Source organism: Sphaerospermopsis sp. LEGE 00249, from assembly GCF_014299995.1.
Classification (GTDB): Bacteria; Cyanobacteriota; Cyanobacteriia; order Cyanobacteriales; family Nostocaceae; genus Sphaerospermopsis; species Sphaerospermopsis kisseleviana.
Map to the genome: position 1 here is coordinate 1 of NZ_JACJUZ010000014.1, position 84,077 is coordinate 84,077.

Annotated in this window: 85 protein-coding genes and 2 pseudogenes; 44 read left to right on the top strand and 43 right to left on the bottom strand. The window is 37.9% G+C overall.

Going from position 1 to position 84,077, the window contains the following annotated elements; translation table 11 throughout:
• Nucleotides 1–34: 34 nt before the first annotated feature.
• On the bottom strand, nucleotides 35–1,324 hold the full coding sequence (locus H5968_RS07025) for a homoserine dehydrogenase (protein ID WP_187039416.1): 1,290 nt from the start codon (nucleotides 1,322–1,324) through the stop codon (nucleotides 35–37).
• 111 nt (nucleotides 1,325–1,435) lie between these two features.
• Nucleotides 1,436–2,752, bottom strand: a complete 1,317-nt coding sequence (gene petH / locus H5968_RS07030) for a ferredoxin--NADP reductase (RefSeq protein ID WP_187039417.1) — start codon at nucleotides 2,750–2,752, stop codon at nucleotides 1,436–1,438.
• 777 nt (nucleotides 2,753–3,529) lie between these two features.
• On the opposite strand from petH, the gene H5968_RS07035 reads away from it, so the two are divergent.
• Together H5968_RS07035 and metK are read left to right on the top strand one after the other, a co-directional pair.
• Nucleotides 3,530–4,534: a phosphoribulokinase gene (locus H5968_RS07035; RefSeq protein ID WP_096565751.1), complete on the top strand. Its 1,005-nt coding sequence runs from the start codon at nucleotides 3,530–3,532 to the stop codon at nucleotides 4,532–4,534.
• A gap of 215 nt (nucleotides 4,535–4,749) precedes the next feature.
• On the top strand, nucleotides 4,750–6,024 hold the full coding sequence (gene metK / locus H5968_RS07040) for a methionine adenosyltransferase (RefSeq protein WP_187039357.1): 1,275 nt from the start codon (nucleotides 4,750–4,752) through the stop codon (nucleotides 6,022–6,024).
• Nucleotides 6,025–6,327: 303 nt separating this feature from the next.
• Here the strand turns inward: metK and H5968_RS07045 are convergent, their stop codons facing one another.
• The gene (locus tag H5968_RS07045; RefSeq protein ID WP_187039358.1) at nucleotides 6,328–6,801 is read right to left on the bottom strand and encodes a pentapeptide repeat-containing protein; all 474 of its coding nucleotides are present in this window, start codon (nucleotides 6,799–6,801) and stop codon (nucleotides 6,328–6,330) included.
• Nucleotides 6,802–7,081: 280 nt separating this feature from the next.
• Here H5968_RS07045 and H5968_RS07050 point away from each other — a divergent pair, with 280 nt between their 5' ends.
• Entirely contained in the window at nucleotides 7,082–8,182 is a 1,101-nt protein-coding gene (locus tag H5968_RS07050) for an RNA-guided endonuclease TnpB family protein (RefSeq protein WP_187039359.1), read from the top strand.
• 260 nt (nucleotides 8,183–8,442) lie between these two features.
• Here H5968_RS07050 and H5968_RS07055 read toward each other — a convergent pair whose 3' ends face one another.
• Nucleotides 8,443–9,303 carry an alpha/beta fold hydrolase gene (locus H5968_RS07055; protein ID WP_187039360.1) on the bottom strand — a complete coding sequence of 287 codons (861 nt, stop codon included), beginning with the start codon at nucleotides 9,301–9,303 and terminating at the stop codon, nucleotides 8,443–8,445.
• A 244-nt stretch (nucleotides 9,304–9,547) separates the two neighbouring features.
• On the opposite strand from H5968_RS07055, the gene H5968_RS07060 reads away from it, so the two are divergent.
• Both H5968_RS07060 and H5968_RS07065 read left to right on the top strand, forming a co-directional pair.
• Nucleotides 9,548–9,967 (top strand): DUF2358 domain-containing protein, encoded by a 420-nt coding sequence (locus H5968_RS07060; protein WP_187039361.1) that lies wholly within the window; start codon nucleotides 9,548–9,550, stop codon nucleotides 9,965–9,967.
• Nucleotides 9,968–10,176: 209 nt separating this feature from the next.
• Nucleotides 10,177–11,673, top strand: a complete 1,497-nt coding sequence (locus H5968_RS07065) for a hypothetical protein (protein WP_187039362.1) — start codon at nucleotides 10,177–10,179, stop codon at nucleotides 11,671–11,673.
• Between the two features lie 179 nt (nucleotides 11,674–11,852).
• Here the strand turns inward: H5968_RS07065 and H5968_RS07070 are convergent, their stop codons facing one another.
• From H5968_RS07070 to uvrA, 3 genes are all read right to left on the bottom strand, one after another.
• A complete protein-coding gene (locus tag H5968_RS07070) occupies nucleotides 11,853–12,407 on the bottom strand; it encodes a Uma2 family endonuclease (RefSeq protein WP_187039363.1) in 555 nt (184 codons plus the stop codon).
• A gap of 143 nt (nucleotides 12,408–12,550) precedes the next feature.
• Entirely contained in the window at nucleotides 12,551–13,105 is a 555-nt protein-coding gene (locus tag H5968_RS07075; protein ID WP_187039364.1) for a Uma2 family endonuclease, read from the bottom strand.
• Nucleotides 13,106–13,226: 121 nt separating this feature from the next.
• Nucleotides 13,227–16,175 (bottom strand): excinuclease ABC subunit UvrA, encoded by a 2,949-nt coding sequence (uvrA, locus tag H5968_RS07080; protein WP_187039418.1) that lies wholly within the window; start codon nucleotides 16,173–16,175, stop codon nucleotides 13,227–13,229.
• A gap of 261 nt (nucleotides 16,176–16,436) precedes the next feature.
• Here uvrA and H5968_RS07085 point away from each other — a divergent pair, with 261 nt between their 5' ends.
• On the top strand, nucleotides 16,437–17,825 hold the full coding sequence (locus tag H5968_RS07085) for a UbiA family prenyltransferase (protein WP_187039365.1): 1,389 nt from the start codon (nucleotides 16,437–16,439) through the stop codon (nucleotides 17,823–17,825).
• A 986-nt stretch (nucleotides 17,826–18,811) separates the two neighbouring features.
• Complete coding sequence (locus H5968_RS07090) at nucleotides 18,812–19,738, top strand: carbohydrate ABC transporter permease (RefSeq protein ID WP_187039419.1); 927 nt, start codon at nucleotides 18,812–18,814, stop codon at nucleotides 19,736–19,738.
• A 20-nt stretch (nucleotides 19,739–19,758) separates the two neighbouring features.
• Here the strand turns inward: H5968_RS07090 and H5968_RS07095 are convergent, their stop codons facing one another.
• The gene (locus H5968_RS07095; RefSeq protein WP_187039366.1) at nucleotides 19,759–20,016 is read right to left on the bottom strand and encodes a hypothetical protein; all 258 of its coding nucleotides are present in this window, start codon (nucleotides 20,014–20,016) and stop codon (nucleotides 19,759–19,761) included.
• Between the two features lie 4 nt (nucleotides 20,017–20,020).
• Entirely contained in the window at nucleotides 20,021–20,173 is a 153-nt protein-coding gene (locus tag H5968_RS07100; protein ID WP_187039424.1) for a hypothetical protein, read from the bottom strand.
• A 77-nt stretch (nucleotides 20,174–20,250) separates the two neighbouring features.
• On the opposite strand from H5968_RS07100, the gene H5968_RS07105 reads away from it, so the two are divergent.
• The 4 genes and pseudogenes from H5968_RS07105 (at nucleotide 20,251) to H5968_RS07120 (ending at nucleotide 23,605) form a co-directional block, all read left to right on the top strand.
• Complete coding sequence (locus H5968_RS07105; protein WP_187039367.1) at nucleotides 20,251–20,667, top strand: XisH family protein; 417 nt, start codon at nucleotides 20,251–20,253, stop codon at nucleotides 20,665–20,667.
• Entirely contained in the window at nucleotides 20,655–20,990 is a 336-nt protein-coding gene (locus H5968_RS07110) for a XisI protein (protein WP_187039368.1), read from the top strand. The genes H5968_RS07105 and H5968_RS07110 overlap by 13 nt, the downstream gene beginning before the upstream one ends.
• Nucleotides 20,991–21,046: 56 nt before the next feature.
• Nucleotides 21,047–21,709: pseudogene (locus H5968_RS07115) on the top strand (ISAs1 family transposase); the annotation flags it as partial.
• A 291-nt stretch (nucleotides 21,710–22,000) separates the two neighbouring features.
• Nucleotides 22,001–23,605: a peptide ligase PGM1-related protein gene (locus H5968_RS07120; protein ID WP_187039369.1), complete on the top strand. Its 1,605-nt coding sequence runs from the start codon at nucleotides 22,001–22,003 to the stop codon at nucleotides 23,603–23,605.
• Between the two features lie 131 nt (nucleotides 23,606–23,736).
• Here the strand turns inward: H5968_RS07120 and crcB are convergent, their stop codons facing one another.
• Nucleotides 23,737–24,135 carry a fluoride efflux transporter CrcB gene (gene crcB, locus H5968_RS07125; protein WP_187039420.1) on the bottom strand — a complete coding sequence of 133 codons (399 nt, stop codon included), beginning with the start codon at nucleotides 24,133–24,135 and terminating at the stop codon, nucleotides 23,737–23,739.
• A 151-nt stretch (nucleotides 24,136–24,286) separates the two neighbouring features.
• Here crcB and H5968_RS07130 point away from each other — a divergent pair, with 151 nt between their 5' ends.
• Nucleotides 24,287–25,153 (top strand): zinc metalloprotease HtpX, encoded by an 867-nt coding sequence (locus H5968_RS07130; protein WP_096566555.1) that lies wholly within the window; start codon nucleotides 24,287–24,289, stop codon nucleotides 25,151–25,153.
• A 128-nt stretch (nucleotides 25,154–25,281) separates the two neighbouring features.
• Here H5968_RS07130 and H5968_RS07135 read toward each other — a convergent pair whose 3' ends face one another.
• Entirely contained in the window at nucleotides 25,282–27,360 is a 2,079-nt protein-coding gene (locus H5968_RS07135) for a pentapeptide repeat-containing protein (protein WP_187039370.1), read from the bottom strand.
• Nucleotides 27,361–27,624: 264 nt separating this feature from the next.
• Complete coding sequence (locus H5968_RS07140) at nucleotides 27,625–28,608, bottom strand: sucrase ferredoxin (RefSeq protein WP_187039371.1); 984 nt, start codon at nucleotides 28,606–28,608, stop codon at nucleotides 27,625–27,627.
• An 865-nt stretch (nucleotides 28,609–29,473) separates the two neighbouring features.
• On the opposite strand from H5968_RS07140, the gene H5968_RS07145 reads away from it, so the two are divergent.
• From H5968_RS07145 to H5968_RS07165, 5 genes are all read left to right on the top strand, one after another.
• Nucleotides 29,474–29,593, top strand: a complete 120-nt coding sequence (locus H5968_RS07145) for a hypothetical protein (RefSeq protein ID WP_187039372.1) — start codon at nucleotides 29,474–29,476, stop codon at nucleotides 29,591–29,593.
• 49 nt (nucleotides 29,594–29,642) lie between these two features.
• The gene (locus H5968_RS26085; protein ID WP_187039421.1) at nucleotides 29,643–29,756 is read left to right on the top strand and encodes a Mut7-C RNAse domain-containing protein; all 114 of its coding nucleotides are present in this window, start codon (nucleotides 29,643–29,645) and stop codon (nucleotides 29,754–29,756) included.
• A gap of 64 nt (nucleotides 29,757–29,820) precedes the next feature.
• A complete protein-coding gene (locus tag H5968_RS07155; protein ID WP_187039373.1) occupies nucleotides 29,821–30,789 on the top strand; it encodes an ROK family protein in 969 nt (322 codons plus the stop codon).
• 173 nt (nucleotides 30,790–30,962) lie between these two features.
• A complete protein-coding gene (locus tag H5968_RS07160; RefSeq protein WP_187039422.1) occupies nucleotides 30,963–31,685 on the top strand; it encodes a Uma2 family endonuclease in 723 nt (240 codons plus the stop codon).
• 864 nt (nucleotides 31,686–32,549) lie between these two features.
• Entirely contained in the window at nucleotides 32,550–33,299 is a 750-nt protein-coding gene (locus tag H5968_RS07165) for a phycobilisome rod-core linker polypeptide (protein WP_096566547.1), read from the top strand.
• A gap of 105 nt (nucleotides 33,300–33,404) precedes the next feature.
• Here the strand turns inward: H5968_RS07165 and H5968_RS07170 are convergent, their stop codons facing one another.
• Nucleotides 33,405–35,090 (bottom strand): TrkA family potassium uptake protein, encoded by a 1,686-nt coding sequence (locus tag H5968_RS07170; RefSeq protein WP_187039374.1) that lies wholly within the window; start codon nucleotides 35,088–35,090, stop codon nucleotides 33,405–33,407.
• 480 nt (nucleotides 35,091–35,570) lie between these two features.
• Between H5968_RS07170 and H5968_RS07175 the strand changes: the two genes are divergently transcribed.
• Nucleotides 35,571–36,062, top strand: coding sequence for a hypothetical protein (locus H5968_RS07175; protein WP_096566543.1), 492 nt, complete (start codon nucleotides 35,571–35,573; stop codon nucleotides 36,060–36,062).
• Nucleotides 36,063–36,794: 732 nt separating this feature from the next.
• Here the strand turns inward: H5968_RS07175 and H5968_RS07180 are convergent.
• Both H5968_RS07180 and H5968_RS07185 read right to left on the bottom strand, forming a co-directional pair.
• Nucleotides 36,795–37,508, bottom strand: coding sequence for a rubrerythrin family protein (locus H5968_RS07180; RefSeq protein WP_187039375.1), 714 nt, complete (start codon nucleotides 37,506–37,508; stop codon nucleotides 36,795–36,797).
• A gap of 284 nt (nucleotides 37,509–37,792) precedes the next feature.
• Complete coding sequence (locus tag H5968_RS07185) at nucleotides 37,793–37,990, bottom strand: response regulator (RefSeq protein ID WP_255427065.1); 198 nt, start codon at nucleotides 37,988–37,990, stop codon at nucleotides 37,793–37,795.
• 336 nt (nucleotides 37,991–38,326) lie between these two features.
• On the opposite strand from H5968_RS07185, the gene H5968_RS07190 reads away from it, so the two are divergent.
• Entirely contained in the window at nucleotides 38,327–39,289 is a 963-nt protein-coding gene (locus H5968_RS07190; protein WP_187039376.1) for a GDP-mannose 4,6-dehydratase, read from the top strand.
• A 245-nt stretch (nucleotides 39,290–39,534) separates the two neighbouring features.
• Nucleotides 39,535–39,906, top strand: a complete 372-nt coding sequence (locus H5968_RS07195) for a hypothetical protein (protein WP_187039377.1) — start codon at nucleotides 39,535–39,537, stop codon at nucleotides 39,904–39,906.
• Between the two features lie 238 nt (nucleotides 39,907–40,144).
• Here H5968_RS07195 and H5968_RS07200 read toward each other — a convergent pair whose 3' ends face one another.
• On the bottom strand, nucleotides 40,145–40,852 hold the full coding sequence (locus H5968_RS07200; protein ID WP_187039378.1) for a TIGR04283 family arsenosugar biosynthesis glycosyltransferase: 708 nt from the start codon (nucleotides 40,850–40,852) through the stop codon (nucleotides 40,145–40,147).
• A 174-nt stretch (nucleotides 40,853–41,026) separates the two neighbouring features.
• On the opposite strand from H5968_RS07200, the gene H5968_RS25535 reads away from it, so the two are divergent.
• The 5 genes from H5968_RS25535 to H5968_RS07225 all read left to right on the top strand — a co-directional run bounded on the left by H5968_RS25535 (nucleotide 41,027) and on the right by H5968_RS07225 (nucleotide 45,284).
• A complete protein-coding gene (locus tag H5968_RS25535; protein ID WP_255427066.1) occupies nucleotides 41,027–41,431 on the top strand; it encodes a hypothetical protein in 405 nt (134 codons plus the stop codon).
• A 41-nt stretch (nucleotides 41,432–41,472) separates the two neighbouring features.
• Nucleotides 41,473–42,708: an LL-diaminopimelate aminotransferase gene (locus H5968_RS07210; protein ID WP_137667327.1), complete on the top strand. Its 1,236-nt coding sequence runs from the start codon at nucleotides 41,473–41,475 to the stop codon at nucleotides 42,706–42,708.
• A gap of 98 nt (nucleotides 42,709–42,806) precedes the next feature.
• Complete coding sequence (locus H5968_RS07215) at nucleotides 42,807–43,673, top strand: AAA family ATPase (RefSeq protein ID WP_187039379.1); 867 nt, start codon at nucleotides 42,807–42,809, stop codon at nucleotides 43,671–43,673.
• A 177-nt stretch (nucleotides 43,674–43,850) separates the two neighbouring features.
• On the top strand, nucleotides 43,851–44,504 hold the full coding sequence (locus H5968_RS07220) for a Uma2 family endonuclease (RefSeq protein WP_187039380.1): 654 nt from the start codon (nucleotides 43,851–43,853) through the stop codon (nucleotides 44,502–44,504).
• Between the two features lie 21 nt (nucleotides 44,505–44,525).
• Nucleotides 44,526–45,284, top strand: coding sequence for a YebC/PmpR family DNA-binding transcriptional regulator (locus tag H5968_RS07225; protein ID WP_187039381.1), 759 nt, complete (start codon nucleotides 44,526–44,528; stop codon nucleotides 45,282–45,284).
• A 188-nt stretch (nucleotides 45,285–45,472) separates the two neighbouring features.
• On the opposite strand, the gene H5968_RS07230 is transcribed toward H5968_RS07225, so the two are convergent.
• Nucleotides 45,473–46,096, bottom strand: a complete 624-nt coding sequence (locus H5968_RS07230) for a hypothetical protein (protein WP_137667323.1) — start codon at nucleotides 46,094–46,096, stop codon at nucleotides 45,473–45,475.
• Between the two features lie 105 nt (nucleotides 46,097–46,201).
• On the opposite strand from H5968_RS07230, the gene H5968_RS07235 reads away from it, so the two are divergent.
• The 3 genes from H5968_RS07235 to H5968_RS07245 all read left to right on the top strand — a co-directional run bounded on the left by H5968_RS07235 (nucleotide 46,202) and on the right by H5968_RS07245 (nucleotide 48,772).
• Nucleotides 46,202–47,467 carry an FAD-dependent hydroxylase gene (locus H5968_RS07235; protein WP_187039382.1) on the top strand — a complete coding sequence of 422 codons (1,266 nt, stop codon included), beginning with the start codon at nucleotides 46,202–46,204 and terminating at the stop codon, nucleotides 47,465–47,467.
• Nucleotides 47,468–47,577: 110 nt separating this feature from the next.
• Nucleotides 47,578–48,009, top strand: a complete 432-nt coding sequence (locus H5968_RS07240; protein ID WP_255427067.1) for a hypothetical protein — start codon at nucleotides 47,578–47,580, stop codon at nucleotides 48,007–48,009.
• Nucleotides 48,010–48,187: 178 nt separating this feature from the next.
• Nucleotides 48,188–48,772 carry a hypothetical protein gene (locus H5968_RS07245; RefSeq protein WP_096572604.1) on the top strand — a complete coding sequence of 195 codons (585 nt, stop codon included), beginning with the start codon at nucleotides 48,188–48,190 and terminating at the stop codon, nucleotides 48,770–48,772.
• 125 nt (nucleotides 48,773–48,897) lie between these two features.
• On the opposite strand, the gene H5968_RS07250 is transcribed toward H5968_RS07245, so the two are convergent.
• The gene (locus H5968_RS07250; protein WP_187039383.1) at nucleotides 48,898–49,308 is read right to left on the bottom strand and encodes a carboxypeptidase-like regulatory domain-containing protein; all 411 of its coding nucleotides are present in this window, start codon (nucleotides 49,306–49,308) and stop codon (nucleotides 48,898–48,900) included.
• Nucleotides 49,309–49,800: 492 nt separating this feature from the next.
• On the opposite strand from H5968_RS07250, the gene H5968_RS07255 reads away from it, so the two are divergent.
• From H5968_RS07255 to tatC, 3 genes are all read left to right on the top strand, one after another.
• A complete protein-coding gene (locus H5968_RS07255) occupies nucleotides 49,801–51,990 on the top strand; it encodes a transglycosylase SLT domain-containing protein (RefSeq protein WP_187039384.1) in 2,190 nt (729 codons plus the stop codon).
• 9 nt (nucleotides 51,991–51,999) lie between these two features.
• On the top strand, nucleotides 52,000–52,191 hold the full coding sequence (locus tag H5968_RS07260; protein ID WP_187039385.1) for a hypothetical protein: 192 nt from the start codon (nucleotides 52,000–52,002) through the stop codon (nucleotides 52,189–52,191).
• 115 nt (nucleotides 52,192–52,306) lie between these two features.
• A complete protein-coding gene (gene tatC / locus H5968_RS07265; RefSeq protein WP_187039386.1) occupies nucleotides 52,307–53,101 on the top strand; it encodes a twin-arginine translocase subunit TatC in 795 nt (264 codons plus the stop codon).
• 185 nt (nucleotides 53,102–53,286) lie between these two features.
• Here tatC and H5968_RS07270 read toward each other — a convergent pair whose 3' ends face one another.
• Together H5968_RS07270 and H5968_RS07275 are read right to left on the bottom strand one after the other, a co-directional pair.
• Nucleotides 53,287–53,652 carry a type II toxin-antitoxin system VapC family toxin gene (locus H5968_RS07270; protein WP_187039387.1) on the bottom strand — a complete coding sequence of 122 codons (366 nt, stop codon included), beginning with the start codon at nucleotides 53,650–53,652 and terminating at the stop codon, nucleotides 53,287–53,289.
• A gap of 3 nt (nucleotides 53,653–53,655) precedes the next feature.
• Nucleotides 53,656–53,910 carry a hypothetical protein gene (locus tag H5968_RS07275; protein WP_137667314.1) on the bottom strand — a complete coding sequence of 85 codons (255 nt, stop codon included), beginning with the start codon at nucleotides 53,908–53,910 and terminating at the stop codon, nucleotides 53,656–53,658.
• 105 nt (nucleotides 53,911–54,015) lie between these two features.
• On the opposite strand from H5968_RS07275, the gene H5968_RS07280 reads away from it, so the two are divergent.
• Complete coding sequence (locus H5968_RS07280) at nucleotides 54,016–54,234, top strand: DUF433 domain-containing protein (protein ID WP_187039388.1); 219 nt, start codon at nucleotides 54,016–54,018, stop codon at nucleotides 54,232–54,234.
• A 1-nt stretch (nucleotide 54,235) separates the two neighbouring features.
• Nucleotides 54,236–54,559, top strand: a complete 324-nt coding sequence (locus H5968_RS07285; RefSeq protein WP_187039389.1) for a DUF5615 family PIN-like protein — start codon at nucleotides 54,236–54,238, stop codon at nucleotides 54,557–54,559.
• Between the two features lie 171 nt (nucleotides 54,560–54,730).
• Here the strand turns inward: H5968_RS07285 and H5968_RS07290 are convergent, their stop codons facing one another.
• From H5968_RS07290 to H5968_RS07345, 12 genes and pseudogenes are all read right to left on the bottom strand, one after another.
• On the bottom strand, nucleotides 54,731–56,203 hold the full coding sequence (locus H5968_RS07290; RefSeq protein ID WP_187039390.1) for a Fic family protein: 1,473 nt from the start codon (nucleotides 56,201–56,203) through the stop codon (nucleotides 54,731–54,733).
• Nucleotides 56,204–56,356: 153 nt separating this feature from the next.
• Complete coding sequence (locus H5968_RS07295) at nucleotides 56,357–56,971, bottom strand: PIN domain-containing protein (protein ID WP_187039391.1); 615 nt, start codon at nucleotides 56,969–56,971, stop codon at nucleotides 56,357–56,359.
• Between the two features lie 15 nt (nucleotides 56,972–56,986).
• Nucleotides 56,987–57,439 (bottom strand): hypothetical protein, encoded by a 453-nt coding sequence (locus H5968_RS07300; RefSeq protein ID WP_187039392.1) that lies wholly within the window; start codon nucleotides 57,437–57,439, stop codon nucleotides 56,987–56,989.
• 194 nt (nucleotides 57,440–57,633) lie between these two features.
• The gene (locus H5968_RS07305) at nucleotides 57,634–57,930 is read right to left on the bottom strand and encodes a type II toxin-antitoxin system RelE/ParE family toxin (protein ID WP_187039393.1); all 297 of its coding nucleotides are present in this window, start codon (nucleotides 57,928–57,930) and stop codon (nucleotides 57,634–57,636) included.
• Complete coding sequence (locus H5968_RS07310) at nucleotides 57,927–58,193, bottom strand: type II toxin-antitoxin system ParD family antitoxin (RefSeq protein ID WP_187039394.1); 267 nt, start codon at nucleotides 58,191–58,193, stop codon at nucleotides 57,927–57,929. The genes H5968_RS07305 and H5968_RS07310 overlap by 4 nt, the downstream gene beginning before the upstream one ends.
• Before the next feature lie 63 nt (nucleotides 58,194–58,256).
• On the bottom strand, nucleotides 58,257–58,505 hold the full coding sequence (locus H5968_RS07315; protein WP_187039395.1) for a DUF4926 domain-containing protein: 249 nt from the start codon (nucleotides 58,503–58,505) through the stop codon (nucleotides 58,257–58,259).
• Between the two features lie 98 nt (nucleotides 58,506–58,603).
• Complete coding sequence (locus H5968_RS07320; RefSeq protein WP_187039396.1) at nucleotides 58,604–59,134, bottom strand: hypothetical protein; 531 nt, start codon at nucleotides 59,132–59,134, stop codon at nucleotides 58,604–58,606.
• Between the two features lie 293 nt (nucleotides 59,135–59,427).
• A pseudogene (locus tag H5968_RS07325) lies at nucleotides 59,428–59,538 on the bottom strand (element excision factor XisI family protein); the annotation flags it as partial.
• A gap of 55 nt (nucleotides 59,539–59,593) precedes the next feature.
• Nucleotides 59,594–59,839 carry a hypothetical protein gene (locus tag H5968_RS07330; RefSeq protein WP_187039397.1) on the bottom strand — a complete coding sequence of 82 codons (246 nt, stop codon included), beginning with the start codon at nucleotides 59,837–59,839 and terminating at the stop codon, nucleotides 59,594–59,596.
• Nucleotides 59,840–59,987: 148 nt separating this feature from the next.
• A complete protein-coding gene (locus tag H5968_RS07335) occupies nucleotides 59,988–60,284 on the bottom strand; it encodes a type II toxin-antitoxin system RelE/ParE family toxin (RefSeq protein WP_187039398.1) in 297 nt (98 codons plus the stop codon).
• On the bottom strand, nucleotides 60,281–60,511 hold the full coding sequence (locus H5968_RS07340; protein WP_187039399.1) for an addiction module protein: 231 nt from the start codon (nucleotides 60,509–60,511) through the stop codon (nucleotides 60,281–60,283). Before H5968_RS07340 ends, H5968_RS07335 begins: the two co-directional genes overlap by 4 nt.
• A gap of 3 nt (nucleotides 60,512–60,514) precedes the next feature.
• A complete protein-coding gene (locus tag H5968_RS07345; RefSeq protein ID WP_187039400.1) occupies nucleotides 60,515–60,724 on the bottom strand; it encodes a hypothetical protein in 210 nt (69 codons plus the stop codon).
• A 109-nt stretch (nucleotides 60,725–60,833) separates the two neighbouring features.
• Between H5968_RS07345 and H5968_RS07350 the strand changes: the two genes are divergently transcribed.
• Complete coding sequence (locus H5968_RS07350) at nucleotides 60,834–61,829, top strand: saccharopine dehydrogenase-like oxidoreductase (RefSeq protein WP_187039401.1); 996 nt, start codon at nucleotides 60,834–60,836, stop codon at nucleotides 61,827–61,829.
• Nucleotides 61,830–62,140: 311 nt separating this feature from the next.
• On the opposite strand, the gene H5968_RS07355 is transcribed toward H5968_RS07350, so the two are convergent.
• The 6 genes from H5968_RS07355 to H5968_RS07380 all read right to left on the bottom strand — a co-directional run bounded on the left by H5968_RS07355 (nucleotide 62,141) and on the right by H5968_RS07380 (nucleotide 67,929).
• Nucleotides 62,141–62,722 carry a hypothetical protein gene (locus H5968_RS07355; protein WP_187039402.1) on the bottom strand — a complete coding sequence of 194 codons (582 nt, stop codon included), beginning with the start codon at nucleotides 62,720–62,722 and terminating at the stop codon, nucleotides 62,141–62,143.
• A gap of 251 nt (nucleotides 62,723–62,973) precedes the next feature.
• Nucleotides 62,974–64,191, bottom strand: coding sequence for a type II secretion system F family protein (locus tag H5968_RS07360; RefSeq protein ID WP_187039403.1), 1,218 nt, complete (start codon nucleotides 64,189–64,191; stop codon nucleotides 62,974–62,976).
• A 23-nt stretch (nucleotides 64,192–64,214) separates the two neighbouring features.
• Nucleotides 64,215–64,376: a hypothetical protein gene (locus H5968_RS07365; RefSeq protein WP_187039425.1), complete on the bottom strand. Its 162-nt coding sequence runs from the start codon at nucleotides 64,374–64,376 to the stop codon at nucleotides 64,215–64,217.
• Nucleotides 64,363–65,463, bottom strand: a complete 1,101-nt coding sequence (locus H5968_RS07370; RefSeq protein WP_187039404.1) for a type IV pilus twitching motility protein PilT — start codon at nucleotides 65,461–65,463, stop codon at nucleotides 64,363–64,365. Before H5968_RS07370 ends, H5968_RS07365 begins: the two co-directional genes overlap by 14 nt.
• A 160-nt stretch (nucleotides 65,464–65,623) precedes the next feature.
• A complete protein-coding gene (locus H5968_RS07375; protein WP_187039405.1) occupies nucleotides 65,624–67,642 on the bottom strand; it encodes a GspE/PulE family protein in 2,019 nt (672 codons plus the stop codon).
• A 116-nt stretch (nucleotides 67,643–67,758) separates the two neighbouring features.
• Complete coding sequence (locus tag H5968_RS07380; protein WP_187039406.1) at nucleotides 67,759–67,929, bottom strand: hypothetical protein; 171 nt, start codon at nucleotides 67,927–67,929, stop codon at nucleotides 67,759–67,761.
• Between the two features lie 299 nt (nucleotides 67,930–68,228).
• Between H5968_RS07380 and grpE the strand changes: the two genes are divergently transcribed.
• The 5 genes from grpE (at nucleotide 68,229) to rsgA (ending at nucleotide 74,472) form a co-directional block, all read left to right on the top strand.
• Entirely contained in the window at nucleotides 68,229–68,975 is a 747-nt protein-coding gene (grpE, locus tag H5968_RS07385) for a nucleotide exchange factor GrpE (RefSeq protein ID WP_187039407.1), read from the top strand.
• 512 nt (nucleotides 68,976–69,487) lie between these two features.
• Nucleotides 69,488–71,473, top strand: coding sequence for a molecular chaperone DnaK (gene dnaK / locus H5968_RS07390; protein ID WP_187039408.1), 1,986 nt, complete (start codon nucleotides 69,488–69,490; stop codon nucleotides 71,471–71,473).
• A 427-nt stretch (nucleotides 71,474–71,900) separates the two neighbouring features.
• Nucleotides 71,901–73,028 (top strand): molecular chaperone DnaJ, encoded by a 1,128-nt coding sequence (gene dnaJ, locus H5968_RS07395; protein ID WP_096566495.1) that lies wholly within the window; start codon nucleotides 71,901–71,903, stop codon nucleotides 73,026–73,028.
• Entirely contained in the window at nucleotides 73,025–73,282 is a 258-nt protein-coding gene (locus H5968_RS07400; RefSeq protein WP_096566493.1) for a sulfurtransferase TusA family protein, read from the top strand. The genes dnaJ and H5968_RS07400 overlap by 4 nt, the downstream gene beginning before the upstream one ends.
• Nucleotides 73,279–74,472 carry a small ribosomal subunit biogenesis GTPase RsgA gene (gene rsgA, locus H5968_RS07405; protein ID WP_187039409.1) on the top strand — a complete coding sequence of 398 codons (1,194 nt, stop codon included), beginning with the start codon at nucleotides 73,279–73,281 and terminating at the stop codon, nucleotides 74,470–74,472. Before H5968_RS07400 ends, rsgA begins: the two co-directional genes overlap by 4 nt.
• A gap of 282 nt (nucleotides 74,473–74,754) precedes the next feature.
• On the opposite strand, the gene H5968_RS25540 is transcribed toward rsgA, so the two are convergent.
• From H5968_RS25540 to H5968_RS07415, 3 genes are read right to left on the bottom strand one after another with little or no spacing between them, the layout of a single operon-like run.
• Nucleotides 74,755–75,345 (bottom strand): iron-containing alcohol dehydrogenase, encoded by a 591-nt coding sequence (locus H5968_RS25540; protein WP_370569754.1) that lies wholly within the window; start codon nucleotides 75,343–75,345, stop codon nucleotides 74,755–74,757.
• A 12-nt stretch (nucleotides 75,346–75,357) separates the two neighbouring features.
• Nucleotides 75,358–75,600, bottom strand: a complete 243-nt coding sequence (locus H5968_RS25545; protein WP_255427068.1) for a hypothetical protein — start codon at nucleotides 75,598–75,600, stop codon at nucleotides 75,358–75,360.
• 34 nt (nucleotides 75,601–75,634) lie between these two features.
• Nucleotides 75,635–75,796: a hypothetical protein gene (locus H5968_RS07415; RefSeq protein WP_187039410.1), complete on the bottom strand. Its 162-nt coding sequence runs from the start codon at nucleotides 75,794–75,796 to the stop codon at nucleotides 75,635–75,637.
• Between the two features lie 433 nt (nucleotides 75,797–76,229).
• Here H5968_RS07415 and H5968_RS07420 point away from each other — a divergent pair, with 433 nt between their 5' ends.
• The 5 genes from H5968_RS07420 (at nucleotide 76,230) to H5968_RS07440 (ending at nucleotide 81,219) form a co-directional block, all read left to right on the top strand.
• Nucleotides 76,230–77,819 carry a glycoside hydrolase family 57 protein gene (locus tag H5968_RS07420; protein ID WP_187039411.1) on the top strand — a complete coding sequence of 530 codons (1,590 nt, stop codon included), beginning with the start codon at nucleotides 76,230–76,232 and terminating at the stop codon, nucleotides 77,817–77,819.
• 187 nt (nucleotides 77,820–78,006) lie between these two features.
• Nucleotides 78,007–78,606, top strand: coding sequence for an MBL fold metallo-hydrolase (locus H5968_RS07425; protein WP_187039412.1), 600 nt, complete (start codon nucleotides 78,007–78,009; stop codon nucleotides 78,604–78,606).
• A 270-nt stretch (nucleotides 78,607–78,876) separates the two neighbouring features.
• On the top strand, nucleotides 78,877–79,485 hold the full coding sequence (locus H5968_RS07430; RefSeq protein ID WP_187039413.1) for a class I SAM-dependent methyltransferase: 609 nt from the start codon (nucleotides 78,877–78,879) through the stop codon (nucleotides 79,483–79,485).
• Nucleotides 79,486–80,011: 526 nt separating this feature from the next.
• The gene (locus H5968_RS07435) at nucleotides 80,012–80,530 is read left to right on the top strand and encodes a DUF192 domain-containing protein (protein ID WP_187039414.1); all 519 of its coding nucleotides are present in this window, start codon (nucleotides 80,012–80,014) and stop codon (nucleotides 80,528–80,530) included.
• 461 nt (nucleotides 80,531–80,991) lie between these two features.
• Entirely contained in the window at nucleotides 80,992–81,219 is a 228-nt protein-coding gene (locus H5968_RS07440; RefSeq protein WP_096566475.1) for a DUF2949 domain-containing protein, read from the top strand.
• 333 nt (nucleotides 81,220–81,552) lie between these two features.
• On the opposite strand, the gene H5968_RS07445 is transcribed toward H5968_RS07440, so the two are convergent.
• Both H5968_RS07445 and trpC read right to left on the bottom strand, forming a co-directional pair.
• Nucleotides 81,553–82,701: an alanine--glyoxylate aminotransferase family protein gene (locus H5968_RS07445; protein ID WP_096566471.1), complete on the bottom strand. Its 1,149-nt coding sequence runs from the start codon at nucleotides 82,699–82,701 to the stop codon at nucleotides 81,553–81,555.
• Between the two features lie 411 nt (nucleotides 82,702–83,112).
• The gene (gene trpC / locus H5968_RS07450; protein ID WP_187039415.1) at nucleotides 83,113–83,997 is read right to left on the bottom strand and encodes an indole-3-glycerol phosphate synthase TrpC; all 885 of its coding nucleotides are present in this window, start codon (nucleotides 83,995–83,997) and stop codon (nucleotides 83,113–83,115) included.
• Nucleotides 83,998–84,077: the final 80 nt, after the last annotated feature.

Below are 84,077 nucleotides of genomic sequence, written 5' to 3' on the forward strand. Positions count from 1 at the left end.
GTCCCCAGTCCCCAGTCCCCAGTCCCCTATCTCTTCAAAGCACTCGTAAAATGCTAGGAATGCTATCTATTGCTTCCAGGGTTTGAATTTCGGCTAAAGCTTGTCTAAAGTCGCCCTCTTTCACATCGTGGGTGACAACGACAATTTCTGCTAATTCTTCCTGAAAACCGGTTTGGACGACTGACTCTAAACTCACGCCATATTTACCAAAGCAAGTTCCTAATTTACCGATGACTCCGGGATGGTCTTTGCTGAGGAAACGAGTGTAAAATCGGGTAACAAGTTCAGAAATTGGCGCTATTTGACAGTAATGTTGATGTCTACAAGCTAATAAGGGATTTGCTTTAGGGGTATTAGTTTTCAACGTCGCTACCAGATTTAAAATATCTGAACAAACAGCACTAGCAGTAGCACCAGCACCAGCACCAGGTCCAAAAAACATCACTTGGCCAATGGGTTCTCCTTCCACAAGAATGGCATTATAAACACCATTGATACTAGCTAAAGGATGAGTTTGGGGTACTAAGGTAGGATGGACTCTCACTGATAGCTGAGAATTATCACCTGATTTGCCTTTGGCGATCGCCAATAATTTAATCACAAATCCCAATTTAGCAGCATAGGTAATATCGGTTTTACTGACTTGGCGAATGCCTTCACAATAGACATCTTGCAGGTTGATGCGATCGCCAAAACCTAAAGATGCCAAAATAGCAATTTTATCAGCCGCATCCAAGCCATCAACATCAGCGGTAGGGTCAGCTTCTGCATAACCTAAACGTTGAGCATCAGCCAAAACATCGTTGAAGTTGCCGCCTTCCGTTTGCATCCGGCTAAGGATGTAGTTAGTTGTACCGTTAACAATGCCAGTGATAGTATGAATCTTATTAACGCTTAAAGACTGTTTGAGGGGTTGAATTACAGGGATACCACCACCAACAGAAGCTTCTAGCATCACATATACCCCAGAAGCGTTGGCAGCGGTAAATATTTCTGCCCCAAATCGGGAAATAGCAGCTTTGTTAGCTGTGACTACGTGCTTACCATTTTTAATAGCAGTGAGGATCAGCGATCGCGCTGGTTCTAATCCTCCCATGACTTCCACAATTATATCTATATCTGGATCATTGACAATTGCTTCTAGATCCGTAGTCACTACCCCCGATGGTAGTTCTACATCTCGGTGTTTATCAAGCGATCGCACTCCCACACGATAAATTTCGATTTCCTGCAACAGTGGGTGACGACCTTCCAAGTCCTGCAACAATTGTACAGTCCCCGTTCCCACAGTACCTAATCCTAATATTCCTAGTTTAACACCCACAGATTTTGCGCCCAAACGATATACACAAAACAATTGTAGGCAGGGCATCGCCCCACCTACAAACTTAAAGCTGAGAATTTGGAATTAAATTACTATTGAGCATTGACCACATTAGTAGGTTTCCACGTGCCAGCGGCCTTCTTTTTTCATGCCTTTCTGATAATCACTCCAGTTCACACCTTCCTTAGCAGCAGCAGCGGACAAAGCGGCATCAATACCATCTTCCATACCACGTAAACCGCAGATGTAAGTATGGGTTTTTTCATTTTTAATCAACTGCCACAGTTCATCAGCGTTTTCTGCTACACGGTCTTGGATGTACATTCTGCCACCTTGAGCGTTTTGTTGTTCCCGACTGATAGCATAGGTCAAACGGAAGTTATCAGGATATTTAGCCTGCATCTCTTCCAATTCTTCATGATAGAGAATGTTTGCCGTCTTAGGTACACCAAACAGCAACCAAGCAAATCCATTGAATTGATATTCTGGGTTGGCTGCTCTTTCTGCATCTTTAAACATCCGCCACAGATATGCACGCATAGGAGCAATACCTGTCCCTGTAGCTAACATGATTACATTAGTATCAGTGTCTTCAGGTAATAGCATTTCCTTACCCACAGGACCTGTGATTTTTACTTCATCACCGGGTTTAATCTGAGTTAAATAGGTAGAGCAAACACCATAAACTGTTTCGCCACTTGCTGGATCTTTATATTCCAATTGACGAACACACAATGATACAGTCTTGTCGTCTACATCATCACCATGCCGAGTGGAAGCAATAGAATAAAGCCTCAGCTTTTCGGGCTTGCCTTTTTTGTCTATACCAGGGGGAATAATACCAATACTTTGACCTTCTATGTAGTTTAAGTTACTACCTGTCAAGTCAAACTTGATATGCTGAACAATACCAATTCCGCCTTCTTTTACTAACGGCTCATTAGAGATTACCTTACCGATAAAAGGAGCATTAGGACGATAAGTGTTCACAGGAACATCAGCGTGTTTGGCTTTCGCTTGAGTCATCGTGTTACCTTTTTTATCCTTAGATGGTTTAGCGAAACCTTTGGCTTCGCCACTGGTACTCACGGGTGCGTCTTTACCAATCTCCTCATTGTTAGCATTTACAGGTGTCACTGGCTCGCTGACTTCTCTGTTAGCACTTTCTACGGCTCCTTGACCATTAACTGGCTGTAGCACCGATATAGGCTGAATGCTAACAATTTTACCGCCTAGACGAGTGATCCTTCGCATTTCTTGATTCATGCGGTTGTAAGGTACTCTGATGAATACACTGCCACTTTTACGAATAGGGTAGTTCGTTTGATCAGATTCTTGATTCTGACGCAGACCCACCACTTCGTATACGAAGACGCGGCTACCTGATTCTATGTTGGCAGCACCCTCAACAGCACCTTGATTGTACATTCGTTCTACCACTCCAATATTTACTTAACCGTTTATCAAAAAAATTCTCATCATATTGTCAGCTTTAAGTTTACCGGATTTTCGTTGCATAAAAGCATAAAACTGACAATGTGAGAAAACAGCATCATGAAAATGATGCCCTGCTCAGTACACTCGGCAAAGACTATATTAGGTATGGTATCCAACACACCTGTTCATCTTCTAAGGTAGATGATAAGTCTTTGACAGAATGTTAATAGTAAATCAATTTAAACTTTTTTTTACTAATTACATACTTATTGCCTCTCCTAATAACATATAATAGTCATTATTTACGCTATAAAACGAAATAATTTCTTTAAATTTATTATTTCTCTGACTATACATACCCTTTGGTAGTTTTCAACAGGCAAATATGTGAGAATTCAAGAGTCGGAAGCCAGGAGCTAGGAAAAAGATCAATATTGCCTGTTTGCTGTTGCCGATTGTCAACTAAAATATGGTTGAATAAGACTGTTACACCATTCAATTGTTTTTAACAGCAACGCCTGTTACAAAATACATCTTGCTGTTAAAATCTAGTATACCACTAGGATTAAATACTTACCAGCCCAGAACTCAGGATAGTAGAAATCAGTAGTTAACAGGACTATGTTGATCACTACCCTGATATGCTGTATTTATGCTGGATAAAAAGAACGCAGGGTTTTACCCTTAGAGTAAAACCTCTAGCTTCAAGAATCTGTTGTGTGAAAAAAATATTGATTTGGTCATCTTTTTAGTATTTAGAGGAGATTTATGACAAGTAAGCCGGAACGCGTGGTATTGATTGGAGTAGCCGGAGACTCTGGGTGCGGTAAGTCTACGTTTTTGCGTCGGTTGATCGACTTATTTGGTGAAGAATTAATGACAGTTATCTGCTTGGATGACTATCATTGCCTTGATCGTAAACAACGCAAAGAAACTGGTATCACTGCACTCGATCCCAGGGCAAACAATTTTGACCTCATGTATGAGCAAATTAAAGCTCTAAAAGAAGGTAATGCCGTTGATAAGCCGATTTATAACCACGAAACCGGCATGATTGATCCTCCAGAACGGATTAAGCCCAACCACATTATAGTAGTTGAGGGGCTGCATCCTTTATATGATGAGCGGGTGAGAGCCTTACTAGACTTCAGTGTTTACTTTGACATCAGTGATGAAGTCAAAATTGCCTGGAAGATTCAACGAGATATGGCGGAACGTGGACACCGCTATGAAGATGTATTAGCCCAAATCAATTCTCGTAAACCTGACTTTGAAAAATTCATTGAACCACAAAGAGAATTTGCGGATGTGGTTTTACAGGTATTACCCACAAACTTGATCAAAAATGATACCGAACGCAAAGTATTGCGGGTACGGATGTTGCAAAAAGAAGGTAAGGAAGGGTTTGATCCGGCATACTTGTTTGATGAAGGTTCAACCATTCAGTGGACTCCTTGTGGACGCAAACTGACCTGTTCTTACCCTGGTATGCAGCTTTACTACGGTTCTGATGTGTACTACGGTCGGTATGTATCTGTTTTAGAAGTAGATGGTCAGTTTGACAACCTGGACGAAGTAATTTACATCGAAAACCATCTGAGCAACACATCTACCAAATACACAGGTGAGATGACTCACTTATTACTGCAACACCGTGAATATCCAGGTTCTAATAATGGAACTGGTTTGTTCCAAGTGTTGACAGGTTTAAAAATGCGTGCTGTTTATGAACAATTGACAGCTAAGGAAGCAAAGTTAGCGGCTCAAGTCTAGAACCAGCAATGTTGTTAAACACAAAAAGGGGTTGCATCTGTGGGTGTACCCCTTTTTTGTTGTGGAGAAAGTAAATTTTTTCCCTGTTCCCTGTTCCCTGTTCCCTGTTCTCTGTGTCAATATGGTTATGATTTGAGAAATGAGTAGCTGAAACTAAAATAACCAAATTTAGTCAGTGAATAAAATTATTCCAGTTATTCCAGGAGGATTTTCCTTTGTCTCGACGCTATTTATTTACCTCCGAGTCTGTAACTGAAGGTCATCCAGATAAAATCTGTGATCAAATCTCTGATACTATTCTGGATGCTTTGTTGACACAAGACCCTAGTAGCCGGGTGGCGGCTGAAGTAGTTGTTAATACTGGATTAGTATTAATTACTGGAGAAATTACCACCAAAGCCAATGTAAATTTTGTCAATCTGGCTCGTACAAAAATCGCGGAAATTGGTTATACTGACGCAGTTAACGGCTTTTCTGCCAATAGTGCCAGTGTACTCGTAGCTTTGGATGAGCAGTCACCGGATATTGCCCAAGGTGTAAATACTGCCCACGAAACCCGTAGTGCTGATAGTGAAGAACTATTTGATAAAATTGGTGCTGGTGATCAAGGTATCATGTTCGGTTTTGCTTGTAACGAAACACCAGAATTGATGCCTTTACCGATTAGTTTAGCTCATCGCATTGCCCGAAGATTGGCAGCAGTACGGAAAACTGGAGATTTGCCATACTTGCGACCTGATGGTAAAACCCAAGTTACCGTAGTTTATGAAGATGGTAAACCTGTAGGTATTGATACAATCTTAATTTCCACTCAGCATACACCTAATATTGGGGATATTACGGATGATGCGGCGGTGCAAGCTAAGATTAAAGAAGACTTGTGGACTGCAGTAGTCATGCCTGTGTTTGGCGATATTGCAGTTAAACCAACTGAGGATACACGGTTTTTAGTCAATCCCACTGGTAAATTTGTGATTGGTGGACCTCAAGGAGATTCTGGACTGACAGGACGGAAAATCATTGTTGATACCTACGGTGGTTATTCCCGACATGGTGGTGGTGCTTTCTCTGGTAAAGACCCCACAAAGGTAGACCGTTCTGCGGCTTATGCGGCTCGTTATGCGGCGAAAAATATTGTGGCTGCGGATTTAGCTGAAAAATGCGAAGTCCAGTTAAGTTATGCTATTGGTGTAGCCAGACCTGTAAGTATTTTTGTGGATACCTTTGGCACTGGTAAGGTTGATGATGAAATCTTACTGCAATTAGTCAAAGATAACTTTGAACTGCGTCCAGCAGGAATTATCCACACTTTCAATTTACGCAACTTACCTAGTGAAAGAGGCGGACGTTTTTATCAGGACGTTGCAGCTTATGGTCACTTGGGACGTTCTGATTTAGATTTACCTTGGGAACGGACTGATAAAGTGGATGTGTTGAAGCAAGCGGCGAATAAGTATCTTTCTGAAGCGATCGCACCTGCATTAACTTAGAACGATCAAACCCAGATACCCACTTTCTTTAAGAAAGCGGGTATCCTATTTGCATCTATTACTTAGGGGTTGCTGAGAAAGTCTTTCCGTGAGGGCATAGGAGTCAGGAGTCAGGAGTCAGGAGTCAGGAGTCAGGAGTCAGGAGTCAGGAGGAGATTTGAAAATTTCTTTGCCATCTCTTGAAATCCCAAAAAATGCACACTTTTTCCGGTATACCCTTCAAAACCCTTGCACTAATTTCTGTGTTTATCAGCCTCTAACCTTTGATATATCAAGGTTTTAGGTTTATTCAGCAAACCCTACTTAATTACCCTTAACAATGTCATCCCAATCAGGAATTTCTGCATTTTCTCCACCTACACCAATGGCAGTATTATAGATTTCTGCATCAGTAATGGTGAGATTATTCATTGATGCTTGATAGACGTTGGAATCATTAATAATCGCATTGGTGAGATTTGCATTATTAAGATTCGCTTGTTTTAAATTGACATTAGTAACAAAAGCAGATGTTAAATTTGCACCTGTTAAATTTGCCCCTGTTAAGTCTGCACCTTCGAGGTTGGCTTCTTGTAAGTTAGCACCCCGGAGGTTTGCTCCTCGTAAGTCTGCACCAATTAAATGAGCGCCTCTGAGGTTAACTCCTGAGAGTTGACATTTAGGACATTCCCCAGTGGATAAAAGTTTTTGTAGGTCTTGGGTATTTCCTGCTTGTACTGAGTTAGCAAAAAACAGGGGAGCGGCTAAGGCTATAGCGGCTAATAGCTGGCGTTTCATAATATTCCCCCTTCCTTTTAGATAATAGTACCCGTTCATTTTCCTCACAAATTTATTATCTCACTAAATGGCTCAAGAATGTTGATTGATCTCACAAATTAGATGTGATGTTTTAACCGTTGGTGACCTAATGGCAATTATCCACTGCTTTTCTTGTCGATTGTACGGATTGAGGAATTACTCCAAAGAAATCAAGGATCATCTCAAAAATGCTATTGACAAACCTGTACAAGATATGTCAGTTTTAGACAGCAAAGAAATACAGTGTTGAGGTCGAGCAATGCTTTTATCTATCAAAACAAAACTCAAGTTAAACAAAACCCAGGAAATATTAATGGCTAAACACGCTGGTATAGCAAGGTTTACCTATAATTGGGGTTTAGCTACTTGGGCTTATTTGCATAAAGATGGATTAAAGCCAAACAAATATATCCTCAAAAAATTCTTTAATAACCATGTAAAACCTGAATTGGCATGGATTAAAGAAAAAGGTATTTGTCAGAAAATCACTCAATACGCCTTTGATAGTTTAGGTGAGGCTTTCCAGAGATTTTTTAAAGGACAGTCTAAATATCCCAACTTTAAAAAGAAAGGGAAAAATGATAGTTTTACAATTGATGCAGGTGGTAAACCAATTCCTGTAGGTGGTATATCAATAAAACTACCAACAATTGGATGGGTAAAAACTTATGAAGGATTACCTCACACCACCTGTAAAAGTATTACTATTTCTAGGACTGCTGATAGCTGGTACATAGCTTTTTCTTATGAACAAGAATGTCAGCCAACTATTAAAAAACATGATGCTGTTGGTGTTGATTTGGGAGTAAAGGAACTAGCTATTCTTAGCACAGGTGTTACTTTTCCTAACCCTAAACACTACAAGCAGAACTTAGCTAAACTGCAAAGATTATCCAAAGTCTATTCTAGAAAGGCTAAAGGTTCAAGCAATAAACATAAAGCTAAAATTAAACTAGCTAGACATCATGCGAGAATAGCAAACCTGAGAAAAGATACTCTTCATAAACTTACTACTTACTTATGTAAAAACCACGCGAAGATAGTAGTAGAAGATTTGAATGTTTCAGGAATGTTATCGAATCATAAATTAGCACAAGCAATAGCTGATTGTGGATTTTATGAGTTTAAGCGTCAGCTAGAATATAAAGCTAAAAAGTTTGGCTGTGATAGCCTGCGTGGCGAAGCCATAATCATAATTGCTGATAGATTTTATCCATCAAGCAAAACCTGTTCTCGTTGTGGGCATAAAAAAGAAAATCTTTCTTTATCCGAAAGAATTTATTGCTGCGAGAACTGCGGTTTTGAGATAGATAGGGATCTAAACGCTGCAATTAATTTATCGCGTCTGGCTAAGGCGTGAAAGTCTACTGAGGGATAACTGCTCCCATGCTCCCGTTGAAGTAGAAAGTAAAGTCTAGTATTGTCTAGGTTTTATATAGCAGTAATGCTATAACTATGACTGGGGTTAGGTCTTAGCTATTTCTAAATACTGAATTTTGGAAAATTGCTAATGTTAAGCTAATGTTAAATTTTGTGTTAAATATTTTTAACTTGTATCATTGAGCATAGTTTTGTTGTAGAAGTAAATGAGTATTGTTTACTATTAATAAATAGGTGGTTTTAGCCAAGAAATTCGCGCATATACTCTATGACTAATTCTGGCTGTTCTTGTTGTACCCAATGACCAGAATTAGGAATATATTTGATTTGTAAGTTTCTGACGTATTCTTGTGTACCATAGGTAAGTTCTTTACCTAGTGCGGTGTCATGTTCTCCCCAAATCATCAGGGTAGGAACTTCCAGAATACTCCAATGTTTGTGGAGGATACCCTGTTGAAAAATGTTACGGTAATAGTTCAACATGGCTGTCATTGCACCTCGTTTTGCGGCTGCGTCTTTATAGGCTTCAATGTCTGCTTTTGTGAAGGCATTTTTATTAAAAGCTGTACCTTGAATAGCTTTGGCTATAACTTCGTAGTCTGAAGCTTGCAGGATTAGTTCAGGAAGCAACGGTAGTTGAAATAAGAAAATATAATAACTGCGTAATAATTGTTGGGGTGTGCTTAAACCTTGAGCAAATTTGGCGGGATGGGGGAGGTTGAGTATGATTAATTTTTCTACCATGTCAGGGTGAGCGTAGGCAAAATTCCAAGAGATCGCACCACCCCAATCATGAGCGACTAAAATACAACTTTCATATCCTAAACCTTTGATTACTCCTTCTATGTCTTTAACAAATTCATCCATCACATAAGCAGACTGCGCTTGAGGTTTATCACTATCGTTATAACCACGCAAATCAAGAGCAACAACGTGGTAATCTTGAGAAAATGGGGGTATTTGATGCCGCCACGAGTACCAAAATTCTGGAAAACCATGCAACATTAACATTAACGGTCCGTCCCCTTGGGTGACATAATGTAATTTGATGCCATTGGTAGTGATATAAGCGTGTGTCCAGGAATTTTCGATGATAGACATAACATTTGATAGATTCAAAACTTCTGTAATTTTCATTAAGAGCAATTATACAAAGTATTTTTCGTGAGAACATCTATAAAAAGTTAGGTTGTCAATGAGTAGAGTAAAAATACGAGGTGTCTGGTGAACGAAAACTGATAGTCAGGTTCTCAAGTCAAGAAAAAACATTGCGGCAACGATGGAATTTTGAGCGGTAAAGATTGGAAAAACATTTAAGAAAGATTTTTAAGGTATAACTTCAGTGATGAAATTAGAAACAAAACAAACAATTGAGATTCTCAAGCAAGATTTACCGACCTTATTTGAGCAGGATATTTCTTATGATATTTATTCTGAGGATATCTTTTTTCGTGACCCGGTGAATAAATTTAAGGGTAAGTTTAATTATCGGATTATTTTTTGGACGTTGCGTTTTCACGGACAGTTATTTTTTACGGAACTTGCTTTTGATTTACATGATGTTTCTCAAACTGATGCAAGTACAATTTTAGCAACGTGGACGGTGCGGGGTGTGTTGCGTGTTCCCTGGAAAGCGCGGTTATTTTTTAATGGTTATTCCACTTATAAGTTAAATGATCAGGGTTTGATTTATGAACATATTGATACTTGGGATCGGGGACCGGGGGAGATTTTGCAGCAGTTTTTTAAGCGGGGGGTTTATTGAAATAAAAAGGATTTTATTTGTCTGATAGCGAAGCGTGGCGTAAGCCATATCAGGATGTCCAGGATTTAAGGATTGACAGGATTATTTTTACCATTGATTAATTAAAATTAAATACTGTTAACTTTGATTACTTTCAGTTAAAGCCTATTGACGGGTATTTATAAGTAAAATACGATTTCTGTATATAAGGTGTTTTCACTTATAAATTTATGAACCAGTCTAATAATAGCGAACTTGCTAAATCAGGGGATATCAACGCGATTAATAATCTTGTTAATGAGTGGTTGCAATCACCTAGTATTACTGTCAAAACAACTCTTAAACAGGACTGTTTACAGATAATGCTAGAATCAGCAGAAGTTCCAGAAAAAGAGTCAATCATTCCTTGTATTCGTGATAACTTGCTGAATTTATCTATTGACTCTGTGAAAAAAGTAAAAATATATGCACGAGAAACAGGAGAAGATTTTCCAGATTGGCAGGAAGAATTAGAGTTAAATTATACATTGCTAGAACAGAAAACAGAAAGTCAGTTATCTACACAACAACCATCTTTTTTTAATTCCTTTTTTGGTGCGATCGCCGGAACAGCAGAAGCGGTTGGTGGTGCAGCTATGGGTCTCGGTGGTGCGATCGCCGGAACAGCAGAAGCGGTTGGTGGTGCAGCTATGGGTCTCGGTGGTGCGATCGCCGGAACAGCAGAAGCAGTTGGTGGTGCTGCGATGGGCGTTGGTGGTGCAGCTATAGGTCTTGGTGGTGCTGTTGCTGGTGCTGCCATGCAAGCAACCCAAGTTGTAGGACAAGCATTAGCAATTGTTGGTAATAATCCTGATTTACAAAAAGCAATCAAATCATTAAATCAAGATTGGTTAAATCCTTTAATTGATCAAGTAGATGTAGTTAAAGCTGAAGCTGCTGTAAGAAAATTACAACAAGAGTATCCCAATGAAAAACCTCCAGAAATTGCCCATCGTTTAATGTTGGAAAAGTCAGTTTTTGCAGGAACAAGTGGTCTTGTTAGTAGTCTTGCACCGGGACAAGCTGCGGCCATGTTTGCCGTAGATTACCTAGCGACGGCTGCATTATCGGCGGAATTAGTTTATCAAATTGCTGCTGCTTATGGAATGGATTTACAAGATTCAGAACGTAAAGGTGAAGTAGCAGCTATTTTTGGTTTAGGCTTAGGAGGAAAAACTGCAATTCAAGCAGGTTTAGGTTTATTGCGAAATATGCCAGTTGCTGGTGCAGTGATTGGTGCTAGTTCCAATGCTGTGATGATTTATGGATTAGGTTATGCTGCTTGTCAATTTTATGAAGCAAAAAAAAATCCATTAACTTTAGAAGCAAGTTTGATAGATGCTCAAGAAGAGAGCGAAAAATATTTAGAAGTTGCTATTTCTCAAACAAAAATTATGGATCAAATATTGGTTCATATTGTATTAGCTGGTAATCCTGATAAATCTTGGGAAAATATTTTACCAGAGTTAAAAGCAGCTAATCTGAGTCCTGCTTCTTTGGATGAAATTGCTGCTCATATTAAATCACCACCACCATTAGAACAGTTGCTTGAGCAACTTAATAGTGATTTTGCAGTTGCGTTACTAGCACAATGTGAAAAAATTGCTAATTTAGATGGAGTAATTACACCTGAAGAAACTCAAGTAATAGCAGCTATTCGTAAAAGGTTTAATTATCAGGTAGTTTAAGTTCTGAATTTTCTAACCAATTCTCAGAAGTGTGATTTCTGATTTGGTGACTGAATATGATAACTTCTCTTTCTTCCTTTGCGTCTTTGCGTCTTTGCGTGAGGATTGAAGATTTTTAAGAAACGAACCATGAAGAAGCGAAGGACACGAAGGAAGAGAAGTTAAAGAGGGTTTTTAATTTATTCAAATACAGGTGGCCAAATTTCAGAGATGTTTATTTCCCAACCAGGAAATAATTCGGGAATGGTTAATTTGTCATCTCCTGTTAATGTTTCAATTTCTCCGTTGGGACGATATATGCTTACGGTTCTTTCATCAGGATTAATTAATATGCCGATTTTTGCACCTTGTTCTAAAAAGAGTTTTATTTTATCTTCTAATTTTCCGATTCTATCAGTTTTTGATTTAATTTCTACCACCAAATCAGGAACTAGGTTTCCAAAGTCTCTAACTGTGCGTTTTAATCTGGAAGCAACAACAAAGGAAACATCGGGTGCGCGGAGGTCGGTGTTTGGCATAATAAAACCACCGCTAGAGTCAAATATTCTCCCTAAGTTCCGGGGATTAACCCACAGTTTTAACAAATGTATTAACTGAGCGCCTATTTCACTAGATTCAATATCTGATGGTCCCATAACTAGGAGGTTTCCTTCTTGCAGTTCTATTTGATAGTCTTCTTGTTCTTTTGCTAGGTTTTGTTGTAGTATTTCTACGTCTTTTATTGTTAACTGCATAAACTTTTCTCCTTTACTATATTGATAATTATACTCTTTCTTTGCGTCTTTGCGTCTTTGCGTGAGGATTGAAGATTTTTAAGAAACGAACCGCAAAGGACGCAAAGGACACGAAGGAAGAGAAGTTAAAGAGGGTTTTTAATTTATTCAAATACAGGTGGCCAAATTTCAGAGATGTTTATTTCCCAACCAGGAAATAATTCGGGAATGGTTAATTTGTCATCTCCTGTTAATGTTTCAATTTCTCCGTTGGGACGATATACGCTTACGGTTCTTTCATCAGGATTAATTAATATGCCGATTTTTGCACCTTGTTCTAAAAAGAGTTTAACTTTATCTTCTAATTTTCCGATTCTATCAGTTTTTGATTTAATTTCTACCACCAAATCAGGAACTAGGTTTCCAAAGTCTCTAACTGTGCGTTTTAATCTGGAAGCAACAACAAAGGAAAGATCGGGTGCGCGGAGGTCGGTGTTTGGCATAATAAAACCACCGCTAGAGTCAAATATTCTCCCTAAGTTCCGGGGTTTAATCCAGTTACCTAATAATCTGATCAATTCTGCACCTATTTCACTTGATTCAATATCTGATGGTCCCATAACTAGGAGGTTTCCTTCTTGCAGTTCTATTTGATAGTCTTCTTGTTCTTTGGATAGGTTTTGTTGCAGTATTTCTACATCTTTTATTGTTAGCTGCATGGGGTTTTCTCCTTATATATGTATGATTATATTCTTCCTTTGCGTCTCTGCGTCTTTGCGTGAGAATTGAAGATTTAAGAAACGAACCGCAAAGAACGCAAAGGACACGAAGGAAGAGACGTTAAAGAGGGTTTTGGGGTGGATATTGTTTTAATACTTGTTGCAGATATTTTCCTGTGTAGGAACGTTGATTTTTTGCAACTTCTTCTGGTGTTCCCGCAACAATAATTTCTCCTCCTTTGTCTCCTCCTTCTGGTCCTAAGTCTATTACCCAATCTGCACAACGGATAACGTCTAAATTATGTTCAATGACTAAAATCGAATTTCCTTTATCCACCAATCTTTGCAAAACATCTAATAATTTATGAACGTCGTAAAAAGACAACCCGGTTGTTGGTTCATCTATTAAATATAATGTTTTCCCGGTTGCACGTCGAGATAATTCTGTTGCTAATTTCACCCGTTGCGCTTCTCCTCCTGATAATGTGGTGGCTGGTTGTCCTAATTGTACATATCCTAATCCTACATCTACTAATGTTTGTAGTTTGCTAACTGCTTTGGGAATGTTTTCACAAAATGCTAATGCTTCTTCTACTGTCATGTTTAAAACGTCAGAGATTGATTTTTCTTTGTATTTAACTTGTAGGGTTTCTCTGTTATATCTTGCTCCTTTACAAACTTCGCATTGTACATAAACGTCTGGTAAAAAGTTCATTTCTATGACGTTTACTCCTTGTCCGCTACAAGCTTCACATCTGCCACCTTTGACATTGAAGGAAAATTGTCCTGGTTTATATCCTCTGGTTTTGGCTTCGATGGTTTGGGAAAATACTTCTCTAATAACATCAAAAACTCCTGTGTAAGTTGCAGGGTTTGATCTGGGTGTTCTGCCTATGGGTGATTGATCTATAACTATGGCTTTATCCACACAGTTTAATCCTTTAATTTCTTCTATTTCTTTTGGTAAGGGTACTCTTTTTAAAAGATGATGTTGTAAAGCTGGATATAGTAATTCATTGATTAATGTTGATTTTCCTGAACCAGAAACTCCAGTAACAGCCACCATTTTTCCTAAGGGAATTTCTACATCTATGTTTTTTAAGTTGTTACGATGGGCGTTTTTTATTCTTAAACTTCTACCGTTTCCTTCTCTTCTTGTTCCAGGGGTATTAATTACTCTTTTTCCTGATAGGTAAGCACCTGTTAAAGAAGCTTCCGCATTTAACAAGTCTTCTATATTTCCCTGAGCAATAATATTTCCCCCATGAATACCCGCACCAGGTCCAATATCAACTATATGATCTGCTTCCCGAATAGTTTCTTCATCGTGTTCGACAACTATTAATGTGTTTCCTAAGTCTCGTAATTTGGTTAAAGTTTTTAACAAACGTCCGTTATCTCTTTGATGCAAACCGATACTTGGTTCATCCAAAACATACAGAACACCTGTTAAACCAGAACCAATTTGTGTTGCTAATCTAATTCTTTGTGCTTCTCCTCCTGATAATGTCATTGCCGGACGATCTAAGGTTAAATAATCCAAACCTACATCTAATAAAAATTGTAATCTAGCTTTAACTTCCCGTAAAACTAAATCAGCAATTTGCATTTGTCGGGGGCTTAATTTTAAATGTTCTACCCTTTCCCGACATTCCCGAATTGACACACTCGTTAAATCTAAAATTCCATATTGTCCTAATTTCACAGCTAAAGCTTCCGGCTTTAATCTTTTCCCCCCACAAACTTCACAAGGTTGATCTATTAAATATTCTTCTAATTTCTGCTTAACTAATTCTGTTCCTCCCTCATATTGCCGTTGCAAAATGGGAATTACACCTTTAAAACTCTGCTTTCTCTGTGTCTCTGTGGTTCGTTTCTCCTCTCCATGTAAAACAATTTGTTGCTGTTCTCTGGTTAAATTCTTCCATTGAGTTTGTAACTCAAATCCATAATCTAAACCCAGTGTATATAATAGCTCTAAATAATAGGAATTTTCCTTTTCTGACCAAGGTGCGATCGCTGCATAAATCGGTGCTTCGGGATTAGGTATCAACAATTCTTCAGAAAACCTTCTTAAAGTGCCAATTCCATGACAGTGAGAACAAGCACCATAGGGAGAATTAAAAGAAAACAAACGTGGTGATAATTCTTCCATTACCGCACCATGTTCTGGACAAGCAAAGTTTTCTGAAAATACCATTTCTGTGGGTAATTCTTGTTCCGAAATACCTTGACTTTCCCCCCCATTTATTATATACTTACTATGTTGTCGCTCCTGCGCTGCTTTATTTAATGTATCATTTAATACCTCAATTACAGCGATTCCGTGAGATTGCTTGAGACAGGTCGTGAGAGAATCAACTAAACGTTCTTGTATACCGTCTTTTTTGACGAGCCTGTCAATAACCAGTTCTATATTATGTGTAATATTTTTATCCAATTCAATGGAATCTGAGAGTTCCAAGACCTCTCCATTGACCCTGATCCGAACAAAACCTTGAGCGGCTAAACTAGAAATTAGTTTGCGGTGAGTTCCCTTTTTCCCCCTGACGACGGGTGCGAGAATTTGAAAACGGGTGCGGTCAGGAAGTGCAAGGATGCGATCGCACATTTCGTCAATGGTTTGGGGGGAAATAGAGCGATCGCAATGGGGACAATGGGGTTCACCAGCACGGCCATAAAGTAACCGCAGATAATCATAAATTTCCGTTACAGTTCCCACTGTAGAACGGGGGTTGTGGGAAGTTGATTTTTGGTCAATGGAAATGGCAGGACTTAAACCCTCGATAGATTCCACATCGGGTTTATCCAACTGACCCAAAAATTGCCGAGCATAGGCGCTCAGAGATTCCACATAACGCCGTTGACCTTCTGCAAAAATCGTATCAAACGCCAAAGAAGACTTACCCGAACCAGAAACACCAGTAAACACAATTAACTGATCGCGGGGTAATTCCAAATCAATATTTTTGAGATTATGCTGCCTAGCACCCCGAATGCGAATAGTATTTTGGTTGTTTTGGGGATAGGGGAGGCGATCGCTCAAATTTGTTGCTAGGTGTTCTGACATATTGACAGAGGGAAGGTTACACAGTGAAACAGTCCTTAATAATAACGTAATTTTCTGATCTTTGAGATTTTCCCTCGTTTCTGCCTTTGTGTCCTTTGCATCCTTTTGTCTTGCCATAACGACAATTTTTAACGCCGACCTATTTAGGGGATGCTGAATAAACCAAAAAGCCTGACAATATTTTCCTAGTATTTTTGCAGAAACTTTTGGAAAGTATATCTGTCACGCTGTTTAAATATCTGAAAACCTACATACTTACCCATGTCTGCTATTGCTCAAGGTATTCCCGGACTACCAGATTTAACACATCCTGATGAATTAATCAAGTTTGGTACCCAACTACTTCAAGGTTCACTATTGTTTGTATTTTTAATTGTAGCCTTGGGAGTGGCGATCGCTCTCATCAGTTTTTCCCTGAGACACAACACCAGTGAACAAGCTGTTTTCTTTGGGGAGTGGTCCATTCGTTATTCCCAACTTCTCAAAGGACTACAACATTTAGCCTTGATTTTAATTTTAGTAGTTACGGGATTTTTCCTCACTTCTACTTTAAGCAACCGTTACCATCACTGGGAACAAGCAAAAGTAGCACAAGTAGCGGAAAGTGTAGCAGGTGATAAATTAGAACAAATTGCGCCCCAAGTGCGTTACATTATCGAAGAACCTTATAGCTATACTACTCAAGTTAACGGCAAAATAGTCAAGGTGACAGATAAACAAAAAGTTACTCGCTATTTAAACTTAGCAGGTTCAAATATTCAAGTTAAAATTGACCAAAGTGTGAACGTGCAAAATCGCAGTGCCATTTATAATACAGATTACACTGCTGATTATAAAATTGTCAATTCACTAAGTGATGTTAATAGTTTTTTCTTTGAAGCACCACCACCCTACGGTTATTCCTTACTTTCTAGTTATCAAGTAGAAAAAGATGGAACAAGATTAAAACAAATAAACCCTGGTGATTATGGTTTTCCCTTTCGCTTAGAACCAGGACAAGAAACCACAATTAAAGTTAGCTATCAAGCGCAAGGTGGACCCCGTTGGGTTTATAATGCCACAAATCAATTACTTTCTCAATTTCGCCTCACAACAATTGCTAATTTTAGAAATGCTGATTTTGCTAGTGGGATAGTTCCTCATGAAATTAAAAATGATGGTGACAGTACCCAATTTACTTGGATATTTGATGAAAATGTTTCTGTAAGAAATCCCTTTGGTGTATTTACTGCCACCAAACCAATAGGAAAAACTGGGATTATACCCCGGTTATTACTGTTAGCACCAGCCTTATTTTTGTGGTGGATATTGCTTTTATATTTGTCCCTACCCATGAGTTTAAAAAATTTGGCGATCGCTGCGGGTATTTTCTTTGCTTGCTTATTAACTTTAACCTATATGGCGCGGGTAATGAATGCAGAAATAGCTTGGTTAATGATTTCATTAATCTTACTTGGTTTCATCTATGGTTTAGGTACAAATCGTCACGCTGCTTTAGCCGCCATTATTTGTACTATTGCTGGAGCAATTTTACCTGTATTTGCATTATTAATTCCCTTTAGTGGTTTAACGTTGAGTTTGGCAGGTTTGTTATCAGTCGGGTGGTTAGCAATACATCATTGGTATAGACAATTGATAATTGATAATTGATAATTGATAATTGATAATTGATAATTGACAACTATCAAATTCAAGGTTTAAAACCTTAAATTTGCATAAGCACCAAACCTTTGTAGGGACAATTCATGAATTTTCCCTACGATAATTTTCACCAGAGATATGATCAAATCGGATCTCTATATATTTATGGCATTTTGGCAGATATTTGCAGTGTTGCATTGCTATCCTAGATGCGCGAATGTCTTTGTGCGATAATTCCGACTTGCAGAATCCCTCGGTGTATAACCGGGGGTCTTTTTTTTGGTATCAGTTTCCACCACTATTGAAAATTGACCACAAAACTGCACTCCTAACTTCTAAATTATCATCATCATACTTCATTCGACGTAGAAAGCATAAATCAAAACCCTTTCCTTTCGATAGAGTGCATAGGTTTGTGAGCAAGATAAATTGATATCAAGACTAGTCCACATTCCAATGTCTTTGATTCTATCCTCTGGTGACTGACCTTCGCTGGAGGTGATTTTTTGTAAGAAGTCAGGAGTCAGGAGTCAGGAGTCAGGAGTCAGGAGTCAGGAGTCAGGATATTAAAAATAAATTTCTTCCCTGTTCCCTGTTCCCTATTCCCTATTCCCTGATTTACAGCTATGAAAAAGCGCCAGGGAAAGCGGATTAAAATCTGGCGCATAGATTCCATCAGTTGTGTACGTGTTATAAACAAAGTGTAGATAACAGTAATAAAATCCAAGTTTCTTGATCTTTAAGAAACTTTTTGTTAGTTACGTTATCAGTACCACTAAAATTTTACTACCAAAAAAACAACAGTTTTTCTAACAGTTTCAGTGGCACACCAGTTTGTATTAGAATCATAGTCCATTTATTCAATCTTCATAATTAACTTATTACTTCTTAATATCAGCTATCAGCTATCAGTTACCAGCTATCAGTTGACAGTTAGCCGTTTTCAATGTTCACTGTTAACAGTTGACTGTAAACTGTTCCCTGATTAATATATGATGAATAAATTAACACCTAAAAACTGGATAATTATTCAACAGAGATTAACACCTTATCTATTTTTATTACCAGCTTTAGTTTTATTAAGCTTAACTGTTTTTTGGCCTGCGCTGCAAGCATTTTACCTCAGCTTTACCAGCTATCAAGATATTGGAGAAGCGCCTAAATTTATCGGTTTTGACAACTTTCTGCGTTTATGGAAAGATGTTGTTTTTTGGAAAACCTTAGAAAACACCTTTCTCTATCTTGTTGGAGTTGTGCCAATTTTGGTAATTACTCCCTTGATTTTAGCGATTTTAGTAAATCAAAAATTGCGGGGTATGAATTGGTTTAGAACTGCATATTATACACCTGTAGTCATTTCCATGGTTGTTGCAGGTATAGCTTGGAAATGGTTGTATGCAGAAAACGGTTTATTAAATCAATTCTTGAAAACTTTAGGTATATTTCCCGAAGGAATTCCTTGGTTAACAAGTCCAGAGAAAATATTAGGAATTGTCCCCATTTCTTTAGCTAGTGTAATGGCTGTAACTATTTGGAAAGGATTAGGATATTACATGGTAATTTATTTAGCGGGATTGCAATCTATTCCTGCGGATGTTTATGAAGCAGCAGCAATTGATGGTTCAGATGGTATTCGCAAACATTTAGATATTACCATTCCTTTAATGCAGCCTTATTTAGCTTTAGTAGCGGTAATTTCGGCGATTTCTGCCACTAAAGTCTTTGAAGAAGTTTATATTATGACAGGAGGCGGACCTCTGAATAGTTCTAAAACAATTGTTTACTATTTATATGAACAAGCATTTAGTAATTTAGAATTTACCTATGCTTGTACAATTGGCTTGGTGTTATTTTTAATCATTTTAGGATTATCACTTTTGCGATTAGCAATTAATCAGCAAGATGGTAATTTGGGTGTGTAATTAGGGGTTGCTGAAAATTTTCAGCAAACCTTAATTATTTCGGCACAGACCAAGAACGAACTTGACCAAAGTTTCTCGTTCCCAGTCTCCGGCTGGGAACGAGAGATTTTTATCCCCTTCTCCTGATAGGAGAGGCGTTGGGGGTGAGGTTCTAACCTTTCTCCCGTCAATAATTGAAACGCACCGGCAATATTCAACTTACCTAATAAACAGCGTTCCGGTTCTTCCACTTCTTCCGGGTTACAGGGAATAGCACTATTTAAAATCGCTTCCCGCACTGCTTCAGCGTTGGGTTGTTCTCCCCGTTGTTGCCCCTTGAAAACAACTGCGTTCTAAGTCGGCTGCACCATCAAGGATAGCAATTTTAATGCGAGGGTCGCCTTTTGTGCGTGTCCAAATTTGGGAAATTCCAGGGATGTCAGTAAGGTTAGGCATGGTTTTGATTGTGTTGTTGTAATTGATGTTATGATTATGGGTGAAAAGTCTAATTTTTTAAAATTCTTTAAAACTTAATGCCAGCTAAAGATATTTTTCATGATGCTGTTAGGATAGGGTTAGAAAAAGACGGTTGGGTGATTATAGATGATCCTTTAAGAATTCGCTCGGGTAGGGTTGATATGCAAATTGACTTGGGAGCAGAAAAAATCATAGGTGCTGAAAAAGGAGAGGAAAAGATTGCAGTTGAGATTAAAAGCTTTATTAGTTCTTCCAATATTTCGGAATTTCATACCGCTTTGGATCAATTTCTTAACTATCGTCTTGCTTTGAAAGATCAGCAACCTAACCGTTTTTTATATTTAGCAGTTCCTCTGGGAGCTTATCAAACATTTTTTAACTTGCCATTTGTAGAAACCGCTATTGAGCATTTCCAACTCAGCTTGGTGGTTTATGACCCAAACCATGAGGTGATTGTAACATGGAAAAAATAGAACAATATCGTACATATATCCAAACTTTATTAACTGAATATGCTCAGGGAAGTCCATCGGATCATGAGGTAGAAACGCAACTGATTTTTGACAAGGAACGGGATCATTATCAGGTTGTTTATACAGGTTGGAAAAATCGCCGACCGATGTATGGTTGTGTTTTGCATTTGGATATTAAAAATGGCAAGATTTGGATCCAATATGATGGAACTGAAATTGGTATAGCAGATGAGTTAGTTAAATTAGGAGTGCCAAAATCAGATATTGTTTTAGCATTTCATGAACCTTTAGTGAGACAATATACAGGTTTTGCTGTTGGTTGATTTTTACATAAGACTTTCATGTAGATTTTACATGAATTTCACATTATTATTGGAAAATTGATGCAATGGGGACTCAAACCGAAATTGCCAACAAGATTATTGATAAAAAAGCAGATTATGTTTTAGCACTCAAGGCAAATCACCCAACTCTCTACAATCAGGTAAAACAATGGTTTGAAACAGCATCTTCACTCTCTTTTCAAGGTATTGATGTCAGTTATGACCACCGCATTGAAAAAGGACATCACCGTACGGAAATCCGTCAAGTTTGGTCTGTTCCAGTTTCGGCTCTTGGTGAACTTTACCAACCCAAAATCTGGGCTGGACTCCAAAGTGTAGTGATGGTTGTTCGGGAGCGTCGTCTTTGGAATCAAACTACTCGTGAGGTTCAATTTTATCTCTCTTCTTTACCCAGTGATGCTCAACTTTTAGGTCGAGCCATCCGTAAACATTGGGGAATTGAGAACCAAGCTCACTGGATTCTTGATTGTACTTTTGCTGAGGATTCTTGTCGTATTCGCTCTTGGAACAGCCCCCGAAATTTTGCTCTTTTACGACGCATTGCTCTCAATGCTCTTAATCGTGAACAAACTTATAAACGTAGTCTTCGACAAAAAATGAAACGCACTGCTATGGATAACGATTACATGATTCAAGTTCTCAGTTCTTGTTTCATTGACTCTACATTAGATTCCGAAAAGCCCTTATGTCAAGCCTGATTGAGATGCTCTTACCCTGCCCTAAGATGTAGTTATCATTAATTGTCAATTATGGATTTTGCCTGATGATGAATATGGGTGATTTCACAGATTTGATACCTTATCAGTAGATTTAAAAACTCATTGGTGACAATATTTAAACTGAAGATAACTCAAATAACCATTTCAAATTATTTACTCAATTAACAAAAAGATACATACACAAGCATCATCTCATGTCTTCCTTGGGATATACCTGAGATAGAAAGACTGAAGAGAGATATATTTTGGTACAAATGTGGGGTATGGGTTATGGTAAAAATGAATATTTCCGAGCTAGAGCAGATTGATAAGTTTCGTAACTTACAATTAACTTTGCGCGATCGCTGGAAAACTAGCGAATTATTTGACAACAGTGAAGCGGATATTTTAATTGTTCCTTCTTTAAGTATCGATCAACGGGAACTGCAAAAAATAGCAGGGTGCGAACATTATGAAGAAAGATTGCTATTTTCTTTAATCCGGTTGCGAAATCCCCGCAATAGGTTAATTTATGTAACATCAATGCCCCTACATCCTAGCATTATTGACTACTATTTACAACTACTACCAGGAATACCATTTTCCCATGCTCGTCATCGTTTATTACTACTTTCTACTTATGATTCTTCCCTAAAACCGCTCAGTCAAAAAATCTTAGAACGGCCGCGTTTGATAGAAAGAATTCGTCAAGCTTTGCGGTTAGATAAAGCTTTTATGACTTGTTACAATTCCACATTTTGGGAAGCAGAATTATCACTAAAATTGAATGTTCCTTTGTATGCTGCTGCACCAGATTTACAAATTTGGGGGACAAAAAGCGGGAGTAGAGAAATTTTTCATCAAAGCAATGTACCCCATCCAGATGGTAGTAAATTAGTTTGGAAATGTCAAGATTTAGCAACAGCAGCAGCTAATTTATGGGAAAGTCAACCAACATTAAAACGGATGGTTGTGAAACTAAATGAAGGTATTTCTGGAGAAGGAAACGCGCTTTTGGATTTGCGTCCATTGCTAGATGTTGCACCAGGGAAAAGTTCCCACAGTGACAGAGTAGAAAAAATCAGTAATAACTTTACAAAGTTGCGCTTTCAAGCTACACAAGAAACTTGGGATAATTTTTCTCAAAGAATCCCAGAATTAGGCGCAATAGTAGAATCATTTATAGAAGGTGAAATCAAATTTTCTCCTAGTGTTCAAGGACGAATCACACCTGATGGTAAAGTAGAAATACTCTCCACCCATGATCAAATTCTTGGCGGACCTGACGGACAAATTTATCTCGGTTGTCGGTTTCCTGCTGATGAAAAGTATCGAGTACAATTACAGACTTTAGGTTTACAAGTAGGTAAAAAACTAGCAGAAAAAGGAGCATTAGAAAGATTTGGTGTTGATTTTGTCGTAGTTGATCAAGGTAATGGTAAATGGGATATTCAAGCAATAGAAATTAACCTCCGCAAAGGTGGAACTACTCACCCTTTTATGACTTTGAAATTATTAACTAACGGACGCTATGACTTGTCCACAGGTTTATTTTATAGTCAACAAGGAAAAGCTAAATATTACGTCGCTACAGACAACTTACAAAAAGATCAATATCGGGGATTATTACCTAATGATTTAATGGATATTATTGCCCATCATAGATTACATTTTGATACGGGTACTGAAACAGGAACAGTATTTCATCTCATGGGTTGTCTGTCTCAATTTGGCAAATTAGGATTAACAAGTATTGGAGATTCTCCCCAACAAGCAGAAGAAATTTATAACAAAGTTGTCAAAGTTCTGGATCAAGAAACCAGTGACGAACATAATAGTTATAACCTGTTTTCAGATTATGCTTTTCCCATTGCTGGGGATACTTTTAGTTATTAATTTAGGAGTCAGGAGTCAGGAGTCAGGAGTCAGGAGTCAGGAGTCAGGAGTCAGGATAAAAATATCTATTCCCTATTCCTTATTCCTTATTCCCCATTCCCTATTCCCTATCTTAAAATTTAGCGCGTAACTTACCTGAAAAACCGAGCCAAAATTACACCTAACTGCACACTAAAAACTCCCAAAATCGCACTACCAAACCAATAACCAGTAGTAGTTAATAAATTACCACCACGCATTAAAACCAGAGATTCTAAACCATAAGTAGAAAAAGTTGTATAAGCACCTAAAAAACCAGTAGCTATCATTAAACGTAATTCTGGGGAAATTATCGCTACCTTTTCTACTGCCAAAGTTGTAAAAAATCCCATTCCTAAACAACCGCTAACATTAATAAAAAACGTACCATAGGGAAAACTTGTACCAAATCTGGATGCAAACCATAATGTTAAATAATAACGACTTAAAGCACCAGCGATCGCCCCTAAACTCACAGCTAACGCTTGACGCAAATTAGGATCTTGTAACATAGCATTTACAGCGTGAAACCCGTACTGGTGGGAGAGGTTTTCATCACTGTACACCATAGTTGAACTCGATACAATCAGAATATAGCTAAACCAAAGCTATTATCTAGTACAAATTAAACAAAATCATGCAGATTAACAGGAGAAAACTACTATGGGAAATCAATTCAAAACTGCTGCTTTATTAGCCGCCCTTAGTGGCTTATTAATAGCCATTAGTTATTGGGTAATTGGTGGTACTAGCGGTTTAATGATCGGCATCGGTTTAGCAGCAGTTACCAACTTATTTTCTTGGTATCAATCTGATAAAATTGCCTTAGCAGTTTATAACGCCCAACCTGTCAGCGAAGCCCAAGCACCGGGACTTTATCGCATGGTGGAAAGACTATCAAACCGTGCTAATATTCCCATGCCTGGAGTGTACATTGTTCCTGGACAAACTGCCAATGCTTTCGCTACCGGCAGAGATCCAGAACACGCTGCTGTTGCCGTTACCGAAGGTATTTTAAACATCTTACCAGAGGAAGAATTAGAAGGCGTAATTGCCCACGAACTCACCCACATTATTAATCGTGATACCCTCACCCAAGCCGTTGCTGCTACTGTCGCAGGTGCGATATCTTTCCTCGCCCAAATGTTAAGTTATAGCCTTTGGTTTGGTGGTGGTTCTAGAGATAATAATAGGGGTGGTAATCCTCTAGGAGTGCTATTAACAGTCATGCTTGCACCTATAGCAGCCACAATTATTCAATTAGCAATTTCCCGCACTAGAGAATTTTCTGCTGATGCTGGTGCTGCCAAATTAACAGGTAATCCCCGCGCTTTAGCTAAGGCTTTACAAAGACTAGAAGCCACCGCTAGACAAATGCCTTTAAATGCTAATCCAGCCTTTGAACCATTATTAATTATTCATCCTATTTCTGGGCAATTTTTAGGTAATTTGTTTTCTAGTCATCCTGCTACAGAAGCCCGTGTAGAAGCACTGCTGAAAATAGAAAGAGAGTTGGCAGGTAGTTATTAATTTGTACATTAATTTCCCCTTCTCTCGTTCCCAGTCTCAGACTGGGAATGCCTTCCAGGAGGTTCTACCTCCCATCATATCGACATTTTGAACCTCAACCTAGAAAACCAGAAATTAGCGGTAAACGTTTATGATTGGGGGTTTTTCCAGCCGTCATAAGCAGCAATGAGAACATTTACATAAAGATTATCAGCAAATTCTTTAATTGCTTCAATGCCACCCGCTTTTAATGCACCTATTACCCGTTCCTTCATCTGTGGATTTTTATTGATACCTTTAACCGCTACCTCGATTTCTGCTTGAGTATCTGTAGGTATATCAGCAGGATAGGATTGATTGAGGATTTGGAGTAGTTGTTGAATCTCACCAGCAGAGTCCGCTAGGTTTGGCTTGGGATTAATAATCTGATCTCCCATAACCTTACCTGCTACTCCTGTAGCTTCTTTAATATTCATTTCTACTTCGACATTACGAGTGAAATCATTACTGTTAGTCATATTTTTATTCTCTACTTTGTTGTCAACTTGAACATTTATAGGTTGATTAGCTAATAGTTTAACAATTTCTGTCATATCTGCACTTTGTTGACGATAAATAACTATTTCATTATCTTTAGCTTGTAATTCTGCTTTATATTTTTCCTCTATTGCTGCTAATGCTAATTTATAATTTTGATTAAAATCACCATGAATCTTTTCCTTATCAGCGCCTTCAGAAACAGCAACCTTAACAACAACTACCCCATCACCTTTATTTCCAATACTCTGGATAGATAGTTCAGTATCTTCATTGTCATTCTGCACCTTGCCAAAAGCATGAAAAAAAGCTTGCCAATTAATCCCATTTCGGAAAATGAAATCAACAGTATTTAAAACCTCCTCAAATAATTTTGTAAATTCTCCTGGTTGAAATTCCCCACTACTAGGACGGCGTTCACGGTCATTTGTTTTTGGTTTGGGATTTTCTAAAAGATAGACAAAACGACAATCAACATTATCTAATACAGTCGTACTTTCAATATTCCAAGCTTCCAGACAAGCACCAGTCATTTGAGCATGGGTGAAATTAGTACCAACCGCTTGAGTAAAAGACAGGTTAGCCCATTCTAAATAAGCTGCTTGAAAAGTTGCTTCTATAATATCAGCATCTTTCAAATTAGCCTCTGTCAAATCTGCACCTATCAAGTTTGCACCTCTGAGGTTTGCACCAACATAAGATTTATTTCTACCATTGAGAGTAACGAGCAAGTTGAGAACTGCGGGGTTAGCTAGTATAGTATTACCTGGTCTAGCAAAATCAAGTTTTTTGGCTTCATAAAAACGAGTGCGCGTTAAATTTGCCTTTCTGAAATCTGTATTTTTCAGAGTTGCTTTGGTAAAATTTGCCTCAGTTAGATTAGTATTAGTAAAAATTGTACCTCCTTTTGCGGTAAAATTAACACACATTTTCCAAATCCAAGCAAATTTTTGATCGCATTCTATCGCTGCATTACTAAAAAAATAACCCCAAACTGCACCAAAAATACCCCCAACTATTCCGCCAAACCATTGACCATTACCGAAATCTTTAATAATTTTTTGAACCTTAATATCTCCTATATTTGTCAGTAGGTTTTCTACTAATCCCCCCATTTGATTGAAAACAATTACTATCAGAAAAACCATTCCAGTAAAAGTAACCAAGGCCATTCCACCAAGTTTAGCATCAGGTTCATCCACAGCGGCTGCTGGAGCGCCAAAAAAAGCTACAGCTAAGATAACTCCAATAGATAAATAAATATTGATAGTGATAGCAAAAGGTTCAAAATAATTATTTAATATAGTACGTACTATACTAATAAAAATAATTGAGTAAGGAATAACAAAAATTGCAGTCAGCTTTTTAGAAAACCAAAAATATATATTAAAAGTAATAATAATTGCTGACGTAAATCCTGATAAACTGGATATTATGAATGATAGTGCTAATAAAATAAATATCCAATGAAACTTTAATCCTGCTTTGGCATAGCTAAAGTTTGCACCTGTTAGATCAGCACCCGTAAAATCAGCACCTTTAAGGTTAGCATTGGTAAAATTTGCACATTTCAGGATAGCATTGGTAAAATCTGCACCTCTAAGATCAGCTTTCCTAAAGTTAGCTTTTGTCAAGTTTTGACCTTTAAAAGAGCGTCCTCGGAGATTTTGACCGGAATAGTCTGGCAGCATAATCGCGTCAGCAAGAATTTACCTATTACATAATATACATACTTGCTGGTCTTTATTCCTGTTTTTGGCGAAATTCGCAGAAATTTATTTGTCTGCTGTACTCAAAGCAGCTAAAAAATTAACCTTTGGAAAAATGCTTAATCGTTTTTTGTCCCATAAGCATTCGACCCCACCCCTGTGTCCCCTACCCTCAAGAGGGGAGGTTTTGCGTTAGCAAAAACGGGGTGGGGTTCTTCAAGATTCATTCGTCATTTCAAACAACTTCTAATAATTATGGGCATAACTAGCAACTTTCCTATCAACTAACACAAGATTATCTACAGCATATTTAATAACTAATGATTCTTGTGTTGCATGACAAGAACTCTTTAAAACTCGCGTTTTCACCGCATCTTTCACCAGTTTAGCCTGATAAGTATAAACAGAACCAGCAGGATTTTCATAAGTTAGCTCTGCTAACATTGTATTATTATCCATACTTTGCTCTAAAATTTTACCTGCTACTTTATTATTAAACCAATTCCATCCTTGACTAAAAATCATTTCTCTTTCTAAAACCTGTAATACATAGGGCAAAATTCCCCAGCCTCGATAAACTTTATGCAAAATTTGAATATCACCAGTCCGAGTTAAAATTGATCTGAAAGATTCTTGATCTAGTACACCATAATATCTTGCTTCTGGTAAATCTATAGCTGTGGGTGCAAAACGATGTCCGCCAAAATGGCTGGATCTCCAAATTCTTACATGATCAAATTGCAATTCAGAAATAGTATTTTTAGCATGAAAATAAAAAGGGTTGCCATATCTCGCACAACATTGATCATGGCTACCATGTGTACAAATTAAAATATCTCTGGTAACGCTATTTTCTACCTGAAAATCAGGATTTCCACCGGATAACCATTTCCGTACAACTCCCGCTACTTGTTCAATATTTGGTAACTTAAATTCTTGTTTGCGGTAGCCATGACTTAAACCTTCTTGTTTTTGATAAATTAATAATGTTGTTTCTTTTACTCTATGAGAGTCATCATTAGCAATTAACAAAAATCTAATTGGTAATTTTCTACCCTGCACTTCTGCAACTAAAATCCGCAAGTTGTCAGGAATCCATTTAGAAGTAAATGCTTCTGACATCCAAGGAGTAGGACATTCTACTAAAATATAAGTTTGGTAGTTGGTTGCACTACCAATAATTTCTTCTCCTATTTGTCTTGAGTAGTCTGAGCAAAAAAACTTATTCATATCATTTTTTCCCAAGAATTTGTTGTATGGACAAAGATAAATAAACAGTAAAATTGTGTCTCTAGCTACTACTTTCAGTGTTTTTTGATGTTCATAGATTTAGCAATTCAAGACATATTCTCACTTTATAAGCTTCTGGTTTTTTCCAGTCTTTCCGGTTAATAAATCCTTTCTTTACAAAACTCAGCATCTATTGATTTAATTGGGTTTAAATCGCTTAAATTTTAATGCTTTGTATCTTATTAATATCTTGCCTATGTATATGTATGTGTATACATAAAAACATACTGTCAACAAGTCCTATTGTATCAATCATTGTCTCCATAATGATAAAAATTCTCAACAAACAACAAAAAAATATAATAAACCAAGTTATGGCAAGGCGCATGGGAAAAATGCGCCTGTCATCACCCCAAAGGTAGAATTTAAGGAAGTTATGGCAGTTTTCATCTGTTGTTTCTCCCGTGGTGCTGTACTTGCTGTTCATCAAACACAAAGATGCTGAAAGCCTTGTAATGCTTGATTTTTAAATTTATGTATCAACAGTAACAGAATTTAAACAAAAAAGCAAGTAGACGCTCACATCTTTTTTTTTGCTAAGTTTTCTCATTATATCTAGGTTACATCAAGCGAATCATGATTTATTATCATAATCATTAAGTTTTTCATTAGATTTTTCAATCACATAAATAACCAAGAGGTTATATTACAAAATATTGCTATTTATTTAAAACTTTGTATTTTTAAACAAAATGTCAAAAATGATCTTCACATTTAAAACTATAGCCAATCATAAAAAAATAGATATTTCTATACAAAATTCCAAATCTAAAATCTAAAAGTTTAAATCTAAAAGTTTAAAACTATGGCTGTCGCATATTTCTCTTTTCATGGTGACTTAAATTATTTTTTACCCAAGCATCAAAAGCAGGTAAAAATCAAGTATAATTTTGAGCAAAGAAATTCTATTAAAGATACAATCTAATCTTTGGGAGTTCCTCATCCAGAAGTTGATAAGCTGATGTGCAGCTAAACTGTATAATGAATTTCATCGTTGTGAAAATTGCGCCCAAATTTATTGGAAAGGGTCACACTATACACGACTGCAAAATTTTATTAACGAGATAATGGGGAATAGTCATAGTTAATCGGTAATGAGTCAAACTGTTTTTCTATCACCAATTACCAATTACCACTTATCAATTATCAATTATGGCATTAATATTAGCTCTTGATTTTGGTGGAACTAAACTAGCAGCAGCGACAGTAGAAGCAGGTTCTAGAGAATGGTTGCGTCATGAAAATAGACTCTCACCTGCAAATGCGGATGCTTTAAGTGATATAGAAATTATGCGATCGCTCATTGATTCCGTATTAGATCAACGCAAACCCGATGCCATTGGTGTTAGCTTTGGTGGACCAGTAGACGCAGACACAGGAATGGTGAGACTTTCCCATCATGTACCTGGTTGGGAAAACATTCCCCTCAAACTCTTGCTAGAAGAAGAATATCACGCCCCAGTCAGCATAGATAATGATGCTAACGTAGCTGCAATTGGTGAACATCGGTTTGGTGCAGGTCAAGGATACGACAGCTTATTTTACATTACCATTAGTACAGGAGTAGGCGGAGGTTGGATACTCAACAATAAACTCTGGCAAGGTGCGGGAGGAATGGCCGGAGAAATTGGCCATATAGTAGTAGATCCCACAGGTCCAGTATGCTTATGTGGAAAACGCGGATGTGTAGAACGTTTTGCATCTGGTCCTTATATTGCCCAAAATGCCAAAGAACTCTTGGAAAAACAACTGCCTAATTCTGGAGGAGGTACAAGAGGTGACATACTTAGGCAGTTAGTAGGTAATGATTTAAACTTAATCACCGGGCAAATAGTCAGTGTAGCCGCATCAAATGGAGATGAACTAGCAAAAGCGATATTATACAAAGCTGCTTGGGCGCTAGGTGTAGGTATTGGTAATGTTGCCAACTTAATGAACCCGCAAAGATTTGTCTTAGGTGGTGGAGTGACAAAAGCTGGGGATAGTTTTTGGGCAACTGTACGCAAAATAGCCCAGGAAACGGCTTTACCAGAAGTGAATTTTGAAGTAGTGCGGGCGGTTTTGGGAGATGATGCGCCATTGTGGGGGGCGGTAGCTTTAGGTTTGGATGTAATGAGGTAATTATTTTGTGAAGTAATTATTTTCAGATTATCCAATGCGATCGCCTATTATTTACCTGTTATTTAAATTTGAAATTTTGAATTATTTACGCCAAAATTCACAATTTCAAATCTAAAATTCAGTCAGATAAATCACACGCTATACTAAAATTTAATCCCTTATTTATGTTTCCTATGGTTGTAAGTGCTTCCACCACCAATATCACCTGGGAACTCTTACCCGAAGACTTCATTTTAGACGATGAACCTGTGGATAATGTCAACCAACCGAGTCTAGCAGCAGCATTAACGGAAAGTTTAGAACTCGCGGGTAAACTGCCAGAAACCGCTATAGCTACCACTAATTATGGCATCTGTGCCACCGTAAATGGCAAATTTGTCATCAAAGCCCCTGACTGGGCTTACGTGCCGCAAATTACCGTACCTAGAGAGCAAATTCAACGCAGATACACCCCCCATAAACAGGGACAAATTCCTGTAGTGGTCATGGAATTTCTTTCCGATACAGAAGGAAGTGAATATTCCAGTAAACGCACCTATCCCCCAGGAAAATGGTTTTTTTATGAACAAGTTTTACAAGTTCCTAACTACATCATTTTTCAACCAGACACCGGAGAATTAGAAGTACATAATTTGCAAGAAACCGGATCTTATAAATTACGTTCCCCTGATGATAATAACCGTTATTGGTTAGCAGAAATGGAACTATTTATAGGTGTTTGGCAAGGAAAGCGTGAAAACCGTCAAGGTTACTGGTTACGCTGGTGGGGTCAAGATGGTAATTTGTTACTTTGGGGTTCTGAGTTAGTACAACAAGAACGACTTGCTAAAGAAGTCGCCTTAAAACGCCTTGAAGAATTAGAAAAACGTCTGCGAGATGCTGGCATTTCTGATTAAATTTGTTTTAAATGTGTTCATATTGTTCACATAAATTAACCATAAATTCAAAAATATTAAATCCCCGACTGCTGGCAAAAGTAGGGGATTTTTTATTTTTTAATCAGTAATTAAGTAAGCATTCAGCTATCAGCCTTTAGCAGTCAGCTTTTTCCAGGGTACTCCCAAACCCACTATTTGATAATCTACTGATTTATCAAACATTTCAACCTATACTTTCTGCCTGCTGCCTCCTGTAAGGGCGTTCGCGAAGCGTGCTGGAAGCATCAGCATTCGGACGAACAATTATCAATTTTTATCACAATTTTCTTGTAAGGGCGAAGCATTCGGGCGAACAATTATCAATTTTTATCACAATTTTCTTGTAAGGGCGAAGCATTCGGACGAACAATTATCAATTTTTATCACAATTTTCTTGTAAGGGCGAAGCATTCGGACGAACAATTATCAATTTTTATCACAATTTTCTTGCAAGGGCGAAGCATTCGGACGAACAATTATCAATTTTTATCACAGGTTATTTTCCGAATGCTTCGCCCCTACGACTCCTGAATTTTTACGTAATTAACATCTTTCTCAATCTTACAGCTACTTTAGATACAGAAGATCATCTAATGAGAGATTATGCTACTTTGTGGTTAGGAAAACAACCATGCTCCTCATTATTTAAGTTTTTCTGACATCGTTGATTTCTTAATAATTATTTAGTTGTAAAAGTAGACAATGATTTTCAAAATTGAATCAGAATTTTAACTTTTAGATTTAACAGAAGTTGGTAAGTGCAGATATACCAACTAACGTTAGAAATCAAAGTTATTGCGTAAATCCTGAAATCCTCATTTTTACAACTTCAACAGGATCACCATGACTATTCCTCTACTAAAATACGCTCCATCCAGCCAAAACCAAAGAGTTAAAAGTTTTGAAATTCCTGGAGAAGAATATCCAAGAATTTACACTACAGAAGGAACACCAGACACAGCAGAAATTGATCAGTTAATTTGGGCTGCTTATCGTCAAATATTCAACGAACAACAAATTCTAGTTAGCAACCGTCAATTAGCCCTAGAATCCCAATTAAAACACAAAAGTATTACTGTTAGGGATTTTATTCGGGGATTGTTATTATCTGAAACATTCCGCTTACGTAACTACAACGCGAATAACAATTATAGATTCGTGGAAATGAGTATACAACGAGTTTTGGGCAGGAATGTTTACAGTAAACAAGAAACAATGGCCTGGTCTATTGTGATTGGGACTAAGGGTTTACAAGGATTCATTGATGCACTGCTAAATAGTGAGGAGTATCAAACCAATTTTGGTGATAATACTGTTCCCTATCAACGTCGAAGAATTATTGCACAACATAGTAGAGGAGAGTTACCTTTTAGCCAATTTCCTCGTTATGATCAATACCATCGTCAACAACTAGAGAACTTTGGATATTTCCAAGCTAAAGCACCTGTAGGACATTGGTGGAAGCAGCACAAACCTCCTTACAATCCAGTTTCTTTATTGATGTCATCACCTCTTTTTTTCATAGAACATCTCGTCTTTTTTGCATTCATAGTTTATGTAATTCTCTCCTATTATGGTGTAGTTAGCTTGTAATATTACCATGCAATTGGTAATTGGTAATTGGTAATTGGTAATTGGTAATTGGTAATTGGTAATTAGATTATAAATCTTCCCAGTCACCAGTCACCAGTCACCAGTCTAACCTGCTATTTCCTGTTCTTCTCGCCATAATTGATATAACCGATTTGCAGGAATTGTTAAATACAAAATATCACCTGCACTTAAATTAGTTTCTAATAAATCCCAACCGTGTAAAGTTTGGTGATTTGTCTCTACATATAAAGGTACAAAATCCGCATATCTAGCTACATCTTTCACCCATTGACCACAAAAAGGATGATTAGGAGTAATCAAAGTTGCAAAAGCCACCCATAAATTATCACCTATAATTCCATTACCAATAATTCTCCCTCCCAACGCAGCAGCAGCAAAAGCCGGTGCAGCTAATTCTGCGGGACTTAATACAGCTTCAAAATCAAATACCTGTTTTGCCATCCCGGCAAAATCAGGATCAGCATAGTGAACAATTACCGGAATTCTTGATATTAAACTTTTGGCTTTGAGGGCAATTTCTAAATTAATAGCATCGTTATTAGTAACAGCTAAAACTGCGGACGCGGTATCTATATTACTGGTTTGTAAAGTTGTGCGAAAACTCGCATCTGCCAAAATGACAGGAATACCCATTCCCCTAGCAGTATTGACATATCTATTATTAGCATCTGTTTCAATTACTACTACTTCATGTCCACTGGTATGAAGTTGTTGCATAATTTTAATGCCAATGCCACTTAAACCACAAACAATATAATGATGACGTTGGGGAATTCTGGCAGCATCCCAAAATTGTTTGAGACGAGTTCCTAATACAAAATCGGTTAACATAGCATACCAAATACCAAAAACTATAGCTCCTGCCAACATCATAAAAATGGTAAATAATTTAATATTATTTGGTGCTTCTTCTACAACTTTATCATTACCACCAGCACCAGTAATCATGCCCACAGCAAAATATAAGGCATCAACAAAGGAAATATTTAATTTAGCATAAACATAGGTAAAAGTGGCGATCAAAATAATGACTACTAATGCTATAGCCATTGCTATTACTGATTTGGCGTGTTTTTGAAAATGGCGAATACTGGTGAAAATTTTAATCAGTTTTCTTGCCCATGATTTGCGGGTGTGGTTGATGCGGGGTTGAGTGCCAATAATGAGGCGATCGCCTACTTTTAAATGTTGTTCTGCTAACACCGCTGACACTAAATTAATCTTCCCAAAAACAGGTAAATAATAAATCAGCATCCGTGATTTATCTTCCCACAAATCACTTATTTTTTGACCACGCCAAGGATGATTTTCATCAATATATTCTTCTTGAATTGGCCAAGTTTGCTCAAATAATTTGATTTGTCCTATGGCTTTATTTCCTAAAGCTGCAAATGTAAATACTGGTGCAGCCAACCCCACAACACTCATACTTAAATGATCTATAAGAGTGTGATCTAAACGTTCACCTAAATTAGTATTATAAAAACGGTTGATAATGCGAATATTAGGATTTAGTACCCGTGCTTGCATCATCACTGACAAATTTACTGCATCATCAGCAGTAGCAATCACTAAAGTATGTGCCTGGTCAATTCCTGCTGCTTGCAGGGTAGAAGCTGCACAAAATTCACCAATAATTACATCTCCCGTTGCTTCACCAGCTATGGGTCTGCGATGAATACCAACAACTAACGCACCCTGTTGTCTCAACAAACGAAAGATTTTATATCCAGTCCGTCCTAAGCCACAAACAATAATTCGAGGTTTCATGAAATAGCAGCATAATTGTAATAATTCAGGAGTCGTAGGGGCGAAGTAGGGGCGAAGCATTCGGAAAATAACCTGTGATAAAAATTGATAATTTATCGCCCGAATGCTTCGCCCTTACCAAAAAATTGTGAGCAAAATTGATAATTTATCGCCCGAATGCTTCGCCCTTACCAAAAAATTGTGAGCAAAATTGATAATTTATCGCCCGAATGCTGATGCTTCCAGCACGCTTCGCGAACGCCCTTACAGCAGTCAGGAGTAAAATTTTTTGATGTAAATATTTTTCACTGGCTTGTTTACTTCATTTACCTGTAATAATCTGTATGAATCTCTATTTTTGCCTGATTTCTCTAAATAGAACTGTAACTGAACACACGATAGCGAGGAAATTAAACATTAAAAAACATTAAACATTAAACATTCCAGACACAAATGATTGAAATACTCCGTCTAGATAATTAGAAGCCAGTAACAAAGCAGATGAAAAATATATTACAACCTAAAAAACTTGCTGTGATTGTTGCTTCTTTATTAGCAGCAGCAACAGTTTCTTATCCAATTTCAGCGCAAACCACACCCGGTCCAATAGCTGAACCTAATGTTAAACTCAATGTACAACGCACCAGCGGAACTTGTCCGCAAACAGTTGGTTTATGGTGGATAACTCTACCCTATGAAGGAGGTGCAGAACATACAGTAATTGCAGATACTAAAGCTTTTGCAGATTCAGTTAAATTAGTTGCTTCTAATAATAAGCAATTTGTAGAATTTGTTGCACCTTTACGCAGTAACTACGCTTCCTGTGTTGGTCAAACTCGCAATCAAGAATATAAATTCTACACGGCACAATTTAAAAATAAAAAAGCCTATTTTCGGGTAGATTTGCGAAAAATTAACGCTCCTGCTCAGGAAATTACCTACAAAACTATTACGGCCTCTCGTCCTTATGTGCGGTGGGCGATCGCTGATTAGGTACAATATTCTTCCATATCATCACTCATATAATACCCAGATTCCCGACTACTCACATACTCAAATCAGTCGGGTTTCTCTGTAAATGAAGGGTTAAACCCCTCAGACAAAACAATAAATCTTGCATGGTAAAATGATTTACAAGTCAGTTATCAAATCACAAATTAAGTGTTTTAAAAACGACGGAAACCAAACACAAATGCGGATGATGGGTATTACCCCCTAGTGCTTTACTCACATGATTTTAGTTTTTAGCTATAACTTTTATCAAGTGTATGGTTCAAAGTCTCTCTGATCAAGTGTTAGCAATGAACGAGCAAAAATTTCTAAATTTCTAGCTAGAAAAATGCCAAATTGGCAACCACAAGCTAGAGAAGCAAGTTAAATTGAATTAGACAAACGAAAGCAAGACAGTTGCTAAAAAATTAAAAAAATTAGTTTCTGATTCTTGTTACGTTTGTTGGACAATTAAATAAAATGATCGTTTGCTGCAATAGGAATACTCACTGAGTAGAAACGTTATCGTTATATAAATTACCCCCCTAATTTAACGATTAGCGTTATGTGTATATTCCCGAATCGCTTCAGTAGCAAATAGTAGAGTGGGAGAGAATGGCGCTTGGTAATGCCTCCTCCCACTCTCTTTTTTAGGGTATTTTGGTTGGGGATGTATAGCTGTAGACAGAGTAGTTAAGACATCTCCTGTAAGGGTTTAACATTGCTAAGTTTAATTTAAACAGCAACTTTTTCTTCAAGAGGTTTAAAAGTCTTTTTAGTAGCACTGCAAATAGGACAACTCCAATCATCAGGAATTTCTGCAAAAGGTGTACCAGGTGCAATACCCGAATCAAGATCACCAACAACAGGATCATAAATCATGCTGCACTGTCTACAAATCCATTTTTGAGTTGCGGGATCTTCACCTGCGACTCTCGTTACAGCTTGTCCACCATTTAATACTTCTAAAGCTTCAGCGTAGCGATCTGCGTGATAATTTTCAATGAATTTGAGCAACCCAAAACGGTGAGCTGCGGCGCGGAATGTGTTAGCGTGTTCACTAGATTCTTGAGCTTGTTTGAGAAATTCTTCCGCTGCGGGATTATCTCTATCTTTTTGAGCAGCAGCAGCAAAATCAGGATACATGGTAGTGTATTCATAGGTTTCCCCTTCAATTGCCAAAGACAAACAACGAGACATAATTTCCCGTTTTTGTTCATCAGTTAAACTAGCTGCATCTTTGACAACCAGTTCTGGATGTAATAACTCAAAATGTGCAAAAGCGTGTTCAGTTTCTTGATCTGCTGTTTCCTTAAAAAGCTTCGCTAAGTCTGTAAAACCCAGTTTACGTGCCACATTTGCAAAAAACAGGTATTTACGATTTGCCATCGATTCTCCACCGAAAGCTGCTTCTAAGTTTTTTAGTGTCGTAAAATTTGACAAATCCATAATTTTTACTTGCCTGTTAAGTAATATTTCATGGGAAAAACAGACTCTTGAACTAAGGCAGATGAGGCAGCCAAAATATTTTTACAATATTTAAACAAATGTTATAGAACCTGTTTTAGCCCATCTTTAATTACCCTTGTTCTTAGCCGATTCAGGATAATTATAAATTTTAGATTATGAATATTTTATATTTTTTCTGTTAAAGTAGTTTATTGAAAATTATCGTCATCGACGATCAGAATAGAAGAAGTTTTCATAATGAGGTATTTTTTATTTTTTATTTTTTATTTTTTATGTAAAAAACTTTGAATCATGTCCTTGATTTCTTTTAATCTCACAGGTTTGGAGAGATATTCATTCGCTCCTACCTCAAGGCATTTTTCCCGATCTCTAGGCATAGCTAAAGCAGTCAAAGCAATAATGGGAATATCAGCTAAATCTTGATCCGCACGAATCAAACGAGTAGCTTCTAAACCGTCCATTTATGGCATTTGAATATCCATTAATATTAAATCAGGACCATGAATCTTAGCTAAGTCAATGGCTTCCTGTCCGTTTTTCGCCACCAGTAGACGATAACCGCGACTTTCTTAATCAGTAAACCAAAAAGTTTTTATCCGAAGAGCGATCGCTAAGGATAAGGAAGCACTATCTACGTAAGGATTAGTCAAATAAAAGACGTTAAACATAAATAATGCTTATAGTGCTATCAGGGTTATCCAAAGATGAGATAATGAAAGTAGTGTGTCACATATTAATTGAAATTAATTGATTTTTCCATCAGAACATTTGGCGTTAACGGATTCGGAAACCTCATTATGATCAAGACCGCCCTCATAACGGGTATTACAGGTCAAGATGGCTACTATCTGAGCCATTTGCTTCTTAATCAAAATTACCGAGTTTTCGGTTTGGTATCTCCCCATAGACAAACTAACTTGTCAAAATTAGGAAGTTTAGCAGATAACGTAAAAATTTACACTGTTGATTTAAGAGATGCTGCGGGTTTATTAACTGCTGTTGAACAACTACAACCCCAGGAAATTTACAATTTAGCTGCTCCTAGTTTCGTTCCCGACTCTTGGAATGATCCTTTGGGAACTCTTGATCTGATTACAGGTACTGCTACTAGATTATTAGATGCAGTTCGCCAAGTTGGTTTATCCACAAGGTTTTATCAAGCTAGTAGTTCGGAAATGTTTGGTGATGTGACTACTGCTCCCCAAGATGAAGAAACTCACTTTCGTCCCAAAAATCCCTATGCAGCAGCAAAATTACACGCTCATTGGACGATGGTACATCACCGACAACGTTATGGTCTATTTGCCTGTAGTGGTATTTTATATAACCATGAATCCCCTTTGCGTCCGCCTCAGTTTGTCACCCGTAAAGTTTCTTTGGCGGTAGCTAAAATTAAATTGGGTTTAGCTCAAACCTTGGAAATGGGTAATTTGGATGCTCAAAGAGATTGGGGTTTTGCTGGAGATCACGTAAATGCTATGTGGCGAATGTTGCAAGCGAACGAGCCTGAAGAATATGTAATTGGTACAGGTAAACTCCACAGCGTCAGGGAATTAATTGCTACTGCTTTTGATTGTGTAGGACTGGATTGGGAAAAATATGTAATTGTCAATACTAATTTATTACGAGCAGATGAACATTTTCAACTGGTAGCTAATCCCAGTAAAGCCAAAAACAAGCTTGGTTGGGAACCAAAAGTGAGTTTTGAGCAACTTTTGGAAAATATGGTAAAAACAGATTTAGAATATTTAAACAGTTAATAATGTTGCTATTGTAAAGAGACTGGGGAATGGTGACTGGTGACTGGGGAGAAAAATTTGAGATTTTAGATTGGAATTGACAAAAACAATCCCTGCGGGTTCAACAGTTGCTCATGGGGGAAACCCCCAAGACCGCACTGCTTCACCAAAATCCAAAATCCTGTCATTGAATTACCAATTACCAATTACTTGTTCCCACTGATAATTGATAACTAAAATAAGAATAGAGTAGAAAAATTTAAGAAATGAACCTTAATAACTTCCAACAAAATCTTGATAAACTGCGTCCTTGGCTGACTATATTAGCAGTAGCCTGGTTATTAGCATCCTTAGGCTTAGGCTGGTTAGTGAATTCCTTACTAATTATTTTTGGACTGTTATTAATAATACCAATTGTCGCCTTCTTTGGATTTCGCTGGTGGCTACAAAGAAACTTAGTTACTGACAAATGTCCGGTTTGTGGATGTGAAATAACAAGTTTAAATAATAGCCAATTGCAATGTCCAAATTGCGGAGAACAGCTATTAGTAAAAAATAGTCAATTTAGCCGCTTTGCACCAGAAGGTACAATTGATGTAACAGCAATTGAAGTTCCTGCCAAATCACTGGAAGAATGAACTAAGATGAAATAGGAGTCAGGAGTCAAGAGTCAGGAGTCAGGAGTCAGGAGTCAGGAGTCAAGAGGAAATTTGAAAATTGTTTTTCATCTCTCGAACTCAACAAAAGTGCAAGGTTTTTGAGGCTGTAGACGCTATATCTTTACACTTATTTTCCTGTTTATCAGCCTCAACCTTTTGATTTATCTGGGTTTTGCATTTTTTCAGCAAGCCCTAAATAATAATGTTGCCATGATTACTATATCAAAGGGTAATTGTTATACCATTTACGGATGCGTTCTGGTGAAACACCGAATAAATAAGCAAGAACGATAATTTGATTAAGTAGGGTAGTCTTAAAAATTCCCTTTTTTAACCATCTCCGGGGTGATGTAATTACAGGAACGTCAATTATTTTAACTTTACTTATACGTTTTAAACAGGTAATCAGTTCAAAATCTTCCATAATAGGTATTTGGGGAAAATTACCAACTTCTGCAAATGCGATTTTAGTTAAAAAAATAGCTTGATCACCATAGGGTAATTGATAAAAATGCGATCGCAACTTTACACCCCACTCTACCAAACGCAAACCCCAATGAGGTGCATCTATTCGCAAAGCAAAAGCACCAGCTATAATTCCAGGTTGTTGTAATGCGGTACGAATCATGGTATCAAAACCTTGAGGTAAACGAGTATCAGCATGAAGAAACAGGAGAATTTCACCACTAGCGATCGCAGCACCTGTATTCATTTGTATAGCACGACCAGGAGCAGAAGAAATTACAGTTGCACCTAAAAATTGAGCAATAGTAGGTGTAGCATCATTTGAACCACCATCAACAACAATGACTTCCACATTTGTACTTGATTGAGTGCTGGTAATTGCTGCTTTAATATTATTGGCTTCATTGAGAGTAGGTATAATAATTGAAATGCGTTGAGTTTTAATATCTTGATGCACCATATCAAATACCAGATGAACCACGTTAAAAATTAAAATTGAAAATTTTTGTAAAACATTAAGTTTAACACTGATACAACAGATTGCAGATTAATCTGGTACAGAATATAACTTTAAACTTAGACAGAAAGAGAGTTTTACTCCTGACTCCTGCTGTATATGCAAATTTAATGAACCATGCTGCTATTCCTTCAAGTTATTGTGTGCATTGCTTTAGTCATTGCTGTGGGAACATGGCTTTCCCAAAGTGCTGATATTTTGGCAGAAAAAACCGGACTGGGGCGGACTTGGGTAGGTACAATTTTATTAGCGGGTGTGACATCGTTACCAGAATTTGTTAAAGACAATGATACTGTAAGGGAATTTGCATCATCAGTAGATTTGCTAGGATCAGATATGGAATGGCTGGTAAATTCGGGATTGTTTGATGCTATTCAAGGTGGATCTCTGAAATTGGAGGAATATTCTAAGGATTTCGACAACCCAGATATTAAAGAAGCCCTAAATAGTTATGGTTGCCGGATATTATTTAAGTTTGACACTGGTGTGAACTACGTTAAAAGTCAAATTGGCATTGTCTAAATTACAGTAAGCTATTTTAGTGCGTTTCTCCAAAATCTAGAATGGCTACTGTTAACGACAACTACCTGAAACTAAAAGCCGGTTATTTATTCCCCGAAATTGCAAGACGGGTAAATGCTTTCGCCCAAGCTAACCCCGATGCGAAAATCATCCGTTTGGGTATTGGTGATGTTACCGAACCCTTGCCAGAAGCTTGCCGGACTGCAATGATTAAGGCAGTGGAAGATATGGGCGATCGCTCTTCTTTCAAAGGTTACGGACCAGAACAAGGTTATGCTTGGTTACGGGAAAAAATCGCTGCTCAAGATTTCCAAGCTAGAGGCGCGAATGTAGAAGCTGATGAAATCTTCATCTCTGACGGTTCTAAATGCGATACGGGCAACATTTTAGAGATTTTTGGCAAAAATAACAAAATTGCTGTTACTGACCCTGTATACCCCGTTTACGTAGATACTAACGTGATGGCGGGTAACACTGGAGAAGCTAACGAAAAAGGCGAATATGCAGGTTTAGTTTATCTCCCAGTCACCGCAGAAAACAACTTTACCGCAGAAATACCCAAGGAAAAAGTAGATTTAATTTATCTGTGCTTTCCCAACAACCCCACCGGTGCGATCGCAACCAAAGAACATTTACAAGAGTGGGTAAACTACGCAAAAGCTAACGGATCAATTATTTTCTTTGACGCTGCTTACGAAGCATTTATCACCGATCCTAGCCTTCCCCATTCTATCTATGAAATTGAAGGTGCTAGAGATTGTGCCATTGAATTTCGTTCTTTCTCCAAAAATGCAGGTTTTACTGGTACACGATGCGCGTTAACCGTCGTTCCCAAAACCTTAAAAGCTAAAGCTGCTGATGGTTCTGATGTAGAATTGTGGAAATTATGGAACCGTCGTCAGTCTACCAAATTTAATGGTGTTTCCTACATTGTACAGCGTGGTGCAGAAGCGGTTTATTCTGAGGAAGGACAAGCACAAACCAAAGCTTTGGTAAGTTTCTACTTAGAAAATGCCAAAATTATCCGTGAACAACTCACCAACGCAGGTTTATCGGTTTATGGTGGAGTCAATGCACCTTATGTTTGGGTGAAAACACCTCATGGTTTAACCAGTTGGGAATTTTTCGATAAGTTGCTACAAACTGTGAATGTTGTGGGAACTCCGGGTTCTGGTTTTGGTGCTGCGGGTGAAGGTTATTTCCGTATTTCCGCGTTTAACAGTCGGGAAAATGTGGAAGAAGCAATGAAGCGGATCACGGAGAAGTTTAAGGTTTAGTAGCTTGTAAATACCTTTAAAATCTCATGGTGGGCATTGCCCACCTGAATATTTGGTAGACTTGAGTTATGAGTATATTAGTTGAGAGGTGAACTTATATGAAATTGATCATCAAAAATTTAGGACCCATTAAAAATAATACTCAAGCCATTGATTTATCTAAGGATTTTTTTGTATTTGTTGGCAGAAATAATAGTGGTAAAAGTTATGTTGCTCAGTTATTGTGGGCGATTTTTAATCAAGATATAATTAATAAATTTGCATTGGAAAATTTAGAGATTATTGATAATGAAATAGTTGAAAATGTTAATAAGGTTGAAGTTACTCCTGAACTAATAGGAAAAATATTAAGTAGATACAGCAACTTTTTACAAGAAGAGACAAAAAAAGAAATATTCAATACTGGAAAAGAAGCAACAATTTTTAATAAAATTGCCATTAATTTTGATTATAAAATATCTGAATTAAAAGATGAGAAAATTGAAGCTACTGTCTATATAAAAAAAGATGAGGAAGAAAATTCATTAGAGTACATAGAAATCAAAAAAGATCAAGGTGATTTGATATACTCTTTTGAAGAAAAGTACTTACCAGAGAGTTTTCAGGAAATCTTTCCTAAGAGATTTTTGGACAGAAATTTACTCAACCAAAAAAAGTCTATTCTCATTGACATAATAATTAAAACTATGCTAAAACACAAGCATGAGACTTTTTTCTTACCTGCAAGCAGAATTTTCTTTCCTAACTTCTATCTTTATATTATTGACTTTGAAAGAAAAAAACGTGAACAAGATATCAAAAAACTTGTAGATTTATTAGAACGCCCTCGATCTCGTACTAAAGAGAAGATTAAATTAGCTGAATTAGAAGAATTAGATGTTTTTCAAAGACCATATACAAAACCTATTAATCAAGTCATTCAAAAACTGTTAGAAATGTATGATGCAAATATTGAGGATCATTAGTGATAATAAATCTGGTACATTAATTTGTCAGATAATTCTGAGAGATCAAGATCAAATTAAAATTAAGTGTTTTTGTCACCCAGATATTGACAGTAAAACAGAAATTAGAATAAATTTAAAAGGTTTGTTATAATACATACTTAATGGATAGTATTAAATTCCTATTACCTCCTTTATATGAGTGTAGCTATTCCCGTTTTTAAACCCGTTAGTAAAATGCAGCTAACACCCGGTAGTAAAGTTACCATTCCCGATGTTAGCTGGGATGAATTTGAGGCGATTTTAAAAGAATTAGGAGAAAAAAGAAATTCCAGAATTGCGTATATTCAAGGTAATTTAGAAATTATGCTGCCTCTTCCTGAACATGAAATTCCCAAAGATTTAATTTCTGATATCGTCAAAATATTACTGAAAGCAAAAGGAATTAAATATCAACCTTTTGGTTCAACAACCTTTAAAAAAATAGGTATAGCAGGGGTAGAACCAGATGCTTGTTTTTATATTCAAAATTATCAACAAATGATAGGTAAACGGCGTTTACAACCAGATGATCCACCACCAGATTTAGCAATAGAAACTGATGTGACATCAAAAACAACTCTGGATGCTTATCAGGCTATTGGAGTTCCTGAATTATGGATTTTTGATAGTGGTAAGTTGTCTATTTATTTATTGCAAGATGGGAAATATATCAAGTCTGAAAAAAGTCCCTATTTGGGAGATTTAGATATTACTGAGATTATACCTGATACTGTTGAGCGCAGTTGGCAGGTAGGAAGTTTTCAGGCTTTGGAAGAATTTACAGTGACGTTATATTCTATCGTTGAGTAGAGTGTTAATATTTTTTAAGTTATGGCTGGACATAGTAAATGGGCAAATATCAAGCGTCAAAAAGCGGTAGTAGATGCGAAAAGGGGAAGTATCTTTACCCAACTATCGCGGGCGATAATAGTTGCTGCTAGGAGTGGGATACCAGATCCAGCGGGAAATTTTCAGTTGCGGACAGCGATTGATAAAGCGAAAGCTGCGGGTATTCCTAATGATAACATTGAAAGAGCGATCGCTAAAGGTGCAGGTACTTTTGCAGGTGATAACACCAATTTAGAAGAAATTCGCTATGAAGGATATGGTCCTGGTGGTGTAGCAATTTTAATTGAAGCTTTAACAGATAATCGTAATCGTACCGCTGCTGATATTCGAGTTGCTTTTAGTAAAAATGGCGGAAATTTGGGGGAAACTGGTTGTGTGAGTTGGATGTTTTACCAAAAAGGTGTGTGTGTTGTTGAAGATGTGGTTGATGAAGAAAAACTTTTGGAAGCATCTTTAGAAGCTGATGCTGAATCTTACGAAATGATTGAAGATAACACGGCTGAAGTTGTTACTAAAGTGGTAAATTTAGAGAAACTAAGTCAAACATTGAAAGCCAAAAACTTTAATGTTAGAGATGTAGAATTACGTTGGATTCCGGGAAATCAAGTTGAAGTCACAGATGCTGATCAAGCTAAATCGCTGCTCAAATTAATTGATACTTTGGAAGGTTTAGATGATGTGCAAAATGTCACCGCTAATTTTGAAATGTCTGAGAATTTAATGGCTTTGAGTATGGCTTAATAGGTGATAGGGTACTGGGGAAAAAAATTTAGACTTTAGATTTTAGATTTTAGATTTTAGATTGGAGTTAACAAAAACAATCCAAAATCCAAAATCCAAAATCCAAAATCCAAAATCCAAAATCCAAAATCCAAAATAAATAACTCCTGACTCCTTGATATCCTAATAACTGATTACCGATTACTGAATTAACTGTCACCTGTCACCTGTATATCTTGAGAAATACTACTAGCTAAAATCCCCAGAATTTTATTTACATCTTTGAGATAATATTCACTCAAATCAATGCTTAATATTTGTTTTTCTAATTTGAGAAATTGCCAAATACTACCAGTTGTTACCGCACCATAAATGGTTTGAATGTCGCTGTGAGATTGTTGATTAAAAATTTGCGCTGCTACCATTTCCGCTGCACATTGACCTAAACCAGCATTAATATTTTCTTTTTTTGCTTCTACAATTATGATAACTGGGGCAGTAATAATCAGGATTTCTGGAGATTTAGTAATAATAAAATCGCAAGTACCATTTAATCCTTTACTATCATCAACTGTAAAATCTACCCCAGAAAATAAACTCACTTGCTCTTGTAATTGTCGCCTTAAATCTACTAAAATAGGAGAAATAATTAGTTCAGAACGAGCTTTTTCACTATTACTTCCTACAGCAATTGGCAGGTTATAATTCAGAATTTCTGTCAGTAAATTACTAGCTGCTAATTCGGGAACAGCAGCAAAAATATCGCGTTTTTCTAAAGTAGTTAATTCAAATTCTTGTTTGGCTTTAGCTAAACTAAACTCGCTGTAAGACATAGACTCATTTTGCGGGTAATTTTTCTACTCAACTTGCTCTATTCAGAGACTTGCGTAAAAATAATAGATAAAACACCTTCATCTATCTTTACATCTATCTTCACAATGTCACTCACTCAGCTTACTCAAACTTTCACTCCCCCCCACACAACGACAGACAAACCAGGATATGATTATGATTTGGTGATAGTCGGTGGTGGTATAGTTGGTTTAACTTTGGCTGCTGCTTTAAAGAACTCTGGTTTAAGTATACTGCTAATCGAAGCTAGGGTGACATCAGCCGCAGTAGCCAAAGGTCAAGCTTATGCTGTACATATGTTATCAGCCCGCATTTTTCAAGGAATTGGCATTTGGGATAAAATTCTACCTAATATTGCTAAATATAGACAGGTATTTTTATCTGATGCTGACTATCCCGATGTGGTGAAATTTCAAACTGCTGATATAGACACACAAACACCAGAATTAGGTTATGTAGCAGAACATTTTGCCCTGTTAGAACCTTTACAAGAATTGGTAAAAAATTGTGCAAATGTAACTTATTTGTGTCCAGCAGAAGTTGTCACCACACAAAATGAAAAAGATATAGTGAATGTGAATATTAAAGTTGACGGTGAACAGCAACAAATTAAAACTAAATTGTTAGTAGCTGCTGATGGTTCACGTTCCAAAATTCGAGAAGCTGCGGGAATTAAAACTAAAGGTTGGAAATATTGGCAATCTTGTATTGTCGCTTTTGTCAGACCAGAAAAATCTCATAACTATACAGCTTATGAGAAATTTTGGCAAAGTGGACCTTTTGCAATTTTACCTTTACCTGGTAACAGATGTCGCATTGTTTGGACAGCACCCCATGAAGAAGCAAAAGCTTTGTGTGCGTTAAGTGATGAGGAATTTTTAGCTGAACTAACTCAGCGGTATGGTAGTCAGATGGGTAAATTAGAATTATTAGGCGATCGCTTTATTTTTCAGGTACAATTAATGCAGAGCGATCGCTATGTTCTCCCCCGTTTAGCTTTAGTTGGTGATGCTGCACACAACTGTCATCCCGTCGGTGGACAAGGTTTAAATTTAGGTATTCGTGACGCTGCTGCTTTAGCTGAAGTTATCCAAACAGCACACCAAAACGGTGCAGATATTGGTAAAATTGAAATTCTCAAACAATATGAACGGTGGCGAAAAAAAGAGAATTTGGCAATTTTAGGTTTTACCGATTTGTTAGATCGGGTATTTTCTAATAACATCTTACCTGTGGTAGTTATTCGTCGTTTAGGTTTATGGTTGATGCAGCGAGTCCCAATGTTGAAAATCTTTGCACTTAAATTAATGATCGGTTTAAAAGGTAGAACTCCCGAATTAGGGAAAATGTAAGAAAATGTAAAATGATTTATAATTGGGAAATAAGGTGACAGGAGAAAAATCAATTCTTTCTCCTGACTCCTGTACGGGCGAAGCATTCGGAAAATAGCCTTTTCATAAAATTGATAGTTTGTCGCCCGAATGCTTCGCCCCTACGACTGCTGACTCCTGACTCCTGTTATATGTCACTGCAACAAATTAAAGAACAGGCTTATAAACTTTCGGTAAGCGATCGCCTAGATTTAATTACCGCCTTAATTCAATCTTTGCAAATTTTACCCCAGAGTGAAGAATGGAAATATTTAGTATCACGTCCTCACCCTTGGAAGCAACAACTTTATATTAAAGGTAGAAAGTTACTAGCTGCAACCGTTTGGCAGGATATGATCAGTAATGAAATGTCTCCAGAGGAAGCAGCAGAAAATTGGGATTTACCTCTAGCGGCAATTTCTGAAGTCATCAGTTATTGTCAGAGTCATCAAGAATTAATAAAATTAGAAGCTGATGAAGAAAAATATCGTCTAGAAGTAAAAGGAGTCTCCTTTGAGTCTTAAATTACTACTAGAACACCGATTCATTAATCGTAAGGGCGTATAGCATTCGGACAGAATATGAACTGGTTTCAGCAATAGGTTATCACCCGAATGCTTCGCCTGCTAATATCCAAATAGCAAACTTTACACTGGCCAATCAGTTTGTTATTCTCAATCAATGGAATTACTAAATTTAGATATGAACTTTAAAATCATACCTTACACCCTGGCAGCATCTATTTTCTTGAGTGGTTCTCTAATTAGTCAACCTACATTAGCCAATCAACCACAAACAACAGTAAAATCTATATGGCAAGTCTTTTCTTCCCAAGAAGGAGGATTTAGTATTTTATTTCCTGGTTCACCCACAGTGACAAAACAAAAAATCAAAAATAAAACTGGCGAAGTTGAAGTGAATTTATTTATCGTTGAACGCCCCCAGGAAGATGTAAAATACACAGTTGCTTATATTGACTATCCAGAAGAATACATTGAACTATTAAAACGTAATAATCAGGTTGAAGCAGCGATAGATACTGGCAAGAAAACAGCTTTAGAAAATGCCAAAGGAACTTTAATTAGTGAAGAACAAATGAGTTTAGAAGGTCATTTTGGCAAAGAAGTTAACTATACTAAACCAGGGGATAAAATTGTTAAACAAAGAATCTTTTTAGTTGATAGAAGATTATATCAAGTCAGTGCAGAAACCACTACAAAAATGCAAAAATTTCTAACTAAAAGTATTAGTGGTTTTTGTGATTCTTTCAAGTTGTTACCAAAATAAGGTTTACTGAAAAGATATTTTAACCCCTCCCTAACCCTCCCCTTGTCAATGGGAGGGAATTGGATTTTCTGGTTTTCCCTCTTGATCAGAGGGCATTAAGGGAGGTAAAAATTTGATATTTAAACTTACTTGGAAGGAATTTTCAGTGTACCTGTATCATATATGCCTTTAGCATCAGATGGAATTTCCAAGGGAATCACTGCTGGAGGGTCAGTAAATAAGCGTATTTCATAGCGTCCTGGTTTTAATCCCGAAGTAGCAAACTTACCTGATCGATTAGTAAAGATAGTAACTGGTTGCCAATTACGATCGCCCACAGCAACAATTTGTCCTGATCCTAAAGAAATAGGTTCACCATTAGCATTTAATAACTGTCCTCGCAAGAAAACAGTAGCGTCTGTTCCCACTTGCACTAATGTACCACTGTTATAACTTGGCAAAACTTTGATGACGCGATCGCCTACATCTATTCCTATAGGTAAATTAACTGTATCAATTATGAGATTAGAAATATTATAAGGACTTAAATTTGGCACTACACCAAATCCTAAATTATCAATGCGGGTGGTATAACCACCGGAAATAGCTTACCATCTCCTGAAAGTCTTTAGAAAAGGTAGAAGTCAATTAAGTTGCAATTTTTTAACAATTGCATACATAATATCACCTACCCCCCCCGCAAGATAGTATAAATACTGTTTTTTGTTTAAAATTTGAGTATTTTATTTTACAAGTTATTACATTCATCAAGATGCTGAAAATACTTGATCGGAAATCACCGTAATACCCCATCCCTCTACAACCTGAGTTCGACGTAAGAGAATAAACCGCGATTGTAATTGGTAACAATTCAAACCAAAACAGCCTTTGTCAATATTCATGAATTACCCTTAGGCAAAAATCAGGTTTTTAGTCATATCTTGTCTAACTGCTACAACATTTCCAGCCAATAGTGTTAAAGTGGCAAAAAACTGACTTGATTTTTCTTCATTTTTCTTTTCTAGAGCCTAGACTAAAAGCGGGTATCCATGCTGAAAAAACTACAAAACAAGCAAATTTATTTGATTGCTGGTGCTGGACTATGTGCCTTTTTAGTCGGGGGTATGTTATCAGCCCCGGAAGCTGGAAAAACCTTGAGTAAATGGTTCAACTTGAGTCAGAGTCAGCCTGAAAAATTATCTGAGGCTAATAAATCCCAGTCGGTTGTCTTTCGTTTGGTATCACAATCTTTACCGGAACGGGCGGCGAAACTTGCGGAAATTGCGGAGAATGGCAGTTCACCAGATCGGGAAAGGGCGCGTTATCTGTTAGCAAGTGATTATATAGAAACTAATCAAGGTAAAAAAGCTTTGAGTTTGTTAGAAGGTCTAGAGAAAGAGTATCCTGTTTTGGCACCGTATATTTTACTGAAACAAGCCCAGGCGCAGGATATTCTAGGTGAAAAAGCCCAAGCTTCCGATCTGCGGCAAAAAGTGTTAAAAGATTATCCTCAAGATGCAGCAGTAGTTAAAGCTATATATTTGATTGGGTTGCCAAAGCTACATGAACAGGCGATCGCTCAATTTCCTTCCCATCCCCTCACCTGGGAAATCATCCGCAAACGCCTACGAGAAAACCCCAATCAACCCAAGTTAAAATTAATCTTAGCTAAATATGCAGCCGATGAACCAGGAATTACTGGTATTTTAGATCAGTTGGCTAAACAACCCCAACTCACAACCGCAGATTGGGATCTCATCGCTTCTGTATATTGGGATAATAACGAATTTGCTAAGGCTGCCAGTGCTTATACAAAAGCACCGAAAACAGCTAAAAATCTTTATCGCAGGGCGCGAGGATTACAAATAGATAAAAAACGAGATCAAGCAATTGCTATTTATAAACAGCAGATCCAAGAATTTCCCGATGATGAAGAAACGGGAACAGCTTTATTAAGATTAGCAGAAATCACCCCTGGTAAAGCTGCCATATCTTATCTTGACCAAATTATTAATAAGTTTCCCAAACAAGCACCCCAAGCACTGGAACAAAAAGCTAAACTGCTAGAGTCGCTTAAAGATAATCAGGCAGCTACAGAAACCTGGAAATTATTGTTAGGTAGATATAGCAACTCTGAAGAAGCAGCAGAATATCGCTGGAAAAATGCCCTCAATAAAGCCAAAAATAGAGATTACGTAAGTGCATGGCAGTGGGCGCAACCAATCGCTACAGAGAATCCCAGGAGTATTTTAGCTCCCAGAGCCAGTTTTTGGGTAGGAAAATGGGCAACTCTACTAGGTAAACAGGAAGATGCACGTAAAGCCTATGAGTATGTATTGAGTCAATTTCCCCAATCTTATTATGCTTGGCGGGCTGCTAGTATTTTAGCTTTAGATGTAGGTGATTTTAGTAACTTGCGTTTAATGAACCCAGAAATTATCCCCCCCCAACGTCCTGTACCTCCGGCGGGTTCTGATGCGTTTAAAGAATTGTATTTGTTAGGACAGGATCGAGATGCTTGGTATGAGTGGGAAACAGCATTTAAAAATAACAGTCAGCCTACCGTTGCGGAAGAATTTACGGAAGGGTTGATGCGGTTAGCAAAAGGTGAAAATCTGATTGGTATTGCTAAGATATCTAAATTAGAAGATCGGGAAACACCAGAGGAACAAGCGGAATTTGCAGCTTTAAGTCAAAAAATCACTTATTGGCAAGCCCGTTATCCGTTTCCTTATTTCCAAGAAATACAAAAATGGTCTTTATCACGTCAACTTAATCCACTGCTAGTTACAGCATTGATGCGCCAAGAGTCAATGTTTCAACCAAAAATTAAATCAGTGGTTGGTGCGACGGGTTTAATGCAGGTAATGCCGAGTACCGCAGCATGGATAGCCCCACAAATTGGTATGGATATCAAAAACCTCAATTTGGAAAACCCCAATGATAATATTATGTTGGGTACATGGTATTTGGATCATACCCATCAACAATATGGTAATAATTCCATGTTGGCGATCGCCAGTTACAACGCAGGACCGGGTAACGTAGCCAAATGGTTACAAACCATCCCTAAACAAGATCCAGATGAATTTGTAGAAGAAATACCTTTTGGTGAAACTAGAAATTACGTCCGCTTGGTATTTGGTAACTATTGGAATTATCTGCGTTTGTATAATCCGTCAATTTCCGCTTTAGTAGCTAAATACTCAGAACAACAACCTAAATTACCGCAGCAGTAATGGTGATGGGTGATAAGACCAAAACGTAAGTACAGGCGAAGTAGGTGCGAAGTAGGGGCGAAGCATTCGGAAAATAGCCTGGTCAGAAAATTGATAATTTGTTGCCCGAATGCTTCGCCCTTACAGGAAAATAGCCTGGTCAGAAAATTGATAATTTGTTGCCCGAATGCTTCGCCCTTACAGGAAAATAGCCTGGGATAAAAATTGATAATGGTCGCCCGAATGCTCCTCTCCATCTCCCAAAACTAAGAAAACCTCTGTTGCTAGTCGCGCTGGAAGATAAAATAGTTAAGGAATGTTGCCTAGAAACTGACTCATGACATCATCACCAGACATAGATACTATTAATTCTCCCAATGTTGACAAAGAAGGATACAGTAACTCAGTAGTTGATCCCTTAGATGAGTTACCAGATGAAGTAGAAATGTCGTTTTTCGATCATCTGGAAGAATTGCGATCGCGCATTTTTTATTCTTTAATAGCTGTAGCTGTATGTGTGGTTGGTTGCTTTGTCGTTGTTAAACCACTTGTACAAATACTGGAAGTTCCTGCAAACGGTATCAAATTTCTCCAACTAGCACCAGGAGAATATTTCTTTGTTTCCTTAAAAGTTGCGGGTTACAGTGGTTTAGTGCTGGCTACTCCTTTTATACTTTACCAAATTGTGCAATTTGTATTACCCGGTTTGACTCGTCGTGAACGTCGTTTATTAGCACCGATAGTTTTTGGTTCGAGTATTTTATTTTTGGGTGGGTTAGTATTTGCCTATTTTCTACTTATTCCCGCAGCATTAAACTTTTTTGTTAGCTACGGTGCTGATGTGGTAGAACAACTATGGTCAATTGAAAAATATTTTGAATTTGTATTATTGTTGTTATTCAGCACTGGTTTAGCTTTTCAAGTTCCCGTGATTCAATTATTGTTAAGTAATTTAGGTATTGTTTCTTCAAATCAAATGTTAGCCGGTTGGCGGTTTGTGATTATGGTTGCAGTGGTTTTAGGTGCGGTGTTAACACCTTCTACTGATCCTTTAACTCAAAGTTTATTAGCAGGTGCGGTTTTAGGGTTGTATTTTGGTGGTATTGGGTTGGTTAAATTAACGGGTAAGTAATAGGAAATGGGGAATGGGTAATAATTTATTGATCGCAGATCAAACTCATCCCTCAACTAGGTTTATCAGATTCAAATGGATTCCACAATCTTAGTTGAGTTACCCAACGAAAATCATCTGTATTTCTTGTTATTAAAATTAACGGCGTTGCTGATTTTTGGGATGAAAAACAATTTTGCATATACTTAAAACCCTTGTAGAGACGTTCCATGGAACGTTTCTACACCCAAAAAACATCCCGCATTTATGCAACGCCAAATTAACCCATACACTAAAGCAGTGCTGGCAATAATAGCATCACCTAAAGTCATTTTTTTCTGTTGTCGCAAAATGACTGCTTGGTTTAAAACATCTTGAGAGATGGGTAAAACTTCAGCAATTTGAAAAAACTCCTCAAAATACTGAATTTGCTCTTTGGTAAGCTGATGATAGCCTAAAACTTCCAAATAACTAAGTGCTGATACCGCAGGTGCATATTCAGCAATTAATTCTCTCAATTTATTGTGTTCTGCTTGAGCAGAGTAGATGATAATATTACTATCTAGCAGCACGTTTTATCTTCCTGGAAGTGAACGATCTTGACGGGTTTCTTGCTGCCATAGAATTGGGTCAATATCAGTCATAGTTTGACTCATAGCTAGTTTTTCTAATATTTCAGCCATTCTCTGTCCCCGTGCTTTTTTATCTATAACTTGTTCATTTTCTAGCAATGTAACATGAACTGGGGTTAGTTTTTCTCCCAATGCAGGTACATCATCAATCCACTCTAAACGACTTCCTTTTAACCAAGCTCTGAATGTTTTTAGCATAATTTCATCTTTACTCTATATGTATTATTACTTCTGTAAGTCATTACTAGCAATATTCTATATCAATGTTAAAATAAAAAATATCACTTGAACATATAAAAAACTATGTCTGGCAATACTTCAATTATCAGCGTTTCTCCTGAAGTTATGAGTGGTACTCCAGTTTTTACCGGAACAAGAGTTCCTATCCAAACACTTTTAGATTATTTAAAAGCAGGAGATTCAATAGATGATTTTTTAGATGGTTTTCCTACGGTTAGTAGAGAGCAAGTTATTACATTTTTGGAGGAAGTAGAAAAAGCAATGATTAGTAAGGTAGCATAAGATGAAATTGATTTTAGATGAATGTATTGATCGCAGATTAACCCAAGAATTTATAGGTTATGAAATCAAAACTGTTCCCCAGATGGGATGGGCAGGAACTAAAAATGGTAAATTACTGGCTTTAATAGAAAAAGAATTTGATGTTTTTATTACGGTTGATAGAAATTTATCTTTTCAGCAAAATTTATCTCAGTTCAATATTGCTGTAGTTGTTTTGCCAGCAAAGTCTAATAGATTAATGGATCTTAAACCTTTAGTTCCAAAGATTTTAGATATTTTATCTACAGTGATAAAAGGTCAATCTGTGGTTATTAGTCTTGAATGATAAGGTGTAGAGAAGTTTACTCAAGGTATCGCACTCTCTACTCTACATCCATAAAATGCGTTAGCGAAGCTTACCGAAGGTATCGCACTTCACCCTATATCTATAAAATGCGATCACTCTTTGCTCTACATCAGATAATGCGATTAATGCGATCGCTCTTAACTATGCTTGTTAAACACTCTCATTCCAATACTCTAAACCAGTAACAATCACATCTTCTAACCATTGCTTAAAACGTTCTTTCAGATTTATCTCATCATCAGCATAAGAAAACTGAAATAGAGAATCTGTTAATGCTTGAATATCACTAATATTACTAATATTTTTTTCACCCTCTTCTGTATTATCTCTGTGATATGCACAAGCAGAACAAGCAAGTAAGCCAAGATATTCATGTCCAACAACATGAAAAGAAAGTAAAATTGTTGTTGTTGATTCTACATTTATGACCAATTGTATCCAACTGTGATAGGGACGAAGATTAGCAAAGTATCCTAATTGTTTAGCTGTTTCTACCACTTGGAAGCGATGATAATATGATTTAGGATCACGTGCAGGTGCAGCGCGTGTAAAAATCTGAGCATCACTCACTAGATTTTGAAGTGATAACTTAATTTCAGTAGCGATATCTTGTAAGCGAACAGATGCAATTTCAAACAGATTTGCAGCAAATCCCTCAACTTTTTGACAGCGATCCGAAATAGTAACAGATTGGCTTTGCTTAATTTTCTCAGTGATAGATGAAATCACAGCTTGAACGCGGCGTGTTTCTGACAAAACTTGTTCAGATAAACGAAGACTACGAAGAAATGCCTGTTTTTGACTATTAGAAAATAAGTTAATCAAAGGTAATAAATTTCTTTGATCTGCTTGTTCTGAAGCTTCAATATAAACTGCTCTATCGTCACGAGTGAGAACTAAAGGAAACAATCCAGCTTGTATGAAAACTAAACTAGCAAGACATCGAGCTACTCTACCATTACCATCTTGAAATGGATGAATTTGTGTAAACCGATGATGTAACCATGCTGCTTCAACTTCTGGAGGAATGTTTTGTTTTCTATGTTCATGATGCCATTGAATCAAATTATCCATTTCTGATGCAACTTGTTCAGGAGGACAATATTCATGTATTATTCCATTAGGTCTTTCAGGGTTATTAGGTTGTCGTTTCCAATCACCCCGGATGAGAGAAACACGAATAATTTGCCCTGAAGATGTTTTAGCTTCTGTACTATCTTGATTTTGAGTTAGCAGTTGATGTAATTCTTTGATATAAAAATTAGATAAGGTTCTCTGTCCACCGACAAAATCAAATAGTCCTTCAATAGCTGCTTCTTGATCTTGGATCAGAGATACAACTTGTTTGATAGGGGGATTTGTAGGATTATGAGGAATAAGAGCTTCATTAATTCCTTTTTCAATTAGTATCCGAGTAATTCCTTGATCAAGGGTATATAATCTTTCAATAATTCCAGTTTCAATAGCAATTTCTCGACACAACCTTTCCCTAAAGATTTTAAATTCTCCAGAGGAACGTAGACGTTCTGCTTGTTCATTCCAAAATGTTACTAAAGATGATAACTCAGCACTTGCTAAGTTTTGCCAATTTGCTGGTAGGTTTTCTATTGGTTGCCACTGCATGAATCATCTCCAAAAACTGGATTAATAGTTTAATATGATATTGCTCTTAACTCTACATCATAAATGCGTTAGCGATCGCGTAGCTTCTCGTAGAGATAGCGCACCGAAGGTATTGCTCTCACTCTACATCGGAAATGCAATATTACCCAATAATTAAAACTGTGAATTTAACCATTCTAAAAAATCTCCCGTCTTGACAAAATATCTTTCTATACTTGCTTCCTGCAATATTTCTTTAATCTCTGGTTTACCAAAGTCTGTATGATTTCCACTCAAAAAAACTTTTTTCTCATTTGTAGATGTTTGAGAATGATCAAGAATACAGTGTAAAATTAAATTGTCTGTAGGATCATTAATAAGTATATTTTCCATACTTTTCCTGAGAATATCTGGTTTTAATTGTATTAAGTCTACAGTTTTAGTAGCCCATTCTAAAACATCAAAAAGACGAGTATTAATCTCATTTATTCTCTCATTATTCTTAATAATTGCTTGTCGTAGATATAATTTGATGTCTCCAGAGTATGTTGAGTTTCTATCTCCTTTTAGTCTACTAACTTCATCATCTAAGTTATTTTTAAAACGATTGCTTCTGTTTCTTTCACTTTCTAGTACAGAAAGAGATTCCATACAACAAATTGCAGGAGTTACTATTTTAATTTTTGTTGTTACTTCAGGATATTGGGAATTTAGTAAATTCTCAGTTTCTTGATCTTGTTTTTTTGCAAAGTCAATAAAAAAATCAGTTTCTATGTAAAGCGTAATCATTAAATTTACTCGCCTTTATTGTGCAGCATCAGCAATTTTATCTACAAAACCTATCTGGGTTAATTCTTGTGATTTTGGGGGATTATCTGTTTTCCAATTCTCAGCTAAATCTCTTAACCATCCTTCAACTAATGTTTCTAAATAATATTCAAAAATCCTCTTTTTATGACTAAATTCTGGATCATATTCAGACAAAACTTCATGAGTTGGGAAGGTGTAGACATCTTCTAACTTTTCTCCATCCCATTGAAAAAATTTAATTTCTTCACGGGTAGCTGTCATTGCATAAGGAATTATCACTCTATTATGTTCTTGTTCAAATTTGAGGATATTTTCGATTTTGGCAGTAATATCTTCTACAATATCTCTAGCTCTAACTTTTGATACTAAAATTTTATTTCCGTTTTTATCCCAAGCTGTAATATCTGATAGTTCTATTGTTGTGTCGTTCAGTTTTGTAGTGTCCATTTTTTTTAATCCTTGTGACATTGAAGGTTATAATATTTTGATTATAAATGATGAGCGATCATAACTCTACATCAAAAATGCGTTAGCGTTCGCAGAGCGTCTCGAAGAGATAGCGCACTGAAGGTATCGCTCTTACTCTACATAAAAAATGCGTTAGAGAAGCATAGGATCTAGTAAAGTTGATCCTATTTATTCTATTGAGAATCATCAAAAACAGATGGAAGATGACGACCACTCACTACTCGTAAAATTTCAATTCCATCATCCAACACTCTATAAAAAATTATATAACCTTCTAGGGGTAAACCTCGCAAATCAGTACGTATTCCTGAATAGCTTTTACCACTATTTGGAAAAGAACCCAATTGTTGACATTTGCGGTTAAATTCCTGAAAGAATTTTTCACCTGCTTCTAGGTTGTTTTGTGAGAAGTATTCAGCAATTTCGTTTAGGTCACGACTAGCGAGAATATTAATAACATAATAATTCATTTTTGTACCTGTCGCTGTTGCTGAAAACGATCTAAAATTTGATTTACAAATGTTTCACCATCAATAGGTTCTGTATGTTCTGAAATTGCGATCGCAGCATCAATTTTTTCGCGCACTTCTTTAACCCATTCTGACTCAGCGCGATCATATTCATCTAGCAACTGGAGAGCAATTTCTAAAACTTCTTCTACAGAGTTGTATTTTCCAGTTTCTAGTTTTGTTTGAATAAAGTGTTCTTGTTTAGGTGTGAGACTGATACTCATAGTTATTTTGGTTAAGTTGGTTGTAGATAAGAATTATTATAAGTCCAAATCCCGATTCACTACTTACACTATAACTGTTGACTTTGCTAAATCAGGAGATATTGGCTCAAAATGTAAAACCATTATTTGCTCTAAAGTTAAAGCAACAAATTCGTAGGCTTGTCCATTACTATCGCTAAATTCAACTTCAAATACAGTACCATCTGCTAGTATTTCTACTATTGTACCAACTTGACCACGTAATAAGTTATATTCAGGTAAATCAACTGTGAGTGCTATTATATCTAGTAACTTTGGTTCAAGTTTACTCATTTTTTACAAAAGGTATCGCTCTCTACTCTACACCAGAAATGCGATCACACTCTCTACTCTACATCCATAAAATGCGATCGCTATTGATCTATTTCCACTTAACTCCATCTTCTTTTAAATTCTGTCATAACTGTCACCAGGAAATTATTTAAAGTAGGTTCATACATGAATTCACCTAAATTAATATGGTTAGATTTATTCCACTCTCCCAGAGTCCAATATGCAGATGTTGTTAGTCCTAATTCAAGTGTAAAATAGCTTCGTAACCAATCAGAAGGTGAATCATTATCAATTTTGAAAACAATCGCTATGTATGCTACCTCTGGACTTACTCTAGGCGCAGGCATGGTAATATATATTAATCCAATATCCTCGGAACGATTAATAGAACTACATATTGGGTGAACCAATGCTGTATAACTGGGAATTTCGATGTCAGAGCATTTATTCCAAATTTGTAATAGCCAGTTTTGGGCTGATTCATTAATAACTCTATTTAATAAATCAGGAAAATTATTTTCTACAACATAAGGCATTAGCTGATGAGCAAAATTGTAATGTTGTTGATTCAGGTTTTCACTGAATTGCTGATTACTAATTAGCCCTTTAAAGTATTCTGAGATATCCATGATTTACACCTTTAGTAAAACCTACAATCATTACACCGATATAACCTAGTAAACATTTTCTAACCCGATTGTTGTCTTCATTAACCTGCAATTTACTCAAAAATTTCATGTATAGGCTATATCAGAATAAAATAGCCTAGTATTTAGGCTTAATTCCTAACAGCACTGACGTAAAATATCTCCCAAACCTTCTTTACTTCGTGTCCTTCGTGGTTTATTATTTGGTGAGCGTAATTCCTATTTAAGTATATCAACTTCCAATCTTGACTCAGCCCTAATTAACAAAATTTTACCTAAAAAACAGCAAACTCCGTATATTTCCTAATCCCAGGAGACTTAAACCCTAAAATAATATGTGATTTTGGTATTCCCGCAGCAACCAAATCATAAACAACCCCTTCCTCACATCAGAAGGATTACAGAAGCGCATCACAACATTAGTATCAATAATATATCTCGTCATTCTTCGTAAATACTATCTCGACAAAAAGCTGCATCACTCAGACTCACGCCAGTTTCAGGAAGTTGAGAAACCCAATCTCGAAACTCACTCGCCCTTGCTTCTGGTGTTAATTTTTGCCATAATGGTGTAGTTTCAGAAAACTTTTGAGATTGAAACTGAATAAAAGCTATAAAATCAGCTATTTTTTCTAGTTGTTCTTCATCGAGATGATCTAATTCTTGCTTGAGCTTTTCTCGCAACATAACATAATTTAAGATTGTACAAAATAGGCTGTAACAACACTCATTTTATCACTATATTCACAAACTTTGTTTTAAAAGTTTATAATCTGACGATATTGAATAGTTAAGGAATCCATATAAAAACCAGAGATTTTATTGATCTTAAAACCTACTTTCGTTTACTCCAATAAAATGGCTTGCGCTTATGATGTGCTACAGCTAAAATGCGAATTTTTTCCTCTTCTAGAACACGATATAAAAGAGCATAGGGAAATTTTGGTATCACTAAACGCCGAATAGAACCGCGAACCTTTGCACCTATTTCTGGATAATACATCAAACAATTTACAACCTGCTCTACCGCTTCTAAATATTCTAAACCAAGACCCGTTTTTTGCTGCTCATAATAATTGATAGCATCAGTTAATTCTTGTTCTGCCCAGGGATGAAATATAACAGTTATCATTCTAAATAAATACGCAATTTACTAAACACTTCTTGAGAGGAAATACCAGCAATTTTACCATTACTCATATCCTCATCCCTTAATTCTGCCTCTTGTATCCATTCATTAGTAATTTGCTGATCAATTTTTTCTACTTGTCCTAAATGTTCAATCAAACGAGCTACTAATAATGCTAGAGTATCCTTTGGTAAAGCTAAAACTTGAGCCTCTAATTGTTCAATAGTCATAAATTAATGCTCCGATATCGTTATAACACCAGCAAAACCAAGTAAACGCTGACGTGCTTCCTCAGTATCAGATTGAGGACTAACTGACAAACTATACTGACGATTGAGGGAAGCTGCAACTAATTCTGCTACTGAAACTCCCACCGCTGTAGCTTGTTGTTGCAAAGCCATATAAACATCGTCGTTTAGTTCCAGAGTTAATACTTTGCTCACGATTTTTAAGCTACCTTAAATAACTTTCCCGTAATTATAGCTTTTTTTTGCTTGAGAACCCAGAAAAATAAAGCATAATTAACCATTAACCATACAGAGAAAAAACACAATGAACAAACAACCCATCCGCGTTGGAGTCCTTGGTTTTGGTGGACTCGGCCAAGCAGCAGCAAAACTCCTCTCCAGCAAACGAGAAATGATCCTCGTAGCTGCCGCAGATCAAAAAGGCTACGCATACTCTACAGAAGGCTTAAACACCGATGCTTGCATCACCACCTACCAAAAACAAGGAACAGTAGGTTATTTAGAACCCTTTGGTACATTAAGCAACAACAGCATTCAAGACCTTATTCAAGCCACCGGTGACGCTGTAGATGGTTATTTCTTGGCTTTACCTAACCTTCCTAACGACTTTATCCCCAACGTCACTAAACAATTTATCCAAGCTGGTTGGAAAGGTGTATTAGTTGATGCCATCAAACGCACCAGTGCAGTAGAACAACTGTTAGCAATAAAAGATGAACTGCAAGCAGCAGGTATTACCTACATGACCGGTTGTGGTGCAACTCCTGGACTATTAACCGCCGCCGCCGCTTTAGCTGCCCAAAGTTACGCAGAAATTCACAGTGTAGTTATTACCTTTGGTGTAGGTATTGCTAACTGGGAAGCTTATCGTGCTACAGTTCGGGAAGATATCGGACATATACCCGGTTATACTGTAGAAACCGCTAGAGCAATGACCGATGCAGAAGTAGAAGCATTATTAGATAAAACCAACGGTGTGTTAACTTTGGAAAACATGGAACACGCCGACGATGTAATGTTAGAAATAGCTGGAATTTGTTCACGGGATAGAGTAACCGTTGGTGGTGTAGTTGATACTCGCAACCCCAAAAAGCCTTTAAGCACCAACGTAAAAATTACCGGTCGTACTTTTGAAGGGAAAATATCAACTCATACCTTTACATTAGGCGATGAAACCAGCATGGCCGCCAACGTTTGTGGTCCTGCCTTTGGTTATTTAAAAGCCGGTCAAGAATTACATCAAAGAGGCATTAACGGCTTATTTACCGCAGCGGAAATTATGCCTAAGTTTGTAAAATAGGGGTTTCAATTTTGGATTTTGGATTTTGGATTTTGGATTGTATTTAACTACGTAGGGGATGCTGAATAAACCTAAAACCTTGATATATCAAAGGTTAGAGGCTGATAAACACAGAAATTAGTGCAAGGGTTTTGAAGGGTATACCGGAAAAAGTGTGCATTTTTTGGGATTTCAAGAGATGGCAAAGAAATTTTCAAATCTCCTCCTGACTCCTGACTCCTGACTCCTGACTCCTATGCCCTCACGGAAAGACTTTCTCAGCAACCCCTACGTACAATCTAAAATCTAAAATCTAAAATCTAAAATTATTCTTACTCCTGACTCCTGACTCCTGACTCCTGACTCCTGCTGTAAGATTCTTGATATTCTTCTTTCTCTTCTTCCAAAATTGTCGGTGTTTGCATCACAAAAGGTAAATCTGCACCTATTAAACCTCGTTGGATGTGTTGCAGAGTTTCAGGAAAAATCACAAACAAAGGATAAACATTATTTGCACCCTCACTCAAAATATGACTATGACGGGGGTGCATGATCCATTCATATTGTTTATCCAACAAAACTTGAGTTTGTCTCCATCTTCCCAAAAAATCAGAAAAATCCTCATCGGGACGATGAATAAATAATAAAATTTCTACATCTGTTTTGATTTTCCATTCTGGGTCACACATAATCATGGCAATATCACAAGGTAAACCCATCGTTTGTGAAGTTTTAGCTTCTAAGTCACGCAGTCTAACAACAGGTAAAGTGATCGTAATGACACTTTCCGATGGACGACGTAGACTAGGAATCATTTCCCAGTAAGGACGATGGTTTTTAAGAAGTGCGATCGCTGCTATATGATTACTATATTCTGCTAAACTAGCTTCATAAACAGATTTTTGTATATTCATAATTTATCAAATATCAATTATCAAATTATCAGTTCTCAAATTATCAGTTCTCAAATTATCAGTTCTCAAATTATCAGTTATCAGGAGTTATTTTTGATTATCCTTCTGAACTCCTGACTCCTGACTTCTAAACACTGATAACTAATTTTTTTAAGCTGTTACACAGCTAAATTGTATAATCCTAATATTCTGAACTCTTGTGGAACACGCATCTTGCCTGTTCCACTTATACAAATTAAATGCACAACAGCTTAACCCAACGTTTCAAACACCTTAAACATTGGCAAATACATGGCCAACAAAATAGTACCAACCATCCCCCCAAGTACCACAATCATTAATGGTTCTAAAATGCTGGTGAGTGATTTCACCGCTTGTTCAACCTCATCTTCATAGAAATCAGCAACTTTCATCAACATACCATCTAACTCCCCTGTTTCTTCCCCAATCATCATCATTTGAATAGCCATTGCTGGGAAAACTTGGCTTTTCTTCAAAGCGGTACTAATCATACCTCCTTCTTGAACTTCTTTACGAGCAGCGTCTATAGAGTTAGCAATAATTTGGTTTCCTGATGTATCTCGCACAATTTCCAAACAAGTAATAATGGGTACACCAGAACGAGTTAAAGAACCAAAAGTACGGCTAAATCTAGCAACTGAAGATTTTTGGATCAAATCACCAAACAGGGGAACTTTTAGAGAAAGGCGATCAACTGTGAGTTTGCCTACAGGAGTTTTGTAATATTGCTTAAAGGCAATTTGAGCAACAATCAAACCAGCAATAATCGCTAAAGACCAATAACTTCTTAATATTGCACTACAAGTCATCAAAAATTGTGTCAGAGGTGGTAATTCCACTCCTATATCGCTAAAAATATTAGCAAAAATAGGAATCAGAAAAACCGTCATCCCCACAAAGATAGCAGTTGCCAAAAAACCTACTACCACTGGATAAGACATAGCAGATTTGATTTGGTTTTGTAATCGTGCCATATCTTCTAAAAGTTTAGCCAGACGATTTAAAACCTCATCAAGTACACCACCGATTTCTCCAGCTTGCACCATACTTACATACAAACCATCAAAACAGTCTGGATGCTTACGCATAGAATCGGAAAGGTTAACACCTGTTTGCACATCAAGACAAATCTCAGTTAAAGCTTTCTTGAGTTTTGGATTACTACATTGTTCTGACAGTACACCCAAAGCTCTCACAATTGCCACACCAGCATTCACTAAAGCAGCAAATTGACGAGAAAAAACCGCTTTGTCTTTGACTGCCACTTTAACAAAGGAGTTCTGAATTTTCTCTAAATCAAAGCTGAAACTTTTAGATTCTTTCAGGTCTTGAACTATAAAACCTTTATCTCTAAGATTAGTACGAGCATCCGTTAAGGAATCAGCAACAAATTTTTCAGTTCGAGATTTTCCTTGGGAGTCCCGAACACGGGCAAGGTAGGTTGGCATAATATTTACTCAAAATTAGTAAATTAGTAAATTGGTAATTGGTAATTGGTGATTGGTGATTGGTGATTGGTAATTGGTAATTGGTAATTGGTAATTGGTAATTGGTAATTGGGAAACATAAAATTGATTACCCAGTCCCCAGTCCCCAGTCCCCAGTCCCCAATCACCTGTTTAACGTTTTGCACCTGCTGGTGGTGCTGTTGCACCAATCAAACGTTGAACTTCATCAGGTTTAGAAGTCTTAGACATTGCAGCTTCAAAAGATATAGTTCCAGCTTTGTATAAATCAGCTAAAACTTTCTCTAGAGTTTGCATTCCTAATTTACCTCCTGTTTGAATAGAAGAATAAATTTGGGCTGTTTTACCTTCCCGAATCAGGTTAGAAATAGCAGGTGTAACAATCATAATTTCTTGAGCCATTACCCGTCCATATTCACCAGGTTTAGGATTTTTCTTAGGTACTAAAGTTTGGCTAAAAACTGCCACTAAAGAGTTAGATAATTGTACCCGCACCTGTGTTTGTCTTTCTGATGGAAAAACGTCAATAATCCGGTCAACAGTTTGAGCAGCAGAACTGGTGTGTAGTGTACCAAATACCAAGTGACCTGTTTCTGCGGCCGAAATCGCCAAAGAAATAGTTTCCAAGTCCCGCATTTCACCCACCAGAATAATATCTGGATCTTCCCGTAAAGCTGCTTTCAAAGCATTAGCAAAACTCTTAGTATCTTCACCTAATTGACGTTGGTGGACTAAGCTTTTTATTGGTTCATAAACAAATTCAACCGGGTCTTCAACTGTTAAAATATGTTCGGCTCTGGTGCGGTTGATCAAGTCAATCATGGCAGCCAGGGTAGTAGTTTTACCTGAACCTGTAGGACCTGTCACCAGAATTAATCCTCTGGGCTTTTCAGACATTTCTCGAACTATATCTGGCAGTCCTAATTTTTCAAAGTTAGGAATTTTAGAACTTAAAGCTCGCAAACAAGCAGCATAAGCACCACGTTCTTTATAGACGTTTACCCGGAAGCGAGCCAAACCTTTCACACCATAGGAACAATCTAATTCCCAGGTTTGTTCTAAGGTTTTACGCTGAGTATTATTGAGCATACTAAAAATCAGCCTTTGACATTGATCAGCCGTCAGTATGTGATCACCAATAGGGGTGAGTTTACCACTGATGCGGAAGTAGGGAGGCAAACCTGCTGATAAGTGCAGATCCGAACCGCCCATGTCTATTAGCTGTTCCATCAAGTCTTCAATCATGAATTCCATAACGTTTTCCTCCAATGAAAAATTAGGTGACAGGTGACAGGTGACAGGAGATTCGATTTTGGATTTTGGATTGTATCCAGTCCACTCGAATCTAAAATCTAAAATCTAAAATCTAAAATCTAAAATCTAAAATCTAAAATTTTCTGCCTCCTGCCTCCTGTTAATCTGTAAACCGAGGTGTTAGACAGTAGGGACAATCTAACCACTCTGGTTGTAAAGTAGCATCACAGGTTTTACAGGTTAAACCACTCTTACGTTTAGCTTTTAATTCAGCTTCCAAACCTGTATCTGTGTATACTACTCGCTCTACTTCTTCCAGAGTTGTCGCACCTTGGCGCACCAAGTTAAGACTGTAAGCCAGCAAGGTTTTCATACCCTCTTCTATGGCGACTTCTTTGATCCTTTCTGTGGGTGCTTCTTGGTTAATTAAGGTTTGCAGGTTTTCCGTAATCCGCATGACTTCATAAACACCACAACGTCCTTTATAACCAATACCATTACATTTGGGACAAACCTTAATTTTGCCGTTATTTTCGGCTATTACTTCCGGTGGTATGGTGTTAGCTTTGTAGAAAGTGACAGCACCTTCTTGAGAAGCAGATAAACCATAACGAGCTAGTTCTTCAGGCGTGGGAGTATAGGGAATTTTACATTCTGAACAAACACGACGCATCAAACGTTGTGCCAATACACCGATCAGAGAACTGGAAACCATGAAAGGTTCAATCCCCATTTCACCCAAACGAGCGATCGCACCAGGAGCATCATTAGTATGTAAAGTGGTTAATACCAAGTGACCAGTTAGCGCCGCTTCAATCGCTGTTTTGGCTGTTTCCTTATCTCGTGTTTCACCCACCAGTAACACATCAGGATCTTGTCTTAAAAATGCCCGTAGTGCAGTAGCAAAATCCAGCCCTTTTTCCCGAATTACCTGTACTTGAGTCAGCCCTGGTAAACTGTATTCAACCGGGTCTTCTACGGTACTAATATTAATTCCCGGATCATTGACTTCTGCTAGTGCAGAATACAACGAAGTAGTTTTACCAGAACCAGTAGGACCAGTCACCAGAATCAAACCAAAGGGCTTGCTGACCATATCCTGGACTATATGCAAAGTCTCTGGATCAGTAATTAACTTATCTAAACCCAACTGGGTAGATGAGTTATCCAAAATCCGCAGACAGATTTTTTCACCATAGCGACTGGGTAAGGTATTAACCCGAAAGTCTACTTTTCTACCATCAAAAACCCTGCGGATACGTCCGTCTTGAGGTAAACGCCTTTCGGCAATATCTAGATTAGAGATAATTTTAAATCGAGCCGTTACTGCCGGTACAATATGTTTTGGCATAGGTCGGATAGCTTCAGATTCACGTAGTACCCCATCTTTCCGGTAGCGCACTCGTAAATATTCTTCCTGGGGTTCAATGTGAATATCAGAAACACCATCCCGCAAGGCGACAAAAAGAATTTTATTGACAAGATTGATAATAGGGGCATCATCAGCATCCTTCATGGCTGCTGTCAGATCAACCTCTGAATCTTCTAAGGCCTCTTGAACCATATCTTGATTCAGACTTTCTATATCCGAACTAATGTCTGTCAATTTTGCTTGCTGTATTTTCTCTTGCCGAGCCGCAAACTCATCCAAGTATTGGTTAATCAGCTGCTGGTAATCTTCCTGGGTAATAACCATCCGCTGTAGAGACAAGTTTTGCGATCGCAAGATGCGGTTGAGTTCATCACAAGCCTCTAGATTCTCTGGATTAATCATTGCCACCAAAACATAAGGAGGATTTTGGTCTTCCCGTTTCGACAGAGGTACTAAACGATGACGACGACAGACATCTACTGGTATTAACTCTTCAATCAATTTTCCCACGCTCATGTTGCCAATTTGATTGACTTCTGGATCGAGGGATTCAACACCGTAGAGTATTTTTAGTTCAAATAAATGCTGTTTCTTGTATTCCCTGAGAAACTCAGGTGCTAGTTGTTGCCCAGTAATTGACTCTAATACATCTGTCAGCATTTTGCCAGATTTGCGGCTTTCAGCCAGAGCCTGTCTCATCTGTTCACTGTTGACATAGCCGGATTGTACTAGCTTGTTGCCGAAAGGCGAAAACTCTGTTCTGGTGGTAAGAGCGGTGCTGCGCCGTTGTGGTGATGAGTAAGTCATAAGCAATGAGTTGGGGAAACCTCTTGTTCCAGTATTCCCACACTGTAGTCAATAATTCTCATAGTGAGTGTATTAAATTTCAGTTTAAACATTTTTCTTCTTAAAAATTTTTATTGTCAGGAGTCGTAGGGGCGAAGTAGGGGCGAAGCATTCGGAAAATAACCTGTGATCAAAATTGATAATTTTTCGCCCGAATGCTTCGCCCTTACAGGAAAATAACCTGTGATCAAAATTGAGAATTTATCGCCCGAATGCTTCGCCCTTACAGGAAAATAACCTGTGATCAAAATTGAGAATTTATCGCCCGAATGCTTCGCCCTTACAGGAGGCAGGGGGTAGCAGGCAGGTGATATAGCACGGTAAAATATCTTCGCAGTTCGACAAGCTCACTGACCACCACGCTCAGATACTTTACCTCAGTGGTTTTGGTTCACTCAACTTTCTTATAAAATGGTGAAATCAACTGTATTGTTAGATTTCATGAATAATGTTTGAATTGTACAGTTTCAATGCTGCACGTAGGTTGAATCAAAAATCTACAATTGCTTCCAGCAAAGCCTTCAAAAGCACCTGGGATGAGTAGATAATGATGGATGAAAATAAACAAGTAAACAATACAAGCCAGCAATTGGGCGAACCAATAGAGGTAAACCAAGCAATGAACAGCGACTCACCAGCCGAAATTAACTCTCATGAATCTGGCAGCGATGTGACTGAGCAAACCCCAGAGCAAACCAATGTATCGGGAGAACCTGCTTTCACAGAAGAAAATGGTGTCGCTGCGGCAGAAACAACAGAAGTCGATACGGCGGCTTTAACACAATTGACTCAACAAATTGAGTTTTTGAGAATGCAAGTTGAAGAGCGTAGCACTCAATATATGCGAATCGCCGCAGATTTTGAGAATTATCGCAAACGCGTCTCTAAAGAAAAAGAAGATATGGAAACACAGGTGAAGAGAAACACAATTATGGAATTGTTACCTGTAGTTGATAACTTTGAACGGGCGCGGGCGCACCTCAAACCACAAAATGATGGCGAGATGACAATTCACAAAAGTTATCAAGGAGTGTATAAACAATTAGTGGATTGTCTGAAACGATTAGGTGTGTCACCAATGCGTCCTGAAGGTCAAGAATTTGATCCTAACCTGCATGAAGCCGTGATGCGAGAACCGACCAATGAACATCCCGAAGGAACAGTTTTAGAAGAATTAGTACGGGGATATTTTTTGGGCGATCGCGTGTTGCGCCATGCAATGGTGAAAGTTGCTGCGCCCCAGGAAGATACACCTACAGAACAGGAAGATGAGTCTAGTCAAGAAAACAGTTAAGCTGTATTCACTCGTCCTACTGACTGAAAAATTCTCAATTCTGCGGTAAAAATTACTGTTCTCAAACAGGATAGGGCTGTTGACTCTTTACTGAAGTTAATCAGCCCTTACGCAAGCAGGTTTAATCAAAGACTAGGCGTTATTATTAGTAGCAAATATATGCTATAGCTTTATGTAGGGCTTGCTGAATAAATGTAAAAGCTAGATAAATCAAGGGATTGAGGATGATTAAAATTAAAATTGTGCAAGGTTTTAGGTACTGTGAGCCTAAGAAAGCTTGCACTTTGTTAGTGTTTGCACAATTTGCAAATCAAAAAAACTCCTTGATAGCGAAGCGTGGCGTTAGCCATACTCCTGTCCCCTCACAGATAACTTTTTCAGCAAACCCTATGTAATTCCACTTTGAACAACAGGATTTATTCAAACCTTGCCTTAAACCTCTAGCCCCTGAGCGAAAAACTATAATTCCGTACAGAATTACAATAATAGCAGTCACTAAAAATACTGACAGTATGGGAAAAGTTATTGGAATCGACTTAGGCACTACTAACAGCTGCCTTGCTGTTATGGAAGGTGGTCAACCAATAGTGATTGCCAATTCCGAAGGAGGACGCACTACTCCTAGTATTGTCGGATTTGGGAAGAGTGGCGATCTTCTGGTTGGTCAACTGGCCAAACGGCAATCTATCACTAATGCAGAAAACACAGTCTACAGTATCAAAAGATTTATCGGTCGCCGTTGGGATGATGCTGAATCAGAAAGCGATCGCGTACCCTATAAGTGCGTTAAAGGACGAGACAATACTATTGATGTGGAAATTCGGGGACGCAATTACACACCCCAAGAAATATCTGCCATGATACTGCAAAAACTCAAACAAGAGGCGGAAAACTTTTTGGGTGAAGAAGTGACTCAGGCAGTGATTACCGTACCAGCATATTTCACTGATGCCCAAAGACAAGCAACTAAAGATGCTGGAACAATTGCTGGCTTGGAAGTGATGCGGATCATCAATGAACCAACTGCTGCTGCTTTGGCTTTCGGTTTAGACAAGCAGGACCAAGAACAATTAATTTTAGTATTCGACTTGGGAGGGGGAACTTTTGATGTCTCTATCCTGCAACTAGGAGATGGCGTTTTTGAAGTTAAAGCCACTGGTGGTAATAATCAATTGGGAGGCGATGATTTTGACAATTGTATTGTCCTCTGGATGCTAGAAAAATTCCAGCAACAAGAGAATATTGACATTTCCCAAGATAAAATGGCACTGCAACGCCTGCGGGAAGCTGCGGAAAAGGCAAAAATTGAACTTTCCAGTATGCTCAATACTTCCATTAATTTGCCTTTTATCACCGCTGATGATAAAGGTCCCAAGCATCTGGAAATGGAACTGAGCCGTGCTAAATTTGAAGAACTTACAGCCAAATTAATTGAAGCTACCATTGAGCCAATGATTCAGGCACTTAAAGATGCTGATCTCAAACCTGAAGATATTGATCGGATTATTTTGGTTGGTGGTTCTACCCGCATTCCCGCAGTACAAAATGCTGTGATTAAATTTTACAATGGCAAAACCCCTGATCGCTCCGTCAACCCTGATGAAGCGGTGGCACTGGGAGCGGCAGTTCAAGCTGGTGTGTTGGGTGGAGAAGTTGATAAACTCCTGCTTTTAGATGTTATTCCCCTGTCTTTGGGGCTGGAAACTCTAGGGGAAGTATTTACAAAAATTATTGAACGTAATACGACCATTCCCACTAGCAAATCCCAAGTCTTTTCTACTGCTGTGGATGGACAAAATTCCGTGGAAATTCACGTTCTCCAAGGGGAACGGGCTTTGGCAAAAGATAATAAATCCCTCGGCAAGTTTCTCTTGGCTGGGATTCCCCCTGCTCCCCGTGGTGTACCTCAAATAGAAGTGTCTTTTGATATTGATGTCAACGGTATACTCAAAGTTTCTGCTCAAGATAAGGGTACTGGTAGAGAGCAGAGTATTCGGATCACCAATACAGGTGGTTTAAGTCAATTTGAAGTGGAACAGATGCGAAAACAAGCAGAATTATATGCTGAAGAAGATAGAAAACGTAAAGAACTGATTGAACTTAAAAACCAAGCTGATAACCTGTTATTTAGTTTCAAATCTACGTTAAAAGACAACGGAGAATTCATTAGTCAAGAAATGAAAGCAATGGCAGATGAGAAATTAGAGAAACTGCAAGAGGTGATGAGTGACCCCAATGTTTCCCTATCTGTTTTTAAGTCAATATTAGAGGAATTTCAACAAACTCTGTTTGCGATCGGTGCAGATGTTTACAAACGAGTTAGTAGCCCGGTCAATAGCCCATCGTCAGAGGGAGGACACGAGGAGGAAGAAGACCTGAGTGATATTTCCTTAACTTTGGTAGAAGAAAGTTCCACAACAGCAACGTCAATACCACAATTCAATTTTGATTTTGATGAGGATAATACGGCTATATCTGATTATGAAGCGATAGATTAGGTAATGGGCAATTGGTAATGGGTTATTAACCTCTCTCCCTGACTGCTGACTGCTAACTCCTGCTAAGTGTGAAGTAGATGATCTCGTACTAAATATGAAACTAAAAGTATATGGTGGATTTCCACACCATAAGGTACGGTTAGTCCCTCTATTTGATGGGCTTATTTTTGTCGTTCTAAGTAGCACAATTGTAAAAGAGATCGGCTCAGACAATGTCAGGATAATCGAGCTAAATTGACTCATCATGCCATTGCTTTTGTCGTTAACCACAATGAATGTATCTGCTAATCAAGATTTACTGTTAATGTTTGTTAAAAGTAAAAGGTAAAATAAATTCATAAACAAAAATTAAGTGTTGTCTCTATCTCCTTTACCTTAGCCTTTTAGGTATTTCTGCTTTATTAGTTCTAACTTTTACCCTTGCTCTATGGCCCGCGACTATTATGAAATTCTAGGTGTCTCTCGTGATGCCGACAAAGAAGAAATTAAACAGGCTTATCGCCGCCAAGCCCGGAAGTATCACCCTGATGTGAACAAAGAACCGGGTGCGGAAGAACGATTCAAGGAAATAAACCGCGCTTATGAAGTGCTGTCTGAGCCAGAAACCCGCGAGCGTTATAACCGTTTTGGTGAAGCTGGCGTTTCTGGTGCTGCTGGTGCTGGCTTCCAAGATATGGGGGATATGGGCGGTTTTGCTGATATCTTTGAAAGCATTTTCAGCGGTTTTGCTGGAGGAATGGGTGGACCTACACAGCAAAGACGGCGTAGCGGTCCTGTACGGGGTGATGATTTACGTCTAGACCTGAAGTTAGATTTTCGGGAAGCGGTATTTGGTGGTGAAAAGGAAATCCGCATTTCTCATCTAGAAACTTGTGAAGTTTGTAGTGGTTCTGGTGCTAAACCAGGAACTCGTCCCCGGACTTGTAGCACTTGTAGCGGTTCTGGCCAGGTGCGACGTGTGACTAGAACTCCTTTTGGCAGCTTTACCCAAGTTTCTACCTGTCCCACCTGTAATGGTACTGGGTCAGTAGTGGAAGATAAATGTGATGCTTGTGATGGTAAAGGCGCAAATCAGGTCACGAAAAAGCTAAAAATTACTATTCCCGCTGGGGTAGATAATGGTACACGGTTACGGATCTCCCAAGAAGGTGATGCTGGCCAACGAGGTGGACCGGCGGGAGATTTGTATGTTTACTTATTTGTGAATGAGGATGAAGAATTTCAGCGTGATGGAATTAATGTTCTTTCGGAAATCAAACTCAGCTACTTGCAAGCAATTTTAGGTTGCCGTTTGGAGGTGAATACTGTTGATGGTCCGGTAGAGTTGATTATTCCCCCAGGAACTCAGCCAAATACGGTGATGAGACTGGAAAGTCGTGGTGTACCTCGTTTGGGAAATCCTGTGAGTCGGGGCGACCATTTGCTGACGGTGTTAATTGATATTCCTACGAAGATCACCCCAGAGGAAAGGGAACTGCTGGAAAAACTAGCTAAAATTAAGGGTGATAGAACTGGTAAAGGTGGGGGATTTTTTGAGAATCTGTTTAAGTCATGAGTCTATCTTCTCTGTTAACTCCTGATGCTCAGTTGGACTTGCGTGGTACTCCTTGTCCAATTAATTTTGTCCGGACTAAGTTACGTCTGGAACAAATGCCAGATGGCAGTTTGTTGGAAGTCTGGTTAGATGGGGGTGAACCTATTGAACAAGTTCCTGATAGTTTAACTATGGCTGGTTATCAGGTGGAAAAAATTACTGACTGTTCTGGTTATTTTTCTTTGCTTGTACGTCGTCCGGTAACTGCTGCATGATGGAAGATAGTGTTTCTACTACAGGGGAGTTATTGGGTACGGTGTTAGCTGTACAGGCTAATTTTTATCGGGTGCAGTTAGATCAAGGAGTCGTAGGGGCGAAGCATTTGGAAAATAGCCTTGAACAAAAATTGATAATTGGTCGCCCGAATGCTTCGCCCGTACAGGAGTCAGGAGACAGGAGACAGGGAAACATTAATAACCCAGTCACCAGTCACCAGTCACCAGTCCCCAGTCTCCTCTGTACCCGCAGGACTCGGTTGAAAAAAATCGGTCAACAGGTGATGGTTGGCGATCGCGTGGTTATTGAAGAGCCTGACTGGACCGGGGGAAGGGGTGCGATCGCTGATGTTCTACCAAGAAACAGTGAGTTGGATCGACCGGCGATCGCTAATGTGAATCAAATTCTTTTGGTTTTTGCGGTTGCTGATCCTCCCTTAGAACCTTTTCAGTTAAGCAGGTTTTTAATTAAGGCTGAATCTACAGGGGTAGATGTTTTATTATGCCTAAATAAATGTGATTTAATTACAGAAGACGAACAACAGGAAATTAGCGATCGCCTGGAAAGTTGGGGTTATCAATCAATTTTTATTAGTGTGCAAAATCAAATTAATATTAATGAAGTTTCTAATTATTTAAATCATAAAATTACTGTGATTGCTGGTCCTTCGGGTGTGGGAAAATCCAGTTTAATTAATATGTTAATTCCTGATGCTAATTTGCGTGTGGGTGAGGTTTCTGGTAAGTTAGCGCGTGGTCGTCATACTACCCGTCATGTGGAATTATTTGAACTTCCTGATGGTGGTTTGTTAGCTGATACTCCTGGTTTTAATCAACCTGATTTAAGTTGTCTTCCTGAAGATTTAATCTATTATTTTCCGGAAGCGAGAAGACGTTTAGAAGCTGGAAGTTGTCGTTTTGCTGATTGTTTGCATCGAGATGAACCAGGGTGTATTGTGGGTAGTGACTGGGAAAGATATGAGCATTATTTGGAATTTTTAAGTGATGCGATCGCTTATCAAGCTTATCTTAAAGAACAAGCTGATCCTGAGTCTACTTTGAAGGTGAAAGCTAAGGGTAAGGGTGAAAGTAAGTATGAACCTAAGTTGGAAAGTAAGAAATACCGTCGGGTTTCTCGTCGGGTTCAGGTGCAAAGTTTACAAGATTTAGATTTAGAAAGTGAGGAGTAGGTAAGAGGTTTTTTAGGGTTTTTCTGTTTGGTGTTTATTTCTTCTCCTTTCTCTGCGTTCTCTGCGTCTCTGCGTGAAATCAAAAAAAGTTATGCTACCAACGAAAACCCATGAGACAATTTTGGATTTTAGATTTTAGACTTTTTTATTCCAAACCCAAATCTTGCAAATACATTTCCACACCAGCACCGTGATTTGCTAAATTACTACAAACAGCTTTATGCGCTTTGACTGCTGCTTCCAATAATTCTGGTTCAACTTCTTGAATATAGTCACACGCACCTATTCCACCTCTGGGAACAGGGTCCCAAAGTCCACCATCTCCCCGCTTACGTATTTTTCCAACAACTCAAATAAAACCGCATCATCGGTAATGGCCATTTTAATAATTTCTGCCATCCCATTCCGAATATGTCCAGTTGCTAAGGTGCGGAAAAAACTCCGATCTACTAAGGTTAGTACAGGGGGACGATATGCACCAATACTATTTTTGAACTGTTTACCGTTGGTACAAGTTCGGGGTGAAAGACCTGCGTCAATAGCTGCTACTACTGTTGTTCCCACCATGATATAAGGTGTCCGACGATGTTGTAAGGCACAAGCTAAACCCGCAACATCGCTTAACACACCACCACCTATAATTAATACAGGTTCGTTGCGGGAAACATCGTAACCGTCTTTTCCTAAAAACCCTAATATTTTGTGTACTGTTTCCGGGGTTTTGTCTGCTTCCCATGCACGACACACCATCATTTCTAATGGTATTTCATGAGCATCAAAATATTTTCTAACTTGCTCACCATATAACTCGTTAACTGTCTGGTCTATGACTGCTACACAGCGATCATGACTATTATATATGTTAGCTAAAATATCGTTTTCTAACTAAAAAATTCCTTCTACTACTTTGACTTCTGCTGTTAATGTGAAGGTAGCAGCAACTTCAAAGGAACGACTATCTTTTTTATGTGCTATTTCCCCAGACCCCGTATAACAGTGGGATGTGAGGTACTTTTCCCCATGTGTGAATCTGATGGTGTCAGTCGCTAGGGAATTTTCGATTTTTTCTGTATCTACTAATAAGTTATCTGCAATTTCTGGGGTTGGTAATATGCTTTGTGGAGTCATTTCAACTGGACTTTTTCTGATTTTTGTAATTTGGTCAATATGGAAGATTAAAAAGTTCTGTTCTTGTAGAAATTGCATTTATTTGAACAGTCTTTTTTTTTGCAAAAGCTTCAAAAACATTAATCAGATAAACCGATGTTTCAGATTTAACATTTGCATCTTGCCAACCAGTCTGCTGGGTAGCAAATTTACTCATACTTTCACCAAAAATGTAACTAAATGTTAAGTTTTCTCATCTTCTGTGGTGATTTGGAAGTAAGTTTTTAGATTTAATTAATGTTCTTAACAAAGAGTAACATTTAGTTGTTGCTTATAGTTTGTGAAAAGTTTATGTATTTATTAAATTAATAGAAACTGTTTTAACTTACAAAAATTCTCTTTTTTTCAGTGATCTAGATACTTGCCAAATAATTTATTGTATGATGATCACATGATCGCCAACACATAACTCAGGAAAAATACTTGGGACTGCTTGATGACAACTATCTGCGGGTAGATATTCTTTGCTCAAATCTCAGATGTGGGGCTTGACTAATAAAACTTCCTTCACGATCCCGATATCATCTTAAAATATTGTTAATTTCTGCCAAACTCTCGACCTTCAATTTACAACCCACCCCAAAACTATTATGTCTATAGGTTACGTCGCACTTGTACTTCATGCACATTTACCCTTCGTTCGTCACCCAGAAAGTGACTATGTGCTAGAAGAGGAATGGCTCTATGAAGCTATCACAGAAACCTACATTCCTTTATTAAAAGTATTTGAAGGATTAAAGCGAGACGGCATCGACTTTAAAATCACGATGAGTATGACACCGCCTCTGGTGTCTATGCTCCGTGATCCTCTGTTACAAGAACGCTATAATGAACATTTAGCAAAGTTAGAAGAACTAATAGAATTGGAAGCAGAACGCAATATCCACAATGGACATATGCGTTATTTGGCTGAACATTACGCCACTGAATTTAATGAAGCTCGTCAGGTTTGGGAAAAATATCAGGGTGATTTAGTAACAGCTTTCAAACAATACCAAGATACAAACAACCTAGAAATCATAACTTGCGGTGCTACTCATGGGTATTTACCCTTAATGAAGATGTATCCCCAAGCTGTATGGGCGCAACTTCAGGTGGCTTGTGAACATTACGCAGAAACTTTTGGTCAAGCGCCTAGAGGTATTTGGTTGCCTGAATGTGCTTACTATGAAGGTTTGGAACGAATGCTGGCGGATGCTGGTTTGCGTTATTTCCTCACCGATGGACATGGTATTTTATACGCCCGTCCCCGTCCCCGCTTTGGTACTTACGCGCCAATTTTTACAGAAACAGGTGTTGCTGCTTTTGGTCGTGACCATGAATCTTCTCAACAAGTATGGTCTTCGGAAGTCGGTTATCCAGGTGCTGCTGAATATCGGGAATTTTATAAAGATTTGGGTTGGGAAGCAGAATATGAGTACATCAAACCCTATATCATGCCCAATGGACAGCGTAAAAATACGGGAATTAAATATCATAAGATTACCGGACGTGGATTAGGTCTTTCTGATAAGGCTTTGTATGATCCTTATTGGGCAAGGGAAAAATCCGCAGAACACGCTGCTAACTTTATGTATAATCGGGAAAGACAAGCGGAACATTTACACGGGATCATGGGACGGCCTCCGATTATTGTTTCTCCTTATGATGCGGAGTTGTTCGGTCATTGGTGGTATGAGGGTCCTTGGTTTATTGATTACCTGTTCCGTAAGTCATGGTACGATCAGGGAACTTATGCAATGACCCATTTAGCTGATTATTTACGAGCTAACCAGAATCAACAAGTCTGTCGTCCTTCTCAGTCCAGTTGGGGTTATAAAGGTTTCCATGAATATTGGTTAAATGACACTAATGCTTGGATTTACCCGCATTTACATAAAGCTGCGGAACGGATGATTGAAATTTCCCAGTTAGAACCAGAGGATGAGTTGCAATGGAAAGCTTTAAACCAAGCAGCGCGGGAGTTGTTGTTAGCGCAATCTTCTGACTGGGCGTTTATTATGCGGACGGGAACTATGGTCCCCTATGCGGTGAGAAGAACGCGATCGCACTTAATGAGATTTAATAAACTCTATGAAGATGTAAAAGTCGGTAAAGTTGATAGCGGTTGGTTGGAAAAAGTGGAATTAATGGATAATATTTTCCCCAGTATCAACTATCGCGTTTATCGTCCCGTTTAGTTTTTCGCAGCTTGACAATCTCTGGGTTTCTAGCCTGGAGATGATCAAATTCCATTCCTGGTGGTTGTGACAACAGAAATTGCAAAATTTTCGCAATTAGGTGAGTATCAATGATAGATTATTATAGATTATTATTGATGCTACCTAATTGACACAAACTATCGCAGGTTTTCAAGTCAGAATCATCATGAAATCTTTGCACCGTCCCGATTTATATACCTGGTCTTGTTTTAACCCGACAAGAAATATTGATTTCAATGGGTTCGCCTGGATTCGTCCAAAGGGTAATATATTAATTGATCCAGTAGCTTTATCAAATCATGATTGGCATCATCTGGAATCTCTCGGTGGTGTGGTTTGGATTATCCTGACAAACTCCGATCATCTGCGAGCAGCTAAGGAAATTGCTAGTCAAACTTATGCGAAAATTGCAGCACCGATAGCTGAAAAGGAAAATTTCCCAATAGCGTGCGATCGCTGGTTGAGTGATGGTGAAGAATTTGTCCCAGGACTGAAAGTGATGGAACTCCAAGGTTCAAAAACTCCCGGTGAACTAGCTTTACTACTAGAGGACACAACTTTGATTATCGGTGATTTAGTGCGATCGCGTTCAGCAGATACTTTAACTATTTTATCCGATGACAAGCTGTTAAATCGAAAACAAGCTATTGCTTCTGTTCACAGATTAGCAACATTAACCAAAGTACAAGCTGTTTTAGTCGGAGATGGTTGGTCTGTATTTCGGGACGGAAATGAAAGATTAAAGGAACTTTTAGCTACTTTGTAATTCGTAATTCAACAAGATACCTGACTTCTGGAAAAAGTTGGGTATTTGATTTTCTGCAATCAAAGCAAATTCAAATTACAATAGAAAATATTGCTATTTTCGTAATGATTCAGGATAGAAAATACTCTAAGTCAGAAGAATAAAGGCTTTTCCAGTAAGTTATGATGATTTTCAGAAAATATCACTTGTCTCTATTCCTGATTTCATAAGCATTCTAACTCCTGACTCCTGACTCCTGAATTCTTACCTATTTTCTATTCCCATACAACTATGAATAATTTTATCAATAATAAAAAACAACTATTTGATCGTTGGGCATCAAGTTACGATTGGACATTTCCTTCTTTTATTTACCAAGCTATCCATAAAAGATTAATTTCCCACATCGAAATCCCAGCCAATGCCAATGTTTTAGATTTAGGTTGTGGAACTGGACGCTTATTAAATAGATTAGCCAGTCAATTTCCTGACTTACGCGGTACAGGTTTAGATTTATCTCCCCAAATGTTGCGGGTTGCCAGACAAAGTAATCAGCACCGTCCACGCTTAATTTATATTGAAGGTAATGCAGAATCACTTCCTTTTGCTGAAGGTCAATTTGATGCAGTTTTTAACACTATCAGTTTTTTACATTATCCTCAACCAGAACAAGTTTTAAGTGAAATTGCCAGGGTACTTGTTCCCGGTGGACGCTTTTATTTAGTTGATATAACTGCTAATACATCCCCTTTTCAATTAATGGCAAATTCGCCGGTTGCAGTTAAATTTTATCATCAAGAACAACGTGAAAAATTAGGATCTGATGCTGGACTTTTGTGTTTAGGTCATTACTATTTATTGGGTCCAGTATTGCTAACTATTTTTGCAAAACCTAAGTAGATCAACATACAGCAGGAGTCAGTAGGGGCGAAGCATTCGGAAAATAACCTGAGATAAAAATTGATAATTGTTCGCCAATATTTTAGGATTTGGCGATCGCTGTCATGAGTCGGTGTAGGTTTGCGTTTATTAGTAAGTCAAAACTTTAACGCTCGATTTGACTGGGGTATTCCCTTAGTCAGCGTTGATAGAACCGGTAATAGTCAGCAAAACCCCTGATTAACCCCCCTTTCTAAGGGTTGGGGGGATCTAACTTGTGGCCACATCAGAGAAAAATCTCCTGAAAAAAAATAATTGCCAATAGCGGGCTATTTTGCAGAAATTTCTGTAAAATCGAAATCTAAATAAAAAAAACCACATTATTAAGTGAATAGCTCTTTATTTTGCCATTGTTCACCTTTCCTTTTGCCTGCCCCCACAAAAAGACTTTTATACCTAACGGCACGCTACGCGAACAGCAAAGCCTAGTTAGGGAACTTATGAGAAAAGCAATAGTCCATTTAGAAACTTAAATTTTCAACTGCTTATGTTGCGTCGGCAAACTGTATTGTATCTACTCCTGAGTGTTTTACTCATTGGCTGTTCACCCCCAACCACCGCCGAACCCACTACTACATCAACCTCTCAAGTCCAAGTACAAACCCCTAAAGGTCAACATTTGCCAATCTCTGCTCAAGCTACCATTCCCAACGGCACAAAAATCAACCTAGAAGTCGCAAAAACTCCAGAACAACAGGCTATGGGGTTGATGTATAGACCAGCTTTACCCGATGACAGGGGAATGTTATTTGTATTTCCCTCAGCCCAACCAGTCAGATTTTGGATGTTGAATGTCCCCGTATCTTTAGATATGGTCTTTCTTCAGGATGGAGTAATCAAGTACATTGAGACCGCTGCACCCCCCTGTAAAAGTGAACCTTGTCCCACCTATGGTCCTAATGTACCAATAGACCAAGTAATTGAACTGAGATCCAAACGAGCTACAGAATTAGGTTTACAGGTAGGTGACAAAGTAAACATTGAATTTTTCAACCCAAGTTATTAGTCATTAGTTATTCTTCCCAGTCACCAGTCCCCAGTCACCTATGAGGAATCTGTCAATTTTGTATGAAGATATTTTGGTAAAAAAACTATTCCGTAAAATATAGAGGTTAATATTTAGCAGCAGTTATCATAACATCGGATCTAGCTTTTCCCCAATGAAAAACCCGACTTCAAAGTTTCACTGGAAAAATCCTTCTTTTGACATAAGTGTAAATAGTAATCAATAGAGGACTATAGGCTATGGAATCTTGGATACTTCAGATGTAATTACATTAAGCACAAACAACTCAAGAGAATCAAGCCAATTTAACTTATAGTTCCTGTTACTTGAGATTGGGGGAAACAAGCAGTACGAAAGTTATACGATTTTGGATGGTGAAAGTGTTTGAGGATTTATTCAGTCATAGCACAGTGACACATAAAATACTGGCTTTAGATCACTGAGAAAAGAGGAAAGGATATATGATAATACACTCTACTCAAGGAGGTGAGATACAAATGGCACAATCAAGATATTCTCGTTTGATTAATTTTCTCCAAGAAGATTTGGCGATCTCAGCCGCTTCTCTGTCTGTGGCTTTGCGTCATCGGGAGCAGGATACAGGCTCTTTAACCATGATCCTGTGGCAGTATGGGTTGATTACCCTAGAGCAGTTAGAACAAATTTATGATTGGTTGGAGACTGCATAGGTAAGCAATGGAATACTAGAAAATCCATTGCTGGTAACTATTCTGGTCAATATTCTGGCGGCTAACTGTATGCAAATTCAATATGAAACGGTTGAGCTAATTCAGGAGAAATAAGGTATGTCAAGTCAACTCTGCCCTGGGCAAAGTTTGATAGATCGAAAAATTGATGCTGAGAATTTTGAATTATTGACATCCAAATTAAAAGGGCAAGTTGATCAAATCACTTGCCCTTTTATTGTTAGAAGTCAGGAGTCAGGAGGCAGGAGTCAGAAGGCAAGGGGCAGAGGGCAGGAGGAAGTTGATAACCCAGTCCCCAGTCCCCAGTCACTGACCTTATCCAAAAACCTTAGCAGCAGCGGCGATACCAGCACCAGGGGTAAAGTTTTCATAGCCAACTTCTGCCAGTACAATTTCTAATGATGCGATACAACTGAGAATATCGCGATCGCTCACAAATCCTAAGTGACCAATACGGAAAATTTTATTACTCAGATGGTCTTGACCACCAGCTAAAGCAATATCAAACCGCTTTTTCATCAATGACCGAATTTTATCCGCTTCCATTCCCGGTACTGATACAGCGGTAATAGCTGGACTAGCGCATTCATCCGCTGCAAACAATGGCAGATTTAAAGCCTTCATCGCTGCACGAGTCGCATTTTTTTGGCGTTCATGACGGGCAAAAATTGACTCTAAACCCTCTTTTTTCATCATCCCCAAGGTGGTGTGTAGTGCCACAATTAAGTTAACTGGGGGAGTAAAAGGAGTTGTATTTTTAGCTGTAGATTTGCGATATTTACCTAAATCTAAATAATATTTTGGCAACTTCGCAGTTTTGTAAGCTTCCCAAGCTTTAGGACTTACAGACACAAATCCTAAACCGGGGGGTATCATATAGCCTTTTTGAGAACCGGAAGCTACTACATCCAATCCCAAAGCATCAACAGCCACATTGTAAGCACCCAAACTGGTGACAGCATCAACAATAATTAAAGCTTCCCTATGTGCTTTTACATGACTATTGATAGCTGCCAAATCATTGATTACACCTGTAGAAGTTTCGCTGTGGGTGATAATGACAGCTTTAATTTCTTTGTTGGTGTCAGCTTGTAAAATTTCTCCAAACTTAGCCGGGTCTAAAGGTTGTCCCCATTCTGCGGTGACAACTTCCACATTTAAACCAAAAGCTTGACCAACTTCTACCCAACGTTCACCAAACTTACCATTAGAACCCACCAAAATGCGATCGCCAGGAGACAGAAAATTAATAATTCCCGCTTCTACCGCACCAGTACCGCTAACATTCAGCATCAGTACATCATTTTGGGTTTGGTGCAGCCATTTCAGGTTTTCTGTCACCTCGCCCATCATGTTACTAAATTCACTGGTACGGTGTCCAATGGGGTGTTTAGCCAAAGCTAGTAAAGCTGCTTCTGGAACTGGAGTAGGTCCAGGAATCATCAACATTAACTTATCGTCCATTATCTCTATCCCAAAAATCCAATAAGATTCAAAATCCTTTGAGGATGATTTAATTCTGATGGCAAATTTTAGACATTCATCTACAAATTCAATCAGTCTGTCATCAGAAGATTATAGTACCTGAGAGAGTCACATCTGCTCTAGGCATAAACTTAAAAATTAAAGGCAAAAAGGCCAGCTTTCGGTTTTCCTTTTCACCTTTCCTCTTTATTTTTGATCAGAAACCACTTGATTGGTAATTGGTAATCGGTAATTGGTAATACAATTTTGGATTTTGGATTTTGGATTGTTTTTGACAATTCCAATCTAAAATCTAAAATCTAAAATCTAAAATTTTCTTTCCCAGTCACCAGTCCCTAGTCACCAGTCCCTAGTCACCAGTCACCAGTCCCCAGTCCCCAGTCCCCAGTCTTATTTACCAAAAAGATGATTAATTGCCAATTTTGGATCTGGTTGTTTTACCAAAGACTCACCAACGAGTACAGCGGATGCTCCGGCTGTTTCTACTATACTTAAATCCTCTGGTGTATGTAGTCCTGACTCACTGACGACTAAAATATTTTTCTCATGTAATTGACTACCTCTTGCTTTCAGTAGTTCGCAGGTGGTTTGGAGGTCAACAGAAAAATCTTCTAGGTTGCGATTATTGATACCAACTAAAGAAACACCATCTAAAGCTAAAACTCGGTCAAGTTCTTCTAAACTATGTACTTCAATCAAAGCCGCCATTTTCAGAGCGTTGGCAATTTTAATGAAATACTGTAAATCCTGATCACTAAGAATTGCCGCTATCAATAGAACTGCATCTGCGCCATTCACTCGCGCCAAATACATTTGATAAGGATAAATAATAAATTCCTTACATAATAATGGTAAATCTACGGCAGCACGGACTAAAGATAAGTTATCAAAACTACCTTGAAAAAACTTTTTATCTGTGAGAACAGAAAGACAACTTGCACCACCTTCTTCATAAGCTTTAGCAATTTCTACCGGGTCAAAATCTGCCCGTAAAACCCCTTTGCTGGGGGATGCTTTTTTTACTTCTGCGATTAATGCAGGTTTAGTTTTTCCTTGACGCAACGCAGCAACAAAATCACGGGTAGGAGGTAAGGAAAGAGCTTTTTTTTGCAGTTCTTTTAACGGCAATTTTTCCCGCATTTGTTCAACTTCTGTTTCTTTATACCAAACAATTTCTTCAAGAATATTATTTGGTTCAGCATCCTCTAATACTGCTTGGTAGCGAACAATAGAAACATCAATAGCTGGACTAGGTTGACGACGACGAATTTGCATACTGGGGACTGGGGACTGGGGACTGGGGACACTTCGACAAGCTCAGTGCATCGCTGGGGACTGGGGACTGGGGACTGGGG

Bases quoted from the DNA above. Each gene is read 5' to 3' on its own strand.
- H5968_RS07445 (WP_096566471.1), bottom strand. From the start codon at position 82,701: ATGGACGATAAGTTAATGTTGATGATTCCTGGACCTACTCCAGTTCCA.
- H5968_RS07280 (WP_187039388.1), top strand. From the start codon at position 54,016: ATGTCTGGCAATACTTCAATTATCAGCGTTTCTCCTGAAGTTATGAGT.
- H5968_RS07035 (WP_096565751.1), top strand. From the start codon at position 3,530: ATGACAAGTAAGCCGGAACGCGTGGTATTGATTGGAGTAGCCGGAGAC.
- H5968_RS07315 (WP_187039395.1), bottom strand. From the start codon at position 58,505: ATGAGTAAACTTGAACCAAAGTTACTAGATATAATAGCACTCACAGTT.
- H5968_RS07120 (WP_187039369.1), top strand. From the start codon at position 22,001: ATGGTAAAAATGAATATTTCCGAGCTAGAGCAGATTGATAAGTTTCGT.
- H5968_RS07200 (WP_187039378.1), bottom strand. From the start codon at position 40,852: ATGGTGCATCAAGATATTAAAACTCAACGCATTTCAATTATTATACCT.
- H5968_RS07090 (WP_187039419.1), top strand. From the start codon at position 18,812: ATGAATAAATTAACACCTAAAAACTGGATAATTATTCAACAGAGATTA.
- H5968_RS07155 (WP_187039373.1), top strand. From the start codon at position 29,821: ATGGCATTAATATTAGCTCTTGATTTTGGTGGAACTAAACTAGCAGCA.
- H5968_RS07130 (WP_096566555.1), top strand. From the start codon at position 24,287: ATGGGAAATCAATTCAAAACTGCTGCTTTATTAGCCGCCCTTAGTGGC.
- H5968_RS07340 (WP_187039399.1), bottom strand. From the start codon at position 60,511: ATGACTATTGAACAATTAGAGGCTCAAGTTTTAGCTTTACCAAAGGAT.
- H5968_RS07245 (WP_096572604.1), top strand. From the start codon at position 48,188: ATGAACTTTAAAATCATACCTTACACCCTGGCAGCATCTATTTTCTTG.
- H5968_RS07210 (WP_137667327.1), top strand. From the start codon at position 41,473: ATGGCTACTGTTAACGACAACTACCTGAAACTAAAAGCCGGTTATTTA.
- H5968_RS07310 (WP_187039394.1), bottom strand. From the start codon at position 58,193: ATGAGTATCAGTCTCACACCTAAACAAGAACACTTTATTCAAACAAAA.
- H5968_RS07145 (WP_187039372.1), top strand. From the start codon at position 29,474: ATGGCTGTCGCATATTTCTCTTTTCATGGTGACTTAAATTATTTTTTA.
- crcB (WP_187039420.1), bottom strand. From the start codon at position 24,135: ATGTTACAAGATCCTAATTTGCGTCAAGCGTTAGCTGTGAGTTTAGGG.
- H5968_RS07165 (WP_096566547.1), top strand. From the start codon at position 32,550: ATGACTATTCCTCTACTAAAATACGCTCCATCCAGCCAAAACCAAAGA.
- H5968_RS07110 (WP_187039368.1), top strand. From the start codon at position 20,655: ATGGAAAAAATAGAACAATATCGTACATATATCCAAACTTTATTAACT.
- H5968_RS07330 (WP_187039397.1), bottom strand. From the start codon at position 59,839: ATGTTGCGAGAAAAGCTCAAGCAAGAATTAGATCATCTCGATGAAGAA.
- dnaJ (WP_096566495.1), top strand. From the start codon at position 71,901: ATGGCCCGCGACTATTATGAAATTCTAGGTGTCTCTCGTGATGCCGAC.
- H5968_RS07255 (WP_187039384.1), top strand. From the start codon at position 49,801: ATGCTGAAAAAACTACAAAACAAGCAAATTTATTTGATTGCTGGTGCT.
- H5968_RS07220 (WP_187039380.1), top strand. From the start codon at position 43,851: ATGAGTGTAGCTATTCCCGTTTTTAAACCCGTTAGTAAAATGCAGCTA.
- H5968_RS07190 (WP_187039376.1), top strand. From the start codon at position 38,327: ATGATCAAGACCGCCCTCATAACGGGTATTACAGGTCAAGATGGCTAC.
- trpC (WP_187039415.1), bottom strand. From the start codon at position 83,997: ATGCAAATTCGTCGTCGTCAACCTAGTCCAGCTATTGATGTTTCTATT.
- H5968_RS07295 (WP_187039391.1), bottom strand. From the start codon at position 56,971: ATGATTACGCTTTACATAGAAACTGATTTTTTTATTGACTTTGCAAAA.
- H5968_RS07185 (WP_255427065.1), bottom strand. From the start codon at position 37,990: ATGGACGGTTTAGAAGCTACTCGTTTGATTCGTGCGGATCAAGATTTA.
- H5968_RS07320 (WP_187039396.1), bottom strand. From the start codon at position 59,134: ATGGATATCTCAGAATACTTTAAAGGGCTAATTAGTAATCAGCAATTC.
- H5968_RS07230 (WP_137667323.1), bottom strand. From the start codon at position 46,096: ATGTCTTACAGCGAGTTTAGTTTAGCTAAAGCCAAACAAGAATTTGAA.
- H5968_RS07055 (WP_187039360.1), bottom strand. From the start codon at position 9,303: ATGTCTATCATCGAAAATTCCTGGACACACGCTTATATCACTACCAAT.
- H5968_RS07070 (WP_187039363.1), bottom strand. From the start codon at position 12,407: ATGCAGTTAACAATAAAAGACGTAGAAATACTACAACAAAACCTAGCA.
- H5968_RS07050 (WP_187039359.1), top strand. From the start codon at position 7,082: ATGCTTTTATCTATCAAAACAAAACTCAAGTTAAACAAAACCCAGGAA.
- H5968_RS07370 (WP_187039404.1), bottom strand. From the start codon at position 65,463: ATGGAATTCATGATTGAAGACTTGATGGAACAGCTAATAGACATGGGC.
- H5968_RS07420 (WP_187039411.1), top strand. From the start codon at position 76,230: ATGTCTATAGGTTACGTCGCACTTGTACTTCATGCACATTTACCCTTC.
- H5968_RS07350 (WP_187039401.1), top strand. From the start codon at position 60,834: ATGAACAAACAACCCATCCGCGTTGGAGTCCTTGGTTTTGGTGGACTC.
- H5968_RS07105 (WP_187039367.1), top strand. From the start codon at position 20,251: ATGCCAGCTAAAGATATTTTTCATGATGCTGTTAGGATAGGGTTAGAA.
- H5968_RS07235 (WP_187039382.1), top strand. From the start codon at position 46,202: ATGTCACTCACTCAGCTTACTCAAACTTTCACTCCCCCCCACACAACG.
- H5968_RS07335 (WP_187039398.1), bottom strand. From the start codon at position 60,284: ATGATAACTGTTATATTTCATCCCTGGGCAGAACAAGAATTAACTGAT.
- H5968_RS07135 (WP_187039370.1), bottom strand. From the start codon at position 27,360: ATGCTGCCAGACTATTCCGGTCAAAATCTCCGAGGACGCTCTTTTAAA.
- H5968_RS07400 (WP_096566493.1), top strand. From the start codon at position 73,025: ATGAGTCTATCTTCTCTGTTAACTCCTGATGCTCAGTTGGACTTGCGT.
- H5968_RS07375 (WP_187039405.1), bottom strand. From the start codon at position 67,642: ATGACTTACTCATCACCACAACGGCGCAGCACCGCTCTTACCACCAGA.
- H5968_RS07180 (WP_187039375.1), bottom strand. From the start codon at position 37,508: ATGGATTTGTCAAATTTTACGACACTAAAAAACTTAGAAGCAGCTTTC.
- H5968_RS07075 (WP_187039364.1), bottom strand. From the start codon at position 13,105: ATGCAGCTAACAATAAAAGATGTAGAAATACTGCAACAAAACCTATCC.
- H5968_RS07415 (WP_187039410.1), bottom strand. From the start codon at position 75,796: ATGAGTAAATTTGCTACCCAGCAGACTGGTTGGCAAGATGCAAATGTT.
- H5968_RS07285 (WP_187039389.1), top strand. From the start codon at position 54,236: ATGAAATTGATTTTAGATGAATGTATTGATCGCAGATTAACCCAAGAA.
- H5968_RS25535 (WP_255427066.1), top strand. From the start codon at position 41,027: ATGCTGCTATTCCTTCAAGTTATTGTGTGCATTGCTTTAGTCATTGCT.
- H5968_RS25545 (WP_255427068.1), bottom strand. From the start codon at position 75,600: ATGACTCCACAAAGCATATTACCAACCCCAGAAATTGCAGATAACTTA.
- H5968_RS07160 (WP_187039422.1), top strand. From the start codon at position 30,963: ATGGTTGTAAGTGCTTCCACCACCAATATCACCTGGGAACTCTTACCC.
- H5968_RS07045 (WP_187039358.1), bottom strand. From the start codon at position 6,801: ATGAAACGCCAGCTATTAGCCGCTATAGCCTTAGCCGCTCCCCTGTTT.
- H5968_RS07435 (WP_187039414.1), top strand. From the start codon at position 80,012: ATGTTGCGTCGGCAAACTGTATTGTATCTACTCCTGAGTGTTTTACTC.
- H5968_RS07170 (WP_187039374.1), bottom strand. From the start codon at position 35,090: ATGAAACCTCGAATTATTGTTTGTGGCTTAGGACGGACTGGATATAAA.
- dnaK (WP_187039408.1), top strand. From the start codon at position 69,488: ATGGGAAAAGTTATTGGAATCGACTTAGGCACTACTAACAGCTGCCTT.
- uvrA (WP_187039418.1), bottom strand. From the start codon at position 16,175: ATGTCAGAACACCTAGCAACAAATTTGAGCGATCGCCTCCCCTATCCC.
- H5968_RS07085 (WP_187039365.1), top strand. From the start codon at position 16,437: ATGTCTGCTATTGCTCAAGGTATTCCCGGACTACCAGATTTAACACAT.
- petH (WP_187039417.1), bottom strand. From the start codon at position 2,752: ATGTACAATCAAGGTGCTGTTGAGGGTGCTGCCAACATAGAATCAGGT.
- H5968_RS07305 (WP_187039393.1), bottom strand. From the start codon at position 57,930: ATGAATTATTATGTTATTAATATTCTCGCTAGTCGTGACCTAAACGAA.
- H5968_RS07225 (WP_187039381.1), top strand. From the start codon at position 44,526: ATGGCTGGACATAGTAAATGGGCAAATATCAAGCGTCAAAAAGCGGTA.
- H5968_RS07290 (WP_187039390.1), bottom strand. From the start codon at position 56,203: ATGCAGTGGCAACCAATAGAAAACCTACCAGCAAATTGGCAAAACTTA.
- H5968_RS07300 (WP_187039392.1), bottom strand. From the start codon at position 57,439: ATGGACACTACAAAACTGAACGACACAACAATAGAACTATCAGATATT.
- H5968_RS07360 (WP_187039403.1), bottom strand. From the start codon at position 64,191: ATGCCAACCTACCTTGCCCGTGTTCGGGACTCCCAAGGAAAATCTCGA.
- H5968_RS07430 (WP_187039413.1), top strand. From the start codon at position 78,877: ATGAATAATTTTATCAATAATAAAAAACAACTATTTGATCGTTGGGCA.
- rsgA (WP_187039409.1), top strand. From the start codon at position 73,279: ATGATGGAAGATAGTGTTTCTACTACAGGGGAGTTATTGGGTACGGTG.
- grpE (WP_187039407.1), top strand. From the start codon at position 68,229: ATGATGGATGAAAATAAACAAGTAAACAATACAAGCCAGCAATTGGGC.
- tatC (WP_187039386.1), top strand. From the start codon at position 52,307: ATGACATCATCACCAGACATAGATACTATTAATTCTCCCAATGTTGAC.
- H5968_RS07355 (WP_187039402.1), bottom strand. From the start codon at position 62,722: ATGAATATACAAAAATCTGTTTATGAAGCTAGTTTAGCAGAATATAGT.
- H5968_RS07060 (WP_187039361.1), top strand. From the start codon at position 9,548: ATGAAATTAGAAACAAAACAAACAATTGAGATTCTCAAGCAAGATTTA.
- H5968_RS07275 (WP_137667314.1), bottom strand. From the start codon at position 53,910: ATGCTAAAAACATTCAGAGCTTGGTTAAAAGGAAGTCGTTTAGAGTGG.
- H5968_RS07440 (WP_096566475.1), top strand. From the start codon at position 80,992: ATGATAATACACTCTACTCAAGGAGGTGAGATACAAATGGCACAATCA.
- H5968_RS07175 (WP_096566543.1), top strand. From the start codon at position 35,571: ATGAAAAATATATTACAACCTAAAAAACTTGCTGTGATTGTTGCTTCT.
- H5968_RS07140 (WP_187039371.1), bottom strand. From the start codon at position 28,608: ATGAATAAGTTTTTTTGCTCAGACTACTCAAGACAAATAGGAGAAGAA.
- H5968_RS07065 (WP_187039362.1), top strand. From the start codon at position 10,177: ATGAACCAGTCTAATAATAGCGAACTTGCTAAATCAGGGGATATCAAC.
- H5968_RS07425 (WP_187039412.1), top strand. From the start codon at position 78,007: ATGAAATCTTTGCACCGTCCCGATTTATATACCTGGTCTTGTTTTAAC.
- H5968_RS07100 (WP_187039424.1), bottom strand. From the start codon at position 20,173: ATGCCTAACCTTACTGACATCCCTGGAATTTCCCAAATTTGGACACGC.
- H5968_RS07215 (WP_187039379.1), top strand. From the start codon at position 42,807: ATGAAATTGATCATCAAAAATTTAGGACCCATTAAAAATAATACTCAA.
- H5968_RS07195 (WP_187039377.1), top strand. From the start codon at position 39,535: ATGAACCTTAATAACTTCCAACAAAATCTTGATAAACTGCGTCCTTGG.